The 109,365-nt window shown below is 44.7% G+C and carries 106 protein-coding genes and 3 riboswitches (1 of these 109 only partly in view); of the genes, 36 read left to right on the top strand and 70 right to left on the bottom strand.

Going from position 1 to position 109,365, the window contains the following annotated elements:
- Positions 1-528: 528 nt before the first annotated feature.
- The 10 genes from D2910_RS09865 to D2910_RS09820 all read right to left on the bottom strand — a co-directional run bounded on the left by D2910_RS09865 (position 529) and on the right by D2910_RS09820 (position 15,795).
- Positions 529-1,866 (bottom strand): NCS2 family permease, encoded by a 1,338-nt coding sequence (locus tag D2910_RS09865; RefSeq protein ID WP_117313383.1) that lies wholly within the window; start codon positions 1,864-1,866, stop codon positions 529-531.
- Positions 1,867-2,003: 137 nt separating this feature from the next.
- Positions 2,004-2,105, bottom strand: a riboswitch (purine riboswitch).
- An 86-nt stretch (positions 2,106-2,191) separates the two neighbouring features.
- Entirely contained in the window at positions 2,192-3,730 is a 1,539-nt protein-coding gene (guaA, locus tag D2910_RS09860) for a glutamine-hydrolyzing GMP synthase (protein WP_117313405.1), read from the bottom strand.
- 128 nt (positions 3,731-3,858) lie between these two features.
- Positions 3,859-3,960: riboswitch (purine riboswitch) on the bottom strand.
- Positions 3,961-3,992: 32 nt separating this feature from the next.
- Positions 3,993-6,179: a transglutaminase TgpA family protein gene (locus D2910_RS09855; protein ID WP_117313382.1), complete on the bottom strand. Its 2,187-nt coding sequence runs from the start codon at positions 6,177-6,179 to the stop codon at positions 3,993-3,995.
- Positions 6,176-7,390 (bottom strand): DUF58 domain-containing protein, encoded by a 1,215-nt coding sequence (locus tag D2910_RS09850; protein ID WP_117313381.1) that lies wholly within the window; start codon positions 7,388-7,390, stop codon positions 6,176-6,178. The genes D2910_RS09855 and D2910_RS09850 overlap by 4 nt, the downstream gene beginning before the upstream one ends.
- Positions 7,387-8,337, bottom strand: a complete 951-nt coding sequence (locus D2910_RS09845) for an AAA family ATPase (protein ID WP_117313380.1) — start codon at positions 8,335-8,337, stop codon at positions 7,387-7,389. Before D2910_RS09845 ends, D2910_RS09850 begins: the two co-directional genes overlap by 4 nt.
- A 160-nt stretch (positions 8,338-8,497) precedes the next feature.
- Positions 8,498-9,325: an ammonia-dependent NAD(+) synthetase gene (gene nadE / locus D2910_RS09840; RefSeq protein WP_084242633.1), complete on the bottom strand. Its 828-nt coding sequence runs from the start codon at positions 9,323-9,325 to the stop codon at positions 8,498-8,500.
- Positions 9,326-9,336: 11 nt separating this feature from the next.
- Entirely contained in the window at positions 9,337-10,806 is a 1,470-nt protein-coding gene (locus tag D2910_RS09835; RefSeq protein ID WP_117313379.1) for a nicotinate phosphoribosyltransferase, read from the bottom strand.
- A gap of 449 nt (positions 10,807-11,255) precedes the next feature.
- A complete protein-coding gene (locus D2910_RS09830; RefSeq protein WP_117313378.1) occupies positions 11,256-11,936 on the bottom strand; it encodes a GNAT family N-acetyltransferase in 681 nt (226 codons plus the stop codon).
- 40 nt (positions 11,937-11,976) lie between these two features.
- A complete protein-coding gene (locus tag D2910_RS09825) occupies positions 11,977-13,593 on the bottom strand; it encodes a glycoside hydrolase family 13 protein (protein WP_165850167.1) in 1,617 nt (538 codons plus the stop codon).
- Between the two features lie 189 nt (positions 13,594-13,782).
- Entirely contained in the window at positions 13,783-15,795 is a 2,013-nt protein-coding gene (locus D2910_RS09820; RefSeq protein WP_117313376.1) for a penicillin-binding transpeptidase domain-containing protein, read from the bottom strand.
- 143 nt (positions 15,796-15,938) lie between these two features.
- Between D2910_RS09820 and D2910_RS09815 the strand changes: the two genes are divergently transcribed.
- Positions 15,939-17,219 carry a glucose-6-phosphate isomerase gene (locus D2910_RS09815; RefSeq protein ID WP_117313375.1) on the top strand — a complete coding sequence of 427 codons (1,281 nt, stop codon included), beginning with the start codon at positions 15,939-15,941 and terminating at the stop codon, positions 17,217-17,219.
- A 414-nt stretch (positions 17,220-17,633) separates the two neighbouring features.
- On the opposite strand, the gene D2910_RS09810 is transcribed toward D2910_RS09815, so the two are convergent.
- The 8 genes from D2910_RS09810 to D2910_RS09775 form a co-directional block, all read right to left on the bottom strand.
- Positions 17,634-19,250 (bottom strand): glycoside hydrolase family 13 protein, encoded by a 1,617-nt coding sequence (locus D2910_RS09810; protein ID WP_117313374.1) that lies wholly within the window; start codon positions 19,248-19,250, stop codon positions 17,634-17,636.
- 12 nt (positions 19,251-19,262) lie between these two features.
- Positions 19,263-20,282 (bottom strand): LacI family DNA-binding transcriptional regulator, encoded by a 1,020-nt coding sequence (locus D2910_RS09805; protein ID WP_117313373.1) that lies wholly within the window; start codon positions 20,280-20,282, stop codon positions 19,263-19,265.
- A 13-nt stretch (positions 20,283-20,295) separates the two neighbouring features.
- Entirely contained in the window at positions 20,296-21,111 is an 816-nt protein-coding gene (locus D2910_RS09800) for a carbohydrate ABC transporter permease (protein WP_084242641.1), read from the bottom strand.
- Positions 21,111-21,971 carry a carbohydrate ABC transporter permease gene (locus tag D2910_RS09795; protein ID WP_117313372.1) on the bottom strand — a complete coding sequence of 287 codons (861 nt, stop codon included), beginning with the start codon at positions 21,969-21,971 and terminating at the stop codon, positions 21,111-21,113. Before D2910_RS09795 ends, D2910_RS09800 begins: the two co-directional genes overlap by 1 nt.
- Before the next feature lie 98 nt (positions 21,972-22,069).
- Complete coding sequence (locus D2910_RS09790) at positions 22,070-23,371, bottom strand: ABC transporter substrate-binding protein (protein WP_084242643.1); 1,302 nt, start codon at positions 23,369-23,371, stop codon at positions 22,070-22,072.
- A gap of 146 nt (positions 23,372-23,517) precedes the next feature.
- Positions 23,518-24,591 carry an ABC transporter ATP-binding protein gene (locus tag D2910_RS09785; RefSeq protein ID WP_117313371.1) on the bottom strand — a complete coding sequence of 358 codons (1,074 nt, stop codon included), beginning with the start codon at positions 24,589-24,591 and terminating at the stop codon, positions 23,518-23,520.
- Between the two features lie 4 nt (positions 24,592-24,595).
- The gene (locus D2910_RS09780) at positions 24,596-25,471 is read right to left on the bottom strand and encodes an ROK family protein (protein WP_084242645.1); all 876 of its coding nucleotides are present in this window, start codon (positions 25,469-25,471) and stop codon (positions 24,596-24,598) included.
- Between the two features lie 58 nt (positions 25,472-25,529).
- Positions 25,530-27,125: a glycoside hydrolase family 13 protein gene (locus tag D2910_RS09775; RefSeq protein WP_117313370.1), complete on the bottom strand. Its 1,596-nt coding sequence runs from the start codon at positions 27,123-27,125 to the stop codon at positions 25,530-25,532.
- Positions 27,126-27,304: 179 nt separating this feature from the next.
- Between D2910_RS09775 and D2910_RS09770 the strand changes: the two genes are divergently transcribed.
- Positions 27,305-27,889 carry a biotin transporter BioY gene (locus D2910_RS09770; RefSeq protein WP_117313369.1) on the top strand — a complete coding sequence of 195 codons (585 nt, stop codon included), beginning with the start codon at positions 27,305-27,307 and terminating at the stop codon, positions 27,887-27,889.
- Positions 27,890-27,963: 74 nt separating this feature from the next.
- Here D2910_RS09770 and D2910_RS09765 read toward each other — a convergent pair whose 3' ends face one another.
- Positions 27,964-28,425: a HEAT repeat domain-containing protein gene (locus tag D2910_RS09765; protein WP_084242648.1), complete on the bottom strand. Its 462-nt coding sequence runs from the start codon at positions 28,423-28,425 to the stop codon at positions 27,964-27,966.
- A 195-nt stretch (positions 28,426-28,620) separates the two neighbouring features.
- On the opposite strand from D2910_RS09765, the gene D2910_RS09760 reads away from it, so the two are divergent.
- Positions 28,621-29,355 carry a YqcI/YcgG family protein gene (locus tag D2910_RS09760; RefSeq protein WP_117313368.1) on the top strand — a complete coding sequence of 245 codons (735 nt, stop codon included), beginning with the start codon at positions 28,621-28,623 and terminating at the stop codon, positions 29,353-29,355.
- Positions 29,356-29,408: 53 nt separating this feature from the next.
- Here the strand turns inward: D2910_RS09760 and D2910_RS09755 are convergent, their stop codons facing one another.
- Positions 29,409-30,641 (bottom strand): cysteine desulfurase-like protein, encoded by a 1,233-nt coding sequence (locus D2910_RS09755; RefSeq protein WP_117313367.1) that lies wholly within the window; start codon positions 30,639-30,641, stop codon positions 29,409-29,411.
- 179 nt (positions 30,642-30,820) lie between these two features.
- Between D2910_RS09755 and D2910_RS09750 the strand changes: the two genes are divergently transcribed.
- From D2910_RS09750 to D2910_RS09740, 3 genes are all read left to right on the top strand, one after another.
- Positions 30,821-31,378: a TVP38/TMEM64 family protein gene (locus tag D2910_RS09750; RefSeq protein ID WP_084242651.1), complete on the top strand. Its 558-nt coding sequence runs from the start codon at positions 30,821-30,823 to the stop codon at positions 31,376-31,378.
- 80 nt (positions 31,379-31,458) lie between these two features.
- A complete protein-coding gene (locus tag D2910_RS09745) occupies positions 31,459-32,232 on the top strand; it encodes an alpha/beta fold hydrolase (protein WP_084242652.1) in 774 nt (257 codons plus the stop codon).
- Between the two features lie 171 nt (positions 32,233-32,403).
- Complete coding sequence (locus D2910_RS09740) at positions 32,404-32,931, top strand: integrase (RefSeq protein WP_133299098.1); 528 nt, start codon at positions 32,404-32,406, stop codon at positions 32,929-32,931.
- Between the two features lie 43 nt (positions 32,932-32,974).
- On the opposite strand, the gene D2910_RS09735 is transcribed toward D2910_RS09740, so the two are convergent.
- The gene (locus tag D2910_RS09735; protein WP_117313366.1) at positions 32,975-33,751 is read right to left on the bottom strand and encodes a 3-hydroxybutyrate dehydrogenase; all 777 of its coding nucleotides are present in this window, start codon (positions 33,749-33,751) and stop codon (positions 32,975-32,977) included.
- A gap of 46 nt (positions 33,752-33,797) precedes the next feature.
- Positions 33,798-35,123, bottom strand: a complete 1,326-nt coding sequence (locus D2910_RS09730; RefSeq protein WP_084242655.1) for a GntP family permease — start codon at positions 35,121-35,123, stop codon at positions 33,798-33,800.
- A gap of 207 nt (positions 35,124-35,330) precedes the next feature.
- Here D2910_RS09730 and D2910_RS09725 point away from each other — a divergent pair, with 207 nt between their 5' ends.
- Positions 35,331-36,212 (top strand): LysR family transcriptional regulator, encoded by an 882-nt coding sequence (locus D2910_RS09725; protein ID WP_117313365.1) that lies wholly within the window; start codon positions 35,331-35,333, stop codon positions 36,210-36,212.
- A 79-nt stretch (positions 36,213-36,291) separates the two neighbouring features.
- On the opposite strand, the gene D2910_RS09720 is transcribed toward D2910_RS09725, so the two are convergent.
- From D2910_RS09720 to D2910_RS09670, 12 genes are all read right to left on the bottom strand, one after another.
- Positions 36,292-37,224 (bottom strand): aldo/keto reductase, encoded by a 933-nt coding sequence (locus D2910_RS09720; protein WP_084242657.1) that lies wholly within the window; start codon positions 37,222-37,224, stop codon positions 36,292-36,294.
- A gap of 23 nt (positions 37,225-37,247) precedes the next feature.
- Entirely contained in the window at positions 37,248-38,339 is a 1,092-nt protein-coding gene (locus tag D2910_RS09715; RefSeq protein ID WP_377280305.1) for a threonine aldolase family protein, read from the bottom strand.
- Positions 38,340-38,472: 133 nt separating this feature from the next.
- Positions 38,473-40,572, bottom strand: coding sequence for a sensor domain-containing protein (locus tag D2910_RS09710; protein ID WP_117313364.1), 2,100 nt, complete (start codon positions 40,570-40,572; stop codon positions 38,473-38,475).
- A gap of 241 nt (positions 40,573-40,813) precedes the next feature.
- A complete protein-coding gene (locus tag D2910_RS09705) occupies positions 40,814-41,407 on the bottom strand; it encodes a class F sortase (protein ID WP_240633594.1) in 594 nt (197 codons plus the stop codon).
- A gap of 25 nt (positions 41,408-41,432) precedes the next feature.
- Positions 41,433-42,236: a DUF4397 domain-containing protein gene (locus D2910_RS09700; RefSeq protein WP_117313363.1), complete on the bottom strand. Its 804-nt coding sequence runs from the start codon at positions 42,234-42,236 to the stop codon at positions 41,433-41,435.
- A gap of 264 nt (positions 42,237-42,500) precedes the next feature.
- Complete coding sequence (locus D2910_RS09695) at positions 42,501-42,977, bottom strand: glutathione peroxidase (RefSeq protein ID WP_117313362.1); 477 nt, start codon at positions 42,975-42,977, stop codon at positions 42,501-42,503.
- 30 nt (positions 42,978-43,007) lie between these two features.
- On the bottom strand, positions 43,008-43,445 hold the full coding sequence (locus D2910_RS09690) for a MarR family winged helix-turn-helix transcriptional regulator (RefSeq protein WP_084242662.1): 438 nt from the start codon (positions 43,443-43,445) through the stop codon (positions 43,008-43,010).
- Between the two features lie 65 nt (positions 43,446-43,510).
- Positions 43,511-43,930, bottom strand: coding sequence for an organic hydroperoxide resistance protein (locus tag D2910_RS09685; RefSeq protein WP_117313361.1), 420 nt, complete (start codon positions 43,928-43,930; stop codon positions 43,511-43,513).
- Positions 43,931-44,019: 89 nt separating this feature from the next.
- Positions 44,020-44,676 (bottom strand): reverse transcriptase-like protein, encoded by a 657-nt coding sequence (locus tag D2910_RS09680; protein WP_117313360.1) that lies wholly within the window; start codon positions 44,674-44,676, stop codon positions 44,020-44,022.
- A gap of 147 nt (positions 44,677-44,823) precedes the next feature.
- Positions 44,824-44,985 carry a hypothetical protein gene (locus tag D2910_RS16905; protein ID WP_158241146.1) on the bottom strand — a complete coding sequence of 54 codons (162 nt, stop codon included), beginning with the start codon at positions 44,983-44,985 and terminating at the stop codon, positions 44,824-44,826.
- 6 nt (positions 44,986-44,991) lie between these two features.
- A complete protein-coding gene (locus D2910_RS09675) occupies positions 44,992-46,221 on the bottom strand; it encodes a helix-turn-helix domain-containing protein (protein WP_117313359.1) in 1,230 nt (409 codons plus the stop codon).
- Positions 46,222-46,311: 90 nt separating this feature from the next.
- Positions 46,312-47,580 (bottom strand): S8 family peptidase, encoded by a 1,269-nt coding sequence (locus D2910_RS09670; RefSeq protein ID WP_084242666.1) that lies wholly within the window; start codon positions 47,578-47,580, stop codon positions 46,312-46,314.
- A 563-nt stretch (positions 47,581-48,143) separates the two neighbouring features.
- Here D2910_RS09670 and D2910_RS09665 point away from each other — a divergent pair.
- A complete protein-coding gene (locus tag D2910_RS09665; RefSeq protein WP_133299097.1) occupies positions 48,144-48,695 on the top strand; it encodes a hypothetical protein in 552 nt (183 codons plus the stop codon).
- Positions 48,696-48,748: 53 nt separating this feature from the next.
- On the opposite strand, the gene D2910_RS09660 is transcribed toward D2910_RS09665, so the two are convergent.
- Positions 48,749-50,185: an amidase gene (locus D2910_RS09660; protein ID WP_240633593.1), complete on the bottom strand. Its 1,437-nt coding sequence runs from the start codon at positions 50,183-50,185 to the stop codon at positions 48,749-48,751.
- 237 nt (positions 50,186-50,422) lie between these two features.
- Here D2910_RS09660 and cysK point away from each other — a divergent pair, with 237 nt between their 5' ends.
- Positions 50,423-51,343, top strand: coding sequence for a cysteine synthase A (gene cysK / locus D2910_RS09655; protein WP_117313357.1), 921 nt, complete (start codon positions 50,423-50,425; stop codon positions 51,341-51,343).
- 102 nt (positions 51,344-51,445) lie between these two features.
- Here the strand turns inward: cysK and D2910_RS09650 are convergent, their stop codons facing one another.
- A complete protein-coding gene (locus D2910_RS09650; protein ID WP_165850166.1) occupies positions 51,446-51,727 on the bottom strand; it encodes a hypothetical protein in 282 nt (93 codons plus the stop codon).
- A gap of 429 nt (positions 51,728-52,156) precedes the next feature.
- On the opposite strand from D2910_RS09650, the gene D2910_RS09645 reads away from it, so the two are divergent.
- Positions 52,157-53,296, top strand: a complete 1,140-nt coding sequence (locus D2910_RS09645) for a CapA family protein (RefSeq protein ID WP_117313355.1) — start codon at positions 52,157-52,159, stop codon at positions 53,294-53,296.
- A 47-nt stretch (positions 53,297-53,343) separates the two neighbouring features.
- Complete coding sequence (locus D2910_RS09640; RefSeq protein WP_117313354.1) at positions 53,344-53,973, top strand: GyrI-like domain-containing protein; 630 nt, start codon at positions 53,344-53,346, stop codon at positions 53,971-53,973.
- A gap of 13 nt (positions 53,974-53,986) precedes the next feature.
- On the opposite strand, the gene D2910_RS16900 is transcribed toward D2910_RS09640, so the two are convergent.
- Both D2910_RS16900 and D2910_RS09635 read right to left on the bottom strand, forming a co-directional pair.
- Positions 53,987-54,142: a glycine zipper domain-containing protein gene (locus tag D2910_RS16900; RefSeq protein WP_158241213.1), complete on the bottom strand. Its 156-nt coding sequence runs from the start codon at positions 54,140-54,142 to the stop codon at positions 53,987-53,989.
- Between the two features lie 99 nt (positions 54,143-54,241).
- Positions 54,242-55,108 carry a YitT family protein gene (locus tag D2910_RS09635; RefSeq protein WP_084242671.1) on the bottom strand — a complete coding sequence of 289 codons (867 nt, stop codon included), beginning with the start codon at positions 55,106-55,108 and terminating at the stop codon, positions 54,242-54,244.
- 414 nt (positions 55,109-55,522) lie between these two features.
- Here D2910_RS09635 and D2910_RS09630 point away from each other — a divergent pair, with 414 nt between their 5' ends.
- Complete coding sequence (locus D2910_RS09630) at positions 55,523-56,740, top strand: EAL domain-containing protein (protein WP_101803605.1); 1,218 nt, start codon at positions 55,523-55,525, stop codon at positions 56,738-56,740.
- 300 nt (positions 56,741-57,040) lie between these two features.
- On the top strand, positions 57,041-58,105 hold the full coding sequence (locus tag D2910_RS09625; RefSeq protein ID WP_084242673.1) for an LLM class flavin-dependent oxidoreductase: 1,065 nt from the start codon (positions 57,041-57,043) through the stop codon (positions 58,103-58,105).
- A 49-nt stretch (positions 58,106-58,154) separates the two neighbouring features.
- Here the strand turns inward: D2910_RS09625 and D2910_RS09620 are convergent, their stop codons facing one another.
- The 3 genes from D2910_RS09620 to D2910_RS09610 all read right to left on the bottom strand — a co-directional run bounded on the left by D2910_RS09620 (position 58,155) and on the right by D2910_RS09610 (position 61,241).
- Positions 58,155-59,024, bottom strand: a complete 870-nt coding sequence (locus D2910_RS09620; RefSeq protein WP_117313353.1) for a PPK2 family polyphosphate kinase — start codon at positions 59,022-59,024, stop codon at positions 58,155-58,157.
- A gap of 150 nt (positions 59,025-59,174) precedes the next feature.
- Positions 59,175-59,924, bottom strand: a complete 750-nt coding sequence (locus tag D2910_RS09615) for a phosphatase PAP2 family protein (RefSeq protein ID WP_240633592.1) — start codon at positions 59,922-59,924, stop codon at positions 59,175-59,177.
- Positions 59,925-60,044: 120 nt separating this feature from the next.
- Positions 60,045-61,241, bottom strand: coding sequence for a M14 family zinc carboxypeptidase (locus tag D2910_RS09610; protein ID WP_372868456.1), 1,197 nt, complete (start codon positions 61,239-61,241; stop codon positions 60,045-60,047).
- A 350-nt stretch (positions 61,242-61,591) separates the two neighbouring features.
- Between D2910_RS09610 and D2910_RS09605 the strand changes: the two genes are divergently transcribed.
- Positions 61,592-62,437: a GNAT family N-acetyltransferase gene (locus D2910_RS09605; RefSeq protein ID WP_240633598.1), complete on the top strand. Its 846-nt coding sequence runs from the start codon at positions 61,592-61,594 to the stop codon at positions 62,435-62,437.
- Between the two features lie 54 nt (positions 62,438-62,491).
- On the opposite strand, the gene D2910_RS09600 is transcribed toward D2910_RS09605, so the two are convergent.
- From D2910_RS09600 to D2910_RS09580, 5 genes are all read right to left on the bottom strand, one after another.
- On the bottom strand, positions 62,492-63,550 hold the full coding sequence (locus D2910_RS09600; RefSeq protein ID WP_117313350.1) for a Gfo/Idh/MocA family protein: 1,059 nt from the start codon (positions 63,548-63,550) through the stop codon (positions 62,492-62,494).
- 10 nt (positions 63,551-63,560) lie between these two features.
- Positions 63,561-64,535: an ABC transporter permease gene (locus D2910_RS09595; protein WP_084242678.1), complete on the bottom strand. Its 975-nt coding sequence runs from the start codon at positions 64,533-64,535 to the stop codon at positions 63,561-63,563.
- Entirely contained in the window at positions 64,528-66,042 is a 1,515-nt protein-coding gene (locus D2910_RS09590) for a sugar ABC transporter ATP-binding protein (protein ID WP_117313348.1), read from the bottom strand. The genes D2910_RS09595 and D2910_RS09590 overlap by 8 nt, the downstream gene beginning before the upstream one ends.
- Positions 66,043-66,119: 77 nt before the next feature.
- Positions 66,120-67,088 carry a substrate-binding domain-containing protein gene (locus D2910_RS09585; RefSeq protein WP_084242680.1) on the bottom strand — a complete coding sequence of 323 codons (969 nt, stop codon included), beginning with the start codon at positions 67,086-67,088 and terminating at the stop codon, positions 66,120-66,122.
- A gap of 114 nt (positions 67,089-67,202) precedes the next feature.
- Positions 67,203-68,192, bottom strand: a complete 990-nt coding sequence (locus D2910_RS09580; RefSeq protein WP_117313347.1) for a LacI family DNA-binding transcriptional regulator — start codon at positions 68,190-68,192, stop codon at positions 67,203-67,205.
- Between the two features lie 197 nt (positions 68,193-68,389).
- Between D2910_RS09580 and D2910_RS09575 the strand changes: the two genes are divergently transcribed.
- Complete coding sequence (locus D2910_RS09575) at positions 68,390-69,358, top strand: sugar phosphate isomerase/epimerase family protein (protein WP_117313346.1); 969 nt, start codon at positions 68,390-68,392, stop codon at positions 69,356-69,358.
- Positions 69,359-69,462: 104 nt separating this feature from the next.
- On the opposite strand, the gene D2910_RS09570 is transcribed toward D2910_RS09575, so the two are convergent.
- From D2910_RS09570 to D2910_RS09560, 3 genes are all read right to left on the bottom strand, one after another.
- Complete coding sequence (locus tag D2910_RS09570; RefSeq protein ID WP_117313345.1) at positions 69,463-70,263, bottom strand: SDR family NAD(P)-dependent oxidoreductase; 801 nt, start codon at positions 70,261-70,263, stop codon at positions 69,463-69,465.
- Positions 70,264-70,448: 185 nt separating this feature from the next.
- The gene (locus tag D2910_RS16895) at positions 70,449-70,643 is read right to left on the bottom strand and encodes a hypothetical protein (protein WP_165850165.1); all 195 of its coding nucleotides are present in this window, start codon (positions 70,641-70,643) and stop codon (positions 70,449-70,451) included.
- 21 nt (positions 70,644-70,664) lie between these two features.
- The gene (locus D2910_RS09560) at positions 70,665-71,144 is read right to left on the bottom strand and encodes an NUDIX hydrolase (protein ID WP_117313344.1); all 480 of its coding nucleotides are present in this window, start codon (positions 71,142-71,144) and stop codon (positions 70,665-70,667) included.
- Positions 71,145-71,570: 426 nt separating this feature from the next.
- Here D2910_RS09560 and D2910_RS09555 point away from each other — a divergent pair, with 426 nt between their 5' ends.
- From D2910_RS09555 to D2910_RS09530, 6 genes are all read left to right on the top strand, one after another.
- On the top strand, positions 71,571-72,104 hold the full coding sequence (locus D2910_RS09555) for a hypothetical protein (RefSeq protein WP_240633591.1): 534 nt from the start codon (positions 71,571-71,573) through the stop codon (positions 72,102-72,104).
- A 72-nt stretch (positions 72,105-72,176) separates the two neighbouring features.
- Positions 72,177-72,425, top strand: coding sequence for a hypothetical protein (locus D2910_RS09550; protein WP_117313342.1), 249 nt, complete (start codon positions 72,177-72,179; stop codon positions 72,423-72,425).
- Between the two features lie 39 nt (positions 72,426-72,464).
- Positions 72,465-72,977 (top strand): NUDIX hydrolase, encoded by a 513-nt coding sequence (locus D2910_RS09545; protein ID WP_165850164.1) that lies wholly within the window; start codon positions 72,465-72,467, stop codon positions 72,975-72,977.
- Between the two features lie 214 nt (positions 72,978-73,191).
- Positions 73,192-73,716 (top strand): TlpA family protein disulfide reductase, encoded by a 525-nt coding sequence (locus D2910_RS09540; RefSeq protein WP_117313340.1) that lies wholly within the window; start codon positions 73,192-73,194, stop codon positions 73,714-73,716.
- A 22-nt stretch (positions 73,717-73,738) separates the two neighbouring features.
- Positions 73,739-74,878 (top strand): peptide-methionine (R)-S-oxide reductase MsrB, encoded by a 1,140-nt coding sequence (gene msrB / locus D2910_RS09535; protein ID WP_117313339.1) that lies wholly within the window; start codon positions 73,739-73,741, stop codon positions 74,876-74,878.
- A gap of 214 nt (positions 74,879-75,092) precedes the next feature.
- Positions 75,093-76,103, top strand: coding sequence for an STAS domain-containing protein (locus tag D2910_RS09530; RefSeq protein WP_338088689.1), 1,011 nt, complete (start codon positions 75,093-75,095; stop codon positions 76,101-76,103).
- Between the two features lie 159 nt (positions 76,104-76,262).
- Here D2910_RS09530 and D2910_RS09525 read toward each other — a convergent pair whose 3' ends face one another.
- The gene (locus tag D2910_RS09525) at positions 76,263-76,721 is read right to left on the bottom strand and encodes a hypothetical protein (RefSeq protein ID WP_117313338.1); all 459 of its coding nucleotides are present in this window, start codon (positions 76,719-76,721) and stop codon (positions 76,263-76,265) included.
- A 19-nt stretch (positions 76,722-76,740) separates the two neighbouring features.
- Complete coding sequence (locus D2910_RS09520; protein ID WP_117313337.1) at positions 76,741-77,298, bottom strand: methyltransferase family protein; 558 nt, start codon at positions 77,296-77,298, stop codon at positions 76,741-76,743.
- 203 nt (positions 77,299-77,501) lie between these two features.
- On the opposite strand from D2910_RS09520, the gene D2910_RS09515 reads away from it, so the two are divergent.
- The gene (locus D2910_RS09515) at positions 77,502-79,322 is read left to right on the top strand and encodes an LTA synthase family protein (protein ID WP_117313336.1); all 1,821 of its coding nucleotides are present in this window, start codon (positions 77,502-77,504) and stop codon (positions 79,320-79,322) included.
- A gap of 61 nt (positions 79,323-79,383) precedes the next feature.
- Here D2910_RS09515 and D2910_RS09510 read toward each other — a convergent pair whose 3' ends face one another.
- Positions 79,384-80,283, bottom strand: a complete 900-nt coding sequence (locus D2910_RS09510; protein WP_117313335.1) for a 3-hydroxyacyl-CoA dehydrogenase — start codon at positions 80,281-80,283, stop codon at positions 79,384-79,386.
- Between the two features lie 412 nt (positions 80,284-80,695).
- Here D2910_RS09510 and D2910_RS09505 point away from each other — a divergent pair, with 412 nt between their 5' ends.
- From D2910_RS09505 to D2910_RS09495, 3 genes are all read left to right on the top strand, one after another.
- Complete coding sequence (locus D2910_RS09505) at positions 80,696-81,319, top strand: hypothetical protein (protein WP_117313334.1); 624 nt, start codon at positions 80,696-80,698, stop codon at positions 81,317-81,319.
- A 169-nt stretch (positions 81,320-81,488) separates the two neighbouring features.
- Positions 81,489-82,388, top strand: a complete 900-nt coding sequence (locus D2910_RS09500; RefSeq protein WP_240633590.1) for an oxidoreductase — start codon at positions 81,489-81,491, stop codon at positions 82,386-82,388.
- Between the two features lie 264 nt (positions 82,389-82,652).
- A complete protein-coding gene (locus D2910_RS09495) occupies positions 82,653-84,131 on the top strand; it encodes a protein adenylyltransferase SelO (RefSeq protein ID WP_117313332.1) in 1,479 nt (492 codons plus the stop codon).
- A 52-nt stretch (positions 84,132-84,183) separates the two neighbouring features.
- On the opposite strand, the gene D2910_RS09490 is transcribed toward D2910_RS09495, so the two are convergent.
- On the bottom strand, positions 84,184-84,606 hold the full coding sequence (locus D2910_RS09490) for a hypothetical protein (protein WP_117313331.1): 423 nt from the start codon (positions 84,604-84,606) through the stop codon (positions 84,184-84,186).
- Between the two features lie 211 nt (positions 84,607-84,817).
- On the opposite strand from D2910_RS09490, the gene D2910_RS09485 reads away from it, so the two are divergent.
- From D2910_RS09485 to D2910_RS09475, 3 genes are all read left to right on the top strand, one after another.
- A complete protein-coding gene (locus D2910_RS09485; protein WP_084242699.1) occupies positions 84,818-85,705 on the top strand; it encodes a fructose bisphosphate aldolase in 888 nt (295 codons plus the stop codon).
- 151 nt (positions 85,706-85,856) lie between these two features.
- Positions 85,857-86,321 carry a BsuPI-related putative proteinase inhibitor gene (locus D2910_RS09480; protein WP_117313330.1) on the top strand — a complete coding sequence of 155 codons (465 nt, stop codon included), beginning with the start codon at positions 85,857-85,859 and terminating at the stop codon, positions 86,319-86,321.
- A 163-nt stretch (positions 86,322-86,484) separates the two neighbouring features.
- Positions 86,485-87,390, top strand: coding sequence for a DMT family transporter (locus D2910_RS09475; RefSeq protein WP_117313329.1), 906 nt, complete (start codon positions 86,485-86,487; stop codon positions 87,388-87,390).
- Between the two features lie 55 nt (positions 87,391-87,445).
- On the opposite strand, the gene D2910_RS09470 is transcribed toward D2910_RS09475, so the two are convergent.
- The 10 genes from D2910_RS09470 to D2910_RS09425 all read right to left on the bottom strand — a co-directional run bounded on the left by D2910_RS09470 (position 87,446) and on the right by D2910_RS09425 (position 96,633).
- Positions 87,446-87,862 carry an RDD family protein gene (locus D2910_RS09470; RefSeq protein ID WP_084242702.1) on the bottom strand — a complete coding sequence of 139 codons (417 nt, stop codon included), beginning with the start codon at positions 87,860-87,862 and terminating at the stop codon, positions 87,446-87,448.
- A gap of 13 nt (positions 87,863-87,875) precedes the next feature.
- Positions 87,876-88,997, bottom strand: a complete 1,122-nt coding sequence (locus tag D2910_RS09465) for a GGDEF domain-containing protein (RefSeq protein ID WP_117313328.1) — start codon at positions 88,995-88,997, stop codon at positions 87,876-87,878.
- Between the two features lie 260 nt (positions 88,998-89,257).
- A complete protein-coding gene (locus D2910_RS09460) occupies positions 89,258-89,869 on the bottom strand; it encodes a type 1 glutamine amidotransferase family protein (RefSeq protein ID WP_117313400.1) in 612 nt (203 codons plus the stop codon).
- A gap of 60 nt (positions 89,870-89,929) precedes the next feature.
- Entirely contained in the window at positions 89,930-90,442 is a 513-nt protein-coding gene (locus tag D2910_RS09455; protein ID WP_117313327.1) for an RDD family protein, read from the bottom strand.
- A 116-nt stretch (positions 90,443-90,558) separates the two neighbouring features.
- Positions 90,559-91,236: a serine/threonine protein kinase gene (locus D2910_RS09450; RefSeq protein ID WP_117313326.1), complete on the bottom strand. Its 678-nt coding sequence runs from the start codon at positions 91,234-91,236 to the stop codon at positions 90,559-90,561.
- A 155-nt stretch (positions 91,237-91,391) separates the two neighbouring features.
- A complete protein-coding gene (locus D2910_RS09445; RefSeq protein ID WP_117313325.1) occupies positions 91,392-93,374 on the bottom strand; it encodes an FtsX-like permease family protein in 1,983 nt (660 codons plus the stop codon).
- Positions 93,367-94,134 (bottom strand): ABC transporter ATP-binding protein, encoded by a 768-nt coding sequence (locus tag D2910_RS09440; protein WP_117313324.1) that lies wholly within the window; start codon positions 94,132-94,134, stop codon positions 93,367-93,369. The genes D2910_RS09445 and D2910_RS09440 overlap by 8 nt, the downstream gene beginning before the upstream one ends.
- 135 nt (positions 94,135-94,269) lie before the next feature.
- Positions 94,270-95,286 (bottom strand): sensor histidine kinase, encoded by a 1,017-nt coding sequence (locus D2910_RS09435; protein WP_117313323.1) that lies wholly within the window; start codon positions 95,284-95,286, stop codon positions 94,270-94,272.
- The gene (locus tag D2910_RS09430) at positions 95,279-95,968 is read right to left on the bottom strand and encodes a response regulator transcription factor (RefSeq protein ID WP_084242710.1); all 690 of its coding nucleotides are present in this window, start codon (positions 95,966-95,968) and stop codon (positions 95,279-95,281) included. The genes D2910_RS09435 and D2910_RS09430 overlap by 8 nt, the downstream gene beginning before the upstream one ends.
- Before the next feature lie 155 nt (positions 95,969-96,123).
- Positions 96,124-96,633 carry an NUDIX hydrolase gene (locus D2910_RS09425; RefSeq protein ID WP_117313322.1) on the bottom strand — a complete coding sequence of 170 codons (510 nt, stop codon included), beginning with the start codon at positions 96,631-96,633 and terminating at the stop codon, positions 96,124-96,126.
- A gap of 110 nt (positions 96,634-96,743) precedes the next feature.
- Between D2910_RS09425 and D2910_RS09420 the strand changes: the two genes are divergently transcribed.
- Positions 96,744-96,953 (top strand): TM2 domain-containing protein, encoded by a 210-nt coding sequence (locus tag D2910_RS09420; RefSeq protein WP_084242712.1) that lies wholly within the window; start codon positions 96,744-96,746, stop codon positions 96,951-96,953.
- 55 nt (positions 96,954-97,008) lie between these two features.
- On the opposite strand, the gene D2910_RS09415 is transcribed toward D2910_RS09420, so the two are convergent.
- Together D2910_RS09415 and D2910_RS09410 are read right to left on the bottom strand one after the other, a co-directional pair.
- A complete protein-coding gene (locus D2910_RS09415; protein ID WP_117313321.1) occupies positions 97,009-97,209 on the bottom strand; it encodes a hypothetical protein in 201 nt (66 codons plus the stop codon).
- A gap of 41 nt (positions 97,210-97,250) precedes the next feature.
- Positions 97,251-97,901, bottom strand: coding sequence for a hypothetical protein (locus D2910_RS09410; RefSeq protein WP_117313320.1), 651 nt, complete (start codon positions 97,899-97,901; stop codon positions 97,251-97,253).
- A gap of 202 nt (positions 97,902-98,103) precedes the next feature.
- Between D2910_RS09410 and D2910_RS09405 the strand changes: the two genes are divergently transcribed.
- The 3 genes from D2910_RS09405 (at position 98,104) to D2910_RS09395 (ending at position 101,131) form a co-directional block, all read left to right on the top strand.
- A complete protein-coding gene (locus D2910_RS09405; RefSeq protein ID WP_117313319.1) occupies positions 98,104-100,044 on the top strand; it encodes a S9 family peptidase in 1,941 nt (646 codons plus the stop codon).
- A 131-nt stretch (positions 100,045-100,175) separates the two neighbouring features.
- The gene (locus D2910_RS09400; RefSeq protein ID WP_117313318.1) at positions 100,176-100,688 is read left to right on the top strand and encodes an SRPBCC domain-containing protein; all 513 of its coding nucleotides are present in this window, start codon (positions 100,176-100,178) and stop codon (positions 100,686-100,688) included.
- A 2-nt stretch (positions 100,689-100,690) separates the two neighbouring features.
- Positions 100,691-101,131: a VOC family protein gene (locus D2910_RS09395; protein WP_084242717.1), complete on the top strand. Its 441-nt coding sequence runs from the start codon at positions 100,691-100,693 to the stop codon at positions 101,129-101,131.
- A gap of 51 nt (positions 101,132-101,182) precedes the next feature.
- Here the strand turns inward: D2910_RS09395 and D2910_RS09390 are convergent, their stop codons facing one another.
- Entirely contained in the window at positions 101,183-102,574 is a 1,392-nt protein-coding gene (locus D2910_RS09390) for a vWA domain-containing protein (RefSeq protein ID WP_117313317.1), read from the bottom strand.
- A 162-nt stretch (positions 102,575-102,736) separates the two neighbouring features.
- Between D2910_RS09390 and mug the strand changes: the two genes are divergently transcribed.
- Both mug and D2910_RS09380 read left to right on the top strand, forming a co-directional pair.
- The gene (gene mug, locus D2910_RS09385) at positions 102,737-103,273 is read left to right on the top strand and encodes a G/U mismatch-specific DNA glycosylase (RefSeq protein WP_117313316.1); all 537 of its coding nucleotides are present in this window, start codon (positions 102,737-102,739) and stop codon (positions 103,271-103,273) included.
- A gap of 115 nt (positions 103,274-103,388) precedes the next feature.
- The gene (locus D2910_RS09380) at positions 103,389-103,871 is read left to right on the top strand and encodes a DUF2975 domain-containing protein (RefSeq protein WP_117313315.1); all 483 of its coding nucleotides are present in this window, start codon (positions 103,389-103,391) and stop codon (positions 103,869-103,871) included.
- A gap of 295 nt (positions 103,872-104,166) precedes the next feature.
- Here the strand turns inward: D2910_RS09380 and lipA are convergent, their stop codons facing one another.
- Together lipA and D2910_RS09370 are read right to left on the bottom strand one after the other, a co-directional pair.
- Positions 104,167-105,111: a lipoyl synthase gene (lipA, locus tag D2910_RS09375; protein ID WP_117313314.1), complete on the bottom strand. Its 945-nt coding sequence runs from the start codon at positions 105,109-105,111 to the stop codon at positions 104,167-104,169.
- Between the two features lie 11 nt (positions 105,112-105,122).
- Positions 105,123-105,947, bottom strand: coding sequence for a lipoate--protein ligase family protein (locus tag D2910_RS09370; RefSeq protein ID WP_117313313.1), 825 nt, complete (start codon positions 105,945-105,947; stop codon positions 105,123-105,125).
- Positions 105,948-106,028: 81 nt separating this feature from the next.
- Positions 106,029-106,132, bottom strand: a riboswitch (TPP riboswitch).
- A gap of 132 nt (positions 106,133-106,264) precedes the next feature.
- Here D2910_RS09370 and D2910_RS09365 point away from each other — a divergent pair.
- Positions 106,265-106,783: a cysteine hydrolase family protein gene (locus D2910_RS09365; protein WP_084242723.1), complete on the top strand. Its 519-nt coding sequence runs from the start codon at positions 106,265-106,267 to the stop codon at positions 106,781-106,783.
- Positions 106,784-106,808: 25 nt separating this feature from the next.
- Here D2910_RS09365 and D2910_RS09360 read toward each other — a convergent pair whose 3' ends face one another.
- Together D2910_RS09360 and D2910_RS09355 are read right to left on the bottom strand one after the other, a co-directional pair.
- A complete protein-coding gene (locus D2910_RS09360) occupies positions 106,809-107,213 on the bottom strand; it encodes a hotdog domain-containing protein (RefSeq protein WP_117313312.1) in 405 nt (134 codons plus the stop codon).
- 258 nt (positions 107,214-107,471) lie between these two features.
- Positions 107,472-108,314: a DUF4037 domain-containing protein gene (locus D2910_RS09355; RefSeq protein ID WP_165850163.1), complete on the bottom strand. Its 843-nt coding sequence runs from the start codon at positions 108,312-108,314 to the stop codon at positions 107,472-107,474.
- Positions 108,315-108,652: 338 nt separating this feature from the next.
- On the opposite strand from D2910_RS09355, the gene D2910_RS09350 reads away from it, so the two are divergent.
- Positions 108,653-109,365 carry the 5' end (the start) of an outer membrane protein assembly factor BamD gene (locus D2910_RS09350; RefSeq protein ID WP_117313310.1) on the top strand. It continues 832 nt past the right edge of the window, so only the first 713 of its 1,545 coding nucleotides appear in the window; its start codon is at positions 108,653-108,655; its stop codon lies beyond the right edge, outside the window.

The raw sequence follows: 109,365 nt of genomic DNA, 5'->3' as shown, positions 1-109,365 counted from the left end.
CGAAGAACGCACGATTCGCTTTGATCTGTTTGCACTGATCAGTAAGTTGTTTATTGACGTTTTGCTGTTCAGTTTTCAAGGTTCAAGTTTGAAATTTAACGCCGCGCTCATTGGCGACTTTATTAATATACCAGCTGACATATAACATGTCAACAAAAACATTAAAGTTTCTTTAGGGTGTCACTGCATTAATTATAACAGAATTTTCACACAATAAAATTACAATAGAGTTACAACTTTGAAAGGAATAATTTCCTTTACATGCAAAGCAATGACGGAGTTTTAAATAACTGCAATTCTGCGCCTTCCTTCTGACTAAGAACTGCTCTTTGTCGCCAGCACCTCATTTCTATAAACGGTCAGCGCACTATACTTCCAACTCATTTGTAATGGGGTTATAAATATTAGCCGATAATTTCTAGCTCATATTCTCAAACTGGAATTTTTGACTTTCTTCTATATATAATATCGCCATTGAAAAAGCCCGCCAAAAATTTGGCGGGCTTTCACTCTCATTAAGCTCATCACTTAAGCGAGGAAAATAAAGTACAGAACAAATATTACAAACAGTCCGTACATAATCGGGTGGACTTGCTTCCCTTTCCCTGCAGCTATCATTGTAATCGGATAGAAAATAAATCCGATTGCAATCCCGGTCGCGATACTATAGCCCAAAGGCATAGCAATCATCGTCAGGAACGCTGGGACAGCGATTTCGAAACGGCTCCAGTCAATCAGCCCCAATGAAGATACCATCAGCACACCCACGATTATCAAAGCCGGCGCAGTGACCGCACTAGTGATAACTTCAAGCAGCGGATAAAAGAGGATCGCTACCAGGAACAGGACGCCGGTGACAACAGAAGCAAATCCTGAACGGGCTCCTGCCGCAACTCCGGAAGTCGATTCGATATAGGATGTAGTAGTCGACGTACCAAAAATCGCGCCACCAACAGTCGCAATAGAATCAGCCAGAAGAGCTTTGCCTGCTCTCGGTAATTTATTGTCTTTCATCAAACCTGCCTGATTTGCAACAGCAACTAAAGTTCCGGCTGTATCAAAGAAATCGACAAACAGGAAAGTTAATACCACGACCAGAAACTCAATAGTCATCAGAGATCCGAAATCATTGAAGATCGGTTCAAGAGCTACACCGAATGTCGAACCCATACTTGGGACGTTCAAATCAATAACAGCACTCGGCAAATTGACGACTCCGAAAATCATTCCAACCACGGCAGCAATCAAGATTCCGAAGAAGATGCCGCCTTTAAATCCACGGACCATGAAGATGACAGTTACAAATAAACCGAAAATGGCAAGCAGTGTGGAAGGATTCGTCAAATCGCCGATTCCTACCATTGTATCCGGATTGCCAACGATGATCTCAGCATTTTGAAGCCCGATAAAAGTGATGTAAAGACCGATCCCAGCACCCACTGCATACTTCAATTCTGCAGGAATTGCATTAATGATCGTTTCACGAACGCCCGTTAATGTTAAAAGGACAAAAATGACACCTGAAAAAAGCACGCCGGTTAAGGCAGTCTGCCAAGGAATCCCGTAAGTTAAAATAACCGTATACGCGAAGAATGCATTCAATCCCATTCCTGGCGCTAGAGCAATAGGGTATTTCGCCAACACTCCCATCAATATCGAACCAATTGCAGCAGCCAAAGCCGTAGCCATGAAGACAGCTCCGTAATCCATACGCATCGAATCGGGCAGGTCAGGCACCGAAGCCAAAGTCAATGTCAACGGGTTGACTACCAGGATATAAGCCATTGCCAAGAAGGTTGTTAAACCGCCAATAAATTCCCGGCGGTAATTTGTGCCAAGCTCTTCAAACTGAAAATATTTCTTCATTTTTTCTATTTCCTCCGCGTGCTGCCGCAAAATGCAGTTAAAACAAAAGGACGCATACAGCAAAATGCCGTATGCGCCCTTCGATTTTAATTTCTGAAATAATTATTTCAGAAAAAGTCCGACTCCCTTTAAAAAGATGGGAACGTGACTTAAATCGTAGTCGAGTCATTTACGGTAACTCGGTAGAAACTTTCGGGCCATATCCCCGACATTATACGACAGCGTTATTTAATTTCTATTGTAGAATAACACATCTCCCTGCAGCTAACAAGGCTAATCACGAACAATGGTTAAAGTTTTTAACTTTTAGTTCGTGATTCAGCTTTTATTCCCATTCAATGGTTGCTGGCGGCTTGCTCGTGATGTCGTAGAGTACACGGTTGATGTGATCCACTTCGTTGACCAATCTGACACTGATTTTCTCGAGGACATCCCAAGGAATGCGGGCCCAGTCAGAAGTCATACCGTCTATCGATGTTACGGCACGGATGCCGATTGCGTAATCATAGGTACGCGCATCGCCCATGACACCGACGCTGCGGATGTCAGGAAGAACGGTAAAGTATTGCCATATATCGCGGTCCAAACCAGCTTTGCTGATTTCATCGCGCAGAATCCAATCAGATTCGCGGACGATTTCAAGTTTTTCTTCAGTGACCGCTCCCATAATCCGGATACCCAGTCCTGGTCCCGGGAACGGCTGACGCCAGACGATTTCATCAGGCATACCCAGTTCTGTGCCAAGGACACGCACTTCATCTTTAAATAAAGTATTCAGTGGTTCAATCAATTTGAACTGCATGTCTTCCGGCAGTCCGCCGACATTGTGGTGGGATTTAATCGTCTGGGCAGTTGTCGTGCCGCTCTCGATAATATCCGTATACAAAGTTCCTTGGGCCAGGAAATCCATGCCTTCCAATTTGGAAGCTTCATCATCAAATACATAGATGAATTCATTGCCAATGATTTTACGTTTTTGTTCCGGATCCGTCACGCCTGCAAGTTTGTTCATGAAGCGGTCGCGCGCATCGATTTTGATGACGTTCATGTTAAAACCGTCAGCGAAAGTTTTCATGACGCTTTCCGCTTCGCCTTTACGAAGCAGTCCGTGGTCGACGAACATGCAAGTCAGCTGGTCCCCGATTGCCCGGTGAATCAATACTGCAACAACCGAAGAATCCACTCCGCCGCTCAAGGCACATAAAACTTTTTTATCTCCGACTTCTTCACGGATCTTTTCGATTTCAAGTTCGATGTAATTCTCCATCGACCAATCCGCGCTCATACCGCAGATTTCGAAAACGAATTGACGAAGCAATTCATTGCCATAGATTGAATGGCGGACTTCCGGATGGAATTGGACACCGTAGAATCCACGTGACTCATCTGCCATGGATGCAATTGGACAGCCAGCGCTCGTACCGATGACATCGAAACCTGGAGGCGCTTCGGTAACCAGGTCGCCGTGGCTCATCCAGACAATTTGTTCTTCAGGCAAGCCGGAAAACAATTTGCTTTCCTTCACCAATTTCAATTCAGCTTTGCCGTATTCACGGTTCTGCGCTTTTTTCACGTCGCCTTTCAAGTGCAAAGCCATCAGCTGCATGCCGTAGCAGATCCCCAGAATCGGAAGACCCATTTCAAAAATCGCATCGTCTATGGAAAAAGCATTTTTATCATATACAGAATTCGGACCACCTGAAAAAATGATGCCGGTAGCGTTCATTTCCTTGATTTCTTCAGCTGTGACTGTGTGTGGATGCAGTTCACTATAGACGCCAAGCTCACGAATTCGGCGTGTGATCAACTGATTATACTGACTGCCGAAATCTAATACGACGATTTTACTTTGTTCTTTTAACATTGGACTGACTGGCAAAACCTTCACCTCTTCTGATCGATTTCAGGCGGCACAAATAATAAAAGAACGCGAAAAAGCTCCTCGCGTTCTTTTGCTCTACATCAAAAAGGCGAAGCCCCATGCAAAAAATTGCATGCGGCATCCGCCTTCATAGTCAAGTCATTTCCGGGGACTTGGTAGAGACATCCGATCCATATCACCGGACATATATGAGGGCACCTGTACTTTATAATTTTCTCAATTGTACAAGTTAGCCCGCCCAAAATCAACTGGTTGTGCGATTGATTAAGTTTTCCCAACTTTCCTTCAATTCGCGCCATTCCACAGTTTCGGGGCGGCCTCCGTAGACAGATTGTTCATAGGAAGCCGTCAGGCGGGTCATTTCCTTAGTACCAAAGAAAGAATCGATATATCTGGCATAAGACATCAACGTCTGTCCATCTTCCCTTTTGATCCCGTAGAGATCCAGTTGCTTCAGCAATCGGAGATAGGCCTTCTCAAAAGTCTGCTTGCCATTTCTTCTTCGGTAATACGGCACCAATATTTTTGGCAGCCACCTTTGGCGCTTCAAAAACAAGACAATTGACAGCAAAACAAATGCGGCCATTCCCAGGAAAATAGAGCCTTTATTATCTGCCGCATATTCGCCGAACCGGTCCCACAGACTCGGACCATCCGACCCGGCAGATGCAGCCGCCTCTTCATCTTCTTCCTCAAGCTCCGGTTGCTGCGGACGCTCAGGCAGTTCCTGTTCTTCTGGATCTGATGTTTCGATATCCAAGTCAAAATCAATCTGTGAAGATCCGGTGAAGCCGATTGTCGGCTCAAACAGCATCCAGCCTACTCCGGGCATATATGCTTCCACCCAGGAATGGGCATTATTATTTGTGACTTCGTAAACTTCAGTTTCACCATTGCTGTCTACCTGCACACCCTCGTTGAAGCCTTTCACCCAACGGGCAGGTATATCCAAACTCCGCAGCAATACGACCATGGAAGTGGAAAAGTTATCACAATAGCCACGTTTGGTTTCGAATAAAAATTGATCCACGTAATCTTGATCTTCTTCAGGCACCGGTATATTCGTCAGACTGTATTCGAAGTCATTTCTTTCAAAATAGTCTTCGACAGCGCGGGCTTTATCGTAGACGGTTTCCGAATTCATCGTAATTTCCTGAGCCAGATCCCTGACTCGCTGCGGCAATTCTTCGGGCAGCTGTTTGTAGCGGTCAAATTCAGGCGGCAGTTCGGCCAATTTATCGACGGTCGATTCCCGGAGGCCGGTCAGACTGTAAGATGGTTCATTGAATTGAAGCTCAACGTCATCAGGCTCGAAAGGCGCACCGCTCAATAATGGCTCAATTTTTTGGTCAACCGCTGAATAACTATAGCGGATCTCGCCATTCATCTGGATGGATTCTATTCCATATGGATAAAGGACAAACGGAAAATCCTGCTCCATTTCCAGTACCGCGTTCTGCGAATCATCTTCCGTTCCCGGTTCAAATTCTGTTTCTATTAAATCACCATTACTGTAAAGAACCGGTTCACTGACAGGCTCACTCAATTCCCAGCCTTTGGTAGTGTAAGTATCTTTCGTTTCTACTTTCCAGTATTGCCCATCTTCCACTTCGGCACGAAAAGCTGGGGTGTCGTCACCAAGAAATGATCCCCCCAGTTCAGAATCATCTACTCCGTAGCCGATGCGTCCAACTGCAGCCGGTCCAGGTCCGCCTTCTCCAGAAAAAGAAGTGATATACGGCACAGGGTCCGGCCATAGCGGGCCCGCTTTAGGCAAATAAAGGGCAAGTGCCGTAGAAACCGCCACCATGACAAATAATGGGATGATGAAACCCGCGAGGCGCTCGATTGTTTCATTGATCCGGTGGCCCTCAAGCCATCTCGCCAAATGAAGCAAGCCTGCAAGCATCAGGCCAACGACCATGATGCGTATGATTGCAGTATCCCCGTTATAAGGGCTGAATGTATCAAGTACCGCAATAAAAATAACCGTTAGAATATAAAATAGGAAGATGCTTAAACGGAAACTGACCCAATAATGGATCAGGTAAACCGCCATCCATAATAAACTGAAGAATAATACCGTCCTGAATATATCGGTGGTTTGTGCCCAGTCCTGGGCAAATAACGCCGCTATATTTATTTGCAGGTCATCCAGGATAAAACCGAGAGCTTCAAACGAGAAAATAGTCGCCTCAGTATAGACATAGATCAGAAACCACATGATGTAGACCATTTTAACGCCAGCGGCTATGGTCCAGTGCACGTGCAAGAATGCCATGAGCAAGCTGATGGCGATAAAAATCAGAAACAGCGGTTTATGGCCGGTATCGGTCAAAGTGATGACCGGAGTGAGCCATTCCGCCAATAAGAGGAAAACCAAGATATACAAAATCGCCATGAACGCCTTATTTTTACGAATGGAATTCATTTGCGGCCCACCTCCGTAAAGACCGAAGCGAAATTCTCCGGTGCTACAAGTTTTACGATAAAGCCCTTTGAAACTGCGAATTGATGGGCAGCTTCATCTGCCTTGTCAAATTTCTCGCCTTTATTGGACAGCACAAGGCACATGCAAGTATTGAGATTCTTAACATTTCTTCGAATAGCTTCGACCATTTCCACGGTCAATTTAGTTGTAACGTAGATTATAGTGGTAGCCCGTATTTGTTGAAGATCTCTGCTGACTACTTCTTCAGCCGGCCGATCAAGATCCGGCAGGATTTTCGTCAAGTGATACATGACACGCTGCAAATGGCTTTCTGAATGGATGACCGGAAACGAATCAAGGGTGCTGCCGATTGATAAATAAGCGACGCTTGAATTTGCTCTCACAATCGACTGCAATAAAGAAGCAGTGAGTTCAACCTGGAGTTCAAATTTATCGGACGGTTTACGATCATCCAGCAAAAATAGATCTTCGGCTTGCCGGTCTTCGAATTCCTTGGTGCGCAGGGTTTGCGTCCGCGCAAATGATTTCCAGTGGATCCAGGAAACCCGATCCCCCGGCTGGTAATCGCGGATTCCGGTAGCCATGGTCGTATCCTTCACCAATGTATGCGGAGCGGCCATCGCTCCCTGATCATAACTGGATTCAATTGCCCGGTACGGAATATCATGCGTTTTAGGATAAACGAGGATCGTCTGTTTCAATGGAAACATTTTTGTTTTTTTGGTCCAGCCAAAAAAATCTGCGACTTCGAGTTCAATACCTTCCAGCACGTGCTCGCCTCTCGGCATATCGTCGATTTCATAGCGCCACGTATGGGATTTTCGGAAACCGGGCATAAACATTGTCCGATTATCCGCAGGATTCCGTTTTCGCAAAGCGATAGAGTTCGTTTTTTCGGTCAGTACTGTATATAGAAGAGGAAAAGACAATTTCCGTTTGAAATGCACTGTCGCTGAATACTTCTGGCCTCTTCTGATTTGTGCAGTATGGATTTGGCGGGTCATTTCAATATCCTGCAGCGGATAGAAAATCAGCAGCAGCGAATACAGCACAAACGGCAAGGCCATGTAAAAGATGAACCAGCTGACGAAACCGCCCTGGAACATCGCAAATGAAAAAGTGAGCAACAGGATAAAAACAACAAATATTATCCTGCCCCAAAGAGAGAGGGCTTTTTTGATTTGTTTCATTGGCCGACTAGCCTTTGGACAGGCACTTTTGTTTTCGTTAAGATGCGTTCCGTAATTTCTTCCGCCGAAATTCCGTCATAGCGGGCTTCGGAACGGAGCATGATGCGGTGGCCAAAAACAAATTTCGCCAGGTACTGGACATCATCCGGCGTCACGAAATCCCGGCCCCGCAGTAAAGCATAGGCTTGGGCGGACTTCATCAAAGCGATCGAACCTCGTGGGCTTACACCTAAATAGACATATGGATCATTTCGGGTTTGCCGCGCAAGATCGACGATATAGCTGCGGATCGTTTCATCCACTTTGACATTTTTGGCTTCGCGCTGTAATTCAAGCAATTCTTCGAGTGTAATGACTGACTGCAATTCTTCGATCGGAACGGAAAGCTGTGAACGGTTCAAGACTTCCATTTCTTCTTTCGAAGTAGGATAACCCATTTTAATTTTCAGAAGAAAACGATCCAATTGCGCTTCCGGCAGTGGATATGTCCCTTCATATTCAATCGGATTCTGTGTGGCCATGACGAAAAACGGTTTGGGAATCTGCATAGTGACGCCATCGATGGTAACGGAAGCTTCTTCCATTGCTTCGAGCAGAGAAGATTGGGTTTTTGGGGAGGTACGGTTAATTTCATCGGCTAAAATGATATTGCCCATAATCGGACCCGGGCGGAAATTGAATTCCATATCTTTCGGATTATAGATTGAAACGCCGACTACATCTGAAGGCAATAAATCCGGAGTGAACTGGATACGCTTAAAGTCGGCACCGACTGATTTCGCCAACGCCCTGACCAGCATGGTTTTGCCGACACCCGGCACATCTTCCAGCAAAACATGTCCATGGGACAGCATTGCCACCATACTCAGTTCGGCAATGTCACGCTTGCCGATTATGACTTTCTCGATATTATCGATAACTTTGTTTAATTGTTCTTTTGGATTCATCATCTTTTCCCCCAATGGGTGACAAAAATATTTTGAATTGTCACATTCTTACTCATTAGCATAACGAATTATGAGCAATAACTCAACTGTGCAGTCACCGCGGGCAGGCATTTTCTCATAAAGAAAAGCCCTCGCTGAGAGGACTTTTCATCTTTAATATTTATTTCCAGAAATCGTCGAAGACCGTAATCGGAAGTTTGCGCTTATGCTGCGTCTTCAGATAATAACCTTCCAATTTCTCACGGGCTTCATCGGGTATTTTCTTGCCTTCCAGATAATCATCGATCATATCATATGTTATGCCAAGTGCCACTTCATCAGGAATGGCGGGCTTGTCTTCTTCAAGATCGGCAGTCGGAATCTTATTATAGAGATGCTCCGGACTTCCCAATTCTTTCAATAATTGCTTGCCCTGTCTTTTGTTCAGACGGAAAAGGGGTGTGAGATCCGCAGCACCGTCCCCATGTTTTGTATAGAAACCGGTGATCGCTTCAGCTGCATGGTCCGTTCCGAGCACGACAGCATTGTGCATAGCGGCTACGGAATACTGGGCTTTCATGCGTTCTCTCGCTTTTTCATTGCCTTTGATAAAATCCGTCAATTCGATTCCCGCCTGTTCCAAGGCGCGGTCACTTGCATCGACAGCTTCTTTGATATTGATGGTGTAAGTTTTAGTCGGATTGATGAACTTCAACGCATCCTGTGCATCGTGTTCGTCAAATTGTTCTCCGTAAGGCAGACGGACTGCGTAGAAACCGTATTTATCGCTTCCGGTTTCCTCATTCAGTTGATCGACAGCCATTTGAGCCATTTTTCCAACCAGCGTCGAATCCTGGCCGCCTGATATGCCGAGTACGTACCCTTCAAGGAAGGGATGTTTCTTCAAATACTCTTTCAGGAATGAAATAGTTCGGTCTATTTCCTCGCTCGGATTGATTTCTGGCTGAACTTTCATTTCATCAATGATTTGCTGCTGCAGTTCTGTCATGTAAAATCCTCCTATCGTTTTGAGAAACTTTGAATGGAATCACGGACTTCCTGGATATTGCGCATTTTATTGTCCCAGCATTTCTGGCTGAGATCGACCGGATACTCTTCAGGATTCAATGAACGTTTATACTCATCCCAAAGAAGATCGAGGCTCTTTTTGGAATAATCCTGGATTTCCTGGACTGAAGGGTATTCATAGGTGATTTCTCCATCTTTCACGACTTGTGTATGGATATTCACGGCATCGAAATTGGTAACGAATTTTGAAACAAAAGTATGGACCGGATGGAACATCTTCAAACGTTCTTCGGATTCCGGATCTTCGTCCACCATCGTGATATAATCCCCTTCTGATTTCCCGTTTTCCCTGTCTATGATCCGATAAACTTTTTTCAGTCCGGGTGTAGTGACTTTTTCGGCATTGCCGGAAATTTTTATGGTATCTTCCATCTGGCCTTCTTCGTTTTCAATCGCAACAATTTTATAAACGGCTCCTAGCGCAGGCTGATCATAAGCTGTAATCAGCTTTGTTCCGATCCCCCATGAATCGACTTGCGCTCCTTGCGCTTTCAGATTCAGGATGGTGTATTCGTCCAGATCATTTGACACGACGATTTCAGCGTCCGGGAAACCTGCTTCATCCAGCATTTTCCTCGCTTCTTTAGAAAGGAACGCAATATCGCCGCTGTCCAGGCGAATGCCCTGGAAGTCGATTTGATCTCCAAGTTCTTTGGCCACTTGGATCGCAATGGGCAGACCCGATTTTAAAGTGTCATATGTATCCACTAGGAAAACGCATTTTCTGTGGCGCTTCGCATAAGCATGGAAGGCTTCGTATTCATCTTTATAAGCCTGCACCATTGAATGGGCATGGGTGCCGGCAACAGGGATTCCGAAAAGCTTGCCAGCGCGGACGTTGCTTGTCGCTTCCAGTCCGCCGATGAAGGCAGCGCGCGACCCCCAGATTGCCGCATCCATTTCCTGTGCGCGCCGTGTGCCGAATTCCATGACACGGTCATCTTTTACAATCTGTTTGATCCGGCTGGCTTTAGTTGCGATCAATGTCTGGTAATTAACGATGTTGAGTAAAGCCGTTTCAATCAATTGCGCTTCCGCCAACGTGCTTTCGATGCGGATCAAAGGTTCATTCTGGAAAACCAACTCACCTTCCACAACCGAATGGACAGCTCCAGTAAATTTGATGGATTTCAGATAATCCAGAAAATCTTCTTTATAGCCCACTTCTTTGAGATACGCGAGATCCGATTCCGAGAATTTAAAGTTTCTGAGGTACTCCAGCACCCGCTCCAATCCGGCAAAAATAGCATAGCCGTTGCCGAACGGCAATTTCCGGAAAAACAGCTCAAAAACTGCTTTTCGTTCATGCATGCCATCCGCCCAATAGGCTTCCACCATATTGATCTGGTATAAATCGGTGTGCAGAGCCAGACTGTCATCCGCATAATTCGTATTTTGCATTTGATCTCCTTCTTCCGCTATTCATAAGTTCAATTAATTATACCCTATTAGACCCATTTCAAAAACGAAAGCCAACCAGCATCCCAATTAAAAGAGTTAAATTTGACAAAAACACGTCTTCTGTGCAATAATATTTAAGTTAACACAGAGGTAACTGGTATATTTGATAATCTGGCATTCTACATTAATGTTTTTGAGAATACTTATTCACACTGGCGCGATTTAAGGATCGCAAGGACGTAAAAGAAGGTAGGGTTTACGTTGCTTAAGTTAGAAAGCACCCAGTGGAACACTGACCGCGGCACTGAAAGCAAATACTTTCAACGGAAATGATTCCCCTTTCTGAAGGGTTGAAAAATTGAATCAAGCTATATAAATGTTACCTTAAAACAAACAAAGGGGCGCCTCGATACGATATCGGGAGCGTCCCTTTTCCAATTCCACCGTCTTTATTGACTTTCGTACGCAACAAACGGATTCTTCCATTCCATCAATAAAGCGTAATTTCCCGAATCTTCATCATCCAGATAATTTTTCACCAACTTAACCGGGGTTCTCCCGCTGCGCATCAGAAAAGTGATGACTGGGTCTTTCAATTCACCGGTCAAAACTTTTTCGGCATACTTCTCGGCAGTCATTCTGCTCGAAACCCGTTTATATCCAGGCATTCGGCCACCGCCGATCACCCGCTCCAGACGGTCTTCAATCACTCGTTCATAAGCTGCCTGCAGCAAGAGCTTGCCGAGCTCCATCTTCCGGTACAATGGCCTGATGCCGATATCCACTATATAAAAGTTCTTGCCTTCTGGTTCATGAGTTCTGATATAACCGCTGTCCGTCACTTGTTCCCAGTTATGTGAATTGGAATCATCATCATCATCTCCCACTAGCATCCCGGTCAATGACCCCGCGAGTTCCCCTTCGATCTCTATGCACAGCGCCCCTTCCGGATAATGTGCAAGATGACTCAACAACTGCTCCCGGTTCCACAGCAGCTCATCAGGAAAAGGCGGAGGAAAACATTCCCTTTGTATATTGATCAGCGCTTCAAAGTCCGCTTCCCCGTAATTCCGTATGACCGCTTTTGAAATTTCTTCCCCTTTAAATACATATTGCTCCTTATAATACAATTGCCGCTCTCCTCCAATTTCATTTTTTTACATCCTTCTTTTATTCCAATAAATAAACACGGGCTTCATAAGGCTGCAGTTTCTGCTCCATAAACTCAGTATAATTCGCTAAAAGAAGCTGCCCTTTTTCCCTCAGCGACCAGTGGCAGCCGTCACTGTCCAAATGGGAAACCACAAGAATCCGGGTATTTTCGTATTCACGGATATAGGCGTATACGTCCGGACAATCTGTTTCAGCAAGTTTTGTACTGCCGTATAAAAGACATTCCCGGCTCTTGCGCAATACAATCATTTTCTTGTAAAAAGATAAAATCGATCGGTCATCTACTGTTTGGGCCTCGACGTTCAACCAATTATAATTGGGATTCAGATCAATCCACGGCTTGCCAACAGTAAAGCCCGCATTGGTGCCGTCATGCCATTGCATCGGGGTGCGGGCATTGTCCCGGCTGACTTTTTTGATCGCTTCCATCAATTCTTCATGCGGAACACCCTGCATCCGTTTATATCGATAGAAGTTCTTTGTTTCAATATCACGGTACTTTTTAATATCATCAAACGGAACATTTGTCATGCCGATTTCCTGTCCTTGATAAATAAACGGCGTACCCTGCATAAAAAAGTACATACAGGCAAGGGCGGTGGCACTTTCCCGCCAATAATTCCGGTCATCTCCCCAGGTTGATACGGTTCTCGGCCGGTCATGATTTTCGAGATAGAGGGAGTTCCATGCGATGCCTTGTGCGCTGCGCTGCCAACGATCCAAAATCTTTTTGATGGTCATTACATTATGATCTGCATCGAGATCCTGGTTCCAGTTTTCATGGGCCTCAAGACTGAAAATCATATTGAATTTCCCTTCATCTTCACTTATCCATTCAGCCAATTCATGGGCTCTGATACTATTTGCTTCACCCACTGTCACAACATCATATTTCGCGAAGGTCTCATCGCGTAACTCCTTAAGAAAATCCTGTATACCTTCAACATTCGTCATTTTTCTCCATGCCGGCACATAATTTTTGCCTTCGGGATTTGGCATATCCGTTAAATCTTTTTTGAGGTGATTGATGGCATCCACTCGGAAACCGTCTACGCCTTTCTCAATCCACCAAATGATCATATCGTACAGTTCCCTCCGTACTTCGGGATTCTCCCAATTCAGATCCACCTGGTTTTTGGTATATAGATGCAAATAATACTGGTTGGTTTTCGGATCGAATGTCCATGCCGGCCCCCCGAATATGCTTTCCCAATTAGTAGGCTTGTCGCGCCAAATATACCAGTCGCGTTTCGGATTATCCTTGGACGATTTGGATTCATGAAACCAGGGATGCTGATCGCTTGTATGGTTCAAGACCAGATCCAAAATCAGCTTCATACCCCGGGAATGGATTTCTGCCAGCATGTTATCAAAATCTTGCATCGTCCCCATTTCAGCCATGATCTCCCGGTAATCACTGACGTCATAACCGTTGTCGACATTAGGGGACTTATACATCGGGCAAAGCCAAAGGATATCCACTCCTAAACTTTGCAGATAATTCAGCTTTTCGGTGACGCCATTCAAATCCCCTATCCCATCACCGCTTGTATCCTTAAAACTCCGCGTATAAATCTGGTAGACCACTGCTTCCTTCCACCAAGTCTTCTTCACGCTTTCCCCCTTCTTCCCATTCTTAATCAAACCAAAACGAACTAAAATCCTCCTAAATATAGTATTCTCTGAAAGCATCAAAAAACCTGCTTTAATGCTGTTTTTTTGACAAACATATAAAGCCTGAGTTGAAATTCTTCTATAATCATGAAAAAATCGCCACCTTAATATAAGGTGGCGATCACTGTTTTATTGGTAGAACTGTTCGAATGTCTCACCGACCATGCCGGCTACATAGGCGCTTCCGTCATTGTCCCCCACATCTTCAATCATCATGGCGATGATGAATTCGGGATTAGCGGAATCGTAAGCAATGAAGAACCCATTTTCCTGTCCGCTTTCTTCGCCAGCTGCCTTCAGCTCAGCGGTACCGGTTTTGCCGGCCAGCGGAATATTTTCAAGATTCGCCTCTTGTGCGAATCCATCAACCACCACGTTCCGCAAGTCGGTGCGAAGTATTTCCGCATTCTCCGCTGAAACCAATCCGTCCTTCCAGACTTGCGCATCTTCTTCTTCAAGCAGCAGCGTCGGTTCATGCATGACGCCATCTGTCAGAAACGGCTGGTACACCGATGCCAAGTGAAGAATATTCGCCAGCATCTGCCCCTGTCCGAATGAGGTGTCCGCCTGCTGCCCTTCAGAAGAGATGTTTCCATCATTCGATATTTGTGAAGACTGCAACGCGAGCGGATACGGGATTTCTTCACCAAAAGCGAAGTTTTCCAATCCTTCCACTAACGTGCTTCTTCCCATTTCCAGCGCTTGTCTCGCAAAATAGATATTATCCGAATAAACAAGCGCCTTATTCAAATCAATCGGATTGGGTGCTTCCGGATGGACTCGCGTCACTTCGTAGCCTCCCCAATCATCTTTTTGCCATGTCTCACCCTCGATCGTCAGTCCTTCCGACGGGTCGAGGGTTCCTGCTTCAAGGCCGATTGCAGCAGTTACCGGTTTTATCGTCGATCCCGGGGCATAGCTTTGGGCAAATCGGTTATATAGCGGCATCAAAGGATCTTCTTTTAACTCCTCGTAGCGTTCACCACTCATGCCCAGCATGAATTCGCTTGGATTAAAGCCCGGCGAACTTAGAAGCACCAGCGTTTCTCCTGTCTCCGAATCGACAGCTGCAGATGTTCCCGCTTCGCCGTCCATCGATTCATAAGCAACCTGTTGCAATTCAGCATCGATGGTCAATTGGATTTTTTCCCCGTCCACAGCCTGCTTTTCTGCGACGGTGATCTGTTCCTCCTCTTTGTCGATATAGATGCGCATGCCATCTTCACCGCGCAGCCGATCTTCCAATTGGCGTTCGAGCCCTTGCCGGCCGATCATATCATTTTCTGTATAATCCTGTTCCTGCAGCTCACTCAACTGCTCAGCCGTAATCGGACCGATGTACCCGATCAGATGTGACAGGGCTTCACCATATGGATATTCACGCATGGCGGTTTCCTGATGCATGGTTCCCGGAATTTCCAACACCTGTTCAAGCAATTCCGTGTTGTCATTCGATGTTTTGCTGAGCGGCACGAATTGGCTCAGGTTATTCTGCACCCAATCCTGCTCCAATTGCCGATCGATTTCTTCAACAGACATGCCGAGCAATTCAGCGAGCTGTTCTTTATCAGCGGCATCTGTGAATTTCTCAGGCACAACTCCGATTGACCTGCCGGTGCCATTGACGGCGAGCGGCTGATCATTGCGGTCATACAATTCCCCTCTCGCTGCAGCCTGCCTGTTGATGCGCACCGGATCACCGGCTTCAAGCTGCGGGAAAATGAAAGAAGGCGTCCACTCGACAAACCAATTTCCCGCTTCTTCCGTTTCTTCATACAGAAGAGTCATGGTTTCTTCAAATTCCACTGGACCCGCGAGTGTATCCATTGACACCTGCACTGGAAAATCAGCCGGCTGTTCCTGTTCCCATTCAGTATCTTCCGGAGCTTCCGTAAAAGTCACTTCAAGGTTCTCTATGCCAAGGTCTTCATGAAGTTTCTGCTGGCGGTCAATGAATTCATCCGTTCCGTAAGCCGCTTTCGTTCCTTCATTCAAATATATTTCATACATCTCTCCAAATTCGAGATTATTCCAGTGTTCTATGTATTCAGCTAACCGGTCTTCCGGCGTCACTTGTTCCTGGCAGCCGGAAAGAAAAAGAGCCATAGCCAAAATAAAAAGTACGATTATTATTTTTTTCATTTCTTCCCCCACTTTCTTAATAATCAGCTTACCAGATTATGGGTTCCCGTTAAAATGAAAGACTCTCTTTATTCGCATATGCCATAAGGTATTGAAGCTCCGGATATGGTAAACTTGAGAGAAAAAGGAAAGGGAGTTTTCAGATGATCGAGTTTACATATTCGGGGTCTTTCGAAACTGTTTTGACAGACGGAAAAAAAGCCGCGTTAAAGGAAATTCATGATAATTTATACAATAAAGAAGGAAGAGGTTCCGATTTTTTGGGATGGCTCGATTGGCCGAGCACTGTTCAGCCTGAATTTATGGAGCGCATCCAAAAAACCGCCGAAGTGATCCAGGAAAAAGCGGAGGTATTGGTCGTCATCGGCATCGGTGGATCCTATCTGGGCGCGAAAGCCGCATTGACCGCTCTCTCGCCTTATTTCAATAAAGATGATAAAAAAACCGAGGTGCTGTTTGCCGGACATCAGGTCAGCGGCGAATATCTGAAACAGCTTCTCGCCCATCTCGACGGCAAGGAAGTGATGGTCAATGTCATTTCGAAATCAGGAAAAACTACAGAGCCTGCGCTCGCCTTCCGCTTTCTGAAAAAATACATGGAAGACCGTTACGGGGAAGCCGCCGCAGAACGCATCATCGTAACGACTGACGCCGAGAAAGGCGCACTGGTCAACCTGGCGATTGAAAATGGATATGAACGATTTGTCGTACCTGAAGATGTGGGCGGACGTTATTCAGTATTTACTGCAGTTGGCTTGCTGCCGATTGCCGCTGCCGGATTTTCAGTATCAGAATTGATGGCCGGCGCAAAAGATGCGGAAGAGGCTTATCAGGTATTCAATCCCAAAACCAACACAGCCATCCGTTATGCAGCTGCGCGTCATCACCTTTATTCAGAAGGTTATACCACAGAAGTCATGGCCACTTTTGAACCGAAATTGGCTTATGTCCAGGAATGGTGGAAGCAATTATTCGGTGAAAGCGAAGGCAAAGAAGGCAAAGGCATCTTCCCTGCTTCCGTATCATTCACTACTGATCTCCATTCAATGGGCCAGTATATCCAGGACGGCATCCGCAATCTTTTTGAGAGTTTCCTGCTGATCAAGGAAAGCAAAGAAGATTTGACAGTATTCGAAGCGGAGAATGATGGTGACGAATTGAATTACCTGGCCGGCATCACGCTGCAGGAATTTAATCACGTTGCCTATAAAGGCACTTCGTCAGCGCATCTTGACGGCGGCGTTCCGCAAATGAGCCTGACAATCGAAAAGATGGATGAGTTCCATCTTGGCCACCTGTTTTATTTCTATATGATTTCCTGCGCATACAGCGCATACCTGCTGGACATCAACCCATTCGACCAGCCGGGCGTTGAGGATTATAAAAACAACATCTTTAAATTATTGGAGAAGCCAGGATACTAATTTTAGAAAAACAAGATCCATTCGGTCTTTCCTCTAGTGTGTTTAAAAAGAAAGCTAGGTATACGATATTCCGCAAAACAGCTCCGCTTTCCTGGCTGCTCGCACTGAGCTAACTCGGGCTCGTTTCACTTCACCCAAGTGGATCTCAGCACTTCGCTTAGTCGCCTGGGAGTCTTCGCTGTTTTGCTCCATATCTCAGCTCGCTTTCTATAACTCACATCCGCTTATATCTGATTTACGTATAGAAGTGGCTCCATAATTCTAAGTAGATTCAGAATGAAGCATTAGGCGTTGAAGGGCAAAGAGGTGCTTCTGCATCGCTGCACTGCTTCATTGATAAAGATCGAAAAATTGATATCTTTTCGAAAATGTAAAAAGGGCAGACCCCATCGGGTCCGCCCTTTTTCTGTTCGCTTATTTAATTTGATAGACTCTCGCTTCATATGGGCGGATTTCTGCCGGGTCAACGGATTCGTAATTCGACATCAGCAGACCGCGGTTTTCCGGTTCATTCCAGCGGTAACGATTCGGACCGAGATTCGAAACGATCAATACTTTCGAATCCTCATCTTCGCGCGTGTAAGCATAAACGTCATCAAACCCAAGTTCCTTCAACTCATAGCTGCCGTAAACAAGCACGGCCATCTTTTTACGCAGTGCAATCATTTGCTTGTAGAAGGAAAGCACAGAATGGGGATTGTGTTTTTGCGCTTCAACATTGAGCCACTCGTAGTTAGGATTCGTGTAGATCCAAGGCTGGCTTTCAGAGAAACCGGCATTCGGGCTGTTGTCCCATTGCATCGGAGTGCGCGAGTGGTCACGGCTTGTCGCTTTGATCAGCGTCATGACCGCATCGTGTTCCATGCCTTCGGCTAAGTTATAGAAATACAGATTATGGGTCTGGACATCATCGTATTGCTCGATTTTTTCAAACGGCGCATTCGTCATGCCGATTTCCTGTCCCTGATAGATGAACGGTGTGCCTTGCATGAAGAAATACATGCAAGCCATCGATGTCGCACTTTCACGCCAGTAAATGCTGTCATTGCCCCAAGTTGAAACTGCTCGGGGTTTATCGTGGTTTTCGATGAATAAGGCATTCCACCCTATTCCTTCAACAGCTTTTTGCCAGCGGGTCAGAACATCTTTAAGCTCCGATACATTGATCCCTTTTTTCTCTTCCGTATTCCACAGGCCAAGGTCTTCGAATTGAAAGACCATATTGAATTTGCCATTTTCTTCACTGATCCATTCTTCGATATCATCAGCGGATACGCCGTTCGCTTCGCCAACTGTCATAATATCGTATTTAGCGAATGTCTCATCACGAAGTTCTGCCAAAAGCGGCTGGATGCCATCGACGTTCATCATTTTTTCCCATGCCGGCAGATACGGCTTGCCTTCTTCCAGCGGCAAATCAGTGAAGTCTTTCTTGATGTGGCTGATGGCGTCCACACGGAATCCATCGATTCCTTTGTCGAGCCACCAGTTGACCATATCGTATAACGCTTTCCGCACTTCCGGGTTTTCCCAGTTCAGATCCGGCTGTTTCTTCGAGAAGATATGCAAATAATATTGCCCTGTCTTTTCATCATACTCCCAGGCCGGTCCGCCGAAAATGCTTTTCCAGTTTGTCGGTTTGTCACGCCATACATACCAGTCACGCTTCGGATTATCCAGTGACGAGCGGGATTCCTGGAACCATGGATGCTCATCACTTGTATGATTGATGACCAGGTCGATAATCAGCTTCATGCCGCGTGCGTGCACTTCCGCCAAAAGGCGGTCGAAATCCTCCATCGTTCCCAGCTCATCCATGATGTCCTGGTAATCACTGATATCATAGCCATTGTCATCATTCGGCGATTTATACATGGGACAGATCCAGATAACGTCAATGCCCAATTCCTTCAGATAATCCAGTTTCGCCGTTAAGCCATTGATATCTCCGATGCCGTCGCCGTTCGAATCCATGAAGCTTCTCGGATAAACCTGATATGCAACTGCTTCTTTCCACCATTTTTTGTTCATGTTCATTTCCTTTCAAAGACTTCGGCAAGAACCTCGTTCAATCAGCCGGGAAGGAACCGTGATTTCCCTTACCGGCGCCTCCCTGTCTTTAATTTTTTCAAGTACCAGTTCTGCTGCATGCAGACCCAGTTCATAAATCGAAATATCCACCGTGCTGAGCGGCGGTTTCAGATGTTCTGACAGCGAATGGTTATTGAAGCTCAATACGGAAACATTGCCGGGAACATCTATTTTCATGTCCTGCAGATAACTGATCAATTCATAAGCGATCAAATCGTCATGTGTGACAATCGCTGTCGGCGGCTGTTCAAGCCGCATCAGCCGTTGGACCGACTGCTCTTCCAACCCCGCATTGATCGACTGATTGACGATCAATTCGGAATCGTAGCGGATTCCCGCTTTTTGAATTGCTTTTCGATACCCTTTCAAACGGTCCAATGACACCACATATTCCAACCCGCCGCCAACATATGCAATCCGCTGATGGCCAAGGCCGATCAGGTAATTGACGACTTCAAACGAATTCCCCACATTATCGTTATCGACATACGAAATCGATTCGGTATGGACATCCGGGCGGCCGACGACTGAAAATGGAGTATTGCTATTGTATAGGTAATCCATGATTTTGTCGCCGATTCTGGAGTATAAAAGTATAATGCCATCGACCCTTTTTCCCTGGGTCATGGAAATGACTTCTTCATAGATCTCTTCGGTAGTGGCGCCAGTCGAAAGATAAAGTCCGTACTGGCTTTCATGGGCACGGCTCGAGATGCCGCGGAGCACTTCCGGAAAGAATGGATTCTGGAAAGCGAGGGTCGCCGAATCGGCCATGATGACACCGATTGTCTGAGTTTTTTGGATAACCAGATTACGCGCCTGGAAGTTCGGGTAATAGCCCAGGTGCTTCATAGTTTCCCGGACTTTTTTCTTTGTGTCTTCACTGATACGCGGATTATCCGCGATCACACGGGATACAGTTGCCGGTGAGACCGATGCCGCTTTCGCAACATCTTTAATCGTAATTGCCACTTCAATCTCCCCTTTACTTTATGGCACCATCCGATACGCCTTTGATGATTGAACGCTGTGCGAAGAAATAAAAGATGATGACAGGCAAGATTGCGAGCGTAAGCCCTGCAAGTGCCAGATGCCATTGTTTCGTGTATTCTCCGAAGAAGAAAAACATCTTCAGTGGGATGGTTTCGCTTCCGGTTTTATTGATGACCAGAGATGGCAGAAGATAATCGTTCCAAATCCAGATGATGTTCAGGATAGCGACCGTGACAGTGATCGGCTTCAGCATCGGGAAGATGATGTGCCAGAAAACCTGCCAGCGATTGGCTCCGTCGATGCGTGCTGCCTCATCCAGTGATTTCGGAATATTGTTCAATGCGCCGTGATAAAGGAAAATCGACAGGCTGGCACCAAATCCGATATACATGAAAATCAGGCCGCCGCGGTTCAGCATTTCAAATTGGCCGAATACGGTGACAAGCGGAATCATGACCGACTGGAACGGTATCAGCATTGCCGCTACAAAAATGAAAAACAGGACAGTGCTGATCCGGCTTTTGGCGCGGGACAGCGCGTACGCCGCCATCGCTGAAAAGATGATGATCAGCACAACGCTGCTGATTGTGATGAGCAGTGAATTGAATAGGGTCTGGAGAAAATCCAGTTCCTCAAAAGCGGTGATGTAATTATCAAAACTCCATTGTTCCGGAGGGCTTGTCACATCCATGAAAATTTCTTTTTTCGTTTTGAACGAGTTGACGAACATCAGATAAAAAGGCAATAACCATAAGATACCGAGGAGAATGCCGAGAATCTCCAACTTCCAATTTCTTTTGTTTCTCATTACATTTCAACCTCCCGGCGTTTATTCCAATAAACCTGCAGCAAGGCAATGATTGCAACGATTACGAAGAAGATGACCGCTTTTGCCTGCGCATATGCGAAAGCATTTTGCATGAACGCCGTCTTGAAGATTTCCATTGCCACCATTTCTGTCGAGTTGTATGGTCCGCCACCAGTCAAAGACAGGTTTTGGTCATACAGTTTAAAGGTATTCGACAGTGTCAGGAACATGCTGACGGTGAATGCCGGCGCCACCAAAGGAAAGACGATGTAGCGGAAACGCTGGAAAGATGATGCACCGTCAATTTCAGAAGCCTCAAGCAATTCTTTCGGCAATCCTTGCAGATACGCTATGTAAATAACCATGATATAGCCGGCCATCTGCCAGCTCATAAGAATGACCAGTCCCCAAAAACCGGTTTCTGTAGTAGAGAGCCATCCCTGCAGACTTTCCATTCCGACCATTTCACCGACACTGGCAAATACTTTGATGAAGATGAATTGCCAGATGAATCCCAGGATCAGACCGCCGATCAGGTTCGGCATGAAGAAAGTCGTCCGAAGAAGACTGCTGGATTTGATGCGCGATGTTACGATCAACGCCAAAGACAAACCGATGAAGTTAATGAGGATGACCGAAATAACGGAGAATTTCGTCGTGAACCATAAAGAATCCAGGAATCTTTCATCTTTGAAAAGATCGATATAATTCTGGAAGCCGACAAATTCACCTGTGTTGATGCCATTCCAGCTGGTGAAGGAATAATAGACGCCAAGCAGCATCGGCACGACGACTACGAGGGTTAGAGCGATCAAGACCGGGGCCAGGAACAACCAGTAAGCAAAATCTTTCGTACGCATAATTGAAGCCCTTCCTTTCTGCATTAGAAGCGGAAAGACAAAACAAAGCAGCACAGAGGCTGCTTTGTTCTTGTCTCCAGCTTATTTATTTCACTGTTTTATTGTCTGTCAGCTTCCCAAGCGGCTTTCGCTGAATCGACTACTTCTTCCCAAGTCGCTTCTTCGCTCAAGTATTTCTGGATGTTGGCACCCAGTTCATCCTGTCCCCATCCTGTCGGATAGCCCATGAATACCCATCCGATTGTTTCGCCTGCTTCTGAAGCATCGTAAACAGCTTTGGATAATGGGTCAGAAATTTTCGAAGTGTCATATCCCTCGTATGCAGGGATGAATTTGAAATCTTCCACTACAGCTGTTTTACCAGCGTCAGAAGTATACAGCCAGTCCAGGAAATCTTTTGAAGCCTGGATCACTTCTTCGTCAAGGTTTGAGTTGACTGCCCAGTACATTGGCACACCGACCGGAAGGCCGCCTTCTTCATAGCCTTCAACCGGTATCGGCATCATGTCGATTCCGCCGTCAGCAAATTCCTGGTCGATTCCAGCGATTGAGCCGTAAGCCCAGTTCCCTTGCTGAATGATTGCAACACGTTCCAATGAGAATAATTCTTCAACTTGCTGAGAATAATCCAAGCTCACTGTCGGCTGTTTTGAATATTCGTTTTGAAGATCAACGATTTTCTTGAAGCCATCTGAATATTTGAATTCTACTGCCGGTGCATCAAATGCAGACAATACGTTATGGTCAAACTCTGGTGCGATGAATGTATTTGATAAATGCAATCCTGTTACCCAAGTTTCTTTCCCCGGGAATGCGAATACAGATTCAATTTCAAGCTCTTCTTTTTTTGAATCCAGTGTTTTCACAGCTTCTTCAAGGCTTGCATAATCCGTGATTGAGGCAGGATCGATTCCCGCTTCTTCAAACAGGCGTGTATTGTAGATGAATCCGTAGCCTTCCTGGTTATAAGGCAAACCCAAAACTTCCGATTCTACAGTGACACCGTCAAGCGTTCCGTCAAGTGCAGCTCCTGCAGCAGCAGTATCTGATAACGGAGCCAGGCTGTCTTTCCAGTCAGCTACGTCCTGAGGTCCGCCGATATTGAAGATTGCCGGCTCGTTGCCTGAAGCAAACTTCGAACGGAGTGCAGCGCCATAATCTTCTCCGCCGCCTACTGTTGTAATTTCAATATTTACATCAGGGTTTTCTTTTTCATACATTGCCACAACATCTTCGAATTGTTCTTTGAACTCTACTTTAAATTGAAAAATGTCTACTGTTACTTTGTCGCCTTCAGCTGAAGAACCTTCTTCTTCCCCGCCGTTGCCGCATGCCGCCAACAAACTTGTTGTAACCAGTAATGAAGCGAGCAATCCTTTTTTGAATTTGAACTCTTTCATGTGTGTAATCCCCCTTTGAGTTTTGTGCAATCGTTTGCACAATTGTGAAAAATAAAAATGGAAACTTTTTAAGAAAGCGTTTCCAACTTTCAATTGTCTGTATCGTATCACAGTGAAAACGTTTGCACAATATCTTTAAAAAAATTTTATCTGATTCGTTTTTCGGTTGTTGGATTAAAAAAGCGCGCTTTATCCATTTCAAATGCCATCGGGAAAACTGTGCCTGCTGCCAAATCAAGGTTGGCGTCCACGCGGCCGACAAATGAATGTCCTTCAAGTGTTGCGTAAACCATATATTCAGAACCCATCAATTCCACTACATCCAGATTCACTTCAACAGTTGATTCATCTTTTACCGGTTTATGGGTAATATGCTCCGGACGCAAGCCGATAATTACTTCCTGATTGTCCAGACCTTCAGGCAAGGCAGAATCAGGGATAAGAAGTTTTGTCTGTCCCATAACAAAATAATTGCCTTCTATGCGGCCATTGAAGAAATTCATGGCTGGTGAACCGATGAATCCTGCCACGAAGACGTTATCAGGCTGATCGTACACTTCTTTAGGCGTCCCCACCTGCTGAATAACGCCGTCTTTCATTATGACAATCCGCGTCGCCATCGTCATAGCTTCGGTCTGATCATGTGTTACATAAATCGTTGTTGTTTTTAAACGCTGGTGAAGTTTCGAAATCTCTGTCCGCATCTGCACACGCAATTTCGAATCGAGATTCGACAGCGGTTCATCCATCAAAAACAGTTTGGCGTCACGGACAATCGCACGTCCAAGTGCCACACGCTGACGCTGTCCACCGGACAAAGCTTTCGGCTTCCTGTTCAGGTAGTCCATCAATCCGAGTATCTCCGCCGCATTTCTGACCCGATCCTTAATCTCCGCTTTCGGCATTCCTTTCAGTTTGAGGCTGAATGCCATATTTTCGTATACCGTCATATGCGGATACAAAGCATAATTCTGGAATACCATTGCGATATCGCGGTCTTTCGGCTGCACTTCATTCATTTTCTTGCCGTCGATCGAAAACGTTCCTGAAGAGATATCTTCCAGGCCGGCTATCATTCGAAGAGTAGTCGATTTTCCGCATCCTGACGGTCCGACGAAGACGATGAATTCCTCATCTTCAACAGTAAGGTTGAAATTCTCCACTGCCGTCACTTTATTATCATAAGTCTTAGTCAGTTGATCCATTAATAATTTTGCCACGATTTCACTTTCCTTCCAGTACGAGTAATGCAGCGCCAAGTACTCCGGCATCATTGCCGAATTTCGCTGTTTGAATTTCCAATGGATTGAGCAGCAATGGTTCCAGCTGGTCCAGTAACTGAGGCCACCAATACTCCGCAGATTCCGATACTCCGCCTCCGATGACAACCGACTCCATATCAAAGACCGCCTGCAGTGAACTGATGACGATTGCCAAATCATATGTGAACGCTTCCAAAAGATCCTGCGATTGTTTATCCGTTGCTGCGTTTTGGAACATCTCGAGAGGTGTCAAATCCACACCTGCTTCCCGGATGCGACGCTGAATCCCTGTACCTGAAACGTATTGTTCATAGCACCCTTTGCGTCCGCATGCACAATCTGCACCGCCCGGATATAATGTGATATGCCCGAGTTCCGCCGCTCCGCCGTGAGGACCGCCGCTCAGTAATTTGCCGTCCCAGATGATGCCGCCACCAAGGCCCGTGCCAAGCGTCAGGCAGACCACTCTGTCCAGCCCTTTCGCCGCGCCGAATTTTGCTTCTGCCAATGCCGCGCAATTGGCGTCGTTTTCAACTTCGACCCGTATGCCTGTTGCTGCTTGCAATTGTTCTTTCACTTTCGTCCCGCTCCAGCCAGGCAAGGCATCGGTTGAAAAAATGATGCTGCCCTCTTTCGGATCGACAAAACCGTGCGTGCCGATTCCGACAGCTGCCACTTCCGGATAATCACCTAAAATCCGCAGGACATTTTTCTCCAGATAAGGATACAGCGGAAATTGCGTCGGTATCCTTTCGTCATAAAGAATCGTCCCGGCGCCGTCAATGATCCCCAGACGAATCTTCGTTCCTCCAATATCTACACCCATCACGTTTGCCATTAAGTTCCTCCTCCAGTTATGTGAAGTAATCTTATCATAACTTAAAATTTTAAGATTTCTAGATTTTTTTATGAAACACAGCTGTTTCATATGGACGCAAAATCAGTTTCCCGGTACTTTCCAGTTTCTCGTAATTCTGGATCAGCAACTCTCCCTGCGGCATTGGAAACTCGATGTGCCGCGCTGAAAAATTACAGTAGACTGTCAATTTCTCTCCTGGAATTTCACGAGTATAAGCAAAAACATTTTCGTCCGCACGGTGAAGCAGCATAAAATTGCCGTGTGTAATGATGTCCATCGATTTACGCAAATGGATCAGTTTTTTATAGAATTGGTATATCGATCCGCTGTCGTCTTTATCCAGCGTATTGATGCCCGAATAATTCGGGTTCGATGCAATCCAAGGCGTACCGGTTGTAAATCCGCCATGGGCTTCCGCATTCCATTGCATCGGTGTGCGGGCATTGTCCCGGCCTTTAACATATATCGATTGCATAATCTTCTCGTGCGGGACCCCTAGATCCCTTTTTTCTTTATACATATTCAGCGTTTCAATATCTTTGTATGCTTCGATTGAATCAAACCGGACGTTCGTCATGCCGATTTCCTCACCTTGATAGATATAAGGTGTGCCCTGCATGAAGTGGAGGCAAGCCGCAAGCATTTTCGCCGACTCGATACGATATTCCCCGTCATCACCGAAGCGCGATACGATTCTTGGCTGGTCATGATTGTTCCAGTAAAGGCTGTTCCAGCCTGAATCATGCAGGGCATGCTGCCAGTGCTCAAGATTGTATTTCAAATCTGTCAGCTGAAGCGGCTTCAAATCCCATTTTTCTCCGCTCGCCTGGTCAAGCCCCATATGCTCGAACGTGAAAATCATATTCACTTCTTTACGCTCTTCATCGGTGTATTTGATGGCATCCGAAATGGTTGCTCCAGGCATTTCACCGACCGTTACAATGTCGTATTTTGATAATACTTCCCTGTTCATTTCCTGAAGATAATCGTGCACTTTAGGGCCGTTCATATAAAATTCCCCGCCGTCACCATCCGGTCCGTCCGGAAAATCCTGATCTTTGGAAATCAGATTGATGACGTCCATCCGGAAACCGTCGACGCCTTTATCCAGCCACCAGCGCATCATCGCATAAACCGCTTCACGCATCTCCGGGTTCTCCCAGTTCAAATCAGGCTGCTTCTTTGAAAACAGATGAAGGAAATATTGCTCCCGCTGCTGATCGAGTTCCCACGCTGAGCCGCTGAAAAACGACAGCCAATTATTCGGCTCATCACGCCATATGTAATATTCCGGTTTGCTGCTGAACCACTCATGTTCATCCGAAGTATGATTGACGACCAGATCCATCATCAGTTTCATCCCTCTTCTGTGCATTTGGCCTATCAATTCCTCGAAGTCATCCATGGTGCCGAAATCATCCATTATTTTTTGATAATTCCGGATATCATAACCGTTATCATCGTTCGGTGAATCATAGACCGGCGACAGCCAAATAATATTCACACCCAGATCTTCGAGGTAGTCCAGCTTTTGGATAATTCCTTGTATATCTCCGATGCCATCCCCATTCGAATCCATGAAACTTCTAGGGTATATCTGATAAACTGTCGACTTCTTCCACCACTCCGCCATTTCAACACTCCTCTCTCAAGTAAACATGCAATATTCTATCATGAAGAATCGATGAAGGGGAATTTTCATCTAATGCAAAATTCTCCCACCTTTCTTTGTGTTAACTTAAATAAAAAATAGGTTGACTCATTTTTCAGTATTTATTATACTTTGGATAGCTTATAAATTGGAGGTTGCATATGACTACATACTCAAAAACCCGATCGGCTAATCACGCAAGAACTTTGAAACTGGTTCACATTGCCATGTTTTCGGCATTGATGGCCATCGGCGCAAACCTGACATCGTTCTTAATCATCGGAGGAGTGCCGATCACGTTGCAGACGTTCTTCGCCATTCTTGCAGGACTGTTGCTGGGCAGTAAGCTTGGTGCTGCTTCCATGGTCGTTTATGCCTTTATCGGCCTTGCTGGAGTCCCCGTTTTCGCCAAATTTTCAGGCGGCATGGACACCATTATTTCGCCGACATTCGGATTTATCGTATCTTTCATTCTGCTTTCTTATGTTGTCGGTTTGATTGCGGAAAAATTTCCGACACGCAAAGGTTTTGTCGCAGCCGCTCTAGCGGGGCTCGCAATCAATTACCTATTCGGCACCAACTGGATGTACGCGGCTTATAAATTGTGGTTTGCCGCACCGGAAGGCTTCACGTACATGATGGCATGGGCATGGATGGTGCCGCCGCTTCCGAAAGACTTGATCCTGGCTGTACTTGCCGGCCTTTTCGGATTCAGGTTGAAGCCGATCATCCGGAAATACATGTAACGAATTTTTACTGAAAAAAGCAAAAAGACGGAGCGGGGAAATTCCCGCTCCGTCTTTTTTTTGTATAGCCTGAATTATTTTCTTCTGGTTCTCACAGGTGCAGCTTCCCACTGTGCTTCAAGCCAAGATTCAAACTCATCGCCTTTTGCGCCTTTATAAGTGTCATAGATATCGCTGCGCATTTTCTGCAATTTCGCTTTAAAGTCTTCATAGCTGTGATCAGCGGGCAGACTCTTTTTGATGCGGACCAAAACTTTATCCGTGTCTTTGATCAGCTCATTTTCATTGCGTTCCGGCATTTCGACATCTTCGCCGAAATTCCGCAGCATGTCATAAGCTGTCTCCTGAACCTGGTAGACCGGATCGTTCTTCATGCGGTTCATCAGGACGCTGATTGTCTGTTCCGTTTTCCACTTGCCTAATTCCTCAACAGCGGCCAAGCGTTCTTTCCAGTTGGCCATGCGGTTGGCAGATTTCTTCAACTCATCGTAATTCGGCGGCGTTTCTTCCTTGTATTTAACTTGTGTCAATTTCATTCTCCTTTTATTCATTTCTCTTTGCGAAAAATGTGGTATGCATTTCTTCTTCGAAATAACATCGCTCTTTAGAGTGTACCATTTTATCCGGTCTCTATCACGCTATTCCGTTCATCCTTTATTTCTGAAGAAGTTTAGAACGGCCATTATTAGGAAATAAAATATAAGGTAATTAAACGCATCGGAGGAAATAAGATGGAAACAGCATATAAAGCTTTACTTACGAAAGAAGATTTCGAATCACGGAAAGATTTGCCGGAATGGCTGCTGAAAGAATACAAGACATTCCATAATACGGTCACTGACAAGACATTTCCATGCTATTTCGGCATGAGCGGTGAATTGAAAGGCGAATTGAGATATGGATACATAAGCCGCGATGATTGGTCTTCACTGCCCGTCATCGTCGAAGAATTCCTTACGCTGTTCAATGAGCCGAAACACAAGCGCCATGGGCTTTTTGTTTTCGTGGAACCGTTTGAAACGGAAGGCAGCCTGGAACAGTATCGAGATGAATTCTGGGCGATTTTGCAATATCTCCATAATATGGACGATACGGAATGGCCGGACGACAAACCAAAAGATCCGGATCATTATTTATGGGATTTTGTGTTCAAAGGCGAACCGATATTCATCTTCGGCAATGCTCCCGCCTATAAACGGCGCAAGACCCGTGACCTCGGCAATGCCATGGTTCTCGGATTCCAGCCCCGCCGCATATTTGAAGGGTTGACAGGTACAGAAAAAGGCGGCATCATGTCCCGCGAAAAAGTGCGCCAGCGCGTGGAGAAATGGGACCAGCTGCCGACACATCCGGACATCAGCCACTTTGGCGACCCGGAACATAACGAGTGGAAACAATTTTTCATCGGCGACGACAGTGAGCCGATCCAAGGGAAATGCCCATTCTCACATAAAGAAATGAAATAAAAACAAAGGCTTCGCGGATGCGAAGCCTTTTTCTATAGGATGAATCTAAACATTTACAAAGAAGCGATCGCGCTGATGAAACGTTCCACTTCTTCTTCAGTATTATAAGGGGCGAGGCCTGCCCGCACCCAGCCGCCGGTTTTATTGACATCCAGCACGTCCCCGAGTGTAGAGGCGTAGAAGTGGCCCGCCGCTGTGAAGATGCTGTGTTCTTCCGCTAATATCACGCAAATATCCGAAGGTTCGTAGCCCGCCACTTTAAATGCGATTGTAGGCGTTTTCGGCACATCGTCCGCTGCCTGCCAAAGCGTGACATTTTCCAGTGCGCCCAGACCTTCACGTAAACGTGCAGCCAAGCGGTTTTCATACATTTCGATTTCGTGGTAACCGGAAAGGATTTTCTCCCGACGCGTCTGGCCTTCGCCCAGTGAAGCAAAAAATTCGATAGCGGGACGGATGCCCGCGATCCCTTCATGGTTCTGCGTACCCGTCTCCAGCTTGTCCGGATAATAGGACGGAGATGTCGTCAATTTATAAGGTTCAAGATCCTTGAAGATGCTCTCACGGATTGCCGCTATTCCAATATGCGGTCCAAAGAATTTATAGACGGAGCATAAGAGGATATCTATATCCTGCTCTTCTCGGTCCATCGGCATATGAGGCGCCGCATGCACGGCATCAGCTGCGACCAGTGCGCCGACTTGACGTGCCCGTCTGACGGCAGGGCCAAGATCGACGATTGTGCCGATGGCATTCGATGCCATGCCAAGCGCCACCAATTTCGTTTTATCATTGATGAGTGTATCGATATCCTGCATATCAAGCGTCAGTTTTTCTTTATCGACTGGTATCCAGCGGACTGTCATTCCACGGTCTTCGGCCATCATCAGCCAGGGATCGACGTTTGCCCGGTGGTCCATTTCAGTCACAACGATTTCGTCACCTTCTTTAAATTGTTTGCCAAGCGCATTGGCAATCGCAATGGTCAGCGTTGTCATATTCGCTCCGAAAGCCACTTCGTTCGGCTGTACATTCAGGAAATCAGCTGCAGCTTCACGGGCTTCTGAAATCACTTGTTCCGTTTCCCAGCTGGATGGAAATGCGCCATGGAGATTCGCCCCTCCTCTTTGCATATAACCCGCAATCGCCGTGATCGACTGAAGCACGACCTGCGATCCACCCGGTCCGTCAAAATAGGCGGCTTGCCTTTCTTTATATGTACGTTCGAGCGCTGGAAACTGTGCCCGCACTTTTTCAATTGGATAACTGGTTTCTGTCGATTTCACGTTAAACCTCTCCCTTTTCTGTTTTACGTTCCCCTTTTTCAGTTTACCAAAATATTGTTCCCTCTATCCGTTTTTGCAAAACAAACCTCTTCAATGTTCGGGTCAAAAGGCTTGCCATTAAATTTTATATGGATTATCCTTCTTTATTGATATCATTACATCTTGCAAAGGAGGCCACCATGGACCAATTTGACAAGTCGATTGAACTTTTTATAGAAAATGCAGGCTGGATGGCCCCTTTCTTCTTTTTGATTCTCCATTTGATCCGGCCATTCGTCTTTCTGCCTGTCGTAGCCGTCTGCATCGTTGGCGGTGTCGCCTTTGGTTTCGTCCAAGGGGCGATTCTTTCTTATCTCGGCTTGATGCTGATGAGTGCGATCATCTATTTCCTGTTAGAACGCCTGCCGAAATTCCATCGGAAAATGACTAAGTTGAAAGAACGGATTTTTCCCGACAGAACGCTTAGCGTCGGCCAGGTGATGCTTTTGCGCATCATGCCATTCGTCCACTTTCAACTTCTCTGCTTCTATTTGATGGACATGACAAAAAGCTTCAAAGAATATATGTATTATTCTGCAATCGGCCTGACATTGCCGGCTGTCGTCTACACCGCTTTCGGACAATCTATCACTGAATTTCCGTGGTATATGACGCTGGCTTTCCTATTTGTGTTGATAGCACTTTTTCTTGTCATTGAAAAATACAATAAAACACGCGCTTTGCATCAGGAAAACTGACCCGTATATTCATGCGGGTTATTTATTTTTGACTGAAAAGGGTATAGGGTAATAACATGCTTATTCAAAGGAGAATACATATGCCATTTTTTGAAAACGATGGAATCCGCTTATTTTATGAAGATACAGGGACAGGCGAGCCGCTTGTGCTGTTGCACGGGTTGACGAGCAATCATCAGATGTTCTACCGGGAAATCGGTTATTTAAAGGATAAATTCCGGATTATCGCGTTGGATTCGCGCGGCCACGGGGAATCCGATCGTCTCTCCGAGTTCACCCTGGAGGATCATGTGGCCGACACGATCGCTCTATTGGACCACCTTAATCTCGATTCTGTCTATTTACTGGGTATTTCAATGGGCAGTTATATTGCGCAGGGCGTCGCCATCAAACAACCCGCGCGCGTAGAAAAATTGATACTCGCAGCCACAAAATCATACGGCGAGCAATCATCGATGGCCGAGATGTTCGACCGTTATAAAGACCAGCTTGAAGGAATGAGCATTGCTGAGAAATTGGCGATCTCTTCCCAATTGATCTTTCATGACCAGGAAGCTGTCAATGCCTGGCAAAAACGGATAGCCAAGAACAGCCGCATGTTGAACGCCGACGAACAGGGAGCCGCATCTGCAGCTTTAAGGGATTTCGATTTCCGGAATGATTTGAAGAAGATTACCGCAGAAACACTTGTGATCAGCGGAAAACATGATGGATTGAATCCACCGGAGAAAGGCCGGGAAACAGCTGTCCTGATCCCGAATGCCGATTACATGGAATTCCAGGATTCCGGCCATGCACCGAATGTCGAACAGGATCGGCTGTTTCTTGGTGTAGTGGAAAAGTTTCTCAGATAAATATCACTAAGACAGGATCAGCCACACATGTGCTGATCCCTTTTTGTATGTCGAAATCATTTGCTTGTGAGGTTTTCGTTATTTTTATATAATTAATAAAAGAGATAGATTTTTATTATTTGGGGGATTAAAAATTTTATAATGACGGAAAATAAAAATAGAAGCAAAATTATGGCCTGGATTCGCTCGGTGATGGATTTAACGAATTACAGACTGGACTTAATAGAACATAGGAAAGGCATCAATATGAGCTATAATTTTATCCTTGACCGCATTGGTGTGGACATCAGCAGGATTCAAGAAGCTAAAGATGAGCTCACGTTCCCAGTTCGCCTGAAAACCTATATTGAAGTAATGACATTGCATGAGCTCGGCCATGCGGCTGACAGAGAAGCGCTGCTGGAATCGATGCCTTGGACGATTAAAGTCCATGAGCTGAAAAAAGCTGCTCCTGAAGACAGCCATTACAGGGATCCGGGAATTTTGAAGATTATTCTGGATGAACAATTGATGAATATTGAGTTCGAAAAAACCGCTTGGAAAAACGCCGAATCATTGAACCGGCTGCATCAGATTGCAGACGAAGCCGTTTTCGGCTTGATCCGAGAACACAGCTTAGCCAGCTACAAGATGCCTTATCAACAAAACTTGCGTCTATATGACCGGCTGCTAACAGAAGCTAATGATATGATTGCCTGAAAAAGCAAAGAACCCGATGTGAGTTTTCACATCGGGTTCTTTTTTATTGTGCTGTATAGCCGCCGTCCAATACGACAGCCTGTCCCGTTACGCCTGAAGCTTTGTCACTTGCCAGGAACATCGTATAATCCGAAATTTCCTGAACCGACAGCAAGCGCTTTTGCGGCACCAGCGGATAAATGACTTCTTCAAGCACTTTTTCTACTGTAACATTACGTGTTTTCGCCAAATCGCCCATTTGGTTCCGGACGAGCGGAGTATCCACGTAGCCGGGACACATCGCATTGACGGTGATGCCGTGCTCCGCCCCTTCAAGGGCAGCCACTTTCGTCAAGCCGATGACACCGTGCTTGGCGCTGTTATAGGCCGCTTTACCGGCAAAACCGACGAGGCCGTTGATGGAAGCCATATTGATGATGCGGCCATAGCCTTGTTTTTTCATGACAGGGAATACGTGTTTTGTCGCAATGAACGGCGCCACAAGCATGATTTTGATCAACAGCTCGTATTTTTCCGTCGGAAACTCTTCTATCGGTGAAATATACTGCATTCCAGCATTGTTGATCAGAATATCCAACGTTCCGAAGGTCTCCACGGTCTGATTGATCGCCATGATGATTTCGTCTTCACTGGTTACATCGCAACGGATGCCGATGCATTCATACCCTTCTTCAATCATCGCATCAGCGGCTACTTTCACCGCTTCTTCATTGATATCCGTCAGGACGATCTTCGCTCCATTTTCAGCGAAATCCCGCCTGATTTCGTAGCCGATGCCACTGGCTGCACCGGTGATGAATACAACTTTATCTTTAACCATAATGCCTGACCTCCACACTTTGAAAAATCTTTGTTTTTAGTTCGGATTAATTTCCGATGCCCAAGCCAAGCGAGAACAGGATGATCGCTATCGTCAAGCCGAGCAATGGCACAATGACTGTTACAGCGCCAACAGCACCGTATGCGTCTTTATGGGACTCACCGCAGATTCCGCGGATTGTCGTAACCACGTAGCCGTTATGCGGAAGAGAATCGAGTGCTCCTGATGAAATCGCTACTGTTCGGTGCAACGCTTCCGTGTTGACACCCATATCAATATAATGCGGTGCCAGTAGAGGCAAGGCAATAACCTGGCCGCCGGAAGCTGAGCCCGTCAAGCCGGCGATGACACTGACAGCAAGTGCGCCGCCGATGAGCGGGCTTCCCGGAATGCTCGTCATGGCATTGACAGCGACTTCGAAAGCCGGAACCGCTTTTGCTACGCCGCCAAATCCGACAACGGCCGCCGTGTTGCCGATGGCAATCAAAGCGCCGATAGTCCCATCAGAAATTGCTTTGCTGACATTGGTGAAATATTTACGGTTGATGACATAAGTGGCAATAATACCGCCAAGAAGGGCAAGGATCAATGCCGATGTCATCAACACATCATGAAGCACGAACGAAATAATGAGTACCACCAATAACGGGATAAGCCCCATCAATGGGTTTGGCAAATCGCGGTCTTCGATGACCGGATCCGTCTTGCGTGTTTCAAAGCGCTCGCCTTTACTGACCGCTTTGTTGATCATGCGTTTCAACCACCAGTAACCGAAAATCATCATGAATACGGCAACGATGATACTGACTTCCCATCCTGCATATGGTGAAGTGCCAAGATATTCAATAGGAATCCAGTTTTGGATTTCAGGTGAACCGGCAGATGTCATTGTGAATGTAACCGACCCGAATGCAAGTGCAGCGGGAATGAAACGGCGCGGAAGATCCGCTTGTTTAAAGAGGCTCAAAGCCATCGGATAAACTGAGAAAGCAACGACGAACAAGCTGACTCCACCGTATGTAAGAACCGCACAGGCAATAACAATTGCCAGAACCGCTTTTTTAATGCCGAATTTTCCGACCAGCCAGCGCGACACACTGTCGGCCGCTCCGCTGTCTTCCATTACTTTACCGAAAATTGCTCCAAGCAGGAACATCGGGAACCAGGAAGTGATAAATCCAGAAAAGCTGGTCATATAATTTGTTAAAAAGTTTGATTCCCCTGCTTCCACCATTTGCGGGAATAACGGCATTCCGCTGAACAGACCTACTACGAGCGCGCATAACGGACCCGCAACCAATAGGTTCCAGCCTCTCATCGTCAAGACGATGAGCAAAATAAGTCCCCCGACCAATCCGATCATACTTAACATATATTTTTCCCCCTAAATTGAATGAGTGTATACTGCCTGAACTGGCGTCCCAGTCTTTTGCAAGCGCTTTCTTAAACTTTGTAAATAGTGATTTGTCACAATATTGTGTCGGAATACTTTTTTCAGTGTACATCGTCTGTTATGATAGGTAAAATGAATTAAAATTATAATATCTATAACTATTAGTTATAGATTAAGGGGACCATTATGGATATTCGCCAGCTAACCTGTTTTGTGGAAGTTGCCAAACATAAAAGTTTTACAAAAGCTTCCCAGACAATGCATGTCACTCAGCCCAGTTTGAGCAAAATGGTAAAAAATTTAGAAGAAGATCTGGATGTCATCCTATTCGATCGATCTTCCCGAAAAGTCCGTCTTACAGACGCCGGCGAAGTCGTGTTTCTGCAGGCTCAAAAAATCATCTACAGTCTGGATGACCTGTCAGCTTCCCTGTATGATGTGATGAATCTGAATAAGGGAAAGATAAAAATCGGTTTGCCCCCTGTCATCAGTACATTGTTCTTTCCCACAATCATCGCCGAATTTCAAAAGCAGTATCCTGACGTGGCCATCATACTGGCGGAAGATGGCGCAAAAACAGTTGAAAAGAAAGTGGCCGAAGGGGAAGTGGACTTAGGCTTCGTCATGCTTCCTGTGGATGAAGAGAAGTACGAAGTCATGCCATTTGTCGATCAGGAGATAAAGCTGCTGGTTCACGAATCACATCCACTTGCCCATTTGGAAAAAGTGGATCTTATCGAGTTCAAGGATGACCCGTTCCTATTGCTGAGCAAAGAATTTACGTTAAATGGCCGGACGATAGAGTTTTGTATTTCTGAAGGGTTTACGCCCAGAATTGCTTATGAAAGTTCGCAATGGGATTTTATCGTCGGCATGGTTGAAAAAAATCTTGGAGTCACTTTAATGCCGGAATTGATTTGTGAACGGGTAAAAGAGGGTCCATTCAAAGTTATTTCGCTGACCAATACGTTTCCATGGATGCTTGGCATCATTTCTGCTAAAAACCGGTACATGCCTTATGTTTCAAAAGCATTCATTTCGCTGGTCCAGGACTTGCCGAAAGTTTAAAGGGAAATCAAATTTCACCAAAATAAAAAAAAAGCGGCTTCCCGTTCATGCACGGGAAGCCGCTGTCCGATTCAATCACTTATTTTTCTTTCAGGATTTCGTCTATTTCTTCCAATAATTCTTCATCCAATTCGATATCTGCGGCTTCAAGATTAGCCAGTACCTGATCTGGCCTTTTACCGCCCGGAATTACCGAATCGATGCCAGGTTGTGCAAGAAGCCAGGCCAATGCCAATTTCGATACATCCGTGCCAAGACGTCCGGCAAGTGCTTTCAGCTTTTCGACGATAGCTAGATTTTTTTCAAACTCGCCTTCTTGAAATAAGGGCACCCGTTTTCGCCAGTCCCCTTCTTCGAGCAGGAAATCTTCATCGTACTTTCCTCCCAGGATGCCAAAAGCCAACGGTCCGTAAGGGACAACCGTAATCCCATGCTCCACGCAATACGGCAGAATATCTTTTTCGACCGAGCGGTCAAGCATGTGATATTGCAATTGGATCGCTGAGATTCCCCCTTCACTATTGGCTTCTTTTAATTGCTCCAACGTAAAATTGGAGACGCCCACCGCTTTGATTTTCCCTTCCGCTTTAAGCTTTGCAAGCTCAGCGACCGCTTCTTTGACTGGCGTTTTATTATCCGGCCAATGGATATAGTAAAGATCGATGCTTTCAAGCTGCAGCCGCTCCAGACTTTCGCCGACCGCTTTCCGAAGATATTCAGGAGAGTTGTCGCGTATGCCGTTGCGCCAATCACTGCCGCCTTTTGTGGCAATCACATATCGGTCCCGGGGATACTCTTTTAACACTTCGCCCACCAACTCTTCAGAACGACCCGTCCCGTAAACATCCGCAGTATCGATAAATGAGATGCCATTATCGAGAGCCGTCCGCACAAGGTTTTTGCCATCTTCTTCGTTCAGGTTGTCATATAGATTATGCCCGCCTACTGCATTCGTCCCCAGTCCGATAGCTGATATTTTCAAATCCGTTTTCGGCAATAAAGAATATTTCATCAAAACATCCTCTCTCAGTGAATTTATTCACCTTTCATCTTTTCATCCAGCAGATGGAAGGCAGTATCAATCTTTTCCTTAGGCACATCAGAATAGGCATCACCTAAGCTGACTTCGAAATAGCAATTGCCCTGATCGATTTCACGTACATACCCTGACAAGCCGATGCCAGATTCCCGTTGCACGCCAGCCAGCATTTCCGCCGCCTGTTCTCTTGGTCTGTCAATGTGCACATGAAACATATTGGATACCGGAATTTCAGGCAAGGTCGCAATTCCTGTACAAGAATTATATTTTGCCGCGAGTTCTTTGGCAGCCTCGTAATAATCCGCCATTTTGTCTTTCCGCAATTCGAAATAGTAATCGGCTGTAAAAATATAAGGGTACAGCGAAATAAGATCTCCGCCATGACGTTTCTTCCAAACTTTCGAATTCTTGATGAAATCATCATCTCCCGCCAAAACGGCCCCCGCAATACCACCAATTCCCTTATACATCGAGATATACACACTGTCGAATAAACTGCAGATTTCTCCGACGGACTTCTGGTAATAAGGCAGAGTCTCGAGAATTCTCGCACCGTCGAGATGAAGACGGATATCTTTTTTCCGGCAATATTGTGATATAGCTGTCAGTGTTTCGAAATCTGGCAGCTGGCCGCCAATCTCCCGCTGCGGCAATTCGAGAAGTACGCAAGCCACATCAGCTGGCATCGATTTTACATCTTCCAATTGGATCACACTGTCTTTATCAGTCAGCAGCACCGTTTCAATTCCATGTAATTTTTTGAGCCCGTCTTCTTCATGTATTTCCAAATGGGATAATGGATGATAGGCCACTTTCGGCGAACCTTTAACATCAGTCCAGATGCGGAGTGCAATTTGCTGCGCCATTGTGCCGCTTGGAAAAAACACCGCTTTCTCCTTGCCGAGAAAAGAAGCCATCTTATCTTCGAAATCGTTGATTGCGGCACCTGTGCCGTATATATCGGATTTTACTTCATCATCTATTTCCTGAAATGCCTGCTTCAACACTTTTACATTTCTCGGCCCATGCCCAGCAAGCTGATAGTCTGTGTTGTCAAAAGAATCTTTCAAAACTTCCATAGTATTCAAATCATCATCCCCTTTGTCTGAAAAATCTTACATTATTGCAACTATACCATTTTTACAAAAAAGAAAGCCAACCTACGCAATAGTATTTGCGCAGGTTGGCTCAGGTTAAAAAACGTCTATTCACTCCATTTTCTTACTTATCCATGATGAGCAGGTCATGCTGGTCAGCGGATTTGGGACGGCAGAAATAATACCCCTGCCCTTCATTGCAAAGTTCATTGACCAGATAGGAAAGCTGCACGGAATCCTCAATTCCTTCCGCTACTACTTCCATTCCCAATTTATGCGCCAATGCAATGATAGTGGACGTGATGGCTTTGCCGCTCAAATCCTGATTGATATCCTGAACGAAACTGCGGTCAATTTTTACCCGGTCAAACGAAAATTGCCGCAGATAATTCAATGATGTAAAACCGGTGCCGAAATCGTCGATCGACATCGAAATGCCTAATGCTTTCAAGCTAAGTAAACTTTCCTTCAAGGTTTCAGTGTCTTCAAGAAGGATGCTCTCAGTGACTTCAAGTTCAAGCCATTTCGCTTCCAGCCCTGTCTCTTCGAGAATGCCTTTCACTAATTGCACAAAATTCGGGTGCTGAAGCTGGATGGTGGAGATGTTTACACAGATACGAAAAGGCGCATAGCCTTGCTGCTGCCATTGTTTAGTCTGTGAACAGGCAGTGTAAAGCACCCATTTGCCTATAGCGATGATCTGCCCGCTCTCCTCTGATACAGGGATGAACCGGTCAGGCGGCACCATACCAAGTTCCGGGTGATTCCATCTGATCAACGCTTCCATCGCGCTTATTTTTCCGGCGGCCAGGTCCATAATGGGCTGGTAGTGAATAAGAAATTCATCATTGCGAATCGCCGATTTCAGTTCCCGTTCAATGGTCAATTTGTCCGCAATTTCCTTATTTAACTCATGCGAAAATAAAGAAAAGCTATTTTTACTGTGCTTTTTTGTGTACAGCATAGCCGCTTCAGCCTGCTTGATCAAATTTCCATTCGAATCGTCCGCACAAGCAATACCGATGCTGGCTGTCAGCGATAATTGCTGCCCCATGACTTCAATCGGTTCAGCCAGTGTACTGTTGAGCCTTTTAGCGCATTCGATTGCCGATTCCGTTGTTGTATCCGGCAGCAGAACCGCAAACTCATCTCCTGCAAATCGTCCGACAGTCGCGGATTCGGCTACACATTCCACCATACGCTGGGATGTCTGTTTCAGAAAAAGATCGCCATGCTCATAACCCAATAAGTCGTTTATATATTTAAAGCGGTCCATATTCAAGAAAAGTACTGCCGGTGCAGTGTTTGACTCATATGAAAGTTTCAGTGCCTGTTCCAGCCGGTCCTCAAATAATTTCCGATTGGGCAGCTTCGTCAAATGATCGAAAAAAGCCATTTCTTCCAATAGTTTTTTATGTTCATTCCGGCTGGTGACATCTTTTCCGATTCCATAAACCCCTGTGATTTGTCCGGCTTGCTGCATCGGAAAATTGGTCACTTCAAGATTGATGAGCTCTCCATTTTTTCCATACAGATCGATTTCATATCGATTGGTGTTTCCTTTTAACGATTCAGCGAAATAATAGAGCGCTTTATCCAAATGTTCTGGTATGATCATCGGCATAAACGCCATCTCCATCAATTCCTGGTGAGAATACCCGGATAATTTAAGAGAACCTGGATTAACATCAATGAAATTACCTTCCAGGTCAAACGAAAAAATAGCATCCGGATTTTCATAGAACAGGGAGTTAAAGCGTTCTTCACTGTCTTTCAAACGATCATTCGCAAGAACCTCTTCCGTAATATCCGAAACACTGCCAAGAAAAACTTGCTTCCCGTCCAGAGAAGATGTGGTCGAATTTATTTCAGCATGCAGTAAACTGCCGTCTCTTTTAATAACTCTTACGCGATATCGCGCTTTTTGTGTGGTCCCTTTTGAAAGATGGAAAAACCTTTTCCGTACTTTCGGTAAATCTTCAGGATGGATGATATCTGTTAATCCGAGTTTACCTGACAAAAAATCTTCCTCCGGATAATCCAGCATTTCACATAAACAATCATTCACATAGATAAAATTTGTTTGAGACATTATATATAGACTTACAGGCACTTTTTGAACGATGTATTCAAAAATCGAATCTTCAAAATGAAATTGATCACTTGGATCAGAAAGCGGACTTTCTGGCATTTTTTCCGTTCCAGGCTGAGACTTGTCGTTCATTAGTTTAAATCCTCCTAAAGATGAATAGCGGCGAAATATGTCGAAAACCGCAAAAAGATATCTATTGAACTTAATAATATCAAATATGAAACCAATAAAGTAGCATACAGTAAAAAAGTTTCTCTATTTTAAATATTAACCAATTAATATTTGTTATCATAAATTTCCCAAATAATCTCATTTCTTCTTCTTTTCTTCAAAAGAAAAAAGCGCTTTCCGTTTGCGGAAAACGCTGAAGTTTCTATTCCTCTACTAATTCTGTGTAAACAATCAAACGTTCTTCCCGGGTTCCCCGATTGTGATCATAATCTCCGGAACAGGTAATCAGAACCAATTCCGGGGAAGATCGGTAACCGAAAACCGATTGGACATCAGCAAGCTCCAACTCCACTGATTCCATAGCGTAGACTCGAAAGACCAATTGCCCGTCTTCCCCCTCTACGATTATTTCATCACCGGCTTCCAGCTCCGCCAAATCCCAGAAGATGGCTGGTCCGTCAATGCCGTCTACATGTCCGGCAATTACCGCGCGGCCATTTTCACCAGGTTTATATCCCGGTTCAAACCAGCTGACATCTTCAATTGTATCCGGAACATCCATTTCCCCGTTTTCTTTTGTTCCAAGATGCAGTGTCTTCGCTTCTACACCTATTGCAGGAATTGAAATTTTTTCAGGCTCAATCCCCTCCCGTTTCAAGGCATTAATGGGATTTTCAATAGCTGTCTTTACTGCCGTATCAGATGCAGTATATTTTCGCTCTGAAGCAAAGCCCACATCTTTCGAACGGACACTGACTTCATCTGCTGTTTCCTGACAACCAGAGAGCAATAACACCGCTCCGATCAAGAGGAACGGAATATCAGTTTTGAAACCGTTTTCTCAAAACAACTCCGCCTCCAGCTAAAACTGCAGCCATTGCCGCAATCATCAACATCCAGTTAGTCTGGCTTTGTTCTGGAGTGCCAAGCCCTGTAGTCGGCATGCCATCAGGAGAAGCAGCCATTTCATAATCGACTAAAGCAAGCACTTCAAGCGAATCGACTGTATTTACCGCAAATACACTATAGACTGTACCTGCTGCCAATTCAGTACCTTCCAAAGGCAACACTTGCGTACCGTCAGGCAGTCTGATTTCTAAATCATAAGTTCCAGCGTCAACTTCTGCATAATCTGTAATTGCCGGGAATTCAGCTCCACTGAACAATGCGTCTCCGCCAATAATGCCGACATCAACAGCCGGTGCATCAGGAGACAAGTGGCCAACCCGGATTTTCGCTTTTCCTTCAGTAACTTCCATTGAATCTTCGGCTACTACGAATTCAAGTGAATCAAGTGTGTTTGCTGCTGCGACTGTATAAGCTTTGCCAGCCTCAACAGTAAGATCAGCTTGCAGAACCGCTTCGCCTTCAGCATATTCAGTTCCAGCTGCAAAGACTTCTACGTTATGGGTGCCGGCGGGTACATCCAGATAACCTGAATCCGCTTTAAACGGCACTTCTTCCAAAGTCAAGTCGCCATTTACGTATACATCGACTGCTGGTGCATCAGGTGAAGCATGGACTACTCTCAGTTTTGCTGTGTGATTATCTGCCATAACCCCTGCTGCGAGCAACGAGAATACCAAGACAAATGCGACTGACATCGAAACGAAAATCTTCTTCAAACTAACCACTCCTTCTCCTGTTTAGTTTTTGTATAATTAATATACAACTTATTTATAACCTAGTTAATTAAATATTGCAACAATAAACTCCTAAATATCAGAATATTTTAATAATAATTTAACTTCATAGTAATTCTTTGCGGATGGAAAAGCAAGGAAAAATTTGTAACCCTTGCTATGACTGGTTATGTATAGAGATTTTCAAATTGGTTTTCATTAATGCATAGAAAAAACCGAAACAGAATCTGCTTCGGTTTTACATAACTATACCTCTAAGTATTTCTGAATCTCCTGATCGAAAGTTTCCGGTTTATCTTTTGGTGAAAACCTGGCAACCAGGTTCCCTTCTTTATCAATCAGGAATTTTGTGAAATTCCATTTGATGCTGCTGCCAAACAGGCCTTTGCTATTTTCAGTCAGATACTTGAAAAGTGGATCGGCATTCTTGCCGTTCACTTTAACCAAATCATGCATCGGAAAAGTTACGCCATACGTCATACGGCAGGATTGCTCAGCTTCTTCTGCGTTATCCAGCTCCTGAGCGAATTGATCGGATGGGAAACCAAGAACGACGAGTCCATCTTTTTCATATTTCTGATACAATTTTTCGAGACCATCGAATTGATCCCTCAAACCGCACTTTGTAGCGGTATTGACGATCAGCATCGCTTTACCTTCATACTCACGCAAAGGATAGATACTTCCATCAGGCTTCACTGCTGTAAAATCATAAATGCTCATTCCAGTTACTCTCCTTCGTTTACTGACTTGTTAAAGTTCCATCTCGTCGAAGAACGCATTTAATTGCTTTAAATTCTTCATAAGCGTCAATGCATTCACATCGAGGAAATTACAGCTGACCAGTTTATCGTAGATTGCCTGGCTGATGGGTGCATGTTCTTTTTCAGCTTTATCCGTCAAAGAAATGATCCAAGCCCGTTTATCGTCAGGCGACTGCCTTTTCGTCAGCCGGCCCTGCTCGATCATGCGGTTGATTATCGGATTCAAGGTGCCGGTCCCGTGACCTAATCGCGCCCCTATATCTTTCATCACCATATGATTCTCTTCCCATAACACCAAAAGCACCAGGTATTGCGGAAACGTCAGATTAAATGGCTCCAGCACTCTTGCATACATTTTCGTAAAATTGCTCGATGCTTTATATACTTCAAAACATAATTGCTGTTCCAGCTTTAGACCAAGCTCCATTACATCACGTCCATTAGTTTTATAGCGACTCCAGCCCGCCCTAATTCAGAGCGGTTCCACTGTCATCAGTGTACGATGATTTCAACATCCACCGAGTCTTTGATCGCTTTGGAATATGGGCAGTATTGGTGTGCTTTCTCCACATATTCATGCTTTTTCCCTTCATCGATTCCTTCGATGGTGACTTCCAGTTTTGCAGCCAATTTAACACCGCCGTTTTCTTTGTCGCCAAGCAGGGAGATTGTCGCTTTTACTTCGCTTTTGTCGACTTTCACTTTATCACGTTCAAGCACCAGTTCCAATGCACTGTTAAAGCAAGAACTGTAGCCTGCCGCAAATAATTGTTCCGGATTGGTTGCAGTTGTTGGTGCTCCGCCAAGTGCTGCTGGTTTTGCTACATCCATATTGAAAATATTATCTTCTGAATACACTTCTCCATGTCGTCCGCCTGTGTTGATGATTGTGGTTTCATATAAAGCTTTCATCTCTCTATTCCTCCATTCAAAATGTTCTTTCATGAACCACTATAATTTACATCGTGCACGATGTAAATTATTAAGCTCAACTTGAATGGTCAAATAATACTGGTCCCTGTTATTTCAATGCCTTTCAATGCCTGTGTGGCGAGCCTGTCCGCTTCAAAATTTTCTTTTCGCGGAATCAACTCGAATTCCGCCTGGATGCCCATTGTTTTAAGTTTCATTTCAATCCGGTCAGCCCAGCTCACTAATTCTGATTCGATGACCGGCCACTCACCGCTCATTCCATTAATAACGATTTTAGAGTCTCCGCTGAATCGGACAGGCATATTTCTGACTTCCAGAAACTCCAGCTCCTGCACACAAAGATGAAGAGCTGCATATTCGGCTTCATTATTGGATACCAGCCCCTCAATCTGCGCATTCTGCCTCAATCTGTAGGATTTACCGCTTTGCTTATAGTAAATTACGCAGCCCAAACCCGAATCTTTGGTTCCGACATTAAAACCGCCGTCAAAATAGACTGTAATGTCGTGTGGTTCAGTTTCAATGCTTTTTAAATAGGATTTCATTTCCTTCATCGTCCAAATACTGTCATCGTACATATCGATGAATACCAGTTCTTTGACTCGTTTAGTCCGTTCAATATCTTCAGCAATAAAGACGCCTTGAGCTGCTGTCATCTCTTCTGATGTAAAACTGGTTTCCACACCTTTGGCAGACCGATATTTCCATTCAATCCTGACTTTCACCTGCAACTCCTCCTTTTGCGCCTTGTTACTACATTATTGCCCAATTCACTTAGTATAAACAGCTGTATATTAAACGTTCCTGCATATTTCCCCCATACAAAAAAGCTCCCGGGGCCTAGGCCGGGAGCTTTGGAACAATCCGCTATTTTACAGGGGAGGTAAAATAGTCGGGATTGTGCTTTCCTGCACGCCGCCGGAAGCGACGACTGCATCTGAATGATCCACCTGTGAAGCTGTTGGAGCCCATGCTCCCATGGCCATCATGGCCACAGCCAATCCAGTCAATAAAATCAATTTCCCTTTCTTCATATAAATTCAACCTCCATTTCTATCGTAATAGGATTGATAGTACATCGCCTTTTCCCATTGCTTAGCACTTTTAAAGTGCTCAGCCAGTTCTAATGCGATTTTTTTACTTTCTCTTATGTAACCATGTTTTCTGAAAAATGGGAACATTTTTTCCTCTGAATAAGCCAAAAGGTCTGGTTGGGAAAAATTTCGTTTCTCGAAATAGTTTAAGTATAACAAAAAGTATTCATCCTCCGGACCAGCAGCCAGCTCTCGCAGTTCACGCACATAATTCCATGCATCTGCGCCTACTTCCACCGCTGTTTCAATAAGGCTTACAAGCACCGCTTTATAAAAATATGTATCTTTTGGCAGGATATCATGTAATTCGGTCAGCAAATCAAACGCCTGATTATGATCGTGACGGGTTTTCAGCAATTCAGCAAAATTATACAAAGTTTGATGATAGAGTTCCTGCTGGTCTGTCAGTCTGGTATTGCGTTTCAGCACTTCAAAAATACCAGCCGCCTGTACCAGCAGGTTGCGCCGCATATAATTGATCGCCAACAGCAGCTGGGCGTGGAGCAGACGGATGTAATTATAATTCAACTTGAAATACTGTACCGAGAGTTCAGCAAAATGGGCCGACAATTCGTATTGTTCATGCATGATCAGCAAACGTGCCTTCTGGTAATAGAACTCCCCTTCGAATTTCTGTGGAATACTTTGGATTCCGCCATCCAGCGAATTGACATATTCCATCGCAAGCTCTTTTTTATTGGCCATAGTATAGTACAGTGACAGAAAAAGTTGGTGCATCCAGGTTTCAGCCTCAGTGAAGGAATTCTTCATCCGTTCCAGCATAGCTTTTTGCCGATCCGCACGAGTTTGATCTTTTATGTATAGATAATAACGGAACTTATACAGTTCATATTGATTGACCAGATCCGTCGACTGGATATAATCATTGTCCAATTGCAATTTTTCGTATTGAAGTTTCATTTCGTCCAAATCGTAGTGCAAAGAGCATGTGACGAAATCATTCAACTGGCGTTCCAGCCGGCTTCTTTTGGCTATTTCTTTTTTCCATTGAACCCCCATCTTCAGGAGCAGTGCTTCAATCGTCGATTCATGCGGCGTATAGGTATTCGATTCAATTTTACTGAGATGGGAAATAGAGCAGATGCCATCAGCCAATTGGGATTGTGTCATATTGTTTTTGGAGCGGTAATACTTTATCACAGAACCAATATTCATAGCCTCACCCTTCTTTCAGATTAATTAAATAATACCATAAAAAACAGCCCCGGCTTATAGCCGGAACTGCCCTTGCTGTTGGAATACCGATTATTGCACAGTGGCAAAACCGAAACCTGACGCATAATCATCGCCATAACCGGCACCATAACCGGATAGGATATCGTTTTCGTATGCGCGGTACTGCAATTCTCCTCTTACATCAACATTTGATGCCGAAGGATACTGCGCCCAGATTTTAGCCGCTAAACCTGCAGCATGTGGTGAAGCCATAGACGTACCGCTGATTGTAGCGTATCCGCCATCATACCAAGTGGAATAGATCGCCGCTCCTGGAGCTGAGATTTCCACATCGCCTTTTTGGATTGAATAGTCTCCGTCAGTCCAGCTATATCCGCGTGAAGAGAAGTCTGCAACACGGTAAGTTCCGTTTTGAACCGTATTCTCCAGAGCCGCTACAGCCACTGCGTTGACAAGTGCACCAGGATATCCGATCGATCCCTGGTAAGGACCTGAGTTTCCTGCTGCTGCAATCACAAGTACACCTTTATTGTATGCATAGTTTACCGCGTTCGTGATCAAGCTGCTTTCTCCCGAAGAACCCAGCGACATATTGATGACAACTTTAGTTCCAAGAGCCGAAGCCTGGTCTCCCGCATGGCGGATTGCTGCTGCGATGTCATCAGCGTATCCTGATCCGTCATCACCTAATACTTTGTACGCCCAAAGGTCAGCATCCGGTGCTACACCGTAAACGCCGCTTCCCGTACCGCCGTCAGCCAGTGCCGATCCGGCAACATGTGTGCCATGCCCCTGACGATCTGTACAGCTGTTATTCGTATATGATGTACCTACTGTGAAATCTTTACATTGCTCCACATTATTACGAAGGTCCGGGTGGTTTGTATTGACTCCAGTATCAAGCACGGCAATATTGATTCCTGCGCCTCCGCTTGTTTTAGTAATGCTGCTATTATTATAAATTGCTTTGATGCCCCATGGAGTCGATTGTGAAGCTGCCATTGCAGAATACTTTGCTTCCGGCTGATCCGTAGCAGTGGCAATTTCAAGTTCTGGAACCTTTTCTATTGTAATGTTCTTGTTTTTTTGCAATGCATTGAATTGCTTTTCATTCATCTCGGTCGTAAAACCTTCAGCCGCGAAATCCCAATGGACCCCATATTGCTCTTTAATGTTATTCAGGTTTTTCTGATTGCCTGAATCAACCAGTACCCGGAATTTTTCATTGCCATTCCCATTGTCTGCCGCGTTTCCTTCATTGGCGCTTACGCCCATAGCCGGCATCATCAAAGTGACCGCCAACATGGCTGTTGTGAAAATCTTTCCTGATTTCTTCATACATCAATCTCCTTATCCCTAAATGTTTTTTATGGCAAATCCCGGTGATGCGGCGTCCCGCAATCTCCTTGCCACACACCTAACGTTAGCAGAAGAAACGAGGATGCGTAATTGGGAAAAAAATTGTCGAATTCTGGCTGGTTTTGAACAACAGGACTTCTTTATAGGTAAATTAACCTAAATTCGATTGTTAGCAGTTATTCAATAGAAAAAACATCTTTCTTGTAATAATGTGAGTTATTCGAAATATAATGGTAACTTTGTTACAGTGTAGTAGTTCTCTTATATACCCTAAGACACAAATTACATACTTTATCATTAACGTTAATGCTGCAAGACACAGGAGGCTAAACTTGAAAAACGCTTTAATAATTTATCTCATTGGTGCGGTCATATTACTGGCTGTCGCAGTTTATACTTTTGTTCAGTTTTTAAGCACTTAATTTCTTCATCCATCACTCTCGGATCACCTTCAGAATAATTTTCTGGGGGTGATTCTTTTTTGTATTCCCGTGAAATATAATAGAGATTGAATTTTGAATATATTGAAAGGAACCATTCATATGAAAACATCAAACGGTTCAAGCGGAATAATCCTCTCCTGGGTTATTTTGATTGGGGGAATCATCCTATTCATATCTGTAGCCCCTTTTGCTTTGCTTCTGGCAACAATGCCTTTTTGGAAACCAGATGAAGTCAGCTTTTTATCCATGCTTTTTACAGCCATACCCGTGAGTATATCCATACTGATTTTTTGGATAATCAAAAGCGCTTATAAGTCCATCAAAAATCAGCGCAATCAGTCTATGGATCTGCATGAAGAAACTTTTGGAAAAGTGAATGACACTGCCCCCGCTGTGAAAGCGCCTGGAGATAATAAACCCATCTGGCCATGGTTCATTCTAATACCATCCATTCTTCTATTGGTTTCAACGGGTCCGGGTGTTGTTATGCTGCCAATCATGCCGTTATTTTTAGCCGGCATGTCGACTGATTCCGGCCAGGCACCCGCGTATGTGCCGATGTTGATCATTTTGATCGGGTATGGCTTGCTTGCGGGCTTCAGCATACTCCTTTATAAAGCCGTCAGAGCCCTCGTCCGTGGGAAGCAATGACTAAAGCGCAAAAACCTGCACCTTTTTGAAAGGATGCAGGTTTTAAGTTTCTTCTATAAGATAGCACGTTTATACGTTTCAAATCGTTGTTCCAGCCATTCCCCCAATTGGAACAGCGCCTCCTCATTGCCGTTGCGGCTGATCAACTGGATGCCGATCGGTAATCCTTTATCGTCGGAACCAAGCGGTATCGTTAAAGAAGGCAAGCCCCATGTATTCGCGTAAGCGACATATGGCATGTATTGGCGGAAAGTTTTCCGTATCGAGAATATTTCGCGGTAAACAACACCATGCCTAGGCGCTGTTTTATGATAAACCGGCATAATTAGAATTCGTTCTTTCAGGTAATGCTCCAGAATATGATCGCCATGCTGTAAAAACTCTCGAATTTTTTCCAGCCGCTTGTCGGATGGTTTGAATAATGAAGCGCCGATTAAAGCCCACGACAGGTACCGGTGAACTTCCGAATTACCTGTCATGCGTTCTTTAATGTAAGAATTATATAAACTCCCCGAGCTTCCCCCATAAGCTTCTTTCCTTGCATCCCCAGCTCCATCAATTGACATGATTTCCTGCCACACCGTTGCTGAATCACCAAAATACGGAGGCATTTCCCTTTCCACTTCAAATTCCGGAGAAAGTTGTTGGAAAATAGCATCAAGCATTTTACGGGTAGCCTCACCCAATGGATAATTCGAATCCGGAAGCACATTGATGGTGAAGCTGTCGATGTTTCTATAGACTGCGGGGTTTCTGGCTACGATATTATATATCAGCCTTGCGTCTCTTACACTTTTTGCAATCGGGCCGATGCCAAGCATCCTTTCCTGCAGTTCCTGCTTCACCTCAGGATAGCTTCCGTCTTGCGAGACTTGGCCCTTCCCTGATTTAAAACCGATTACGCCATTGAAATGGCTCGGAAACCGGATGGAACCTCCAATATCTGAGCCAAGCCCTGCAGCTGCGCCGCCCATTGCGATAAGTGCCGCTTCTCCGCCGCTCGAACCTCCAGCCGTCCTTTTCAAATCCCGGGGATTATTTGTTCTGCCATATAGTTTATTGTCGGTTTCCTGGCAAAAACACAGTTCCGGGGTGTTGCTCTTGCCTAAAATGATGGCACCCTCCGCCCGAAGTTTTCCTACCACTTCAGCGTCTTTAGCCATCTTCTTCCCTTTTCTCCGCAGCAATCCGCCTGTAGTTTTCATGCCACTGACATCGAATGCTTCTTTCATGCTGATCGGGACACCTAGTAAGGCTCCTTGAATTTGACCTTTTGCAATCTGGCGGTCGACGTTATCAGCTTCCAGCAAAGCATCTTCAAAGCGATCTTCAACCAGGCAATTTACCGAAGAGTTATTCTTCTTTAAATGCTCTATATAGATTTCCAGGGCTTTACGGGAAGAAATTTTCTTTTCTTTGATTAATTGCGCCAACTCATGTGCATCCATGTCCAGAACCAAGGAATCCACCAATTCAGGAGTATTGATCATATTAAGCGCCTCCGATTCATTTATTGAATCTAGTATACTATTAATTAACAAATAAAGGTATATTAATTAATCAAAAGTCACAACTTTTTATTTTTTCATAGGTCTAATTTCTAAATTAACGCTTCTGCCCCGAATTAATCTGATTTATAAACCATAGGATTTGTCGGGTTTAGTAGAGGTATACTACAATTAGAGGATTCCATACAATTAATAACTGAGGAAAGGTTGTTTGAAGTTATGAAACCAGTAGATAATATAACTGATTTGATCGGGGATACACCTGTCGTAAAATTGAATAGAATAGTGCCAGCCGGTGCCGCTGACGTTTACGTCAAATTGGAGATGTTCAATCCTTCCAAAAGCGTCAAAGACCGCGCAGCCTTTAATATGATCAAAAATGCAGAAGAACAAGGTATTATCGGAGAGGGCGCTACGATCATCGAGCCGACCAGCGGCAATACCGGAATCGGTCTTGCTATGGTGGCAGCTGCCAAAGGCTATCGGGCCATTCTGGTCCTTCCAGACAACGCCACAAAAGAACGCATTAACTTATTGAAAGCTTTCGGTGCTGAAGTCGTCCTTACACCGGATCATGAAAAAATGCCAGGTGCCATAAAAAAGGCTGTCGAATTACAAGCAGAGATTCCCAATAGCTTCATCCCACAGCAATTTGAAAACAAATCCAATCCGGATATACACCGAACAACCACCGCTCTGGAAATTTTGGAGCAAATGGACGGCAAGCTGGATGCCTTCGTCGCTTCCGCAGGAACTGGCGGCACCATTACAGGTACCGGAGAAGCATTGAAAGAAAAGCTTCCGGATCTTTATATAGCCGTTGTTGAACCGAAAGGCTCCCCTGTTTTATCAGGCGGCAAACCTGGCAAACATAAATTGGTTGGAACTAGCCCCGGCTTTATTCCTGAAATCCTGAACACCAAGATTTACAATGAAATTTTTGCCATCGAAGATGAAGATGCCATCAATATATTCCGGCGGGTTGCACGTGAAGAAGGTATTTTCGTCGGTCCTTCCGCTGGCGCCACCATTTATGCGGCAATCGAGATTGCGAAGCGGCTCGGTACAGGAAAGAAAGTTTTGTGCATCGCGCCGGATACCGGGGAGCGTTACCTGAGCATGAACCTTTTCGAAGAATAAACAAAAGATTCCACTTCTATATAGAAGAAAAATAAAAATGCCGAAACCTCCATGAGGTTTCGGCATTTTAACTTCTTATTAAACAGCAATGGGAACTGAAATCTATGGCGAAGTAATAAATTTCACATGTTCATAAGTGAGCAGCTTTTTGAACTTCGCTTTTTCATTATCATCTTTGATGAGTTTTTCTACATTATTGGACAAACCCAAATAACGGGTCACTTTTCGATTATTCCAGATAAGGTGATTATAACGGAAATCGTCTTCCAATTCAGCGAACCACTGATCGCTCTTTAAAAGACGGATGTTCTTTTCCAAGCGCTTTTTCGGTGTAAAAAAATAAGACGATACTTCAACTGCCATCTCCAGTATTAATTCCACCAATCCACTCACCTCTCCGCCTGCTTTCATCCATCAAATATACATTTTCTATAATTATTTCCAGTATACTATATTTTCAAAAAAATGGAACTGTTTCTCCTAAATTCTTTCTTTTTTAAGATTCTAATACATACAGCGATTCCATATAGGAACAGATTCAAGCCAAAATCCCTCTTTAACTGAACCAGCCAAAAGAAATTAATATTCTCTTTCTCTAATATAAGTATTATTGGCTATATATTACATTTTTAAATAGATATTTTGAATAAAAAGAACTAGTAAATGCATCACTTATGTTGTAGGATATTAATAAACATCTATTTGAATATTCTTTTTTTAATAATATTTTATTTTATCGTGAGCAGCTAATCATGCCTTCAAGGGAATTATGCGCCTAACTGACCATATCCAATAATTTGGAGAGTGATACTGATGAAGCCCATTCGCTTTTTTATCTATGTTTCTGCGCTGATGAGTGTGTTGCTGCTTGCCGGGTGCTTAGCTGTCAAGATTCCCGCAGCTCCTGTTTCAGTGGACACAGTTTTTGAAACAAGAAATACGACACCAGCCATCCCTGGCTTTTCCCGGACACGGACCGTATCGTTATCAGCAGTGGGTGATATTTTGATTCACGGCACAGTATATGATTCAGCCAAAACCGAGGACGGATATGATTTTATCCCGATGTTCGAGAAAGTTAAACCGTTTCTGGAAAATCCCGATATCACCATTGCCAACTCGGAAAGCATCATAGGCGGAGCTGAAATTGGTTTATCCAGCTATCCTTCGTTCAACAGTCCTTATGAAGTTGGTGACGCTCTGAAGGACGCCGGTGTTGACGTTGTCGCTATGGCGAATAACCACACTCTCGACCGTGGAATTTCCGCCATTGAAAACGCCGCCAGTTATTGGGATTCAATCGGCATGATCCGGACAGGTTCTTACCTTTCAAAGGAAGAACGTGATGAAACAGCAGTCATGACTGTGAATGATATTACATTCTCTTTTCTGTCGTACACCTATGGTACGAACGGAATAGCTACTCCTGCCGGCAAAGATTATCTGGTGAACAGGATTGATAAGGAATTGATCAAATCAGATCTTCAGCATGCAAAAGAACATTCGGAAGTTGTTGTGCTGAATTTACATTTCGGTGATGAATATCAGCCATTCCCTAACACTTACCAGACGGACATCGCCCAATTCGCTGCTGAAAACGGGGCAGATATCATCCTTGGCCACCACCCGCATGTGCTGCAGCCGCCTGCTTGGATCGAAACATCTGACGGTCGGCAGGTTTTCGTCATTTATTCGCTTGGCAATTTCCTGTCAGGGCAAAATGAGATAGCGAGGCAAATTGGCACTATTTTTTCAATTGAAGTGGAAAAGAAAAGCGGACCTGATTCTTCTGAAATCACATTGAAGCACCCTTCCTTCACCAATACTTTTGTTAAAAACAAAGACTATAGCTGGTTTGAAATCGACTTGCTGAAAAATGTCCATCCGGATTTGAACGAAGAAGTCAAAACACATTTATCAACCTGGATCACTGATTTGGATTTTATTGAATGAACCGTAATACTTTCCGCTACGATTCCAGAAGAAGACAGGAGGATTTTATGAAACACGAATGGCGAAAAGCTGAGAAGGAATTGTATCTGCCGCAAACTTCCCCGGTCCTGGTTCAAATTCCGAAGCAGCGTTTTTTCATCATTCAAGGAAAAGGTGATCCGAATGGCGAGGATTTTGAGAAACGGGTGGAAACGCTTTATTCATTGACCTATGCCATTCGCATGATGCCTAAGAACGGTTTCATCCCTCCTGGTTATTTTGACTATACAGTTTATCCGCTTGAAGCAGTTTGGAGTTTAACTGATAGAGGGCAGAGGATGGATACGCTTGATAAAAATGAGTTCCTGTATAAATTGATGATCCGCCAGCCCGATTTTGCCGACAACGGCACAATACTCAAGGCATTTGAAATCGCCGGCCGCAAAAAGCCCAGTGAGTTATTGAATGAAGTGATGTTCGAAGAAATTGAGCAAGGAATGTCAGTGCAGATCCTGCATGTCGGCCCTTATGATGAAGAACCCGTGTCTTTTGAAAAGATAAGCCGCTTTCTTGAAGAAAACGGGTATCAGCGCAGCAGCAAGAAACATCGTGAAATCTATTTGAATGATTTCCGTAAAACTGCCCCTGCCCGTTTAAAAACTGTTCTGCGCTGCCAGATAGAAAAAATCTCACCATAAAAAGCCGCCCATATTATTTTGTATTCGATTTGCCGCTGAAAAATCCTATTCCACCGCCGAGAATAACACCGATCGCAATTCCGACAGCCAAATTATCCATTGCCAGCCCAATGACGATACCGAGTGCGATTCCGACACCCATACCAAGCGTCGTATTAGATTTTTCCACTATTAAAATCCTCCTTCTGCTATTACTCAATGCATTATTTACGCATCAATTCATGGAAAGTTTCTATTTTCAGGATAATAAAAGAAAAAACCGCTGCAATTAAGCTGAGCGGCTTTCTCCGGCTAAGCCGGGTGTCTTTTTGAAATTATCATCTTTCCGGAAATTCCCCATTACTTCCATCGTTTCATTGATGCTGACAAAGGCATTGGGATCGATCGATTTGATCAACGGACGTACAAATGCCAATTCATAACGGGAAATCACAGTGTAGAGAACCTTGACTTTATTGCCTGAATAAGCGCCTTCGCCATCCGTTACGGTAATGCCCCGGTATAGGCTTTCAAGCAATTTGTTCTTAACTTCATCACCTTTGCCGGTAACGACCATGAGGCTGAGCTTGATATGGCGTGTATGGATCCGGTCAACCACAAGGCCTGTGATATAAATCGATGCCATCGTATACATCGCGAGTTCCCATGAAAAGATGAACCCCGATATGAAGACGACCATACTATTTAGTGAAAAGACCATAAATCCAAGCGGTATATCACGTTTCATCGTCAACAGTAATCCGACAACATCAAAGCCGCCTGTCGATCCATAAAAGCGGATGATGAAACCGACGCCAATGCCAACCAGCACTCCGCCGAATACGGACGACAGCAAAGCGTCTTCGGTCACTTTCATAACGGGAATGTACAGCATCGAGATTGAAGTGACAGCAACAGAGTAGATGCTGTTTGCGATAAACAATTTGCCCAGCTTCATCCATCCAAGAATCAGGATCGGGACGTTCAAAATGATCAGCCAGATCCCCGCGTTGACAGGCGTCATTAAACTGAAAATCATCGCTACCCCTGTAATTCCGCCTGACAGGATTTCATGGGGCAATAAAAACATATTGAATGCGAATCCGAGTAAAACGGATCCCAGAAAAATAATTAGCGCGCTATAAACTTTATCCATACAAATTCCTCGTTCCTTTAATAAGATCATTGCCTTTGAAGGCCAATAAAAAAAGCCGCGCAGCTGTCTGCAGACTTTTTGGCAGTGCATGACATGCAACACTTTCCTGACACAATGTTTCAAATTATAGGCAAAGCTGATGTGCTTTGCAAGCTTTACCGTTCAAACTTTCACAGGTTTTTTTATAAGCGGTTTTTCAGGGCATTAAGACATATGGAGTTTCCATTTAACAGGTTTACCAACTGTTCATTGCAGGAGAAAATGGTTGAAATACAGAATAGGATTCATAGACCTGATTAAGTATTCAGGAAGTTTTCACATTCCCTTTTTACTGCAGATTACCCAGATCCATCACAATATACTGATACCCCTTTTTCAGAAAGCGGATGTTTCGAGCCAAAGGAGGCAAACGATATGGACCCATTGCTGGTTCTTGAAAATCTTCAAAATGTAAAACCTGTATTCCAGCCGATTGTCAGTGCTGTCAAACATACCATTATCGGATACGAAGTGCGTGGCAGGTTCAAACACAACGGCGAGTGGCTAAGCCTGGGTCATTTTTTTCAGAATCCGGATGTGCCGGATGAGTTTAAAGTTGAAGTCGATACCCACCTCCTTAAGCTGGCGATGGCCGAAATGCTGGATAACGGCAACGGCTGCAGACTATTTCTCTACCGCGATGCCAAGCAATTGCTGCTTAATGGCGGTGAGGAATTCATCAGTACACTGCAGGAATTTGAAGCAAAAGGATTTTCCCTTAAGCGGATCGTGCTGGAAATCACAGAGCACGCATTCGAAGAGGATTTTGAATCCCTCAATCACCTTTTGCTGTATTACAAAACCTACGGAATCCAAATAGCTGTCGATCACGTGGGTGCCAAAAGCTCCAACATTGACCGCATCCGTCAATTAAAACCTGATATCCTGAAAATCGACACGACAGTCATCCGCACCAATCGACCGGATGTTTTCCAGGATATCGTCTATTCCCTTTCCCTGCTGGCACGCCGCATAGGCGCCAAGCTGTCCTACGAACATATCGAAGACGATTATCAGCTTCAGTTTGCGTGGAAACATGGGGGCCATTATTACCAGGGGTATTACCTGGCAAAACCTGATTTCAATCTGCTGTCCAATAATTCACTTCAGGTAAATGTGGGCGAAAGCATACAAAACTTCATCGACATGGAAAAATCATTATTGGCAAAATGCCTTGAATTTTCAATTGCATGCGAAGATATCTTGAAAAAGGCGGCCCCGGGATGGTCTGGTCCAGAGTATGCAGATGACTTTTTGAAACTATTGGAAGGACCGTTTGACCGTGAAAGCTTCAGGATGTATATCTGCAATTCCAATGGCCAGCAGATTTCTTCCAATTATCAAAAACGGGGAGATTACTGGCAAATTGAAGCTGAACATAAAGGCTCCCATTGGGCTTTCCGTCCTTATTTCCTCGAAAACATCATGCGAATGAAAAAATGGTCCAAAGGAATTTTATCTGATACGTACTCAGATATTGAGACCGGCGATATTGTCCGTACTTTCAGCTATCCTTTGTCTGCGGACAGTTTTCTTTTTATCGATATCAGCAGCGGTTTCCTATACGACAATGATTACCTGCTGCGCCAATAAACGAATGGTTTATTGTTCCCATGCATCAGGGTAAAGAAAGGTTATCAGCCAAGAAGGTGGGATCCTTATGCGCATGTCCTGTATGGGAAGTTTAATCATATCCATAATACTGTCCATTATCCTGACGATTATACTGAACCTGTTGTTCTTCTAGGGCCGCAGTAAAAATATTCTTGCATATGAAGCCGCTTCTTCTGTTAAAGGAAGCGGCTTTTTTGCATTCTTCATGTAATATCCGAGCACGAATTCAGCATCTCCTGAAAACTTATTGCATAATAGATTCCAGAAAGGGTGTTTCATTTGGAAAAATATCGCATCAATCAGAAGAAAGGGTTGGAATTCGGTCTGTACACATTGGGCGACCATATTCCAGATCCACACACTAAAGAGAGAATACCCGCCGGCCAGCGGCTGCATGAAATTATTGAGTTGGCAAAGCTTGCTGACGAAGCTGGACTGGACTTTTTCAGTGTCGGTGAAAGCCATCAGGAGTATTTCACAACACAGGCCCATAGCGTTGTGCTCGCCGCCATCGCGCAAGCAACAAACAATATCAAGATTGCAAGTTCTTCCACCATCATATCCACATCCGATCCGGTTCGTGTGTTTGAAGATTTTGCAACGATTGACCTTATCTCCAATGGGCGTGCAGAACTGGTAGCCGGAAGGGCATCACGTATCGGCCTATTTGAACTGCTCGGCTATGACATCCGTTATTATGAAGAATTATACGAAGAGAAATTCGAGTTACTGCTGAAAATCAGCCAGGAAGAATCGCTCGATTGGAACGGCCGTTTCCGATCACCTCTGCGTGATGCTGAAGTGATTCCTCGTCCTCACGGCGGTACGATGCCAATTTGGCGCGCTGTCGGCGGCTCACCGCCAAGCGCCATTAAAGCCGGACATGCGGGTGTTCCGATGTTCCTGGCAATGCTGGGTGGTCCTGCGGTAAGTTTCAAGCAAACCATTGATGCATATCGCGAAGCGGCTGACGAAAACGGCTTCGACTCCGCCGCTCTGCCCGTTGCCACTGCCGGCTTTTTCCATGTGGCTGAAACTAGCCAGCAGGCGCTTCAGGAATATTATCCCCATATCAATGAAGGGATGAAAGTGACAAACGGCCGTGGTTTTCCTGAATATCAATTCATGCACGGTGCTGACAGCCAGAGTGTCATGAATATCGGCAGTCCTCAACAAGTCATTGAGAAGATACTCTATCAGTACGAATTATTCGGCCATCAGCGCTATATCGGCCAAATGGATTTCGGTGGCGTACCTTTCGATCGTCTCATGAAGAATATCGAAATCATCGGCAACGAAATTTTACCGGCCATCAGAAAATATACAGCACAAAAAGAAGATTGAAAAAGGCTGTCCGGAAAACTCCGGACAGCCTTTTCTCAATCAACAGCACTTATTCTTCGCCTTCCGCTTCCAGCTTCTCGATATATTCATTAAGCTTATCCTGTTCTTCATCACTGATTACCGGAAACTGCGGATCCAGTTCGGATAAAAGATTATTCATGACTTCCGCTATTATATACCTTGAATATTGCTCATTGTCGGCAGGAAGCACGTACCAAGGCGCGTACTCTGTTGAAGTGTGGTTCAGCATATCTTCGAAAATTTCCTGATAATCATCCCAATGTTCGCGTTCTTCCACATCACTGAATGAGAACTCCCAGTTTTTCTGCGGATCTTTCATTCGCTCCAACAATCGCTTACGCTGCTCTTCTTTTGAAACGTTGAAGAAGAATTTCACTACAGGAAAACCATTCTCGCTTAAATACCGTTCAAAATCATTGATCTGGCGAAAACGGGTTTCCCATATTTTTTCGTCTATGAGTTCATCAGGCAATGGTTCTTCTCCGAGAAGGTCATGGACTCTCGGAGCGATCACTTCTTCATAATGTGACCGATTCAAAATGCCGATTTCCCCTCTCGCCGGCAGGCCATCATGGATACGCCAAAGGTAGTCATGGCCCAGCTCTGTTTCAGAAGGTTTCCCGAGTGTCAGTGTCTTCAAGCCCTGTGCATTCAAATTCGAAAAGATATATGAAATTGCCTCATCTTTGCCTGCCGCATCCATTGCCTGCAGGACAACCAGGATGCCTTTTTCTTCTTCGGCATTCAATTTCAAATGGAGATCTTTCAACTTCTCGACCGCCTTTGGAATCAATTCCTTTTCAAGCTCTTCAAGATCATAGCCCTTATCATCAGAGGTGCCAAAACCTTTCAGCTTTATCTTTTCATCAGGTTTGATCCGATATTTGTCGATATACATCTTAAAGCCCCCATCCTATTTGTTGATATCCGTATGACTTCCCCACTTCCCGATTCGTCAGTGGAGCATCTCGATTCAATCGATTGTAAAACTGGAAAAGAACCGGTACACAGCAACCAGCATCTGCGATGGTTCCATTCCAGTGCCTCATTATCTTTTCAAATTGCCTGCTTTGCCTTTTGCCATGCGCAAGCCGGATTTCAGCATATTCCTCAACCCTTTGACCGGTCTGATATGGCTGCCTGTCTGCCAGGAGATCCACTCCAGAGCTGTCAGACACAGAAGCAGCCATATGATGCCAGCTATGTAGCCTGCCGCAACATCACTGGGAAAATGGGCGCCAAGATAGATGCGGCTCGTACCGATCAACACGACCAGCACGGCAAGGCTAATGGAAACTGCCCATTTAATCCACTCTTTTTGTGGCCCTCTGATAATCAGGAATATGACAAAACCGTAAAAGATCAGCGAGCCCATTGAATGGCCACTTGGAAAACTGAAACCGACCGCATCAATTTCCTCATTGATCGACGGGCGTTCCCTGCCGTAGAAATGCTTAAGAAGAGTAGTCAACAGGCCACCCCCGCCAACTGCTATGATGAAGAACAGAGCTCCCCATCTGTCTTTCCCCTTGAACCACAAGGCCAAAACGATGATCAATGACAGCGTCCCCAGAAACCAGACTGATCCCAATTCAGTGATAAAAACCATTATCAAATCCATCGTGTGGCTTTGATTCACTAATATAAGATTTATGATAAAGCTGTCGAATATACCGAATTCCTGGCTCATCACCTCATCTGCCAATTCTGCAAACAAGACGATGAATAGGCCAGCAATCGCTAATCCTCCCAACAACAGCAGCAGCGCTATGCCGACTTTCGTGTTTTCTTTAACCACCAAACCGCTCCTCGCATCCTTTTTATAACTATTCATACCCGGATTCAAGCTTCATTAGTCGCTAATTCAACGAAAACAGAAAAAGCCGCCGATATAAACCGGCGGCTTTTCCTTTCATATTTAATTGGATGGACGGTATGCCGTCAACGGGATGTCTTCATAATCTTCCGGATTGAGATCATTCACTGAACCATCAGCAACGCCTTCAATGATTGCGGAAAGTCCACGCTCGACAGATTTGGATAATTGCCCTTTTTCTTTCTGGCCCATCATCTGTGTCTGTCCTCTGACTTCAAATAGGACTGTCCCGCTGCCATTCAGCGCATAAGAACCAAGTGCAGTTCCTGGAAGATCCAGGCCCTGCGAATAAAGTGAGATGTTCGTGAATTTCGATTCACCGTACGACTGCAATTCGTTATAAGCCAATAGATTTAACTGGCGTGAAAAATCATAATCGTAGGTGTCAGCGTATTCGGCGTATTTTGCACCTTCAGGCGTGTTTGGATCTGGAACGAATTGGGCTGACAATGACAATGTCACCGGATCTGGCGTGCCATCTACATAGTAGAGTCCTTGGTGGTGTAGATCGACGAACACATCGACTTCGCCAAATTCATCCTGCAGTGATTTGTAAACATCGCGGGACGTTTGCGATTCAGGAGTGATGAACCAGCCCGGCTGATCGGATGAACCTGGGAAATCCGCCGCTTCCGGCACATAATCCAGATCAGGGTTGAAATCCCGGTTTACATCAAAGCCCGGATTGGCAGCGTAATCATAACTTTGGCTGACGCCGCGATCATAATAATTCCAAGATGGTGATGCCCCCGACAATTGCGGATATGCATCGACCACATCCGACCAGGTCATGCTGTTGCGGCGTTTATCCGCCTCGGATGCATCAGGATTCATCATCGGCATGAAGACGATCGTCACTTCTTCAAGAAGCTCTTTGGTTTGTTTGGAATTATTGGAAAGGCTCTTCAGCAAGTTCAGAATTGCGACTGTCCCTGTTTTCTCATTACCGTGGATTTCGCTTTGGATCAACAGGACTTTATCGCCTGTACCGACTCGTGCTGTATAGATATCAAGGCCATTGAATGATTGCCCCGCAACTTCCACTTGGACTGCGCCTTTGCTTTTCGCTTCCAGCTGCAGCAATGTTTTAGTCAATTCCGCATGATCGATAAATCCTGAAATTCCGTAATCATGATGATGCGTATCCGGCTTCGCTTCATTTTCAACCGCGTAAACCGGCATCGCCAGTGCCGTGCATAATCCCAAAACGCCCAATGTACCCGCCCAATTCTTTTTCAATAAAACCCGCTCCTTTTCCCATTTATTATTTGTGCATCTTTAGATTTTTGCCTCTCCTTTCCTTATGTGACTTAAATTTAAATCAGCATAGCAAAGAGAATTTTAATTGTAAATGTATTTTGAATTTTCAATTCTTTAGTAATGGATATTTTATTTTTTCTATTTTTTTGCAGGACTATAGTACAAGACGCATGTAATTATTTCGACTCCCTAAACACTTCCTTCGTAGTTCGAAGTAATTAAAGATCGGAATTCACTATTTTTCACAGTCTTATAAAATGCGCTATCAATATCAAGCATATATAATTGAATAAATATTGAGCAGCAGGGAGTGTCGAACAGTGGAAAAGATGATTCGCCCTTTAACGAAAGAAGATCTGCCGAAATTGAGAGCAATGGAGACCGGTATCGATGACGATTACGTGATCCGTGTATTCGACCGAATTTCGACGGGGAACAATAAACTTTTCGGACTTTTTGCAAACGATCAATTAGTCAGTGTGGGCGGCTTGTCCATATTCGCCAAACAATATGCGATGCTCGGACGCATGCGCAGCGATCTCCGCTTCCGCGGCAATGATTTATCAACCAGTTTAATGTCTCAGGTGCTGGATGAAGCTTTCAAGCTCCCTGACATAAAATGGGTCGGCGCCAATACACAGGAAGAAAATATCCCTGCCCAGCGTGTGCTGAAAAAAATCGGTCTCGCTGAGAAGCATATCAGCTACGGGGCGTCGGCTTTAAATATTTCTTCACTGAAAAGCGGCGGCACTCCCTGGGAGAGACTGGAGGATGTATCAATGAAACGACAATGGCTTCGCAAATTATTCGTTGAATCTTCAGCTGTTTTTCCTTATGAATGCTATTATCCATTCCCGGCATCCGAGGAAATGTTTGAGGATAGACAAATTGCCGATTGGAATTTTTTTGTGAACCCCAAAGGAGATCGGGTTTTGATTACAAAGAAAGATTTCAAAAAATATTATTACTTGCAGGCAGTCTATCCGTTTGACGATTTGATGGATCAGCCGGGTCTTTGGGAAACAATCGCGCTTGCCCAGGAACAGCTGGCTTCGAAGCTCCGGAAGGACGCACATGTATGGATGGATTTAACAAAGCAGCAAGCTTCCACACTGCCTGATGGCCATCCTTTTAATCTGCCATCGCCCTGGATGCTTTTCGGCAAAGGCAGATAAAGATAAAAATGACCGCAGCACCATTGGGATGCTGCGGTCATTTTACTGATTTCTCTAAGAGTTAATCAAAGATTCTTTTTCAATCTTCACTACAGCAGCGGTTTCAGCCGCTTCCATAATGCCAAGGATCACCTTCAATGCGAGAAGTGCATCTTCTCCAGTCACGAGCGGCGGCTGGTCCAGCCTGATGCTTTCGATGAAAGCGTCAATCACTCCGCTGTTTGTCTGGTTATCATTAGTTTGTATACTTTCCAATTGATAATTGACTTTAATGCCGTCTTTTGTGAGCACTTCTATCTGATAATCTTCACTGTTGTAAATTTTTATAATCCCTTTTTCACAGTAAATGATTGTACTGTTATCTTCTTCCCCGTAGTGTGTCCACGAAAAACTCGCGGTTCCAAGCCTGCCTTTTTTGGTTTTCAGGCTGCACACGATATTATCACTGACTTCGATGGGATTGCCATTTTCATCCTGTTTATCCAAAGTACCATGGAACGCGCTGACCTGTTCGATTTCATCGTCCAGAAGATAATGGATCAAATCGACTTTGTGGATTCCCAGATCTCCAGCAACTCCAAATCCTGAGCGTTCTTTTTTGAAGAACCAGGTGGAATTGGTTTTATTGATCCCCCATTGTTCGGGCCCTGAATGGCCGAATGTCGTCCGGAAAGTCAGGACTTTACCAAGTTCCTCTTTTTCAATAATCTCTTTCGCCTTTTGATGTGCCCGCGTAAATCGCTGATTGTGGTCCACCATCAGTTTTTTTCCTGACTTTTTCTGTGCAGCCACGATTTCTTTCGCATGGTCCACAGTAAGAGAAATCGGCTTTTCACATAAGACATGCTTACCGCTCAATAAAGCTCTAGTTGAAAAAAGGTGATGGTTTTCATTTGATGAACAATCACTGATTGCGATAATATCCGGATCCTCGAATAATTCATCCACTGTGCGGGCGATACTTCCGCCAAACAATTCCACCAATGCTTCCGACCGGTCGAGATTCCTGTCGTAAAAGACTATTTCATCCACATATGGATTTTCTGTGTATTCCGGCGCATGGCGCATTTTTGTAATGGATCCGCAACCGATGATTCCGACTTTCATGCCCATTAGATCACTCCTATTCTCTCTTTTGGAAAACTACTGCAATGATAATGATCAAACCTTTTACAAATCCTTGCAGATAAGGTGAGACATTCATCAAGTTCATCATATTGTTTAGGATCCCAAGTATCAGGACACCAAAAAGTGTGCCGATGATTTTGCCTCGGCCACCGGTCATCCGGGTTCCTCCTATAATCACTGCTGCTATCGCGTCCAGTTCATATTGAGCTCCGGAACTGGAAGAAGATATTGAATTCAATCGGGAAGTTTCAATAACTGCAGCTATCCCGACCAGTGAACCGATCAATGTGTAGACACCGATTTTTATGCGGTCGACTCGAATTGCGGAAAGCAATGCAGCTTTTTCATTGCTGCCAAGTGCGTATACGTAGCGCCCAAAACGGGTCTTGTGCATCAGCATATAGACACCGGCTGTCATCACAAGAAAAATTATGACCGGCACATCGAATATCCATAAATCACTATTGGAAATAGCCGTAAAACCCGCCACTTCCCCGGAGACGCTGCCGCCATCCGCAATATACAAAGCGATTGATCTCGCTGCCGCCATCATTCCCAGCGTAGCGATAAAGGAGGCAATCCTTCCTTTCGCCACCATCAGCCCGTTCAGGAAACCGGCGAAGGAACCAACTAATAATGCGGTAAAAACGCCGACCAGAATGCTTCCTGACGCATTTAGAGCCAATACGGAAATAACACCGGCAAGTGCGAGCACTGAGCCTACCGATAAATCGATGCCTCCTGACAGCATGACAACCGTCATTCCCATTGCAATGATTCCGATAATGGAAACTTGCATCAAGATGTTCAACTGGTTATTCATATCCAGAAAACGGGGACTTAAAATTGCAGAGGCAATGAAAATGATGACAAAGGCAATGATGACACTGTATTCCGACCACAGCCAGGAAAGGCGGGTTTTTGCTGTCGAAGACTTCGGCTTATATTCTTTTGCTTCAATACTATCCAATTTTCTCAACCTCCTTTTTTGAACCAGTGGCATATTGCATAATCTCTTCTTCATTCGCATCTTCCCCATTGAAGCGGGCTGTAATTTCACCGTGATACATGACATTGATGGAATGGCAGATTTTAATCACTTCAGGCGCTTCCGAAGAGAGGACAATGACAGCCTTGCCCATTTCAGACAGCGAAACGATTTCCTGATAGATTTCCTGCTTTGCTCCGACATCGATTCCCTGTGTCGGATTATCAAAGATCAGTATTTCCGTATTTGCCTCCAGCCATTTGGCAATCACCACTTTTTGCTGATTTCCGCCACTCAGTTTGTCAATTGTAATCTGAGGATTGTGGACTTTAATATTCAATAAGCCTTTATAATGCTTGAACCTTTCCTTTTCTATGCTGTCCCGAAGAAACCCCATATTTTCGAAATTCCCCATTGAAGACAAACTCATATTTTGAATTACACTCAAGTCTTTTATGATGGCATTTTCTTTGCGATTTTTCGGCACAAAACCGATTCCGGCTCTTAAGGCTTTTCGCGGATGATCTATTTTTTCTGATTTGCCGTTTATCTTTATCTCTCCGGTATATTTCCTGCGATAGCCAAAAATACTTTCAAACAGCTCTGTCCGTCCATCTCCAGCCAATCCTGTAAAACCAAGAATCTCCCCTTTTCTGAGCGAGAAATTAATGTTTTTGAACAAGCCTTCACTCGACAAACCGCTGATTTCCATTATTACCGGTCCAAAAGGATCCCCATGGACAAAACGTTCCTGCGATACTGCTTTGCCGACCATCATTTTTGTAATCGTCTCAGGGCTTTCCGCATCCATACTCCCTGTTCCGACGACTTTTCCGTCACGCAAAACCGTAAAACGGTCGCATACAGCTTTAATCTCTTTTAATTTATGTGAGATATAGATGATTGAAACCCCTGTTTTCCGCAGATTCCTCATCAGTTCAAACAAACGATCCACCTCATGCTCTGTCAACGAAGTCGTTGGCTCATCCATGATGATCACCCGTGATTTTCTGAGCAGTGCCTTGGCGATTTCGATTAATTGCTTATAGGAAGTATCCAGATTTCGAACGTATTCTTTTGGATCGACGTCCACGCCGAGCGTGGCAAGTACGTCATGTGTCTCCTTGCACATTTCTTCTACCTTCAAGAATCCGATTTTATTGCGCAGCTCTGAACCTAAAAACATATTTTCGTAGACTGTCAGATCTGCCACTACATTCAGTTCCTGATGGATAAAGCTGATCCCTTGCTCCTGTGAAATCCGGGGGTTCAGCATTTTCACTTGTTCACCGTCTATGTAAACAGATCCATTATCGGGCATATGCACACCGCCAAGAATATTCATCAATGTGGATTTTCCGGCACCGTTTTCCCCAAGTAACGCATGGATCTCACCTTTTTCAACGTCAAGATTCACATTCCTCAGAACAGTTACACCATTGAACGATTTATCGATATTCTTCATCGCCATAAAAGGTCCTTCAGTCATCGTGTCCACCCTCCTTATATAGGAAAATAGGAAATACAAGAACTTTGTTGAAAGCCTCGTATTTCCTGAAATTCGTTTTAGAATTTAGATTCCGGATCGTAGTATTCATCAACATTCTCTTCGGTTACTTGGGTAGCCTCTTTGATGACCATCGTTTCTTCTGGCTCATTGCCCTGGGCCAGTTCGCCCGCAATTTTCACTGCGTCTCTGACCATGGTCGGCGAATAAAGGAAAGTCGCTGACATCAAACCATCATTCTGGATATCTTCAAATACTTGTTTCGCTCCTCCTGCACCCGTAACGAATTGAATATCGGTGCGTCCCGCTTCCTTGATGGCCTGCAGAACACCTAGAGCCATTCCGTCATCCTGTGTGAATACCGCATCGATTTCAGGATTTGCCTGCAGGATATTTTCCATTACTTCCAAAGATTTTTCTGTCGAGAAATCTCCGCTCTGCGATGCGATGATTTCCATTCCGTCCTGACCATCAATCGCTTCTTTGAAGCCTGAACCTCGTTGTTCAGTTACTGAACTCGGCGGTCCGCTGATTTCAACAATTTTGCCCTGTCCGTTTAATTGTTCAATGAAATATTCACCTGCGTTGATTCCGATCCCTTCATTGTCCCCTTTGACAACTACGGTAGCGGCGTCGTTTTCAAGCTCCCGGTCAACAATGACCAGCGGAATGCCTGCATCTTTCACTTTTTGGCCAACAGGCGTCAAAGCGGCAGATTCAATAGGGAGCATGACAATTACGTCCACACCTTGTGCAATCAGATCATCCACATCGTTTGCCTGTGTGTTCGGATCTTCAGCATTGGTCATGACATATTCGATGCCTTCACTTTCCTGAAGCTCTTTTGCCTGTTGTTCAGCATTATCGATTAACGCTCCCATCCAGCCATGTGTCGCTGACGGCAATGATATCCCTATCGTCAATGTATCGTCTCCGCTTCCTTCATCAGCAGAACCCCCATCTTCCCCACATGCCGCTAATATCATTGCAGTCGCCAATGCCAATAGTAGAACCAACCATTTCTTCAAAACAATTCCCCCTTTGTTTTAATAAGAGCTCCCCAAAATGTAATCGATTACATTTACATCTAAGGCCAGCGCTCCGACATTAATTTTTTAATAGCAGAGCGCTGGCCTCAATTCTTAACCAGCTGTTGATTCACGGATTACAAGTTCGAAATCCAATACGACACTGTCCACTTTATTGCCACGAATCTTTTCAATCAGCATTTTTGCTGCTGTAGTGCCCATTTTGTACATCGGCTGGGCAACCGTTGTCAGGGTCGGATTCGTCATATTGGAGAAGTCGATTTTGTCGAAACCTACGACCGCCATATCGTCCGGTACGTTCATTCCGGATGAATTGATTTCTTTCAGAGCCCCTATTGCAAGCAAGTCCGATACGGCAAATACAGCAGTCGGCCGGTCTGTGATATTCAAGATCTTCTTCATCGCCTGCTGACCATTTTCAAATTCCAGATCCTTTGTGTAAAAAATATAGTTTTCATTCATTTCAATCCCCTGCTCTTCCAGAGCTCGCTGGTATCCCATCTTTCTTTCCCTGGCATATAGGAATTTTTCATCTGTGTTCATCAATGCAATTTTTTTGTGACCCATTTGCAGCAGATGCTTAACCGCACGGTACGATGCCTCTTCGTTATCGATTGTGACATAAGGGATTCCGATGCCACCCCCATATTCACTGCATTGGATGATGGCATATTTCTCGGCCAATTCCTTTAGCGTTTCCACATTGACCGCGGGGTCCATCGAAATGATTCCATCTGCCATCTTTTTCCTTACCAAGTCAAAATAGATATCCTCCTTTTCCGGATCCGAATCTGTTTCGCATAAAAGAATATTGTAATTATGGCTAATTGCAATATTTTCGATGCCCTTAATGATTTCCAGATAAAAGGGATTGGAGATAGTGGGGATCAGAATCAGGACAATCCTGCTTTCCGAATTCCGGAGATTGCGCCCCAACATGCTTGGTTCGTAATTCAGTTCCTTTATCGCCTCCTCGACTTTCAATTTAGTCTTTCCGGAAACTGTATTTTGGCCGTTCAATACTCTTGAAACCGTTGCTACAGAAACACCTGCGTGTTTTGCCACTTGCTGGATATTCGCCATGTCGATCCTACTTTCCTGGATTTCTTGCATCAGCAATGAAATCGTTTACATTTTTATACTAATATGTTCGGAATTATCTGTCAATGAATTTTTTATCCGAATAAAAACTATTGATTTAACTGAATAAATTATATATGTTAATTATGTAACGGATTACATTACTGTATTTTCTGAAATTTTAAAAGGGGGTTATTTTAATGAAATTGGGCGTATTCACCGTCTTGTTCTCCGATAAAAACTTTGACGACTTGTTAAGCCACGTGTCCTCAAAAGGCATAGAGGCGATTGAACTCGGAACGGGAGGCTATCCTGGGGATTCTCACTGCAAAATCGATAAGTTGTTGGGTGATCCTGAAACACAGCAAAAGTTCAAACAGAAAATCAGTGAGCATGGATTGATGATCAGCGCTCTAAGCTGCCATGCCAATCCGCTCCACCCACAGAAAAAAATTTCTGATGCAGCGGATGAAGTGCTTGTTAAAACTATACAGCTCGCATCTGAACTTGGCGTTCCCGTCGTCAATACATTTTCCGGGTGTCCGGGAGACCATGAAAACGCCCTCTATCCCAACTGGCCGGTGGCTGCATGGCCAAATGATTTCCAGGAAATCCTGAAATGGCAATGGGAACAAAAAATAATTCCTTACTGGAAAGAGAAAAATGACCTTGCAGAGTCATTGAATGTGAAAATAGGCTTGGAACTTCACGGAGGTTTTTCCGTACATACTCCTGCCACTTTACTGAAACTGCGGCAGGCATGTGGTCCGGCAATCGGCGCCAATCTGGATCCCAGCCATATGTGGTGGCAAGGCATTGACCCCGTTGAAGCCATAAAAATTCTTGGGCGTGAAGATGCCATCCACCATTTCCATGCAAAAGATACCATCATCGATCAGGAAAACATGAACCGGAATGGCCTGACTGATATGACAGACTATTCAGCGATGCGTGACCGTGCTTGGTATTTCCGTACAGTCGGGTTTGGGCATGACCAAAAAACGTGGGCTGATATCATCAGTACATTGCGGCTTTACGGCTACGATTATGTTGTAAGCATCGAACATGAAGACGGATTGATGTCTGTTGAAGAAGGATTTACTAAAGCCGTTGAGACTTTAAAACCTGTAATGGTGAAGGAATCGGTTGGAGATATGTGGTGGACTTGAATGATTCTATTAAAAAACCGTTTGCCATAAATAAAATGGCAAACGGTTTTTTGTGAAGAATGAATTTTATTTTACATCTCAAGTTAAGCAATGAAGAATGATCTTCACCTCATTACACTGCCGCCGGAAATCTTCACTGACTCGCCCACAATATTCGCCGCCGCATCAGTCAGCAGAAATGCTATCGTATTCGCCACTTCCTCGGGTGTGGAAATGCGACCTGACGGAATGCTGTTTGCCGCTTCTTCCATTCCCTCTTCAAAAGTGATGCCCTTCCGCTCTGCTTTTCGGCGTATGCTGTTCCGCGCCATTTCCGTATCGACATATCCCGGACACACTGCATTCACCCGGATTCCGTGTTCAATCGCTTCAAGCGCCATTGACTGTGTCCAGCCGACCACCGCAAATTTACTTGCCGCATAAGCCGTATTGCCATGGGTCCCCCTCAAACCTGAGAGACTCGCAAGATTGACAATGTCCCCTTCTTTCCGTTCCATCATTTTTTTATAAATCTCCTGTGTTAACAGTAATGTGCATTTGTAATTGACATTCATCAGTTTCTCAATAAATTCTTCATCAAGCTCTTCAACCGTCCTGCCGCCGGCGACGCCGGCAGAATTGACAAGTCCACATATAAAGCCATGTGCTTTTTCCGCATCGGCGATAAGTTTTGACCTGTCTTTTTTTTCTGTGAGATCTGCAGGCAGAACGGCAACATTTTCTTTAGCTGTTATTCTTTCCAGTTCACCGGCAAGCCCTTTCAATTTTTCTTCATTTCTTCCGGTAATCGTCACTTTTGCTCCCATACCGGCAACCACTTTGGCCGTTTCATACCCAATTCCACCTGTGGCGCCTGTAATCAAAATATGTTTATGCGATAAAGCATCTTTCGCGAATAATGACATGCCCAATTCTCCTCCCAAACGTTTTATGCCTATTTTCCCTTCTGAACACAAGGCAAACCTGGAGTTCGGGAAGTTTGGTTGGGCAGTTTAAAATTCGGGACGACTGAATCGATTTATTGATAAAAAACGGTTGTCTAAACATAAGAAAGCCGGCTCTTAAATAGAACCGGCCATAAATCATATGCTTAACTTCTTACTCTTTTTTTCTTCCTGTCCGCCTCTATGCGATAAACAAGATACCCTACTCCTAAAACACCTATGACACCGAAAATAAGTGAAGCAGCATCATAACGGCCGCTGAAAAAACTTACAGCAAGGCTTCCAAATACCAGTATCAACAATAACCAATGGCTGTATTTACTCAAAAATTGCAACATCACAGATCACTGCCTCTCCTATAATCATCTTACCGCCCACAGCCGTTTGGCATGGAACTTCTCCAAATACTCATCTATGATACGGCGATGGCTCTTTACGATGCGCTCAGGCAATTCATCAGGATAAAAAAATTCAAAACTGATGGATTCCAGTTCATCCACGGTCAATACGCCGTGATGTGTTTCAGCAAAATAAGCTGTAGTGACCACGAAATATTCATCCCCGTTTTCAGCTCTTACAAAATGATTCGGTCCTGAATAGACATTTATGAGTTTCAAATCATTTACCACCAGTCCCGTTTCTTCAAACACTTCTCTCTTTGCGACATCCTCTGTCGATTCGCCGAGTTCCATCAACCCACCGGCCAATCCCCATGCGCCTTTCGGAAATCTTCTTTCCTCCAGCAGCAGCCGGCCAAGCTCATCTGTGATCACTGCCACCGCGCCGACTAATATGAGCGGTCTATGGCCGACCACTTCCCTCAACTCTTCGATGTACCCCATCTTCCTATCCCCAATACTATATACTTGCAAGCATTTGCGTACCTCCATAGTATATCCAATAAATTCCGAAAACACTCTAGCTTTTTTCCATATAAAGGAACATACTGCGTAAATATTTTTCTCTTTCTTCAAAACTCAATAAATAATGTAATTAAGAGGTATACATTTCAATATTGGGTATATAAAAGCATCAGAGAAATTTCCCTGAAGGAGAGGAACCCAATGGTCTGGCTCAGTCTTTTTATCATAATCTGCTTTGTTCTCATCCATATATTTACGAACTATATAAAATTTCTTAGTCAAAAACCAAAAAAACGATTAATGTCCCTGGTCTCCGGAGGATCCATAGCCTATGTCTTTCTACATCTCGTACCTGAGTTGACCCATTATCAGGAAGTAGCTGAGGAAGCCTCCCTTCCAAAGTGGATGGAGAATATCGATTATGTTACCTACATTGCCACTTTAGCAGGGCTGTCCCTTTTTTACGCTATCAACCAATTAAGTGAAAAATCCCAGGAGTATAACAAACGGCAAAAAAACATGACACGGCCAAGCAAAGATATATTTATCCTTGAAATCTCGGCATTCGCCATGTACAACATGCTGATCGGCTATCTTCTAGTGGAACTCAGCGGAGAACATGCTCTGGATTATATAATTTATTTCATCGTGTTCTCATTTCACTTTATCGCAAATAACCGTATCCTCCACCTCACTCACGAAGATTTATACACAAAAACTGGCCGCTATATTTTAGCGGCATCCGTCTTCATCGGTTGGCTCATTTACCAATTGACCCCGACCAGCGATCTGGCCATAGCATTTTTCTCAGCTTTTCTGACAGGCGGAGTTGTACTGAATATTTTGAATGATGAATTGCCTAATGAGAAAAACAATAGCTTCCCCTCATTTATTTTAGGACTTATTTTCATAACAGTTTTGCTTCAATTGATTCTTTGATCCGAATAATCGTTCCGCCGGAACTAAACTCCTGATTCTTCGTTCTATTAAACAAAGAACGGAGGTTTTAAATTGGTTTATACAATCTATCGTGCTTTTCACCTCTTATGGACTGGGTTCCTCGCATTCCTGACAGCTATTCCGATTCTGGAAAGAGGCGGTCTGGAACGCGCGGTATTGGGTGAAACTTTTTTCCTGATGATTTGGCTATTAGGAGCCGCATTATTGTTCAGCAAGCGATTTAATGTTTATGGCATGATTTTCACCCTGGCACCTCTTGTATTCACTGCACCTGTTTTCATATTTATCCTTTCCATTTAGCTTCCATTTTTATATACTCATTTAATGGGAGTGAAGAAGATGGAATTATGGGATCTGGTAGATGGTGACAGGAACAAGCTTGGCAAGGTTCATCGACGCGGCATTGATCTGAATCCGGGCGAATATCATATTGTTGTGGAAATAATTACAGTCAACGTGGATGGACGGATATTACTGACGCAGCGCGATGCGGTAAAAACTTATCCATTACTTTGGGAAATCACAGGTGGATCCATTACTGCCGGCGAAACGAGTATCGAAGGCGCTGCCCGTGAACTCGAAGAAGAAACTGGCCTCGTGGCAGCTCCTGAACAATTGACTAAAATCGGTGAGTTGAAATATGGACATTATTTTCGTGACAGTTACATCTGGAAGACCGCTGACAATCTCAACCCCGCTGCCATGAAGCTGCAGGCTGGTGAAGTCTGCGGCGCACAGCTTGTCACTTTTGATGAATTAGAGTTGTTGCATGAAAAGGGGCAGACCGTGCCGAGTGTCCTCGAACGATGTCAGCTCTATTTTGAAGAATTGCAAAAATTAATGATTCGATGAGAAGTCGCTTCCATTATGGGAGCGACTTTTTTTAAATTGAACCTTCCCTGTCGAACATTACACTTCTTTATGCTCATTTGGAATCCAACTAAGACTGTTCAATATCATTCTCTATCTTTTCGCTATATGATGTGGGTATAAGGAGAAATTGCTGAAAATTTTTTACAATCCAATTAAAGCGGTTACATCAATTCACTTAGAAGGATGATTCCCCATGAAAAAATTACTGGCAACGCCTGTATTTATAATTATTATAATGATGCTCGCTGCCTGCTCAGATGGACAAACCTCTTCCAGCGCAGAGCAGCTGAATGAAGGCAAGCCTGCCCCCGATTTCAAGTTGGTCGACCTGAAGGGTGAAACCCACGAGCTATCGGAATATGCGGGTCAGAAAGTATACATCAAATTCTGGGCTTCATGGTGTTCAATCTGTCTTTCGGGCATGAATGAACTGAACGAACTTGCCGGTGAAGAACCGGATTTCGAAGTATTGACAATTGTTTCACCTGACTCGAATGCCGAAAAAAGCAGCGATTCTTTTGCCAAATGGTATAAAGGGCTGGACAACACGTCAAATATCCAGGTACTGCTCGATGAAGAAGGTCCTGTTTTCGATGATTACGGCGTCATCGGCTACCCCACTTCTGTCTACATCGGTTCTGACGGCGTCATGTTCAAAAGCCAGACCGGACATGTAAGCAACGAACAGATTTATGAAACGTTTGAAAGCATTCAATAACCATGAAAGGCGGTCGACAATAATGAAGTTCAAATTCCCTTTGCTTCTCTTGTTTATGTTATTATTCTTAGCTGCCTGTTCCCTTCCCGGCACGTCCGGTTCATCCACGGTTTCAGATGCTGAAGGCACTACGGAAGCAAGTTCAGCTGAAAGCACCTCCCGGTTCCCGGAGAATCCGAATAAGGATCTGGATTTCGATACGGATAAACTGGAAGATATCTGGTTTGCCGGCGGTTGTTTTTGGGGTGTCGAAGCCTATATGGCCCGTGTTTACGGAGTCTACGATGTAACTTCCGGCTACGCCAACGGAACAACAGAAAATCCTACTTATAAGGAAGTACTATACGAAAACACTGGTCACGCTGAAACGGTACACGTCCAATATGACCCTGAACGCATCGACCTCGAAAGTCTTGTATCACAGTTTTTCATGATCATTGATCCAACTCTATTGAATCAGCAGGGCAATGACAAAGGTACACAGTACCGCACTGGCGTCTATTATGAAAATGCCGAAGACCTTGCCATTATCGATGGAGTCGTGGCAGCAGAAGCCGAACGTTATGATAAACCGATAGTGACTGAAATCGAACCTTTGGAACATTATTATCTTGCTGAAGAATATCATCAGGATTATCTTGAAAAAAATCCCGACGGCTATTGCCACATCGAATTCGATTCGCTCGAAGACCAGGAAATTCCTTCATTGATCGATCCGGCTGCGTATCCGAAACCGAGTGACGATGAATTGAAAGAAATGCTGACAGAAGTCCAATATAATGTGACACAGGAAGATGCAACCGAAACCGCTTTTTCAAATGAATACTGGGATAATTACGAACCGGGCATTTATGTGGATATCACAACGGGTGAACCGTTGTTTTCATCAGCTGACCAATATGATTCCGGAACCGGCTGGCCAAGTTTCACAAAACCTATCGACCCTGCCGTCGTTACAGAACACGATGATTACAGCGGATTTTTTAAACGCACCGAAATCCGCAGCCGCTCTGGCGACAGCCATCTCGGACACGTTTTTGATGATGGGCCCGAAGACAGGGGCGGCCTGCGATATTGCATGAACAGTGCAGCGCTCCGCTTCATCCCGGCTGAAGAGATGGAAAAAGAAGGCTATGGTTATCTTAGTGATTATGTCGATTAAGGGATAGAACCAGATAAAAACGGTGGAAAACGGCACATTCAAAAGCGAATGTGCCGTTTTTTTTCTTGAGTTTATTTCGCTAATTATTTATTTCATGTGCATACTTCTCCTCCATTTAGGGAATAAGATACAGAGTTTATATATCCATTTATATATTAACTGCTGTTCATGCAGTATAAATATGAAACATCAGCAAATCGGAGGATCGATTATCATGAAAAAGCAGATTACGCTAGGCGATATAGAGTTAAAATGGGATTTGGAAACAGGTGAAGTATTATTTGAAAACGGAGATGTGGTGCTGTTCTGGATTTCGGCAATGGAAACATTTTTCGATTCCATCCGTGAAATTTCAGGCACCGAAGCAACAAAATTGGTATTGGAAACAACCGGCTTCCGCCAAGGGGTCATCGTCGGCGAAGGATTCCTGGACAGAAAAAACATCAACACTTCGAATGTTGTGGAATGGCTGTCCAATACATATGCGCCAGCTGGCTGGGGCAAAGTGAAAATTGTGGAGATGGATGAAGACGCGAAACATTTTACACTTCATATCCAAGATGACTGGGAATTTAAGATGAATCAGCGCAAACAAAAAGGCCTGGAAGGCATTTTTGTCCCTTCCCATTACGCGGGAGTATTGACCGGCCTGTTCGGCACGAATTTCTGGTATTCCACCATCCAATATCAAAACGATGACAACCCTTACAGCATCGTCAAATATTATCCTTCCGATGTAACCGTTCAATCCAATATCCACGAGATGTCCCGGAAACAGGAAGCGATGAAAATCAAAGAACTTGAGCGGATGGTCGATGATAAAACGAAAATGCTCCAAAACCTTGTCAAAGAACTTTCATCTCCCATCATACCGGTATTGGAAAAAATCGTTGTCGTACCGATGATTGGAAGCTATGACCAAGACCGTTCAGAAGACCTGATATTCAATACATTAAGTGAATTGCCGAAACATCAGGCCCAATACCTTCTGCTCGACCTTACCGGACTGCATAAACATATCTCCGAACATACCGCAATGCTGATCGATAAACTTGGCGCCGCTGCGCGTCTCCTTGGCATTGAAACCATTCTGGTTGGCGTGTCGCCTGAGCTGGCAATGGTCATTGTCCAGTCAAACAGCAATTTGAGAAAATTTGAATGTCTCCAAAGCCTGCAGCATGGCGTTTATTATGCGCTGGGCAAAAGCGGCAGACGAATCGTCTAAACAAGTTAAGATATCATATGAGCTAACATAAAGCGCCGCCCCAGAAAAAACTGAGGCGGCGTTTAATGTTAGTTCAACCATTTGTAAAATTCTTAGTTTATGTAGTGATGAGCTTGAGAAAATGGCGATGCAGACGGTTTATCGCAAGCTCCAGCATTTCTAATCCCAGAAATTAAAGATGATCTGTCCGATTGTTTCCGGCTTCCAATATTTAATCTGCTCTTTATCCCCATTGTTCAATTCTTCACCTGGCAGCTCATTTAAATTTTCTGGAACAGCAGCCTCCAGGATATCGGCAGTCAGGACGGTATAATCCTCCGGTATTGCCTGCGCCCCTTCGGAAAAATTGATGAATTCAATTTTTAATGCTTCAACAGTTTTCGCAAACGCAAGAACCGGATAATGCTTGTTCATGACCAGACAGATATTGGTTCCGGGCAATTCGAAAAAGGCTTTATGGAAATTTGCAGGATACAGCGTGTCTGTAAACTCCAGAACCTGACCATTCAGCTTTTCCGCAAAATCATCACATAATTTCTTATATTCACTGACATCCACTTCCGGTGGCTTCGGTTCATCCGAATTATAAAAACCGCTTATCCCGTAAGGAAGTTCCACTCGAATCACTCGCTTTCCATTAATAGATGAATGGAATAAGCCTTGCTCGCCGCTTCATCCATTCCCGGTATTCTTCGCCAAATTCCTTGACCAATAATTCTTCTTCCCCGTCCATTCTCCTTACCAGCGCCCAGCCAACCAATGCGCCGCCAATAATTGCTGTAAATATGCTTTGGAAAAAAAGTGCCATGCCGACAGCAATCAATAATATTCCGGTATAAAGAGGATGCCGCAGTTTGCGGTAAGGTCCGGTGCTGACAATGCCGTCGCCTTCCTGCACCGTGACATGCCTGGTGAACTGGGCCTTCAAATGAATGATTCCCCAATACCGCAGAAATACACCTGCGCCGAAAAATATAATTCCTATCGCTTTAAGCCAGGTGGCTGTCATTTCAAAGCGCCGCATTTCACCGACAAGCGCTGCCGCTAAAATCGTCGCGGAAAGTGCCGCGAGGATCAAAAGAAAGGAACGCCTTTCAACAGGACTTTCTTCTCCAGTCCCGCGATTGCGAAAAAGGATGAACTCTAAAATCCAAATCACTGCAATAGCTGTAAAAACCCAATCCAAAGCTGTCATTTCAAACCTCTGCCTTTCCTGTATACATATTTAATTTTACAGATAATTCGGACACAAAACAATTTTCAAGCCCTACGTGAATCCTCTTCGGCTCCTTTGATGCCATACCCTTATCCCCCGCTATTTATGTTTCCAGCAACTCAAAAAGAGGTACTGAGAAATATATAGTATTTTTACTGGTACTTATGGAGGTGCATCCCAGAATGATTTTTCTCGACTACGCCATTTACCTGGCTATTTCCATGTTCAAATTATTTCTTTTCAGCGTCTATACGGAAACCGAATTTTCCGTCGGTTTTTTCATACTGAACATTGCAACCGTTCTCGTCCTCTCAAGCTGGACATTATTGCTCAAGGCAAAAACCCGTCGTTGGGTCTTGCTCTCATTGCTGTTTCTTCACAGCACGCTGGTTGTCTCGGATATTTGGTATTATCGTTATTTCGAAGACCTTCTCAGTGTGATGCTCATTGCTGACGTCCCTCAGATGAGCAGTGTCGGAGGCGGTTTTTTGACGCTTGTCACCTGGAAAGACCTGATTTTTTTCGCGGATCTCCCTCTCTTCTCTGCCGCATTCCTTTACTTTCGCAATAAAACCGGAACTCTTCCGAAGAACAAAAGGCTGCAATTTGCCGGCGCTGGATTTGCAGCTGGCCTGATAGTTTTCATCGCACCTCTTGCCTGGAGTTATGTGCAAAAAGAAGGCTGGCTCGTAGACAATCCAATTTCAAATATGCGTGAATACTATCAATTGGGGTTCTGGGGCTATCATGGAGCCGACCTGATTAACGGGGCAGCCAGTCTTGCCGGAAGCAGCTCTTTGTCTTCCGACCAATTGGATCTGTTGCCTGACGCAATTCGGGAAATTGAAGCAGCACCGATTCCAGAGGATTTGCCTAATATCATTGTGGTTCAATTGGAATCCTTCCAGTCTTCGGTCATTGGCCAGAAAATCAACGGAAAAGAATTGACTCCCAATCTCAATCAATTAAAAGAGGAAACCATTTACTTCCCAAATTTTTATCATCAAACGCACGAAGGACGAACTTCAGATGCTGAATTCCTTACACTGTCTTCGCTGCATCCCGTCAAATCAGGATCCGTTTACACACAATATGCCGGCAATGACTTTAACGGCCTGCCCGCTCATCTGCAGCGCTACGGTTATGAAACAGCCGCCATGCATGCATTTGAAAGGACTTTTTGGAACAGGGATAAATTCTATGAAAACATCGGATTCGATAGATTCTATAGCAGGAAGGATTTTTCGGAAGAAGGAAAAATCGGCATGGCATTGAATGACAAAGATTTTTTATCCGAATCCATTGCTTTTGCTTCAGAACAGGATTCTCCCTTCTTCGCTTTCATGGTGGCATTGACAAGCCATACCCCTTATGAATTCCCTCAAGAGCTGGAGAAATTGGATCTTAATGATTACGATGACGACTTGGTTAAAGGGTATTACCATACAGTCCATTACGTCGATGAAGCGGTCGGGGAAATGATCAGCGAACTTAAACAGAAAGGATTATGGGATGACTCACTCGTTATTTTCTACGGCGACCATGACAGCGGTTTGACCCAGAAAGGGACAGAAATGGCAGAAGACGCTAACGCCGAAAACGTTGTAGACTTATTTGAGTTGGATCAGGGGGTGCCGCTCTTTATAAAAGCGCCAGGATCTTCAGGCGGTGAAATCAACGAAAGTGTAGGTGGCCAGATTGATATCGCTCCGACCATCCTTGACATGATCGGCATCGACCCACCATATTTACTGGGCAGCTCACTGATGGATGAGGAAGAAAATGTCACCGCTTTCCGTGATGGTTCTTTCCGTTACAATGAATTCTATTATAAACCGGACCTCACAGCCCCTATCGGAAGCGGAACCTGTTATTCGGTGCAGACTGAAGAACAAGTCGCTTTCGGGAACTGCGAAGATGAAGTTGAAGAAGCTGCGGAACAATTACGAACTTCCGATTTAATCATCCAAGAAAATGCACTTGAAAAGATAAAAGAGAAATAAGTTTCAGGAAATCCAAAAGGCGATGAAGAGAATTCTCTTCATCGCCTTTTTATTTACATTATTAATTTTTCAGGAAATCCGGGTCTGCAAATGCCGGGTTCGGGTATTTGTAGAAGCCTTCACCGGATTCACGGCCGATTTTCCCTTTATCCAGATATTCAGTCTGCAATAGTTCAGTAAGTTTAACAAACTCTTCCTTACCAGTTGCAGCAGCTTTTGCCTGAACGATATTATGCGCGGTCCGGATACCTACAACATCGAGGATCGCGAATGGCCCAAGCGGTGCTCCTGTTGCGATCATCCACGTTTTATCAACGGTCTGGACATCAGCCACCTCTTTGACGAGCAATAATTCCGCGGCTTCCAGGAACGGTACAAGCAAGGAATTCAGGATATAGCCAGGCTGTTCTTTATAGAGCGGCAATGCAACCATACCGATGGCTTTTGCAAAGTCGATGACTTCATCGAAGAATTTCATATCGGTTCCCGGATGCTTCATGACTTCCGCAGTATTATTGATCCAAATTGTATTGGCGAAGTGCAATGCCAGGAATCTTTCCGGACGCCCTGTCGCTTCCGCAAATTGGCTTGGCAATAACGTCGAAGAATTCGTCACGAACACGGTTTTCTCCGGTGCCACTTCACTTAACTTCTGATAAAATTCGGTTTTTATTTTTACGACTTCAGGAATCGCTTCTATCATTAGGTCCGCTTGCGCGACAGCTTCCGACAAATCGGTATGGAAAGTCAGGCGGTCGTATGCCGAATCCACATCCGCATCGGTTGCTTTCAAATCGTTCTTGTAATTTTCCTTCAGCTTCATCATTCGCTCTTTCGATTTTCCGATGGCTTCCTCGTTAATATCATAGACAGCCACTTCGAAACCTTTAAATGCAGTTTGGAAAGCGATTTGGCTTCCCAGGACGCCGCTTCCGGCGACGGTTATATTCTTATAATCCATAATATGCATGTCTCCTTTTTATACAGTATATTCCTTCTTTTCCCTAATGGTAATCTGTAAAACATCGGCAGGCTGGCTTATTGTGGATAAACAATCCTAAGAGCTGCCGTCTGCTATTTCATATGGTTTAACAATCAAGCCAAAATTATATTCCTCACCCTAATATTCCAAGAAAAACGGGTAATTTTTGATAGAAACTTGTCCAAAAATCACTTGAAATTATATAGTATTTAATTGACCTTTATAATATAATAATTGCAAATCCATGGATCACTACTTGTATGCGGCCGCTGACAAGTAGAGTATTGCCTAACTGAATAGTAACAGTATCCGGACTCGGCTAAACCTCATCTGTCTAACAGACATGCCTTGTGAAGAGTAAAAAATCCCAACTTCAAAGGAGACAGACATCATGAAAAAAGTATCCATGATTTTATTGACTCTTCTGCTGGCTTTCGGATTCACTTCTACGGCAATGGCAAGTAATGGACATGGAGCAGATATTGACCCGGATCCTAATAGAAGCGTCACTTTCTACAAAGGTATTACGACCATCATCACTACCGAAGTTGATGTCACCTATGATGAAAAAGTGAAGGTGAAAAAGTACACGGATTACTTCACTGAGAAAAAATCATCAACAGTTTCAGAGAAAAAAGTCGTTGTTTCCTATAAAAAGCAATATCATTCTTCAAAAGACCTGTACAGAAAAGTTAAAATAGCGAAGACTTATCGAGTCGATACCATCACTTCATGGGATGAAGTGACACGTGTCGATAAGATTGTAACGTTCAAAACACCGATTAAAATTACAACCACTACGGTCACTACCATAAAACACAGAGGCGCACCTGGCAGCAACGGTAAATTCATCAGTAAAGATGTGCAAAAATCAGTAGACAAAGAGTATGGTGAAACTGTCAAACACGTTGATAAGAAAAAAGAAGTCTACAAAAAGAATGTAGAAACAACCGTCAAGAAAACTCTTCTCTATGTGAAAAAAACTTACGGCAAATGGATGAAAATTAAACATTAAGGATGATTCCAGCTCCCGCTCAATGCGGGGGCTTTTTTCAGCAAAAATTTTCACCACGGGTCAATGAGCTTACTGATTGCAGTCTGCACACCCCTTCCCGTAGACTTGATTTGAATACATATTAAATATATCCAAAATCACTCAATGCCCTGTGAAAGGAGCAATTCAATTGTCTCAAAATTTTTCTGGAAAAACCGCTGTCATTACAGGGGCGAATAGCGGCATCGGCCTGGAAGCGGCAAAAGTGCTTGCTGGAATGGGCATACATATTATCATGGCCGTGCGCAATGAAGCCAAGGGAGTTGTGGCCCGCAAGGAAATTCTGGCTTTGCATCCAGCGGCCACTGTTGAAATAAGAATGCTGGATGTAGCTGATCTGGCAAGTGTGCGTACATTTGCTGATGAAATTCTTCGAGATTTCGCTGCCCTCGACTTGCTGATCAATAATGCAGGTGTCATGATGCCGCCTTATTCCAAGACGAAAGATGGATTCGAAATGCAGTTCGGCAGCAATCACCTCGGCCATTTCGCTTTGACCGCGCTGCTATTCCCTTTGATTGACAGAACTCCCGATTCACGCATTGTTACGACCGGAAGTCTGGCACATAACCGGGGATCCATCGATTTTGAGAACTTGGACGGCTCGAAAGGCTATAAAGCCAAAAAATTCTATAACCAAAGCAAACTGGCCAATATGCTGTTTGCTTTGGAGCTCGACCGGCTTCTGAAAAAACATGGGTCCGGCACGATCAGCGTCATCTGCCATCCAGGCGTTTCCGCCACCAATATATTCAAATTAGGCAAAAAAGACGCGCCTCTTTTCCTGAGGAATCTTGCCAATAAATATTATCTGCAGCCACCGGCAATGGGCGCGCTTGCAACAGTCCATGCAGCAACAGCTCCCGATTTAACAGGCGGTGAATATATCGGACCCGATGGACCTGGCCGTCGCAAAGGCTATCCGTCACTCGAGACGCCACATCCATCAGCCCTCGACGAAGAAGTTGCGAAACAATTATGGAAAGTTTCGGAGGAATTGACTGGCGTGAAGTTTGATTTCGGAGAATGATTTGATTGGGGTGCGGCTTGATTTGATTGGGGTGCGGGTTGAACCGTTTGGGGTGCGGGTCGATAAAATACGCGCTTTAACTTCCAACATTTTCTACTCAATGCAATTGGAGTTGCGTAAATCGCCCCTTTAGTTGCAATCATGCTTTTCAGCTGCAATCGTAACCAATAAAAGATTGTCACCCCACCGGATCGGGTAAATAATCACCAGCAAGGTTTTATTGCTTAGAGCCATTAGAAACTACTTATCAGAAAAGGTGATTTTATGAAAAAGACTGCAAATCTCACAGCTACCGGCTGGAATTTGGATAATAGCTACGCGCGACTGCCAGAGAAACTTTTCACAAAAACAGCTCCTGAACCTGCCCACGAGTCGGAATTGATTCTTTTCAACAGTGACTTGGCGGAATCTCTCGGCCTCGATGCTCAAGCGCTGAACTCTGAAGATGGCGCAAAAATACTGTCAGGCACAAAAGTTCCTGACGGCGCAGAGCCGATTGCGCAGGCATATGCCGGCCATCAATTCGGCAACTTCACTATGCTTGGCGACGGCCGCGCTGTCTTGCTCGGTGAACAGATTACGCCGGATGGTAAACGTTTCGACATTCAATTGAAAGGTTCAGGAAAAACCGCATATTCAAGAGGCGGTGACGGCCGTGCGGCACTGGGCCCGATGCTACGGGAATATATCATCAGTGAAGCAATGCATGGACTCGGCATTCCAACAAGCCGCAGCCTGTCAGTCGCAACTACCGGCATTCCGGTAGTACGCGAGTCTTTTCTTCCAGGTGCTGTGCTGACACGTGTGGCGTCCAGCCATCTGCGCTTCGGGACATTCCAGTTCACGGCGCAATGGGGAACGTTTGAAGAACTCAAAGCTCTGGCGGATTACGCAATCGACCGCCATTACCCATCTGCGCAGGACAGCGAAAATCCTTATCTTGAATTATTGAAAAACGTAATTGCGAATCACGCACAGCTCGTTGCAAAATGGCAGCTCACCGGGTTTATTCACGGTGTCATGAACACGGACAATATGACGATCAGCGGTGAAACGATCGACTACGGTCCTTGCGCCTTCCTCGATACTTATGAACCGGGCCGTGTATTCAGTTCAATCGATCTCTACGGCCGCTATGCCTACAGCAATCAGCCGAAAATTACCGGCTGGAATCTGGCGCGTTTTGCCGAAACTTTGCTTCCGCTGATTGATGAAAATCAAGAGCGGGCAGTTGAAATGGCCCAGGATTTATTGGGTGATTTCGGCAATCAATTCCAGGAAAACTGGACAGCGGGAATGAAGGCGAAACTTGGTTTATTTGGCAATGAAGATGGTGATGACCAGCTGATTGATGATCTGCTGAAGCTGATGCACGACCATAAAGCGGATTATACGAATACATTCCGCGCATTGACATTCGATAAGCTTGAAGAAATGCCGCTTGCCGGCAAAGAAGGCTTTAACGCCTGGTATGCGGCTTGGAAATCCCGGCTTGATGAACAAGCCGAAAGCCCGGAAACCTCACACGAACTGATGCGCAGCAGTAATCCGGCCTTCATCCCCCGTAACCACCGCGTCGAAGAAGCGATTGAAGCGGCGGTCAGCAGACAGGATTACAGTCTGGCTGAAAAATTGGTGGCAGCAGTCAAAAACCCTTACGCCCATACGAGTGAACAGCTTGCATTTACTGATGCCCCTCCTCCAGAGGAAGAACGCACATTTAAAACTTATTGCGGAACATGATTAAGAAAAGCCATCGAAGAAAATCGATGGCTTTTTTCTATCATACTTTTCCTCAGTTTTCCTGAACTTCTCTGAATTGCATCTCTGGATCCCTGGCAAGTTCAAATCTATAATTCTCGCCTTGGCTGAGTTCCATCGGAGCGGTTTTGCCTGCAGACTCTTCCACTCCATCAATCATGGCGATTGCTTCGATAATGACAGGTTCGTCGAAATTGATGTCCTGTGTAAGGATTTCAAAGTCTAAAGTCTCTCCCATAACAATCAGCGATTCGTCCGCGTTCATCGCTGTCGGTGATGCCTGCACCATATCGTTCTGATAAAGCTTCAGTTCAATCGATGTGATTTGACGGGCTGAACTGTTCGTAACTTGTATAATCGCGGCTTCTTCGGTCTCAGCCGTTTCCGTTTCTTCAGAACACGCCATCAATACTGATCCTGTGATCAATATAAATATCATTAAATATAATTTCTTCATGCCAGCCTCCCGTAAACTTTATTGTAAAACTGATTGCTTTTGCGATTCTTCTCATCCCTTTATACATTACCCTTATTTCAAGACAGCCATACCTATGGCTCCCCCTTCCTGCAAATCCTTTCATTTTTGATGAATGTCCTGTTTATTGATACAATATTCTGTGTAGGGTTTTATTACAGTTTCTCTCAAATCAATCAAAGGAGTTGGGACAATGAATCAAGAACAATTTGAACTCGTGAAAAATGGAAAAGGGTTTATTGCAGCGCTGGATCAAAGTGGCGGCAGTACGCCAAAAGCCTTGGCACAATATGGTGTCTCGGAAGATTCTTATTCAAACGAAGATGAAATGTATGATCTGATCCATGAAATGCGCACTCGCGTCATGACAGCACCCGCCTTCAATTCCGAGTCGATCATCGGCGCCATCCTGTTTGAACAGACGATGGACCGGAAAGTGGAAGGAAAATATACTCCGGATTATCTTTGGGAAGAAAAAGGTGTCGTGCCTTTCCTGAAAGTCGACAAAGGATTGGCGGATGAAGAGAACGGCGTCCAGCTGATGAAGCCTAATCCTGGTTTGGACGAACTATTGAAACGCGCAAACGAGCGTAATGTCTTCGGTACAAAAATGCGTTCCGTAGTCAATAAAGCGAATGCGGATGGCATCAAAAAAGTTGTTGAACAGCAATTTGAAGTCGCAGATCAAATTTTGTCTGCCGGCCTCGTTCCGATCATCGAACCTGAAGTCAATATCCATAGTGAAGACAAAGCGGAGTCTGAAGAGATTCTCAAAAAAGAGATTCTGAATCACTTGGATAACTTAAGCGAAGACAAAAACGTCATGCTCAAACTGTCGATCCCGACAGTTGATAATTTCTATAAGGAATTGATTGAACATCCGCGGGTTGTGCGGGTCGTTGCACTTTCCGGCGGCTACTCCCGTGATGAAGCCAACCTGAAGCTGACTGCCAACGAAGGCTTGATCGCAAGTTTCTCAAGAGGCTTATCTGAAGGCTTGAATGCCAGCCAGTCTGATGAGGAATTCAACAAGATGATCCAGGAATCGGTGAAAACAATTTATCTTGCGTCAATCACTTGATTTCCATAAAAGATGCTCCCAATCGGGGGCTCTTTTGCTTTATTGCGATTATATCTGCTTTCCCTGTAACTTTTCTGCCGGTCGACCGTTCAAATAGGAAAGCAGCTAAACATGAGTACTCAGTATTTTATCAGACCGGGGAGGATTTAAGATGAAAAAACCAAAAGTATTGGCCGCCTTCTTATTGCTGTCGTTGACATTCTTTTTGGCAGCTTGTGGCGCGTCTGGCACAGTTGAACCGGACATGGGCAACGGCTCGTCCGATGGAATCGTGGAAGATGAGGTGACAGCATTGCTTGAACAAATGGACAGCAATCTTTATCGCTACACAGTGAACAATCAGACTGATGAAACGATGACTTACGAATTCACAAGCGGTCAGCGTTATGACTACACAATATCCAACCAGGATGGCGATGAGCTTTACAGATTATCAGCTGTCAGCACATATATGCAGGCGCTTGGCGAAGAAACCATCGAGCCTGGTGAAAAGCTGGAATATGAATTCGAAGTCCCTTCGAATGATCTTGAACCTGGAACCTACCAGCTTAACGCATGGCTGACACCCCAGGAAGGTCCGAAATTCGAAGCTGAAACCGAGCTTACAGTCGAATAGAATTTCGGGCGGCCCTCTTTGGAGAGGCCGCTTTTTTAATGTGCTAAATCTTCCCCCTTACTGACTTTCACCTCCTAAAGGAATATAATAGAACCTGTCTGTTTATTGATGCAGGCGTAAAAGCTGTTCTATATATTGATGAATGGCTAATGGAGGCGAATTTATGAACGCAAAAGCATTTTCTTTAGCATTATTTTCAGTAGTTATATGGGGTTCCTCATTTGCGGCAATCCGCGTTGGTCTCCAAGGCGGCTATGATACTGGACAAAATGTCCTTGTCCGTTTCCTCATTGCTTCGTCGTTATTTCTCGTATATGCATTATGGCCGGGAGTGAAATTTCAACTGCCGCATAAAGGCGACTTACTTCGCCTACTGTTTCTGGGGTGGATCGGCATCAGTGTCTATCATATTTTCGTGACATTCGGCATGGAAACCATATCAGCTGGAACTGCCGGCATGCTGGTTGGATCCGGTCCGATCTTCACAGCGCTGATTGCTGCCGTCGTTCTGAAAGAACGCCTCACGCGAATCGGCTGGCTCGGTATGGCTGTGGGTTTCATCGGCATCAGTTTCATTGCATTCGGATCGAATGGCGGAGCTCTGACACTGACGAACGGAGCGCTGCTCGTAGTAATCGCCGCTTTCGCTTCCGCCGCTTTCTTTGTATTCCAGAAACCGTTATTGAAAAAGTATACAGCTATTGAGTTAACCGCCTATTTTACGTGGGCAGGCACTCTTCCGTTCTTCATCTTTTCACCTGGTCTGGTGACTACTTTACAGAACGCGACGCTGGAAGCGCATTTAGCTACTCTTTATGTCGGCATCTTCCCTGCTGCGATCGCCTATGTGACGTGGGCAACAGCGTTATCTCTTGCGAATGCAAGCTCGGTCTCCAGCGTGATTTATCTGGAACCGGCAGTAGCCATCATCGTTTCCTGGATGTGGCTGCATGAATTGCCGACCGGCGTTTCACTTATTGGCGGCATCATTGCAATTGCAGGGGTAATGCTTGTAAATGCCCTTGGCCGCAGAAAAAGAGTTTTATCGCCAGAGATCGCGGAAGCATAAAAATAAATCCATTAACAGCAAAAAGGAAGCAATTCGCCTGGCGAATTGCTTCCTTTTATAATTTCGGCTCCATTTTCTCTTTGAAATACTCTTTTACCACTGTATCTGCATACAAGTCATGAGGTAATTTAGTGCCTTCATAGAAATCATATTTTTCCCGGTCCCTTAAATAAGAGATAGTACTGATGGAATCACGGTGGACCAGTCTTTTTAGTATTTGTTCAGAGCTTAGCGCACTGCCATCTGTCGTATCAATGACGATTCCCGCCATTTTATGTCCGATTGTTTGTCCGCTCATCCGCATTTGGGCATATTCCAAGCCCCAGAAAATAAGCGATGGTGCAAGTGCGTCATAAGCCGCTTTGTTCTTCAATTTATTCCGGAACAACGGCTCCAGCGCAGCGGTGACACCCATTGTAATAACTGTGTCGATTGCCATCGCTTTGATGCGTTTCTTCATTAATCGTTTCATGTGTCATCCTCCTTCAGTTATGAACTTCTTCATTGGATTCTACCATGATGCCGGGAAAAACGGTTACACGGTTGCGTCCTTGCCGTTTTGATTGGTATAAAGACTGATCCGCTTCTTCAATCATTTCCTCGAGCGGCGCCCCGCCTACAGTATAGCTTACCCCAATCGATACTGTCAGAACCCCTTCAGGCTGCTTCTCTTCGCCTTCGAAACGAAATTCCTGGATGTTCTTCCGAATCCGTTCAGCCATCATCGCTGCTTCAGCCTCATCTTTCGGCGCTGCCAGGCAGCAGATGAATTCCTCGCCGCCATACCTCGCGACAAAGTCCTCTTTTCTTGTAGAATCCTTAAGGATCTGGGCAACGGATCGCAGGACCGCATCCCCTTTTTGATGCCCATGGGTATCGTTATAAACTTTAAAGTAATCCACATCCAGCATCACGATTCCCATCGGCAATTGCTTTTCCACCAGTTTAGCCACATTATTTTTAAAAAAGCGGATATTGGGCAATTGGGTCATCGGATCCCTATTCGAATAAAATTCAAGTTCCTCTTTTAGCAGACTGCTCCTGTTTTCACCGTTCAGTATCAAAGCCATGGAAAATACTGCTACGCCCGCAAAAATGAACATACCAATAATGATTGTTAAATTGACCGGAGTCGACGCGATCATCCAAACAGACTTTATCAACTCATACACCAAAAATGCAACCAGCATTTTCCGGATGTTCAAGATGCCGAAAAACTGGTCTTTCCGTTTTCGGTCATGGAAAAGGCTCCCCACGATAATCGGCAGAAGAATAGCTTGCAAAATCCCCATAATCATTGTCGGACCGCCAAGATAGGCCCGAAAAGCTGTTGGCAGAACCGCTGAAAGCAAGCCGTATTGCCAGCCGCCTACATAGGATATGAAAAATAACGGTACTTCGCGCAAATCCAGGCGCATGCCCTCATATAAGTATGGATTATACATAATCGAAAATGTCAGAAATCCGAAAAATGCCGAAATGATGATGCGCTGTTTAAATGGATCTGACCAATCCAAAATCAACGCTTCTTTAGATTTTATCGCCAGATACATAAGCGCAATAATCAGCGCCATATTTTCCAAAAAGAAAAACAGTAAATCCCCCATGATACAACTCCTAAATTTTAAGTTCCTGAATAGTTTACCAGTATTGCCAAAAATAATACATCTGATTTTCATTTATTAGCACATAATTAAACCTAATAATTTATCAGATTTTGTAAAATGACATTGCTTTTTTATCTTCACAAACCTGAAATTCCTCCGATCACAATCGACTTGAAGTAAAAGACTTGATTCATTTTCCTATCAAAAAAACGTCACCGTTTTTACTCACGGTGACGTTTTTCATATTAGTATCATTCGGCTTACTGGCCGCTCTTCTCTTTCACAAATTCATGATACCCCAACTTGAAGAAGCTGTACCATTCTTCAATTTCTTCCTCCGGCGCCACATCGAGTGCGTATAGAATTTCCCTGCCAAAATCCAAATAAGCGGAACCATTGGCTGTGACAAGCTTGCCATCCCTGACTGCCTGCTGCTCATGGTAATTCTGTTCCCCTGTGTAATCGCTGCCGACTGCTTCTTTCAATTCGGCAAGATGGTTGCTCGTGTGCTTCGCTGAATTCAGCTTGCCGTTCATCCCTAAAAATACTGTCGCGTCACAGATGGCTCCCACCACAGCATTTTTTCGCTGTGCTATTTCAACCAAATCCAGCACTTTCCGGCTTTCTTCTTTTCGCCATGAATTTCCGCCGATCAATATCAATCCCGTAAAATCTTCCGGCGCGCTATCCACTGAATAATCCGGCAGCACTTTGAATCCTCCGATGGAAGTTACCGGCTCCCCGTCAAGCGACACCGTCTTAACGATATACTTCTTTTCCCCTTGCTCAGGGTCTTCATTCAACGCTGCTGCAATTGCTGCAGCTTCCCAGTCCGCATATTGCTCAAGCACCACAAATAATATCTTCCGCATTTCCACTTTGCTTCCTCCGTTCATTTTCAGAAATACAAATCTGACTCTTCATTGCTTTCATTAGCATACAACCTTCGTTCCACTCAGCCTGTCATAGAGAGAGCGGTTTTCTTTTGAGAAAATAACTGACAGGATATAAACAAAAATCAGCAAATAAACCAATGAACCGATCAGCATCAGATGAAGCGGGAATTCTCCTTCACCAAGACTGACCAGCCGATAGACGAGAAAATGGGATAATTCCCATGGCAGAAATTTAAGAATCGTCCTGACGATTGAGCGCACAATTCCGATTGGCTGGCCCTGTCCATCCACAACTTGAATCTTCATTTTCCGTTTCCCGTAAGTGCCATTGAATAGAAATGAGTCACCTATCGCAAAATACAAAGAAACCGGCAGCGTCACCAGAAGAAAACCGGTCAATTGCGCAATTCCTGCCGGACCATTGAAGTAGTCCTGAAGATTCGGCGCTATAACCACTGTCAGCAGTCCAACCACACAGAGATAAAGAAAAACCCAAAGGTAATCCAGTGTGAAGGCTTTTAGCCTGATCCATATTCCGGCTGATGGCATCGGGACACGTCCTCTCCTGTCTGTATTCGCTTTATCCCAGTCGCTTTCCTGCAAATTTCAGTGCTGGAGCAATTCTTCAATCCTTACTCTGATTATAGCAGTAAGGCGCATTTCCTTTATTTCCTGTAATTTAATTGTTCGGATACGATGCGCATGAATCCATCGAATGTAGATGAATAACGGTTCCAATGATGGTACCATTTGCGGATTGTTTCGAGCAGCCAGAAAGGCATAGGTGTTCCTTTGATGATCGGATAGTATTCTTCATAGGTCTTTTTAAGATGCTCCCAACGGAAATCATTTCCTGGTTTGATATACTCGGAGACATCGATCAATTTTGCCCGCCCATTTTGCAGTAATATATTCTTCAAATGGATGTCACGCGGATTCAAGCCGATTTGCCGGATATATTCCCTCGCATCCTCGACATCCTGGATCACCTGTTCCGGTATATGAATTCCTTGCAGCAGGCAATCAAACAAAGTGGGGCCTTCCTCATATTTCAAAACGAGCAGACGGTCGTATGCTCCATAACAATAGGAAAAATAGGCAGACGAACCGATACGTGCATAAACTTCCGCTTCCGCTTCAAGCTTATCCAGTTTCCCTTCAGCATAAACTTTGTACGCATATTCCGGAACAGCCAGAGATTGAAATACCGCTGCGTCCGTCCCGACGCCTACACATCGAAACCCTTTCGCTGCGCCTTCGATCAGGACAGGTTCATTGTCAAAACTTGCTGTGACTTTAATTTGCGCAAGATCATTAACCACCGTTTCCCAATTGTGCTCCATGTCATCTCTCCTTTATTCCAAAAAATTTTCTATATATTCTCTACTGTTATACGTTGTTTTCAACAGGAAGTTCCCGGAACTGCCGCGGCATTGAGAAGATCTGTCCAATCAAAAGAAACCACCCATTGAAAAAAGCTTTCAATGGGTGGTTCTCATTATTTCACAATACTGTAATAGACTTTCGATGTAACTCGGTAAATCATCCAGTAAATCCCTGCAAAGGCGATGACCACCGCGATGAAAGTCATCAGCCAGGTCATGTCATTGGTGACACCGAAAATCAGCAGCAATTTGCGGACAATCGGGTAAGCGAAACTGACGTGGATGGTGGCAATGACAATCGGCAGGATGAACATCCAGATAATCTGTGATTTCGTCGAATCCTTGATCATGTTTTCATCAAGACCGACTTTTTGCATGATCTGGAATTTCCCTCTGTCATCAAAGCCTTCGGAAATCTGCTTGAAGTAAGTGATCAGCAACGTACCCAGAGTGAACAGTAAGCCGAGGAAAACGCCCAGGAATAGGAATCCACCGTTTATGCTGTACCATTCTTCACGCTGGGAATCCCGGGATTCGTAACGGCTGAAACTTCCTGAAACGCCGTTGTACTCGCTTTCCAATTGTTCAGCGAGAGCTTTTTCTGCTGCTTCAGTACCTTCCGTATTCCAGCCGATTTCTGCGTCGACCGTAATATGGGTCGATTCAGGAAATTGTCCCATATAGTCTTCACGGAGGTCTAGCAGGTGTGCTTCATCCGGCACCACTAACGCAATCGATTCGGTCAATGCCATGTCTGCGCTGAACTCGTTTTCGATTTCTGTCAGACTGTAGGTTTTATTTCCGATGGAAAGATCTTCTTTCAGATAGGTTTTTGTCGAATGGTAAAACAAGGCTTCGTCGTCTGCCAATGAATAGTTTTCTCCCGTCATGCCATTAAAATCCTGTAGCGGGATGACCATCATCAAAACGGGCAAATCGCCATCTACAGAGCTTTGTTCAAAGACAAAGCTGCCGTCTTCAAGATTACCGAAAAAACTTTCATAGCGGTAACTTTCCATTTCCGCGACTTCCAGTCCGTTCTCCTCCGTCAGCTCAATAACTTCATCCTGCAGCTCAAAGAATCTGTTATTCATTTCCGCAACATAATCCATATCTCCGAATAATTTTAAATTATGCTCATAAGGAAAACGGTTTTCCAATGTTTCCTCTGAACCGAGATAAATCGTGATGGTCGTAGACACAGCAATGATGACCATTGAAGCCAAAATACAGATATTTGCCAGACCGACGGCGTTCTGTTTCATCCTGTACAGCATGCCAGAAATGGAAATGAAGGCGCCGGAACGGTAATAGATGCGCTTATTATTTTTCAACGCTTTCAAGATAAAGATCGAACCTGAAATAAACAATAGGTATGTCCCGATAATCACCAGCAGAACCGCCAGGAAGAATTTTTCAATGGCAGCAAGCGGATCCGGAATCGTGATGGATATGGCGTATCCCCACCCCAAAAAGATCAGCGACAGAATAAACAGGATCAGCGAACCCTTCGGCTCTTTTTCCCCTTCCTGTTTGCCTTTCAGCAATTTGATCGGATTAGCGAATGTGAACTGGCTGATGTTGTATAGGAGTGTTATTCCGAAGATCAAGACGAATAGAGCAACAGTTGCGCCAACACTCAACAAAGATGTCGTATAAGCAATGTCATTCGGCATCCGCAACATGAAATTCAACAGCATGAACACAAGACGGCCAAAAAGCAATCCTGCAAGCAGGCCGGCAGCTATACTCAACAGACTTGAAAAAAGAGATTCGAAAAACAGGATTTTCGCGACATGCTTTTTTTCGAGTCCCAGAATTCCATACAGCCCGATTTCCTTTTTACGCCGCTTGATCAAAAAGCTGTTTGTGTAGAGAATAAAAATCACCGAGAATATTCCGATCACGACTACGCCGATCATGAAAAGAGTCGGAAGCGAGCTCGACCGCTCCTGTACAAACTTGTTGGTCATCAGCGAAACCATCAGGAAAAACATGGCGATGATCGCGGTTGATGATAAAAGAAACGGGATATACAATTGTTTATTCGACTTGATATTGCGCAATGCCAGAGATGAGAAAAAACGGTTATTCATCCTGCTCACCCCGGGTAGACAGCACTTTCAGTGAATCGGAAATGCGGTCCATGAATTCATCAGCCGGCTGTTCGCCGCGGTAGATTTCATGGTAGACCGCGCCGTCCCGGATAAACAGGACACGTTTTGAAAAGCTGGCCGCTCTTATGCTGTGGGTCACCATCAAAATCGTTTGGCCGGTTTCGTTGATGCCTTTCAGAATTTCCATCAGGTTCTGCGAAGCCTTTGAATCCAGTGCGCCCGTTGGCTCATCCGCCAAAATGATTTTCGGTTTCGTGATCAATGCCCGTGCCACGGCTACTCGCTGTTTCTGTCCGCCTGATACTTCATATGGGAATTTGTTGATATGCGCTTCAATGCCAAGATTGCGGACAATCGGCGGCAAGCGGCTTTCCATTTCTTCAATAGGTGTTTTCGACAAGACAAGCGGCAGCAGGATATTATCTTTGATGGTGAAATTGTCCAGCAAGTTGAAATCCTGGAAGACAAAGCCCAATGTATTGCGCCGGAACGCTGAGATTTCCTTGTCTTTGATTTTTGATAACGGGTTGCCATCCAGATAGACTTCCCCTGAACTGGCGTCGTCGAGTGTCGATATGATGTTCAGCAGTGTGGTTTTTCCGGAACCGGATTCTCCCATGATGGAGACGAATTCCCCTTCTTCAACCGAAAAGTTCACCGCGGCGAGCGCTTCGGTCTGCTGGTTCGAAAAGCGGGCTGTATATATCTTCTTCAAATTTTTTATTTCCAATAAGGTCATTGCTAACCCCTCCTTGCTTTTCATGATACGTGGATTCAAGTGCGCCTGCCTGTACCTATCCTTACAAACAGAAACGCAATCTTACGGTTTCGTAAGATTGCACAGTTGGGGTCAGTTATTCTTAAAAGTTTCATATTAATCAAAAACAGTCATTTCCTCACGGCCCAGGTATACTGCTGCTCGTGTTCCTTTGCCCAACTCAGATTCTATCGTGAGTTCATGGCCGATGCGCTTGCAGATTTTCCTGCTGAGAAACAATCCGAGTCCTGTGGATTTTTCATGCAGGCGTCCATTCAGACCGGAATAACCCTTATTGAAAATCTTAGGCAAGTCTTCTTTTCGGATGCCGACGCCCGTGTCTTCAATGATAAGCGTCTGTTCTTTCTCATGGTCCAGGTAAATGGAGATTGAACCGCTCGCTGTATATTTCAGGCTGTTTGACAATATTTGCTCAATTAAGGTCTGGAGCCATTGCCCATCTGATAAAATCTTTGTATCAAGTGGCTGGTAATTGAGTTTAATGCTTTTATGGATGAATAATATCGAGTATTTCTTCACAGCCCTTTTTATAACCGAATCCAGATCCACTTCGGATAAATCCATTTCCGAACCTGTCTCTTCAAGTTTCACATAGTTCAACGCCATGTGAGTATAATCTTCCAGTCGCAAAATTTCTTGTGCTATCTTTTTGGACTCACTTCTCGTATCGCTCTGATTCAGTAAACTGATGGCAGAAAGCGGTGTTTTGATCTGGTGCAGCCATAAGGTGAAATAATCCAGCTGATCCGCCTGCCGCTCCGCATGCTGATTGCTCATGTCCCGTATAGTCTGCTGCAGCTCGCTTATCTTTTCCAGATACAGCTGGTCAGCCGGATCTGTCGCGGAAGCAATATCGTCAATATTAACCGAATGGGCTTCCCCTGCCAGAACGATTGCTTCATATCTTTTCTTGTACCTGAAATATTGGATAACCAGATATATGAGGAAAAAGAACAACCCCAGTTCCATACTATAGAGATAGAGTGTAAACGGAAGGCTGTTTAGTATGAAAATGCTCGCAAATACCAAAGCCATGACGATGAAGATGAAAATCTGCTGCCTGACTGCAAAAAGAAACAATTTGAATTGACCGGCTTTCTTTTTGTCAGCCATTTGCAGAATCCTTGTTCAAGGCGTAGCCGATCCCTTTTTTCGTCAGGATGAAATCAGGCAATCCGACGCCCGACAGTTTTTTCCGCAGCCTTGCCATATTGACCGCCAGTGTATTGTCATCGATGAACGATTCGTCTTCCCACAACTTGACCATCATATCTTCCCTCATGACGTATTCGCCTTTCCGCATGAATAACTGCTCCAGGATCTTCAGCTCTGTCCGCGTCAAATCAACTTCCTGCTCCGCATAATAAAGCTTGGATTCGCCTGGTTTCAGCACAGTCCGATTGAAATTCTGGTAGTTATCCGATTCATTGAAATCATAAGTCCTTCTGAGCAGCGCCTGAATTTTCGCCACAGCAACTGTCAGATCGAAAGGCTTGGGGATAAAATCATCCGCCCCCATCTGGATGCCCATGACAATATCCATATTTTCGCTGCGTGACGAGATGAAAATGATCGGCACCTGGGAGATCCTGCGGATTTCCTGGCACCAATAATAGCCGTTGAAAGCCGGCAGTGAAATATCCAGCAGCACCAGCTGCGGTTCTTCTGATGCGAAAACCTCCATAACGTGATTGAAGTCTTCCACGACAGCCGCTTCCAAATTCCATTTCAACAATTCTTTTTGCAGCACTCCTGCTATCGTCAAATCGTCTTCCACTATCAAAACCTTGACCATCGGTATACCCCGTTTCCGTATAACTTTCCATCAGCATCAATCTCTTATGCTCCAGTTTAGCGGAAATTCCCAATTCAAACCAGCGCGATTCTTCTACAGCATGCACTACAGGTATAAATAAAAAAGCGCTGCCTGTTAAGGCCAGCGCTTTTCAACTATAAATTATCTCTCAGCCATTCCAGCACAAAATTCTCCCGCATAATAAAATGCTGGGACGGATCCTTACTGTAAAACAATCTATTTGAATCGATCGCTTCCTGAACCGGCAGCCAGACAGGCTTGTATTCTTCTTCCAGTTCATAACCAAAAAGCGACTGGTCAATCGTCTCTTCATTGTCCAGCTCACAAATAAAATAATGCGAATCCATATGGAAATGGAATTCGCGGGATGAATGATCCGGCCGCTGCTCCGCAACGATTCCAAATTCTTCTTTTATGATGCAATTGATGTATCCCGTCTCTTCCGCTACTTCTCTTATTAACGCTTCTGTGAGACCCTCGCCTTTTTCGACCCCGCCTCCCGGAAATTTGCAATAGCCAAGATCAGAACGGACCATCAAAATTTTTTCATTTTCGATTATGATAGCGCGGACTGCTGTTCGATGGATAATGTTATCGGATTTAATATCTCCGGTAATGGAACTGATAGTTTTGTTAAATTGCATCGTCTTCTCCTCAGTGTACGGATTGGGGTGAAATATATTTTTCTATGTTTGCCCAGATTAATTATCATCAAATCGGGAAAAGAATCTTATAAGCAGAAAGGATGATCGGAATGAAAAACAAATTAGCGGCCGCTTTGCTCGCGATATTTCTCGGAGACTTCGGCGCCCATAAATTTTACCTGGGCAAACCAGGCACAGGCCTAATCTATCTCCTGTTCTTCTGGACAGGTATACCTGCGGTGATTGGTGTAATCGAAGGTATTATTTACCTCTTATCTTCTGAGGAAGACTTTCAGAGAAAATACAGCAAGAGATATTAACAGTAAAATTTCAAGCATGCTTCCGGTAATCACCGGGAAGCATGCTTTTTTGTTTTCATGTAGAAAAAGGGCCGATGAAAAAACAGAGAGCCAAGCCGATCAAGGCTCCAACCTGGAAAGATAATTTGCTTTTGAAAATCAGCCGAAGTATCACTGCCGGAACGAGCATCCAGAGCCCGATCGGCAAAATGTACGCAGTTAAAATCGGCCAGAAGCCATCCAGCATACTTTCAAACAAAACAGAGGAAAAAACCATTTTTTCAACTCCTTATAATTTCTTTATTGATAAGAGTTTTACTAGTATTCATAACTTATGGTACCGTCGTCTAAAATTTGATACTTCATTTTTTCGCTTTCCAGCAGATGAATGAGGATGGATGTTCTGGAAGTTGATAATTCTTTCTGCTTATCTATTATGTATAGTAATTCTTGATTGACAGTAGGTGCATTTTGCAGCTGAAGGATACTCGTCAGCTGATATGCCAAGTTGAACTGTTCTTCAAAATAACGATTCATTACTGCAAAGCGGTCATTGTCCAGGGAAATCGATTTCTGAAGTTCAAAAAGAGTTCGCTGAGCTTCTTCAATATGAAGTATCGTCAATGAATTGTCATTGTACTGGTCAATAAGCGAATTGACGGTTTGGCTTATTTCAATTTCTGCCTCCCCACCTTTTTCAAGGTAGTTATGCACTTTGAGAGTTTTTGTTGAAACGATGCCAAACGTATTGGCATCAGTGTTGATATAGGTAGAAAGGGCATATAGATTCCAGATTAAAAGTATGAGCCCAAAAACTCCACCAATTTGCAGAATGGGTTTCTTGATTTGACGCTTTGGTTTTTCGTTGGGATAGCGTTTTTCTCTATAGCTGTAAACATTCCTGTTTACTTCCCTCTTTTCCACTTCTTTCATCATTTTCCTGAATTCACGCTGGCGTTTACTTAACATCATCCACGCTCCGTAACAGTTAATGAATCTATTATACTAAATAAAAAATATTTTGTATGTAATATTACTTATTATTTACCAGTTATTTTACAAACATTTCAATATAGCAATTTTGTTGTTTCTCCCATTAAAATTATCCAACAATTCCAACTCTTCTCCTGTTAAAATTAATGTACTTAAGTTGAACAGGAGGCGTTTTCTGATGGAGAGAAAAATAATGCCTTACGGCAGCTGGAAGTCGCCGATTACCAGTGAATTGATAATAAAGGATACAGTAGCCCTTGAAGGCATCGCTTATGAAGGAAATGATCTTTATTGGCTTGAACGCCTTCCTTCTGAAGGCGGCCGCAGCCGGGTCATGAAAAAGACTTTGGATAATGCGCCGGCCGAACAGACACCTGCTCCTTTCAATGTCCGGACACGGGTTCATGAATACGGCGGCGCCCCTTTCGCAGTCTTCGGCGAACGTCTCTATTTCTCCAATTTTGAAGACAATCTTTTATATTTGAAAACAGGTGAAAATCAACCGAAACAGATTACATCCGACTCAAACCATCGCTATGCAGATGCAGGAATCGACCGGCTAAATCAACGCCTTTATTGGATTCGTGAAGATCACACAAATTCTTCACTTACTCCCGAAACAACCATCGTTGTGATGAATGCGGATGGAAGCGATCAGAAGATTGCCGTTTCGGGCAACGATTTCTACTCGAATCCACGGGTAAGCCCGGATGCCAAGCACCTGGCTTATCTTACGTGGAGTCATCCGCATATGCCGTGGGATGAGTCTGAATTATGGGTGGCTGATATTAATGAAGATGGCACACTTTCAAATAACCGAAAATTGACCGGCGGCTCCGGTGTATCTATTGTCCAACCGCTGTGGTCACCAGGTGGCACACTCTATTTCCTGTCAGACCACAGCAATTGGTGGAATCTGATGCGCTGTTATGGCAGCCGCAAAGAAGAAGTCTGTCCGGTCAAAGCGGAATTCGGTTCACATAGTTCAGTGCTCGGCAAATCGGATTATTGCTTTATCGATGAAAATACGATCATCGCTTCTTATTCGCAGCACGGCATGCGGCAGCTTGCAAGCGTGGATGTCTGGAATGGACGTCTGAATCCCATTACAAATCGATTCACGTCATTTTCATCTCTTCAGTCAAATGGAGATAAAGTCGCTTTTATTGCAGCGTCACCGACAGAGTTTCCAAGGATCACGGTAATGGAAACAGATTTATTGAAGCTGGAAGACATAAAGATCGCATCGGAATTCCTCATTGACACGGATTATTTATCGCTGCCGGAAGCGATTGAGTTCCCTACAGCCAACAATAAAACAGCACACGCGCTTTACTATGCACCAAGCAATCCCGACTATACAGCGCCTAAAGGTGAGAAGCCGCCATTGCTCGTACATGCACATGGCGGGCCGGTCGGCGCCACTTCTTCCGCACTCAATCTGGTGAAGCAATACTGGACCAGCCGCGGCTTTGCGCTGGTTGATGTGAATTACGGCGGTTCAACCGGTTATGGGCGGGAATACAGGGAACGCCTGAGAGGCCGATGGGGCATTGTCGATGTCGAAGACTGCGCCAACGCCGTCCAATATCTTATTGACCGCGGGGACGTGGACCATGGCCGCGTCGCTATCGCCGGTGGATCAGCTGGCGGTTATACGACGCTCGCTTCCCTCGTCTTTACCGATATTTACCGGGCTGGCGCAAGCCATTTCGGTTTGAGCGAACTGGAAAGTTTTGTACTGGAAACCCATAAATTCGAGTCGCACTATCTGCACGGGCTCATTGCACCTTATCCTGAAGAAAAACATGTATTCCACGAACGTTCGCCGATCCATTTCACCGACCGTTTATCGTGTCCCGTGATCTTTTTCCAAGGTCTTGACGATAAAGTGGTGCCGCCGAATCAGGCTGTGCCGATGGTCGAAGCTCTTCGTAAAAAAGGGCTGCCTGTCGCTTATCTGGAATTCGAAGGCGAAGGGCATGGCTTCCGGAAAGCTGAGAATATCAAACGCTCCATTGACGGTGAGTTCTATTTTTACAGCCGCATCTTCGGATTCGAACCGGCCGACAAAATCGAACCGGTTGAAATCGATAATTTACACTCAGAAGAAATTTAATTTATTTAACTGAATTTTCATTTTATTTCAGTCGGAAAATCGCTATACTGTAAGTGACAAACCGGTCATTTCTTCTGAAAGGAGGAGCAGCATATAAGATCGGATATCTGAGACACGAGGAGGATATTCCAATGTCGAGGAAACAAACTCGGACACGAACTGAGGGACGGGAACTGATCATGGAACGAAGTTTTGATGCGCCGAAAAAGCTGGTTTATGAAGCCCATGTCAATCCGGACAGCGTTGCCCGCTGGTGGGGACCAACCGGCTGGGAGACTCATAGCACCGAAATGGCAGTCGAACCGGGTGGTGTGTGGCATTATTGCATGCGCTCTTCGGAAGACGGCCAGGAGGCCTGGGGCAAAGCGACCTATCGAGAAGTGGTTCCTGACGCACGGCTGGTTTATGTGGATGCCTTTGCGGACCAATACGGCAATGAACTGGCAGAAATGCCAAAAATGCTGATTCAGGTGGATTTCTCCGAAGAGGGCAAACAAACGAAAATCACTTCCCGCACACTTTTTGATTCGGAAGAAGAATTACAGAAAATCATTGATATGCAGGCCGTTGAAGGCATGTCGGAAACCTATGACAGACTGGATGAATTTTTGCATGACCAGCAAAAAAACAAGGAAGAAGGTTAAGCATGATTACAAAAATGTTCCCTTATTTGAATTTTGACGGACAAGGCCAGGAAGCGGCCCACTTCTACACCGATGTCCTGGATGGTGACCTGGTCGGGCTCATGACTTATGGCGATGCAAACGGCGATGATATGGAAGGCATACCGGAAGAAGCGAAAGATATGGTCATGAACGCCCAAATCGTTTTGAAGAATGGTGATTACCTCATGATTTCGGATGTGCCGCCTGGCATGGGGATTTCCTACAGGAAAGGCAATAATGTGTCGCTTACTTTGACACTCGATGACCAGGAAGAAGCAAGGATCATTTTCGGAAAGCTGGCAGAAGGCGGTATGGTCAGCATGGACCTGCAGGAAACATTCTGGAGCCCTCTATACGGAAATCTGATCGACCGCTTTGGAATCGAATGGCAGATATCCGTGGATCCTGAAACAGGAAAATAAGAATCAGTAAAAGCCAGTTTCCTGAATTGCTCAGGAAGCTGGCTTTTTTGATCAGGATTTATAATCGTCCATTTTCTCTTCTTCGAGTTGATCGACTTGTTCACGGAGCTTTTCATATACTTCTTTGCGGATTTCGTCTTTGCGTTCCGACTCCTGTCTGAAATGCTGCCTCACTGTTTCATAACGTGTATCGATCAGTTCGAGGTAACGGTCCACTGCTTCTTCGTCTTTGAATTTCCCAAGTTCTTTCAGATCGTAATGAATGGCGTACATCTCATTTTTGGAGGCCAGGGAAAGAAAGCTGACATCGTTGTTGGCTGCCAGGAGCTCGCCGTAAATATCGTTGCTTTGCGAAAGGATATCCAGTTTCCTGTCATTCCCCCAGGCCAGCCACTCCCAATAGAGGCGGCTGTATTCCTGCTCGAGATATTCGTTCAATTCACTTTCGGAATAAACCGATTTGTATTGGCCATTCCCTGCTTTAGCTACTGCTTCCAGCTGTTTCTGCCCTTCATTGTCCACATCGAATCCGATAATGTTCACTTCCGCCTGTATATCTGATCCGTTTAAAGAGGAGGCAGCCGCAACCGGATCACCGTCGCATGTCTCGATGCCGTCACTGACAACGTAAACCACATTTCGCACGTTGTCGCCTTTTTGCTCTTTCAAATCCGTTTCAGCGGCTTCGATGGCTCCTGCCAGAGGCGTCCATCCAGCGGGATTGAATTGATCGAGTGATTCTGCGAATTGCTGCTCATCATAAGCGCCGAGGTCGTAGACGACTTCGTTGCTCGCACAGGACATCACCTTGTCAGCGTCCGTGCCTGTTCCTTCATGGCCATAAACGCGCAGCATGATATTTGCCCCTTCCGGGAGGTCGGATGCATATTTTTCAATCGCAGACTTTGCCAGTTCCATCTTCCGGCCGCCGCTTACTTCTCCAGCCATGCTTCCGCTTGCATCCAGCAGAATGGCGACATTGACCGTTTCTGTGTCAGGAATGTCAATTTCATCTTCTGGAGTTGCAGAATCGATTTTAATGACCGGATCCACTTCATTTATGATTGTGGCCGCTTCTTCCACATCCGCCGCTAATAAGGTGACTGCCAGCGAATAGGCTTCTTCCCCTGTCATTCCCGCAGGTGCCGCTTCCAGTTCTTTATACAATTCCTCTTTTTGCTGATCGGTCATTTCATTGGGAATATACTTCCCCTTTTCTTTCACCATTTCTTCTACATTATGTATGGCTGCTTTCGGAATATCGCTTTCTTCTTTTTCCGCGGGAGCTGCTGCCTCTTCATCACTTTCTTCGACCGCTGCCACCTTCTTTTCAGCCGCTTGCTCCTTTTCCGCCACCGCTTCTTCATCAGCTGTCGAACAGCCAGCAAGAATTGCCAGCAACAATAGAGCTATCATCAACCATTTCGCTTTGGTGAGTTCCATAAAAATCAATCCTCCTAATCTGATTCTACCGTTCTGTTACGTTCAGAGAAATCTATGGTTTCATTATTATGGAAATCCAGTACTTTGGAACTGTCAGATACAGGAATAAAGACAGAAACTGCACTCAGTAATTAACTTGTTTAAATCGGGTATGATAAATACATGAGCATCCAATTAAAGGAGGATTCCATATTGCATTTAGAACCGATTCCAGATCACATACAACCCGGGTTGAAGATATTGTTCGTCGGTTTCAACCCCAGTATCCGTTCGTCAGAAACCGGTTATCATTACGCGAATCCGAATAACCGTTTCTGGAAAATCCTCTTTCTGGCAGGCATTACGCCACGAAAATTCCGGCCCGATGAAAACAGCAAACTGCTGGAGCTCGGGCTTGGTCTGACGAATATTGTGCCTCGTCCTACAAAGGAAGCCGCCGAGATCACAAAAGATGAATACCGCATCGGCGCGGAAAAACTGAAGAAGAAGATCCAGCGCCTTCAGCCGGCAGCCGTCTGTTTCGTCGGCAAAGGCGTCTATCAGCAATACAGCAAAAGACGCCTCGTGCCTTGGGGCGAACAGAGTGATCCGGTCATTCCCGGAATCGCTGAATTCGTTGCGCCTTCATCCAGTGGACTTGTACGGATCAAACAGGATGAAATTGTCGGGATTTATAAGGGCCTGCAGAAATATCTGTAGTGTCACTTAAGATATCACGATAATTAAACATCAATTTAAGATAATTATTTATTGATATTCAATAAATAATAGTGTATTATCTCATTAATAACAACTATAAGATGAGGTGTTCTTAATGAAACGAACTTCAACTGCCGTATTAAAAGCCGCCGTCTTTCTCGTCGGTCTTCCGGTGCTTGCTGTGTGCATTTACGGATTATCCCGATTTGATCCGAATTCGCCATACTGGGCTCTTCCGGAACTCGAAAATTTACAGTACCCGTTGTTGATCGGCATGTATATCGGCATGATCCCATTTTTCATCGCGCTGTACCAATCACTGAAACTGCTTAATTACATCGACCGGAACGAAGCTTTCTCCTTTCTTTCGGTAAAGGCAATCCGCAATATCAAACGTTGTGCTGTTGCCATCATCATTGTCTATCTGATTGAAATGCCGTTCCTTTATATGCTGACCATGGCAGATGATGCGCCGGCCATCATCATGGGATTGTTCGTCATTTTCGCGTCGCTTGTGGTCGCGGTGTTTGCTGCAGTTCTCCAGAAATTATTGCAGGATGCCATCCGAATCAAATCCGAGAACGACTTGACGGTTTGACAGTAATTTTAGGAAGAAATTATAGAAGATTACCAATTCTGGTGGTCTTTTTTTTTTAGACGTCAATGATTCTGCCATTTGGGCATGCTGAATAGCTATGTGGTGCAATAAACCGGATGGTTTCAATGGCTTCTTAACGGTTGTTTGCGTTATATCGGCATTTGTTTGCGACATATCGGTGGTTGTTTGCGTTATATACCTCTTTATTTGCAATAAAGCAATTTCATCGAATTCAATAAAATTTTAACTATGAAAAAAGCCATCGCAAGAGCGATGGCATGGCACAAAAATAGTTTTAAAAAGTTTCCACTTCCAATGTCTTGCCCTGCGACTCATAGCCTTTCATGTACTTGATGCGGCGCTGTGCCGATGTCGCGTTGACCTGTTCATCCGCGTGATAGGAAGAGCGCACCATCGGCCCTGCTTCGCAATGGCTGAAGCCTTTCGACAACGCAATTTCCTTCAGTTCCGCGAATTCATCCGGGTGGTAATAGCGCTCCACATTCAGATGCTTCTTGGTTGGCTGCAGGTACTGGCCGATCGCCATAATGTCTACGTTGTGCGCGCGCAGATCATCCATTGTTTCGATAATCTCTTCCTTCGTTTCTCCAAGCCCGACCATGATGCTCGACTTGGTCGGCGTGTTCGGCGCAATTTCCTTGACCCGCTCCAGCAACTGAAGTGAACGGTCATACATCGCCCGGGCACGCACCCGCTTCGTCAAACGTCTGACGGTTTCGATATTGTGATTGAAAATATCCGGCGCACTGTCCATCAGTGTATGGAGGCTTTCGTAATCGCCTTTCATATCAGAAGGCAGGATTTCCACAGTCGTTGCCGACATTCTTCTCCGGATCGCCCGCACTGTCTCAGCAAATACTGCTGCGCCGCCGTCTTTCAGATCGTCCCGTGCCACTGCAGTGACCACTACATGTTTCAAGCCCATGATTTCAACTGATTCCGCGACGCGTTCCGGCTCGCCCAGATCAAGCTCGTTCGGCAAACCTGTTTTGACCGCGCAGAAGCGGCAGCCTCTCGTGCAGGTGTCCCCAAGAATCATGAAGGTGGCGGTTTTACGCTCACTCCAGCATTCATGGATATTCGGACATCTTGCTTCCTCGCACACCGTGTTCAGCTTTTTCTCCCGCATCAATTTCTTGAGTCCCGTGAACGATTCGTTCGTATTGATTTTCACCTTCAGCCAATCCGGTTTCCGTATGTATTCTTCTTGTTTCGACATTTAAACTCCTCCTATTTTTCAGTTGAGTAACTCCAATCAAGATTTTTATACTTCGTTTCCGCCAGCTGATTGATTTCCACCAATTTTGCATCTGACAGCGCAAGCGGTTCCAATTTAATGCCGAGCCCTTTTTCAAAGCCTTTTTTAAAAGCGGCCTTCACTTCATCGTAGACAAAGGATTTGCCGGTCGCCGCGTTGATGGATATGGCTTTTTCCTTGAACGCTTCCCTTGCCCGATGTTTTATTTCGAGTGAAGGATAACTGAATAAATCGAATAGCTTCACGCTGTCAATTTCAATGGGAATGGAGCCATGCTGCAGGATGATTCCTTTCTTTCTCATCTGAGCGCTGCCGGCGGCTTTCTTGCCATCGACCAAAAGTTCATACCAGGACGACTTATCAAAGCAGACAGCTGAATCCGTTTTCTCCATCGATGACTCCGGTATTGCAAACTCTGAGCTGATGCCAAGTTCCCTATAGCCTTCCAATAAACCTTTTGAAATAACCGAATAAGCTTCCTTTACAGAACGCGGCATCGCCGGATGAGATTCAGGCACCACTACACTGTATGTCAATTCCTGGTCGTGCAGCACAGCGCGTCCGCCTGTCTGCCTTCGGACGATTTCCGCTCCGTAAGCTGACGCCTGCCCGAAGTCGATTTTTTTATCGGCATCCTGAAAACGGCCGATCGAAATGCCCGCAGGTGACCAGCCGTAAAACCGGATGGTTGGTCCGATTTCCCCTTTGTCCAGCCAATCCAGCATCAATTCATCCAGAGCCATATTGAACCCTGGGCTATTGTGGCCGGAATCGATGAATCCCCATGTTTCCTCCATCGCTTCTCCTCCTTTTTTGCACAAAAAAATACACGGCTTCCATAAAAATGGACAGCAGTGCAAAGTGGTTGCATCCGAACAAGCATGCATTTACCACTTCCCTCCGCCGGCATAATCCAGATCAGGTTCAAAGGGTCCAAGCAATGCTTGTCTCAGCCCGAAAAGCGGCTCCCCCAGTGCATAATTTATTTGTTACCCAAATCCTATCATAAGGTAACAGAAAAACAAACCTCTTTTTTATTTTCATCTGACAGGAAGGTTTTAGAACGTAACTGTCGAATAAAAAGTATTAGAATAATCAAAGAGGAGTAGATTCCATGCCGAACACGGCTTTGTTGATAATTGATGCTCAAAACGAAATGTTCGACCCTGCCAATCCTGTCCATGAAAGCGAGCGGCTGCTCGGAAATCTGCAGATGCTGATCCAAAAAGCGCGTTCAGCGAACGTTCCGGTTATCTACATCCAGCATAATGACGCCGGCCTTGTGGAAGGCACCGATTTCTGGCAGATTCATGAGTCGCTGCAACCGCAGCCAGATGATGTAGTCGTCCAGAAAAAAACGCCGGATTCGTTTCATGAAACGACGCTTTTGGAACAATTGAAAAGCCAAGGGATTCAGAATCTCGTCATCGCTGGCAACCAGACGGAATACTGTGTAGATGCTACTACGCAAAGCGCGGTCAGGCATGGCTTCCATGTGACGCTGGCAAAAGACGCCCACGGCACCTGGGACTCGGAAACGATGAGCGCAGAACAGATCATCGAACATCATAATGAGATGTTGAGCAATTCAGCTGAACTGCGCGAGACCCGTGACATCCAATTTACGGACTGAATTCATTGAAGGAGGAAAGCGCCTGTTATTGACCGGCGCTTTCCTCCTTTTCCTTTAAAATAATACCGGCGAAATTCCCAAGAAGAACTTCTTTTCCCGATTGGTTGCGGCATCTGAACGACGCTTTGATGGCAAACCGTCCATCCTCCCGTTTCCCATAATGTTCGATTAAGACTTCGCAAAATATTGTATCCCCAGTGAAAACAGGGCGCAGAAATTCAAAGTTCATCGTGCGCGCCAGCACACTGTGATCACCTCCAACTTTGCTGGGAATCGTGGCGGTCAAAAGCCCATGGACAACCAACCTGCCAAGCTCATCAGGTACGAGATGATGCTCCCCTTCATCATTTGAAACTTTAGTGAATATCTCCACATCTTCTTTTGTGAAAGTTCGTTCAAATAGGACTGTTTCCCCTGCTTTCAACATCATTTTCTTCCTCCTTCATCCTCCTATAATTTTAAGGGATTAAAGTATTTTTCTGATGTTCTTAAAATGCCGGTTCGTCCGCTTCAATTCTCGGGGGCATGCCATTATCATCTCTTTCCAGGAAATAAAAAGATATTACAGCCATTCTGCGCCAATTTCGGGCAAATTGCACCTCTCCCGTTCAAGCGGCTCGCCCCTGTCGCGATTACAAGCTTGCCAGTAAATAACCACATTCCATTCCATGCTCAACTTTCCTTTATATCAGCGATTTTCATTTTGCGGTCTCACCTGATTTGTCTGTTTCATTGCCTCAGATAAATTCATGTCGGGAAGCTCCTGACCGATAAGGTCGAAAACTTCCTGGATGACTGCTTCAAGCGTTCTTATTGCATCCTTTGGATTGCCGATGAATACAGATTCCATGCGTTTTATTATGTTTTCCGGTTTTACGGACATGCCATCCAGCGAATTCCGCTGCCATTTAAAACCGGGATGTACAATATATTGCCGGTTCAACGCGAATAAAATCGACATGATTTTTGTCTCCGCATCCGCCATCACTTTATAAAGCATCAGCCAGTCTTTCCGGAAAAGCAAAGCTTCCCTGTTGCTCCAGCGGCTGCCGAAAATAATATTCTCTTCAATCATTGTCTTTCTTAATCCGTCCGGATAGTTTTGTACACTGCCTTTCATCTCTGTGATCAGTTCGTGCCCTTCGAGTGCCTTGCCATAATTGACTGCAGCCGCAATACACTGGATCTCAGGATCAGTGTCGAAAAAATCGACAGTCTTTGTGATGAACCTGTGAATGGCTGCAGTCAGGAAGTTACTGATTTCCAGCTTTACTCCATCCGTAATATAGGTTTCCGACCACTCTTCATCCTCATAAGGATGGAAATCAAGGACGGTGCCATCTGATTTAATAATAGGTGTTTTCCTGTCTGTGTCTGTTGGCGGCTCTTTCCAAAACACAAGCAATTCAATATCCGAATATTTGTCCTGCCATCCTCTTGAAACGGATCCGCCAAGCAGCACTCCTTCCACTTTCGGATTTTCTGCATATAATCGTGCAAGCTGTTCCGCCATTTCTTGCAGATCTGCCATTGTATTACCTCCTATCGCTAAATTACATTTCATATCTGCCCGGTTTCTTTCATTTCCATTTAACTTTAGCATAGCATTTTGTCGGTAGAATCTTTTATCGCTACATCTTCTCTAATAATAAATTAGGGACTTTATACACATTAAAAATAGATATATACCGGGACCTTTAAATGTTAATATATAGAAAACTTCCAAGTAAGCAAATTCTTGAATGCATCTTGAAAGTAAGCATCCGAGGCGAAAAATACAAGTCAGAGCTGAATCCAGCGAACCACTCCACTTTTTTCAATCGGCAGGAATACAGTTGCAATAAATTCAAATGGAAAGTGGAGGAAGCTATGAAAGTATTGTGGAAAATAGTGATTTTATCGGTTTTATTCCTTGGCTTCAGTATTGGAAGCTATTGGATCATCTTCAGCCAGGGCCTTGTACTTGGCATTTTGATTTCATTCATGCTGCTGGTGCTTTGTTTGGCCGGCCTTGCTTTCAGCCTTTATGGAATCGAAAACGGCCAGCTTGAAAAAATATGGCTCAAGAGCCGGATGGAAGTCGCTGCCTTATTGATTTTGACGGTTTACCTGAGTTCGGCAATTGGCCTGTTTGCTGCAGCCAATACTTTTTTGGAGGCTAAAGAGCTGACGAAAGATTTTACGGCCGCTGAAAAGACGAAAATGCTGGCTTCTGCACTTTGGCACAGCAATTCGAATTCAAGTACGATTGGCAGTATTGAAAAGAATGGTGTGGTTTATTCCTTCACGGCTTCGACTAAAGATGAAATCGATAAGATCGATGAATTTCTGGAAGAGGAAAAATGGCGGATTGCGGAATTCTATGGCAATGAAGAAATGGGTGACTTGACGATAGTCTTCCATGACGATTTTGACACGTTGTCTGAAGCATCCGGCTACGAAGAAGCCATGGGTTATTATGATTATTACAGCCAGGAAATCCATTTGGTGCCGGATGACTACTCATGGGACATCGTCCTCCTCCATGAATACAGCCATCACCAGAGCCATTTGTATTCACAGGAATATGGCCTGTCAGAGAC

The organism is Planomicrobium okeanokoites (assembly GCF_003428875.1).
Classification (GTDB): Bacteria; Bacillota; Bacilli; order Bacillales_A; family Planococcaceae; genus Planococcus; species Planococcus okeanokoites.
The sequence above is the reverse complement of the archived record's forward strand: the minus strand, read 5'-3'. Positions and strand labels throughout refer to the sequence as shown.

Excerpts from the sequence above, each read along its gene's own strand:
- D2910_RS09865 (WP_117313383.1), bottom strand. The coding sequence starts at position 1,866 with ATGAAGAAATATTTTCAGTTTGAAGAGCTTGGCACAAATTACCGCCGG.
- guaA (WP_117313405.1), bottom strand. The coding sequence starts at position 3,730 with ATGTTAAAAGAACAAAGTAAAATCGTCGTATTAGATTTCGGCAGTCAG.
- D2910_RS09855 (WP_117313382.1), bottom strand. The coding sequence starts at position 6,179 with ATGAATTCCATTCGTAAAAATAAGGCGTTCATGGCGATTTTGTATATC.
- D2910_RS09850 (WP_117313381.1), bottom strand. The coding sequence starts at position 7,390 with ATGAAACAAATCAAAAAAGCCCTCTCTCTTTGGGGCAGGATAATATTT.
- D2910_RS09845 (WP_117313380.1), bottom strand. The coding sequence starts at position 8,337 with ATGAATCCAAAAGAACAATTAAACAAAGTTATCGATAATATCGAGAAA.
- nadE (WP_084242633.1), bottom strand. The coding sequence starts at position 9,325 with ATGACAGAACTGCAGCAGCAAATCATTGATGAAATGAAAGTTCAGCCA.
- D2910_RS09835 (WP_117313379.1), bottom strand. The coding sequence starts at position 10,806 with ATGCAAAATACGAATTATGCGGATGACAGTCTGGCTCTGCACACCGAT.
- D2910_RS09820 (WP_117313376.1), bottom strand. The coding sequence starts at position 15,795 with ATGAAAAAAATAATAATCGTACTTTTTATTTTGGCTATGGCTCTTTTT.
- D2910_RS09815 (WP_117313375.1), top strand. The coding sequence starts at position 15,939 with ATGATCGAGTTTACATATTCGGGGTCTTTCGAAACTGTTTTGACAGAC.
- D2910_RS09810 (WP_117313374.1), bottom strand. The coding sequence starts at position 19,250 with ATGAACAAAAAATGGTGGAAAGAAGCAGTTGCATATCAGGTTTATCCG.
- D2910_RS09800 (WP_084242641.1), bottom strand. The coding sequence starts at position 21,111 with ATGAGAAACAAAAGAAATTGGAAGTTGGAGATTCTCGGCATTCTCCTC.
- D2910_RS09795 (WP_117313372.1), bottom strand. The coding sequence starts at position 21,971 with ATGCGTACGAAAGATTTTGCTTACTGGTTGTTCCTGGCCCCGGTCTTG.
- D2910_RS09790 (WP_084242643.1), bottom strand. The coding sequence starts at position 23,371 with ATGAAAGAGTTCAAATTCAAAAAAGGATTGCTCGCTTCATTACTGGTT.
- D2910_RS09780 (WP_084242645.1), bottom strand. The coding sequence starts at position 25,471 with ATGGCAAACGTGATGGGTGTAGATATTGGAGGAACGAAGATTCGTCTG.
- D2910_RS09775 (WP_117313370.1), bottom strand. The coding sequence starts at position 27,125 with ATGGCGGAGTGGTGGAAGAAGTCGACAGTTTATCAGATATACCCTAGA.
- D2910_RS09770 (WP_117313369.1), top strand. The coding sequence starts at position 27,305 with ATGACTACATACTCAAAAACCCGATCGGCTAATCACGCAAGAACTTTG.
- D2910_RS09765 (WP_084242648.1), bottom strand. The coding sequence starts at position 28,425 with ATGAAATTGACACAAGTTAAATACAAGGAAGAAACGCCGCCGAATTAC.
- D2910_RS09760 (WP_117313368.1), top strand. The coding sequence starts at position 28,621 with ATGGAAACAGCATATAAAGCTTTACTTACGAAAGAAGATTTCGAATCA.
- D2910_RS09750 (WP_084242651.1), top strand. The coding sequence starts at position 30,821 with ATGGACCAATTTGACAAGTCGATTGAACTTTTTATAGAAAATGCAGGC.
- D2910_RS09745 (WP_084242652.1), top strand. The coding sequence starts at position 31,459 with ATGCCATTTTTTGAAAACGATGGAATCCGCTTATTTTATGAAGATACA.
- D2910_RS09740 (WP_133299098.1), top strand. The coding sequence starts at position 32,404 with ATGGCCTGGATTCGCTCGGTGATGGATTTAACGAATTACAGACTGGAC.
- D2910_RS09735 (WP_117313366.1), bottom strand. The coding sequence starts at position 33,751 with ATGGTTAAAGATAAAGTTGTATTCATCACCGGTGCAGCCAGTGGCATC.
- D2910_RS09730 (WP_084242655.1), bottom strand. The coding sequence starts at position 35,123 with ATGTTAAGTATGATCGGATTGGTCGGGGGACTTATTTTGCTCATCGTC.
- D2910_RS09725 (WP_117313365.1), top strand. The coding sequence starts at position 35,331 with ATGGATATTCGCCAGCTAACCTGTTTTGTGGAAGTTGCCAAACATAAA.
- D2910_RS09720 (WP_084242657.1), bottom strand. The coding sequence starts at position 37,224 with ATGAAATATTCTTTATTGCCGAAAACGGATTTGAAAATATCAGCTATC.
- D2910_RS09710 (WP_117313364.1), bottom strand. The coding sequence starts at position 40,572 with ATGAACGACAAGTCTCAGCCTGGAACGGAAAAAATGCCAGAAAGTCCG.
- D2910_RS09695 (WP_117313362.1), bottom strand. The coding sequence starts at position 42,977 with ATGAGCATTTATGATTTTACAGCAGTGAAGCCTGATGGAAGTATCTAT.
- D2910_RS09690 (WP_084242662.1), bottom strand. The coding sequence starts at position 43,445 with ATGGAGCTTGGTCTAAAGCTGGAACAGCAATTATGTTTTGAAGTATAT.
- D2910_RS09685 (WP_117313361.1), bottom strand. The coding sequence starts at position 43,930 with ATGAAAGCTTTATATGAAACCACAATCATCAACACAGGCGGACGACAT.
- D2910_RS16905 (WP_158241146.1), bottom strand. The coding sequence starts at position 44,985 with ATGAAGAAAGGGAAATTGATTTTATTGACTGGATTGGCTGTGGCCATG.
- D2910_RS09675 (WP_117313359.1), bottom strand. The coding sequence starts at position 46,221 with ATGAATATTGGTTCTGTGATAAAGTATTACCGCTCCAAAAACAATATG.
- D2910_RS09670 (WP_084242666.1), bottom strand. The coding sequence starts at position 47,580 with ATGAAGAAATCAGGAAAGATTTTCACAACAGCCATGTTGGCGGTCACT.
- D2910_RS09665 (WP_133299097.1), top strand. The coding sequence starts at position 48,144 with ATGAAAACATCAAACGGTTCAAGCGGAATAATCCTCTCCTGGGTTATT.
- D2910_RS09660 (WP_240633593.1), bottom strand. The coding sequence starts at position 50,185 with ATGATCAATACTCCTGAATTGGTGGATTCCTTGGTTCTGGACATGGAT.
- cysK (WP_117313357.1), top strand. The coding sequence starts at position 50,423 with ATGAAACCAGTAGATAATATAACTGATTTGATCGGGGATACACCTGTC.
- D2910_RS09645 (WP_117313355.1), top strand. The coding sequence starts at position 52,157 with ATGAAGCCCATTCGCTTTTTTATCTATGTTTCTGCGCTGATGAGTGTG.
- D2910_RS09640 (WP_117313354.1), top strand. The coding sequence starts at position 53,344 with ATGAAACACGAATGGCGAAAAGCTGAGAAGGAATTGTATCTGCCGCAA.
- D2910_RS09635 (WP_084242671.1), bottom strand. The coding sequence starts at position 55,108 with ATGGATAAAGTTTATAGCGCGCTAATTATTTTTCTGGGATCCGTTTTA.
- D2910_RS09630 (WP_101803605.1), top strand. The coding sequence starts at position 55,523 with ATGGACCCATTGCTGGTTCTTGAAAATCTTCAAAATGTAAAACCTGTA.
- D2910_RS09620 (WP_117313353.1), bottom strand. The coding sequence starts at position 59,024 with ATGTATATCGACAAATATCGGATCAAACCTGATGAAAAGATAAAGCTG.
- D2910_RS09605 (WP_240633598.1), top strand. The coding sequence starts at position 61,592 with ATGATTCGCCCTTTAACGAAAGAAGATCTGCCGAAATTGAGAGCAATG.
- D2910_RS09600 (WP_117313350.1), bottom strand. The coding sequence starts at position 63,550 with ATGGGCATGAAAGTCGGAATCATCGGTTGCGGATCCATTACAAAAATG.
- D2910_RS09590 (WP_117313348.1), bottom strand. The coding sequence starts at position 66,042 with ATGACTGAAGGACCTTTTATGGCGATGAAGAATATCGATAAATCGTTC.
- D2910_RS09580 (WP_117313347.1), bottom strand. The coding sequence starts at position 68,192 with ATGGCGAATATCCAGCAAGTGGCAAAACACGCAGGTGTTTCTGTAGCA.
- D2910_RS09575 (WP_117313346.1), top strand. The coding sequence starts at position 68,390 with ATGAAATTGGGCGTATTCACCGTCTTGTTCTCCGATAAAAACTTTGAC.
- D2910_RS09570 (WP_117313345.1), bottom strand. The coding sequence starts at position 70,263 with ATGTCATTATTCGCGAAAGATGCTTTATCGCATAAACATATTTTGATT.
- D2910_RS09560 (WP_117313344.1), bottom strand. The coding sequence starts at position 71,144 with ATGGGGTACATCGAAGAGTTGAGGGAAGTGGTCGGCCATAGACCGCTC.
- D2910_RS09555 (WP_240633591.1), top strand. The coding sequence starts at position 71,571 with ATGGAGAATATCGATTATGTTACCTACATTGCCACTTTAGCAGGGCTG.
- D2910_RS09545 (WP_165850164.1), top strand. The coding sequence starts at position 72,465 with ATGGAATTATGGGATCTGGTAGATGGTGACAGGAACAAGCTTGGCAAG.
- D2910_RS09540 (WP_117313340.1), top strand. The coding sequence starts at position 73,192 with ATGAAAAAATTACTGGCAACGCCTGTATTTATAATTATTATAATGATG.
- msrB (WP_117313339.1), top strand. The coding sequence starts at position 73,739 with ATGAAGTTCAAATTCCCTTTGCTTCTCTTGTTTATGTTATTATTCTTA.
- D2910_RS09530 (WP_338088689.1), top strand. The coding sequence starts at position 75,093 with ATGAAAAAGCAGATTACGCTAGGCGATATAGAGTTAAAATGGGATTTG.
- D2910_RS09520 (WP_117313337.1), bottom strand. The coding sequence starts at position 77,298 with ATGACAGCTTTGGATTGGGTTTTTACAGCTATTGCAGTGATTTGGATT.
- D2910_RS09515 (WP_117313336.1), top strand. The coding sequence starts at position 77,502 with ATGATTTTTCTCGACTACGCCATTTACCTGGCTATTTCCATGTTCAAA.
- D2910_RS09510 (WP_117313335.1), bottom strand. The coding sequence starts at position 80,283 with ATGGATTATAAGAATATAACCGTCGCCGGAAGCGGCGTCCTGGGAAGC.
- D2910_RS09505 (WP_117313334.1), top strand. The coding sequence starts at position 80,696 with ATGAAAAAAGTATCCATGATTTTATTGACTCTTCTGCTGGCTTTCGGA.
- D2910_RS09495 (WP_117313332.1), top strand. The coding sequence starts at position 82,653 with ATGAAAAAGACTGCAAATCTCACAGCTACCGGCTGGAATTTGGATAAT.
- D2910_RS09490 (WP_117313331.1), bottom strand. The coding sequence starts at position 84,606 with ATGAAGAAATTATATTTAATGATATTTATATTGATCACAGGATCAGTA.
- D2910_RS09485 (WP_084242699.1), top strand. The coding sequence starts at position 84,818 with ATGAATCAAGAACAATTTGAACTCGTGAAAAATGGAAAAGGGTTTATT.
- D2910_RS09480 (WP_117313330.1), top strand. The coding sequence starts at position 85,857 with ATGAAAAAACCAAAAGTATTGGCCGCCTTCTTATTGCTGTCGTTGACA.
- D2910_RS09475 (WP_117313329.1), top strand. The coding sequence starts at position 86,485 with ATGAACGCAAAAGCATTTTCTTTAGCATTATTTTCAGTAGTTATATGG.
- D2910_RS09470 (WP_084242702.1), bottom strand. The coding sequence starts at position 87,862 with ATGAAACGATTAATGAAGAAACGCATCAAAGCGATGGCAATCGACACA.
- D2910_RS09465 (WP_117313328.1), bottom strand. The coding sequence starts at position 88,997 with ATGGGGGATTTACTGTTTTTCTTTTTGGAAAATATGGCGCTGATTATT.
- D2910_RS09460 (WP_117313400.1), bottom strand. The coding sequence starts at position 89,869 with ATGCGGAAGATATTATTTGTGGTGCTTGAGCAATATGCGGACTGGGAA.
- D2910_RS09455 (WP_117313327.1), bottom strand. The coding sequence starts at position 90,442 with ATGCCATCAGCCGGAATATGGATCAGGCTAAAAGCCTTCACACTGGAT.
- D2910_RS09450 (WP_117313326.1), bottom strand. The coding sequence starts at position 91,236 with ATGGAGCACAATTGGGAAACGGTGGTTAATGATCTTGCGCAAATTAAA.
- D2910_RS09445 (WP_117313325.1), bottom strand. The coding sequence starts at position 93,374 with ATGAATAACCGTTTTTTCTCATCTCTGGCATTGCGCAATATCAAGTCG.
- D2910_RS09440 (WP_117313324.1), bottom strand. The coding sequence starts at position 94,134 with ATGACCTTATTGGAAATAAAAAATTTGAAGAAGATATATACAGCCCGC.
- D2910_RS09435 (WP_117313323.1), bottom strand. The coding sequence starts at position 95,286 with ATGGCTGACAAAAAGAAAGCCGGTCAATTCAAATTGTTTCTTTTTGCA.
- D2910_RS09430 (WP_084242710.1), bottom strand. The coding sequence starts at position 95,968 with ATGGTCAAGGTTTTGATAGTGGAAGACGATTTGACGATAGCAGGAGTG.
- D2910_RS09425 (WP_117313322.1), bottom strand. The coding sequence starts at position 96,633 with ATGCAATTTAACAAAACTATCAGTTCCATTACCGGAGATATTAAATCC.
- D2910_RS09420 (WP_084242712.1), top strand. The coding sequence starts at position 96,744 with ATGAAAAACAAATTAGCGGCCGCTTTGCTCGCGATATTTCTCGGAGAC.
- D2910_RS09415 (WP_117313321.1), bottom strand. The coding sequence starts at position 97,209 with ATGGTTTTTTCCTCTGTTTTGTTTGAAAGTATGCTGGATGGCTTCTGG.
- D2910_RS09410 (WP_117313320.1), bottom strand. The coding sequence starts at position 97,901 with ATGTTAAGTAAACGCCAGCGTGAATTCAGGAAAATGATGAAAGAAGTG.
- D2910_RS09405 (WP_117313319.1), top strand. The coding sequence starts at position 98,104 with ATGGAGAGAAAAATAATGCCTTACGGCAGCTGGAAGTCGCCGATTACC.
- D2910_RS09400 (WP_117313318.1), top strand. The coding sequence starts at position 100,176 with ATGTCGAGGAAACAAACTCGGACACGAACTGAGGGACGGGAACTGATC.
- D2910_RS09395 (WP_084242717.1), top strand. The coding sequence starts at position 100,691 with ATGATTACAAAAATGTTCCCTTATTTGAATTTTGACGGACAAGGCCAG.
- D2910_RS09390 (WP_117313317.1), bottom strand. The coding sequence starts at position 102,574 with ATGGAACTCACCAAAGCGAAATGGTTGATGATAGCTCTATTGTTGCTG.
- mug (WP_117313316.1), top strand. The coding sequence starts at position 102,737 with ATGAGCATCCAATTAAAGGAGGATTCCATATTGCATTTAGAACCGATT.
- D2910_RS09380 (WP_117313315.1), top strand. The coding sequence starts at position 103,389 with ATGAAACGAACTTCAACTGCCGTATTAAAAGCCGCCGTCTTTCTCGTC.
- lipA (WP_117313314.1), bottom strand. The coding sequence starts at position 105,111 with ATGTCGAAACAAGAAGAATACATACGGAAACCGGATTGGCTGAAGGTG.
- D2910_RS09370 (WP_117313313.1), bottom strand. The coding sequence starts at position 105,947 with ATGGAGGAAACATGGGGATTCATCGATTCCGGCCACAATAGCCCAGGG.
- D2910_RS09365 (WP_084242723.1), top strand. The coding sequence starts at position 106,265 with ATGCCGAACACGGCTTTGTTGATAATTGATGCTCAAAACGAAATGTTC.
- D2910_RS09360 (WP_117313312.1), bottom strand. The coding sequence starts at position 107,213 with ATGATGTTGAAAGCAGGGGAAACAGTCCTATTTGAACGAACTTTCACA.
- D2910_RS09355 (WP_165850163.1), bottom strand. The coding sequence starts at position 108,314 with ATGGCAGATCTGCAAGAAATGGCGGAACAGCTTGCACGATTATATGCA.